General features: G+C 57.0%; 91 protein-coding genes and 1 tRNA gene (2 of these 92 cut by a window edge). 24 read left to right on the top strand and 68 right to left on the bottom strand.

Features of this window, described 5'->3' with window-relative positions; translation table 11 throughout:
* A protein-coding gene (locus EU557_RS18070) for a beta-N-acetylhexosaminidase (RefSeq protein ID WP_135531874.1) crosses the window boundary here: on the bottom strand, positions 1 to 1,390 show its 5' portion. The gene continues 734 nt to the left of window position 1, outside the view; only the first 1,390 of its 2,124 coding nucleotides appear in the window; it begins with the start codon at positions 1,388 to 1,390; the stop codon falls past the left edge of the window.
* Between EU557_RS18070 and EU557_RS18065 the strand changes: the two genes are divergently transcribed.
* Positions 1,338 to 3,323, top strand: coding sequence for a hypothetical protein (locus tag EU557_RS18065; RefSeq protein ID WP_135531873.1), 1,986 nt, complete (start codon positions 1,338 to 1,340; stop codon positions 3,321 to 3,323). The genes EU557_RS18070 and EU557_RS18065 overlap by 53 nt on opposite strands.
* Before the next feature lie 130 nt (positions 3,324 to 3,453).
* Here EU557_RS18065 and EU557_RS18060 read toward each other — a convergent pair whose 3' ends face one another.
* The 7 genes from EU557_RS18060 to EU557_RS18030 form a co-directional block, all read right to left on the bottom strand.
* On the bottom strand, positions 3,454 to 4,809 hold the full coding sequence (locus EU557_RS18060) for a DUF58 domain-containing protein (protein ID WP_135531872.1): 1,356 nt from the start codon (positions 4,807 to 4,809) through the stop codon (positions 3,454 to 3,456).
* Positions 4,809 to 5,357: a riboflavin biosynthesis intermediates N-glycosidase gene (locus tag EU557_RS18055; RefSeq protein WP_135531871.1), complete on the bottom strand. Its 549-nt coding sequence runs from the start codon at positions 5,355 to 5,357 to the stop codon at positions 4,809 to 4,811. Before EU557_RS18055 ends, EU557_RS18060 begins: the two co-directional genes overlap by 1 nt.
* Complete coding sequence (locus EU557_RS18050; protein ID WP_245326315.1) at positions 5,358 to 6,461, bottom strand: AAA family ATPase; 1,104 nt, start codon at positions 6,459 to 6,461, stop codon at positions 5,358 to 5,360. It lies immediately after the preceding gene.
* A 164-nt stretch (positions 6,462 to 6,625) separates the two neighbouring features.
* A complete protein-coding gene (locus EU557_RS18045; protein WP_135531870.1) occupies positions 6,626 to 7,915 on the bottom strand; it encodes a DUF4350 domain-containing protein in 1,290 nt (429 codons plus the stop codon).
* Between the two features lie 4 nt (positions 7,916 to 7,919).
* Positions 7,920 to 8,804 carry a DUF4129 domain-containing protein gene (locus EU557_RS18040; RefSeq protein WP_135531869.1) on the bottom strand — a complete coding sequence of 295 codons (885 nt, stop codon included), beginning with the start codon at positions 8,802 to 8,804 and terminating at the stop codon, positions 7,920 to 7,922.
* 27 nt (positions 8,805 to 8,831) lie between these two features.
* Positions 8,832 to 9,878, bottom strand: coding sequence for a hypothetical protein (locus EU557_RS18035; RefSeq protein WP_135531868.1), 1,047 nt, complete (start codon positions 9,876 to 9,878; stop codon positions 8,832 to 8,834).
* 34 nt (positions 9,879 to 9,912) lie between these two features.
* Positions 9,913 to 10,881, bottom strand: coding sequence for a stage II sporulation protein M (locus EU557_RS18030; RefSeq protein WP_135531867.1), 969 nt, complete (start codon positions 10,879 to 10,881; stop codon positions 9,913 to 9,915).
* Between the two features lie 109 nt (positions 10,882 to 10,990).
* Between EU557_RS18030 and EU557_RS18025 the strand changes: the two genes are divergently transcribed.
* The gene (locus tag EU557_RS18025) at positions 10,991 to 11,719 is read left to right on the top strand and encodes an RDD family protein (protein ID WP_167855263.1); all 729 of its coding nucleotides are present in this window, start codon (positions 10,991 to 10,993) and stop codon (positions 11,717 to 11,719) included.
* 84 nt (positions 11,720 to 11,803) lie between these two features.
* On the opposite strand, the gene EU557_RS18020 is transcribed toward EU557_RS18025, so the two are convergent.
* The 3 genes from EU557_RS18020 to EU557_RS18010 form a co-directional block, all read right to left on the bottom strand.
* On the bottom strand, positions 11,804 to 12,514 hold the full coding sequence (locus tag EU557_RS18020; protein WP_135531865.1) for an SDR family oxidoreductase: 711 nt from the start codon (positions 12,512 to 12,514) through the stop codon (positions 11,804 to 11,806).
* 198 nt (positions 12,515 to 12,712) lie between these two features.
* The gene (locus EU557_RS18015; protein WP_167855276.1) at positions 12,713 to 14,338 is read right to left on the bottom strand and encodes a bifunctional GNAT family N-acetyltransferase/carbon-nitrogen hydrolase family protein; all 1,626 of its coding nucleotides are present in this window, start codon (positions 14,336 to 14,338) and stop codon (positions 12,713 to 12,715) included.
* A 283-nt stretch (positions 14,339 to 14,621) separates the two neighbouring features.
* Positions 14,622 to 15,737 carry a T9SS type A sorting domain-containing protein gene (locus EU557_RS18010; protein WP_135531863.1) on the bottom strand — a complete coding sequence of 372 codons (1,116 nt, stop codon included), beginning with the start codon at positions 15,735 to 15,737 and terminating at the stop codon, positions 14,622 to 14,624.
* A 165-nt stretch (positions 15,738 to 15,902) separates the two neighbouring features.
* Here EU557_RS18010 and EU557_RS18005 point away from each other — a divergent pair, with 165 nt between their 5' ends.
* Positions 15,903 to 16,385, top strand: a complete 483-nt coding sequence (locus EU557_RS18005; RefSeq protein WP_135531862.1) for a hypothetical protein — start codon at positions 15,903 to 15,905, stop codon at positions 16,383 to 16,385.
* A 16-nt stretch (positions 16,386 to 16,401) separates the two neighbouring features.
* On the opposite strand, the gene EU557_RS18000 is transcribed toward EU557_RS18005, so the two are convergent.
* From EU557_RS18000 to EU557_RS17945, 12 genes are all read right to left on the bottom strand, one after another.
* Entirely contained in the window at positions 16,402 to 17,091 is a 690-nt protein-coding gene (locus EU557_RS18000) for a 2'-5' RNA ligase family protein (protein WP_135531861.1), read from the bottom strand.
* A 129-nt stretch (positions 17,092 to 17,220) separates the two neighbouring features.
* On the bottom strand, positions 17,221 to 17,877 hold the full coding sequence (locus EU557_RS17995) for a CoA transferase subunit B (protein ID WP_135531860.1): 657 nt from the start codon (positions 17,875 to 17,877) through the stop codon (positions 17,221 to 17,223).
* A gap of 30 nt (positions 17,878 to 17,907) precedes the next feature.
* Entirely contained in the window at positions 17,908 to 19,218 is a 1,311-nt protein-coding gene (locus EU557_RS17990; RefSeq protein WP_135531859.1) for a serine hydrolase domain-containing protein, read from the bottom strand.
* 42 nt (positions 19,219 to 19,260) lie between these two features.
* Complete coding sequence (locus EU557_RS17985) at positions 19,261 to 19,962, bottom strand: CoA transferase subunit A (protein WP_135531858.1); 702 nt, start codon at positions 19,960 to 19,962, stop codon at positions 19,261 to 19,263.
* A 28-nt stretch (positions 19,963 to 19,990) separates the two neighbouring features.
* Positions 19,991 to 21,223 (bottom strand): carboxypeptidase-like regulatory domain-containing protein, encoded by a 1,233-nt coding sequence (locus EU557_RS17980; RefSeq protein WP_135531857.1) that lies wholly within the window; start codon positions 21,221 to 21,223, stop codon positions 19,991 to 19,993.
* Positions 21,224 to 21,275: 52 nt separating this feature from the next.
* Entirely contained in the window at positions 21,276 to 22,343 is a 1,068-nt protein-coding gene (locus EU557_RS17975) for a T9SS type A sorting domain-containing protein (protein WP_167855261.1), read from the bottom strand.
* A 449-nt stretch (positions 22,344 to 22,792) separates the two neighbouring features.
* Positions 22,793 to 23,746 (bottom strand): bifunctional riboflavin kinase/FAD synthetase, encoded by a 954-nt coding sequence (locus tag EU557_RS17970; protein WP_135531855.1) that lies wholly within the window; start codon positions 23,744 to 23,746, stop codon positions 22,793 to 22,795.
* Positions 23,747 to 23,892: 146 nt separating this feature from the next.
* On the bottom strand, positions 23,893 to 24,717 hold the full coding sequence (gene truB, locus EU557_RS17965) for a tRNA pseudouridine(55) synthase TruB (protein ID WP_135531854.1): 825 nt from the start codon (positions 24,715 to 24,717) through the stop codon (positions 23,893 to 23,895).
* 8 nt (positions 24,718 to 24,725) lie between these two features.
* Complete coding sequence (locus EU557_RS17960; protein ID WP_135531853.1) at positions 24,726 to 25,514, bottom strand: undecaprenyl-diphosphate phosphatase; 789 nt, start codon at positions 25,512 to 25,514, stop codon at positions 24,726 to 24,728.
* A gap of 188 nt (positions 25,515 to 25,702) precedes the next feature.
* Positions 25,703 to 26,011 (bottom strand): DUF3098 domain-containing protein, encoded by a 309-nt coding sequence (locus EU557_RS17955; protein WP_135531852.1) that lies wholly within the window; start codon positions 26,009 to 26,011, stop codon positions 25,703 to 25,705.
* A gap of 62 nt (positions 26,012 to 26,073) precedes the next feature.
* Positions 26,074 to 26,967 carry a cell division protein FtsX gene (locus EU557_RS17950; RefSeq protein WP_135531851.1) on the bottom strand — a complete coding sequence of 298 codons (894 nt, stop codon included), beginning with the start codon at positions 26,965 to 26,967 and terminating at the stop codon, positions 26,074 to 26,076.
* A gap of 89 nt (positions 26,968 to 27,056) precedes the next feature.
* The gene (locus EU557_RS17945) at positions 27,057 to 31,628 is read right to left on the bottom strand and encodes a translocation/assembly module TamB domain-containing protein (RefSeq protein ID WP_135531850.1); all 4,572 of its coding nucleotides are present in this window, start codon (positions 31,626 to 31,628) and stop codon (positions 27,057 to 27,059) included.
* A gap of 280 nt (positions 31,629 to 31,908) precedes the next feature.
* Between EU557_RS17945 and tsaD the strand changes: the two genes are divergently transcribed.
* The 4 genes from tsaD (at position 31,909) to EU557_RS17925 (ending at position 35,084) form a co-directional block, all read left to right on the top strand.
* Complete coding sequence (tsaD, locus tag EU557_RS17940; protein ID WP_135531849.1) at positions 31,909 to 32,919, top strand: tRNA (adenosine(37)-N6)-threonylcarbamoyltransferase complex transferase subunit TsaD; 1,011 nt, start codon at positions 31,909 to 31,911, stop codon at positions 32,917 to 32,919.
* Between the two features lie 94 nt (positions 32,920 to 33,013).
* Complete coding sequence (smpB, locus tag EU557_RS17935) at positions 33,014 to 33,487, top strand: SsrA-binding protein SmpB (protein WP_135531848.1); 474 nt, start codon at positions 33,014 to 33,016, stop codon at positions 33,485 to 33,487.
* A gap of 163 nt (positions 33,488 to 33,650) precedes the next feature.
* Positions 33,651 to 34,457 carry a C40 family peptidase gene (locus EU557_RS17930; RefSeq protein WP_245326314.1) on the top strand — a complete coding sequence of 269 codons (807 nt, stop codon included), beginning with the start codon at positions 33,651 to 33,653 and terminating at the stop codon, positions 34,455 to 34,457.
* A gap of 135 nt (positions 34,458 to 34,592) precedes the next feature.
* Positions 34,593 to 35,084 (top strand): HNH endonuclease, encoded by a 492-nt coding sequence (locus tag EU557_RS17925; protein ID WP_135432264.1) that lies wholly within the window; start codon positions 34,593 to 34,595, stop codon positions 35,082 to 35,084.
* A gap of 98 nt (positions 35,085 to 35,182) precedes the next feature.
* On the opposite strand, the gene EU557_RS17920 is transcribed toward EU557_RS17925, so the two are convergent.
* Complete coding sequence (locus EU557_RS17920) at positions 35,183 to 36,049, bottom strand: alpha/beta fold hydrolase (RefSeq protein ID WP_135531847.1); 867 nt, start codon at positions 36,047 to 36,049, stop codon at positions 35,183 to 35,185.
* Positions 36,050 to 36,177: 128 nt separating this feature from the next.
* Here EU557_RS17920 and EU557_RS17915 point away from each other — a divergent pair, with 128 nt between their 5' ends.
* Positions 36,178 to 37,446: a DUF3298 and DUF4163 domain-containing protein gene (locus EU557_RS17915; protein WP_135531846.1), complete on the top strand. Its 1,269-nt coding sequence runs from the start codon at positions 36,178 to 36,180 to the stop codon at positions 37,444 to 37,446.
* A 227-nt stretch (positions 37,447 to 37,673) separates the two neighbouring features.
* Entirely contained in the window at positions 37,674 to 38,738 is a 1,065-nt protein-coding gene (locus tag EU557_RS17910) for a fatty acid desaturase family protein (RefSeq protein WP_135531845.1), read from the top strand.
* A gap of 64 nt (positions 38,739 to 38,802) precedes the next feature.
* On the opposite strand, the gene EU557_RS17905 is transcribed toward EU557_RS17910, so the two are convergent.
* Complete coding sequence (locus tag EU557_RS17905; protein WP_135531844.1) at positions 38,803 to 39,324, bottom strand: hypothetical protein; 522 nt, start codon at positions 39,322 to 39,324, stop codon at positions 38,803 to 38,805.
* A 650-nt stretch (positions 39,325 to 39,974) separates the two neighbouring features.
* On the opposite strand from EU557_RS17905, the gene rpsA reads away from it, so the two are divergent.
* The 3 genes from rpsA to cphA all read left to right on the top strand — a co-directional run bounded on the left by rpsA (position 39,975) and on the right by cphA (position 45,322).
* Positions 39,975 to 41,987, top strand: coding sequence for a 30S ribosomal protein S1 (gene rpsA, locus EU557_RS17900; RefSeq protein WP_245326313.1), 2,013 nt, complete (start codon positions 39,975 to 39,977; stop codon positions 41,985 to 41,987).
* A gap of 294 nt (positions 41,988 to 42,281) precedes the next feature.
* Positions 42,282 to 42,352 (top strand) — tRNA-Cys (locus EU557_RS17895).
* Positions 42,353 to 42,685: 333 nt separating this feature from the next.
* Positions 42,686 to 45,322, top strand: a complete 2,637-nt coding sequence (gene cphA / locus EU557_RS17890; protein WP_135531843.1) for a cyanophycin synthetase — start codon at positions 42,686 to 42,688, stop codon at positions 45,320 to 45,322.
* An 83-nt stretch (positions 45,323 to 45,405) separates the two neighbouring features.
* Here cphA and EU557_RS17885 read toward each other — a convergent pair whose 3' ends face one another.
* Positions 45,406 to 46,353: a hypothetical protein gene (locus EU557_RS17885; RefSeq protein ID WP_135531842.1), complete on the bottom strand. Its 948-nt coding sequence runs from the start codon at positions 46,351 to 46,353 to the stop codon at positions 45,406 to 45,408.
* Positions 46,354 to 46,468: 115 nt separating this feature from the next.
* On the opposite strand from EU557_RS17885, the gene EU557_RS17880 reads away from it, so the two are divergent.
* Complete coding sequence (locus EU557_RS17880) at positions 46,469 to 47,089, top strand: methyltransferase domain-containing protein (RefSeq protein ID WP_135531841.1); 621 nt, start codon at positions 46,469 to 46,471, stop codon at positions 47,087 to 47,089.
* A gap of 62 nt (positions 47,090 to 47,151) precedes the next feature.
* Positions 47,152 to 47,976 (top strand): 3-deoxy-8-phosphooctulonate synthase, encoded by an 825-nt coding sequence (gene kdsA, locus EU557_RS17875; protein WP_135531840.1) that lies wholly within the window; start codon positions 47,152 to 47,154, stop codon positions 47,974 to 47,976.
* A 440-nt stretch (positions 47,977 to 48,416) separates the two neighbouring features.
* Here kdsA and EU557_RS17870 read toward each other — a convergent pair whose 3' ends face one another.
* Entirely contained in the window at positions 48,417 to 49,247 is an 831-nt protein-coding gene (locus tag EU557_RS17870; protein WP_135531839.1) for an O-methyltransferase, read from the bottom strand.
* A 198-nt stretch (positions 49,248 to 49,445) separates the two neighbouring features.
* Positions 49,446 to 49,832, bottom strand: coding sequence for a Co2+/Mg2+ efflux protein ApaG (gene apaG, locus EU557_RS17865; RefSeq protein WP_135432284.1), 387 nt, complete (start codon positions 49,830 to 49,832; stop codon positions 49,446 to 49,448).
* A gap of 112 nt (positions 49,833 to 49,944) precedes the next feature.
* Here apaG and ung point away from each other — a divergent pair, with 112 nt between their 5' ends.
* Positions 49,945 to 50,610, top strand: a complete 666-nt coding sequence (gene ung / locus EU557_RS17860; RefSeq protein ID WP_135531838.1) for a uracil-DNA glycosylase — start codon at positions 49,945 to 49,947, stop codon at positions 50,608 to 50,610.
* A 159-nt stretch (positions 50,611 to 50,769) separates the two neighbouring features.
* Here ung and lepB read toward each other — a convergent pair whose 3' ends face one another.
* The 7 genes from lepB to EU557_RS17825 form a co-directional block, all read right to left on the bottom strand.
* The gene (gene lepB, locus EU557_RS17855) at positions 50,770 to 51,990 is read right to left on the bottom strand and encodes a signal peptidase I (protein WP_135531837.1); all 1,221 of its coding nucleotides are present in this window, start codon (positions 51,988 to 51,990) and stop codon (positions 50,770 to 50,772) included.
* Between the two features lie 212 nt (positions 51,991 to 52,202).
* The gene (dapB, locus tag EU557_RS17850; RefSeq protein ID WP_135531836.1) at positions 52,203 to 52,922 is read right to left on the bottom strand and encodes a 4-hydroxy-tetrahydrodipicolinate reductase; all 720 of its coding nucleotides are present in this window, start codon (positions 52,920 to 52,922) and stop codon (positions 52,203 to 52,205) included.
* Between the two features lie 15 nt (positions 52,923 to 52,937).
* Positions 52,938 to 53,597 (bottom strand): DUF5683 domain-containing protein, encoded by a 660-nt coding sequence (locus tag EU557_RS17845; protein WP_135531835.1) that lies wholly within the window; start codon positions 53,595 to 53,597, stop codon positions 52,938 to 52,940.
* Positions 53,598 to 53,609: 12 nt separating this feature from the next.
* Positions 53,610 to 54,224 carry a DUF5683 domain-containing protein gene (locus EU557_RS17840; RefSeq protein ID WP_135531834.1) on the bottom strand — a complete coding sequence of 205 codons (615 nt, stop codon included), beginning with the start codon at positions 54,222 to 54,224 and terminating at the stop codon, positions 53,610 to 53,612.
* A gap of 12 nt (positions 54,225 to 54,236) precedes the next feature.
* On the bottom strand, positions 54,237 to 55,193 hold the full coding sequence (locus EU557_RS17835) for a ParB/RepB/Spo0J family partition protein (protein ID WP_135531833.1): 957 nt from the start codon (positions 55,191 to 55,193) through the stop codon (positions 54,237 to 54,239).
* A 201-nt stretch (positions 55,194 to 55,394) separates the two neighbouring features.
* Positions 55,395 to 56,210, bottom strand: coding sequence for a ParA family protein (locus EU557_RS17830; RefSeq protein WP_135432298.1), 816 nt, complete (start codon positions 56,208 to 56,210; stop codon positions 55,395 to 55,397).
* Between the two features lie 103 nt (positions 56,211 to 56,313).
* Positions 56,314 to 56,994 (bottom strand): metal-dependent hydrolase, encoded by a 681-nt coding sequence (locus EU557_RS17825; RefSeq protein WP_135531832.1) that lies wholly within the window; start codon positions 56,992 to 56,994, stop codon positions 56,314 to 56,316.
* An 86-nt stretch (positions 56,995 to 57,080) separates the two neighbouring features.
* On the opposite strand from EU557_RS17825, the gene EU557_RS17820 reads away from it, so the two are divergent.
* On the top strand, positions 57,081 to 58,754 hold the full coding sequence (locus tag EU557_RS17820; protein ID WP_135531831.1) for an ABC transporter substrate-binding protein: 1,674 nt from the start codon (positions 57,081 to 57,083) through the stop codon (positions 58,752 to 58,754).
* Between the two features lie 73 nt (positions 58,755 to 58,827).
* On the opposite strand, the gene EU557_RS17815 is transcribed toward EU557_RS17820, so the two are convergent.
* The 6 genes from EU557_RS17815 to EU557_RS17790 form a co-directional block, all read right to left on the bottom strand.
* Positions 58,828 to 59,355 (bottom strand): DUF6438 domain-containing protein, encoded by a 528-nt coding sequence (locus EU557_RS17815; protein ID WP_135531830.1) that lies wholly within the window; start codon positions 59,353 to 59,355, stop codon positions 58,828 to 58,830.
* 187 nt (positions 59,356 to 59,542) lie between these two features.
* On the bottom strand, positions 59,543 to 61,441 hold the full coding sequence (gene yidC, locus EU557_RS17810; protein ID WP_135531829.1) for a membrane protein insertase YidC: 1,899 nt from the start codon (positions 61,439 to 61,441) through the stop codon (positions 59,543 to 59,545).
* 314 nt (positions 61,442 to 61,755) lie between these two features.
* Positions 61,756 to 62,031: a hypothetical protein gene (locus EU557_RS17805; RefSeq protein WP_135531828.1), complete on the bottom strand. Its 276-nt coding sequence runs from the start codon at positions 62,029 to 62,031 to the stop codon at positions 61,756 to 61,758.
* Positions 62,032 to 62,142: 111 nt separating this feature from the next.
* Positions 62,143 to 63,786, bottom strand: a complete 1,644-nt coding sequence (locus EU557_RS17800) for a CTP synthase (protein ID WP_135531827.1) — start codon at positions 63,784 to 63,786, stop codon at positions 62,143 to 62,145.
* A gap of 216 nt (positions 63,787 to 64,002) precedes the next feature.
* On the bottom strand, positions 64,003 to 66,420 hold the full coding sequence (locus EU557_RS17795) for a glycoside hydrolase family 95 protein (RefSeq protein WP_342588255.1): 2,418 nt from the start codon (positions 66,418 to 66,420) through the stop codon (positions 64,003 to 64,005).
* Between the two features lie 329 nt (positions 66,421 to 66,749).
* On the bottom strand, positions 66,750 to 68,189 hold the full coding sequence (locus tag EU557_RS17790; RefSeq protein ID WP_135531825.1) for a Gfo/Idh/MocA family protein: 1,440 nt from the start codon (positions 68,187 to 68,189) through the stop codon (positions 66,750 to 66,752).
* Between the two features lie 214 nt (positions 68,190 to 68,403).
* On the opposite strand from EU557_RS17790, the gene EU557_RS17785 reads away from it, so the two are divergent.
* A complete protein-coding gene (locus EU557_RS17785; protein ID WP_135531824.1) occupies positions 68,404 to 69,759 on the top strand; it encodes a D-alanyl-D-alanine carboxypeptidase/D-alanyl-D-alanine-endopeptidase in 1,356 nt (451 codons plus the stop codon).
* Positions 69,760 to 70,337: 578 nt separating this feature from the next.
* Here the strand turns inward: EU557_RS17785 and serA are convergent.
* Entirely contained in the window at positions 70,338 to 72,239 is a 1,902-nt protein-coding gene (gene serA, locus EU557_RS17780; RefSeq protein WP_135531823.1) for a phosphoglycerate dehydrogenase, read from the bottom strand.
* 265 nt (positions 72,240 to 72,504) lie between these two features.
* Positions 72,505 to 72,894, bottom strand: a complete 390-nt coding sequence (gloA2, locus tag EU557_RS17775; protein WP_135531822.1) for an SMU1112c/YaeR family gloxylase I-like metalloprotein — start codon at positions 72,892 to 72,894, stop codon at positions 72,505 to 72,507.
* A gap of 180 nt (positions 72,895 to 73,074) precedes the next feature.
* On the opposite strand from gloA2, the gene EU557_RS17770 reads away from it, so the two are divergent.
* The gene (locus tag EU557_RS17770; RefSeq protein ID WP_135531821.1) at positions 73,075 to 73,755 is read left to right on the top strand and encodes an alpha/beta hydrolase family protein; all 681 of its coding nucleotides are present in this window, start codon (positions 73,075 to 73,077) and stop codon (positions 73,753 to 73,755) included.
* A gap of 12 nt (positions 73,756 to 73,767) precedes the next feature.
* Here EU557_RS17770 and EU557_RS17765 read toward each other — a convergent pair whose 3' ends face one another.
* From EU557_RS17765 to EU557_RS17755, 3 genes are all read right to left on the bottom strand, one after another.
* Positions 73,768 to 74,484, bottom strand: coding sequence for a DUF421 domain-containing protein (locus EU557_RS17765; protein ID WP_167855260.1), 717 nt, complete (start codon positions 74,482 to 74,484; stop codon positions 73,768 to 73,770).
* Between the two features lie 90 nt (positions 74,485 to 74,574).
* A complete protein-coding gene (locus tag EU557_RS17760) occupies positions 74,575 to 75,057 on the bottom strand; it encodes a GNAT family N-acetyltransferase (RefSeq protein WP_135531819.1) in 483 nt (160 codons plus the stop codon).
* 250 nt (positions 75,058 to 75,307) lie between these two features.
* Positions 75,308 to 76,258, bottom strand: coding sequence for an aldo/keto reductase (locus EU557_RS17755; RefSeq protein WP_135531818.1), 951 nt, complete (start codon positions 76,256 to 76,258; stop codon positions 75,308 to 75,310).
* Positions 76,259 to 76,341: 83 nt separating this feature from the next.
* Between EU557_RS17755 and EU557_RS17750 the strand changes: the two genes are divergently transcribed.
* The 3 genes from EU557_RS17750 to EU557_RS17740 all read left to right on the top strand — a co-directional run bounded on the left by EU557_RS17750 (position 76,342) and on the right by EU557_RS17740 (position 79,572).
* Entirely contained in the window at positions 76,342 to 76,917 is a 576-nt protein-coding gene (locus tag EU557_RS17750; RefSeq protein ID WP_135531817.1) for a YdeI/OmpD-associated family protein, read from the top strand.
* A 211-nt stretch (positions 76,918 to 77,128) separates the two neighbouring features.
* The gene (gene blaOXA / locus EU557_RS17745; protein ID WP_135531816.1) at positions 77,129 to 77,944 is read left to right on the top strand and encodes a class D beta-lactamase; all 816 of its coding nucleotides are present in this window, start codon (positions 77,129 to 77,131) and stop codon (positions 77,942 to 77,944) included.
* Between the two features lie 47 nt (positions 77,945 to 77,991).
* A complete protein-coding gene (locus EU557_RS17740; RefSeq protein ID WP_135531815.1) occupies positions 77,992 to 79,572 on the top strand; it encodes an N-acyl-D-amino-acid deacylase family protein in 1,581 nt (526 codons plus the stop codon).
* Positions 79,573 to 79,645: 73 nt separating this feature from the next.
* Here the strand turns inward: EU557_RS17740 and EU557_RS17735 are convergent, their stop codons facing one another.
* The 7 genes from EU557_RS17735 to EU557_RS17705 all read right to left on the bottom strand — a co-directional run bounded on the left by EU557_RS17735 (position 79,646) and on the right by EU557_RS17705 (position 86,055).
* Positions 79,646 to 80,992 carry an alpha-amylase family glycosyl hydrolase gene (locus EU557_RS17735; protein ID WP_135531814.1) on the bottom strand — a complete coding sequence of 449 codons (1,347 nt, stop codon included), beginning with the start codon at positions 80,990 to 80,992 and terminating at the stop codon, positions 79,646 to 79,648.
* 73 nt (positions 80,993 to 81,065) lie between these two features.
* Entirely contained in the window at positions 81,066 to 81,545 is a 480-nt protein-coding gene (locus EU557_RS17730) for a DinB family protein (protein WP_135531813.1), read from the bottom strand.
* A gap of 69 nt (positions 81,546 to 81,614) precedes the next feature.
* Positions 81,615 to 82,331 carry a class I SAM-dependent methyltransferase gene (locus EU557_RS17725; protein ID WP_135531812.1) on the bottom strand — a complete coding sequence of 239 codons (717 nt, stop codon included), beginning with the start codon at positions 82,329 to 82,331 and terminating at the stop codon, positions 81,615 to 81,617.
* Between the two features lie 99 nt (positions 82,332 to 82,430).
* Positions 82,431 to 83,873: an alpha-amylase family glycosyl hydrolase gene (locus tag EU557_RS17720; RefSeq protein ID WP_135531811.1), complete on the bottom strand. Its 1,443-nt coding sequence runs from the start codon at positions 83,871 to 83,873 to the stop codon at positions 82,431 to 82,433.
* Between the two features lie 139 nt (positions 83,874 to 84,012).
* Positions 84,013 to 84,426, bottom strand: a complete 414-nt coding sequence (locus EU557_RS17715; protein ID WP_245326312.1) for a DUF983 domain-containing protein — start codon at positions 84,424 to 84,426, stop codon at positions 84,013 to 84,015.
* A 118-nt stretch (positions 84,427 to 84,544) separates the two neighbouring features.
* Positions 84,545 to 85,402 carry an AraC family transcriptional regulator gene (locus EU557_RS17710; RefSeq protein WP_167855259.1) on the bottom strand — a complete coding sequence of 286 codons (858 nt, stop codon included), beginning with the start codon at positions 85,400 to 85,402 and terminating at the stop codon, positions 84,545 to 84,547.
* Between the two features lie 191 nt (positions 85,403 to 85,593).
* The gene (locus EU557_RS17705; RefSeq protein ID WP_135531809.1) at positions 85,594 to 86,055 is read right to left on the bottom strand and encodes a hypothetical protein; all 462 of its coding nucleotides are present in this window, start codon (positions 86,053 to 86,055) and stop codon (positions 85,594 to 85,596) included.
* Positions 86,056 to 86,178: 123 nt separating this feature from the next.
* On the opposite strand from EU557_RS17705, the gene EU557_RS17700 reads away from it, so the two are divergent.
* Positions 86,179 to 87,387 (top strand): helix-turn-helix domain-containing protein, encoded by a 1,209-nt coding sequence (locus EU557_RS17700; RefSeq protein ID WP_135531808.1) that lies wholly within the window; start codon positions 86,179 to 86,181, stop codon positions 87,385 to 87,387.
* A gap of 30 nt (positions 87,388 to 87,417) precedes the next feature.
* Here the strand turns inward: EU557_RS17700 and EU557_RS17695 are convergent, their stop codons facing one another.
* The 6 genes from EU557_RS17695 to EU557_RS17670 all read right to left on the bottom strand — a co-directional run bounded on the left by EU557_RS17695 (position 87,418) and on the right by EU557_RS17670 (position 96,361).
* The gene (locus EU557_RS17695; protein WP_135531807.1) at positions 87,418 to 88,701 is read right to left on the bottom strand and encodes a DUF3570 domain-containing protein; all 1,284 of its coding nucleotides are present in this window, start codon (positions 88,699 to 88,701) and stop codon (positions 87,418 to 87,420) included.
* A 77-nt stretch (positions 88,702 to 88,778) separates the two neighbouring features.
* The gene (locus tag EU557_RS17690; RefSeq protein ID WP_135531806.1) at positions 88,779 to 89,024 is read right to left on the bottom strand and encodes a DUF4266 domain-containing protein; all 246 of its coding nucleotides are present in this window, start codon (positions 89,022 to 89,024) and stop codon (positions 88,779 to 88,781) included.
* The gene (locus tag EU557_RS17685; RefSeq protein ID WP_135531805.1) at positions 89,021 to 90,106 is read right to left on the bottom strand and encodes an FAD:protein FMN transferase; all 1,086 of its coding nucleotides are present in this window, start codon (positions 90,104 to 90,106) and stop codon (positions 89,021 to 89,023) included. The genes EU557_RS17690 and EU557_RS17685 overlap by 4 nt, the downstream gene beginning before the upstream one ends.
* Before the next feature lie 4 nt (positions 90,107 to 90,110).
* On the bottom strand, positions 90,111 to 90,566 hold the full coding sequence (locus EU557_RS17680) for a thioredoxin family protein (RefSeq protein ID WP_135531804.1): 456 nt from the start codon (positions 90,564 to 90,566) through the stop codon (positions 90,111 to 90,113).
* A gap of 137 nt (positions 90,567 to 90,703) precedes the next feature.
* Positions 90,704 to 91,921, bottom strand: coding sequence for an efflux RND transporter periplasmic adaptor subunit (locus tag EU557_RS17675; protein ID WP_135531803.1), 1,218 nt, complete (start codon positions 91,919 to 91,921; stop codon positions 90,704 to 90,706).
* Positions 91,922 to 91,984: 63 nt separating this feature from the next.
* Positions 91,985 to 96,361: a CusA/CzcA family heavy metal efflux RND transporter gene (locus tag EU557_RS17670; protein ID WP_135531802.1), complete on the bottom strand. Its 4,377-nt coding sequence runs from the start codon at positions 96,359 to 96,361 to the stop codon at positions 91,985 to 91,987.
* A 549-nt stretch (positions 96,362 to 96,910) separates the two neighbouring features.
* Here EU557_RS17670 and EU557_RS17665 point away from each other — a divergent pair.
* Entirely contained in the window at positions 96,911 to 97,576 is a 666-nt protein-coding gene (locus EU557_RS17665) for a response regulator transcription factor (RefSeq protein WP_135531801.1), read from the top strand.
* Complete coding sequence (locus EU557_RS17660) at positions 97,577 to 98,959, top strand: sensor histidine kinase (RefSeq protein WP_135531800.1); 1,383 nt, start codon at positions 97,577 to 97,579, stop codon at positions 98,957 to 98,959.
* A 40-nt stretch (positions 98,960 to 98,999) separates the two neighbouring features.
* On the opposite strand, the gene EU557_RS17655 is transcribed toward EU557_RS17660, so the two are convergent.
* From EU557_RS17655 to EU557_RS17615, 9 genes are all read right to left on the bottom strand, one after another.
* Entirely contained in the window at positions 99,000 to 100,229 is a 1,230-nt protein-coding gene (locus EU557_RS17655) for a glycoside hydrolase family 88 protein (RefSeq protein WP_135531799.1), read from the bottom strand.
* Positions 100,230 to 100,514: 285 nt separating this feature from the next.
* Positions 100,515 to 101,657: an alginate lyase family protein gene (locus EU557_RS17650; RefSeq protein ID WP_245326311.1), complete on the bottom strand. Its 1,143-nt coding sequence runs from the start codon at positions 101,655 to 101,657 to the stop codon at positions 100,515 to 100,517.
* A 251-nt stretch (positions 101,658 to 101,908) separates the two neighbouring features.
* On the bottom strand, positions 101,909 to 104,155 hold the full coding sequence (gene bglX, locus EU557_RS17645; RefSeq protein ID WP_135531797.1) for a beta-glucosidase BglX: 2,247 nt from the start codon (positions 104,153 to 104,155) through the stop codon (positions 101,909 to 101,911).
* 224 nt (positions 104,156 to 104,379) lie between these two features.
* Positions 104,380 to 107,043, bottom strand: coding sequence for a glycoside hydrolase family 2 TIM barrel-domain containing protein (locus EU557_RS17640; protein WP_245326310.1), 2,664 nt, complete (start codon positions 107,041 to 107,043; stop codon positions 104,380 to 104,382).
* A 185-nt stretch (positions 107,044 to 107,228) separates the two neighbouring features.
* Positions 107,229 to 109,685, bottom strand: coding sequence for a glycoside hydrolase family 2 TIM barrel-domain containing protein (locus EU557_RS17635; RefSeq protein WP_245326309.1), 2,457 nt, complete (start codon positions 109,683 to 109,685; stop codon positions 107,229 to 107,231).
* 416 nt (positions 109,686 to 110,101) lie between these two features.
* Positions 110,102 to 111,298, bottom strand: coding sequence for a mannonate dehydratase (uxuA, locus tag EU557_RS17630; RefSeq protein WP_245326308.1), 1,197 nt, complete (start codon positions 111,296 to 111,298; stop codon positions 110,102 to 110,104).
* Between the two features lie 12 nt (positions 111,299 to 111,310).
* The gene (locus EU557_RS17625; RefSeq protein ID WP_135531795.1) at positions 111,311 to 112,129 is read right to left on the bottom strand and encodes an SDR family oxidoreductase; all 819 of its coding nucleotides are present in this window, start codon (positions 112,127 to 112,129) and stop codon (positions 111,311 to 111,313) included.
* 280 nt (positions 112,130 to 112,409) lie between these two features.
* A complete protein-coding gene (locus EU557_RS17620; protein WP_135531794.1) occupies positions 112,410 to 114,830 on the bottom strand; it encodes a glycoside hydrolase family 3 N-terminal domain-containing protein in 2,421 nt (806 codons plus the stop codon).
* Between the two features lie 170 nt (positions 114,831 to 115,000).
* A protein-coding gene (locus EU557_RS17615; RefSeq protein ID WP_135531793.1) for a RagB/SusD family nutrient uptake outer membrane protein crosses the window boundary here: on the bottom strand, positions 115,001 to 115,343 show its final stretch. Its footprint extends 1,079 nt past the window's final position; only the last 343 of its 1,422 coding nucleotides appear in the window; its start codon lies off the right edge, out of view — the gene reads right to left on this strand; its stop codon occupies positions 115,001 to 115,003.

Below are 115,343 nucleotides of genomic sequence, written 5' to 3'. Positions count from 1 at the left end.
TGGCCTCTCCACCCAGCACGAGCTTCTTCTGCTCAGCGGAGAGCGGCGCATCTTGAGGCAGCGGGTCTACGGCGTAATGGGTAGCCGCACTAAAATTGAGGTCAATATAGTAGCCATTAGAAAGTAGGGTGGGGTGGCCTTCCTTAGCCGCTTCATAAAGCCCCTTGCGTCCGCGCCAGCTTTGTATAACCGCATCCGTTGGCAGGCCTGGACCAAGAATCTCATCCCAGCCCACCATCTTTTTGTTGTATTTGGTGAGCATCTGCGCAATGCGGCGGTTGAAGTAAGTCTGCAAAGCGTGTTTGTCAACCTGGCCCTTGTCCGTCACCATTTTATTGTCGCGCATGTACTGGGCAATGCGTGGGTTGCGCTTCCACTGCCGGCCATCGTTCTCATCTCCCCCGATATGAAAGTACGGGTCCGGGAACAGGGCCGTCATTTCGGCAAGCAACTGATCCATCAGCTGGTAAGTCGTTTCTTTGGTGGGGTCGATGGCAATGTTGAGCACGCCCCAGCGCGGAGATACGCCGTAGGTAGAGTCGTTGGAAGCCAGCTCGGGGTAGCCGGGCAGCCAAGCCGTGGTGTGGCCCGGCATATCAAACTCCGGAATTACCCGAATGCCCCGCCTGGCGGCGTAGGCCAGTACTTCCCGCACCTGAGCCTGCGTGTAAAATTGCCCTTCGCTGCCCATGGTGTGCAGGCGCGGCAACGCCCGACTTTCGACCCGAAACCCCTGATCATCCGACAAATGCCAGTGTAGCACGTTGAGCTTCGTGGCCCACATACCATCTAAGTTGCGCTTAATAACGGGGAGGGGCATGAAATGGCGAGCCGCATCAAGCAGCAGGCCACGCCAAGGAAAACGTGGTGAGTCGGTGATGTCTACTTCCGGAAACCAAAACGATTTTTTCTCATGTGCAACGAGTTGCCGCAGGGTCGCAAGCCCGCGCAGCACGCCTATATGCGTAGGGGCATTCAGGGCTACACCCATGGGAGTCACGCGTAAGCTGTAAGACTCATTATCGCCTAAGGATACCCGTGGGCTAGCCTGGCCGTACTGAATCATTAGGTTTGCCGCTGGCACTTGAGAAGTGAGCCGGGCTTTGCGCAAAGCATCAGCCGAGGGAGGAGCCGCGGACAAGGCTGGTAGCAAGAAGCGGTTTACTGCTTCCGTGATGGCGGAGTCGGCGGCAACAGACGGGGTGGCTGCTGGGGCTAACGTAGTGACTTGCCAAGTAAATCCTGGCTTTACTAAATAACGCCCCTGGCCCCACGCGACTTGCGAGGGCACGGGCATAAGGCCACGGGTGTCGGTGGGCTGAGCTTGTAAGGCGGTAGTGCAAAAAAGCAGCAATAGCAATAACGAACGCAGAGGCAGGAAACGAGGCATAACGCAAGGAGGGTGGCGACCCGAAAGTACACAAGCATCGGGCCGGTACAGGAACCCGCGGCTTTTTTTCTCATTTTGCGCCCGATTACGCCTATTTTCTTTCTCTAGTTATTTTCTGCTGCTCACTTACTGCATGAAGTCGCCCTCTCGTCTGGCCTGGCTGTTCTGCTCGGTATTTATTGTAATGGTATCGTTCTGGTACTATCCAAAATGGAAAAACACGCAAACCGAAGCGATTATTAGCTGGGATGCCTCCGGGTACTACATGTACCTCCCCGCTATTTTTGTGTACCACGACTTGAAGGAGTTGAAGTTCCGCGATTATGTAGTCACTAAGTATCAGCCAGCGCCGGGCTTCGATCAAGCCTTTCTGCATCCTGAAAGTGGCCATTATGTAATGAAGTATTCCTCGGGGTTGGCTTTGCAAGAACTACCCTTCTTTCTAGTTGCCCATGTGCTGGCCAGCCCACTTGGGTATCCCGCTGATGGCTTCTCGACACCCTATCAACTGGTTTTACAGATTGCCAATACACTGGTTGCCCTACTAGCGCTCTGGTTAGTGCGGCGGGCACTGCTACCACGTTTCGGAGAGTGGCCTACGGTGCTCACATTGCTGATACTAGTGTTGGGTACCAACTACCTAGATTACTCCGCCATAAACGGTGCCATGACCCATAACTGGCTTTTTTTGTGGTATGCAGTTCTGATGCTACTTACACCGGCATTTTACCGGCATCCCACAGTGGGTAAGGCTGTTGCCATTGGAGCGGTTATTGGGCTGATGACGCTTACTAGGCCAACGGAGATACTGGCGGCACTAATTCCCGTCTTTTGGGGGTTGCGGCCCAAGTGGGCCTCCGTACGTGAGCGGCTGATTTTCTGGCAAGGTCATCTAGGCCACTTGTTAGGAGCTGCTATAGCTGGAGCGGCCTTTATTAGCATTCAGCCTTTATACTGGCATTATGTAAGTGGCGACTGGATTGTCTATAGCTACCAAGATCAAGGGTTCAGTTGGTTGAGACCTCACCTTTGGGATGGCATTTTTAGCTTTCGTAGCGGCTGGTTGTTGTATTCTCCCTTGCTTATCACGGCCTTGCTAGGCTTCGGAGCCTTGCGACGGCGTGAGCCTTTCGGTTTTTGGGCCATTTTATCTTTTGTAGCAGTGTTTATCTACGTCACATTTGCTTGGGATATTTGGTGGTACGGAGGTTCGCTGGGCCAGCGTGCTATGGTGCAGAGCTATGCCGTGCTGGCCTGGCCGTTAGCGGCTGCTCTAAGCTGGATATTAGCGCGGCCACGTTGGCTGATGGCTTATGCAGTATTTTTTATAGTGGGTGTGTACTACAATCTATGGCTCACCCATCAGGCCCATCGGGGGGGCTTATTAGCTGCCGGCGACATGAACCGTGCCTACTGGCTTCGCATAATTGGCCGCTATGATGTGCCCAAAGAAGCCCGTCTACTACTTGATAGTAATGGCTGGTATACTGGGCCTACCGATAATGCTAAAGTGCTGATAAGCGAAGATTTTGAGAGGCAAGAAGGAACTGCTTGTAGCGGACCGCCACTGGCAGGGCGTTGTTCTTTTCTGCTTGACTTTGAGCATCAGAACACGCCTGACTATAGCGTACCTATGAAACCTGGCGATTATACTTGGTTGCGTGCTACTGTGCAGGCTCACGCCAATGAACCTCAATGGGATATGTGGTCAATGACGTTGCTCACGGTTCGGTTTTATAAAGCTGATGCAGTGGTCAAGGAGAGTTTTATACGGTTAGAGCGTGCATTAGAGCCGGGCCAAACCACTACGTTGCCGCTTGATGTGCATACTCCTCGCCGCGGCAATTATGATAGAGTGGTGGTAAAGCTATGGCACCCCGGCAAAACGCACCTGCTAGTTGATAATCTGCAACTAGTGGGCTTTCCAGACTAATACAAAACAGTTAGCAGGTCTAAGGCCGTAACGAGCTTAAAAGCAAGAAGCGCGCAAGGCAAAAGCCTGTGCGCTTCTTGCTTTTAAGCTAGTTCGTACAAGTGATGCGCCTCACTACATCAACTGAAAACTATATAAGCCCGCGGGCTTTAAATTCCAGGTACTTGTTGATGGTGTTGGCGGTGAGCTGTTGGGGCGGGGTAAGCAGGGAGTAGATACCGTAGCGGTTAAGCTCCAGCACAATCTGCCGCTTCTCCTGCACAAATTTTTCTGCTATAGTCTGATTGTATACATCTTCGGTGGTAGCGGCGGGCGTCTCTAAATACTGCCGTAGCTCTGTGTTTTCGAAGAACACTACTAGCAGCAAGTGCGACTTGGCCAGCCGCCGCAGGTAAGGTAGCTGGCGCTGCATAGCGCTCAGCGTCTCGAAATTGGTGAACAGAAGTAAGAGGCTGCGCTGCCGGATATGCGTCCGGACCTGCGTGTAAAGGGCCTGAAAGTCGGTTTCGAGGTACTTGGTACGTTGCTTATAGAGCACTTCCAGCACTTTGCCGAGGTGGCCGCTGCGGCGGTCAGCGGGTATGAGGCGCTCCGGCTTTTCAGCGAAGGTTAGTAGGCCAGCCTTATCGTGCTTGAGCAGGGCAATATTGCTCACTACCAGGGTGGCGTTGATGGCATAATCTAGCAGGCTTAGACCATCGAAAGGCATGCGCATCACCCGGCCTTTGTCAATCAGACAGTACACTTGCTGGGCGCGTTCATCCTGGTAGTGATTAACCACGAGTGCGTCGGCGGCTTCTGGGGTGGTGGCGCGGCGGGCCGTGGCTTTCCAGTTGAGACTGCGCGAATCGTCGCCGGGCACGTACGGCCGAATCTGCTCAAACTCCATGCTGTGGCCTACGCGCCGGATGCGCTTCACGCCCACATCAGTGAGGCGATTATGAATAGCCAGCAGCTCAAACTGACGCATCTGCAGAAACGAGGGATACACAGGCACCATCTGGTCTTGCGCAAACCGGAACCGTCGGCGCACTAGGCCTATGGGCGACGTTACCAGCACGTTTAGCGCCCCAAAGTGATACTCCCCACGTTTGGTAGGCCGCAACTGATACTGAATGATGTGGGTCTGGCCGCTCTCGATTTCCGCCTTAAACAGCACGTCGCGCCGCTGAAACTGATGCGGAATCTCATCAATCGTTTCACTGCTGACAGGGAAGCGGTAGTGATTCTCGATGTAGAGCGCCACCTCGTTATCGGAGCCGTTAGCCAGCTTGTCGCCCAGTACCCGGCGCCCAAACACCGGCAAGCGCCCTTGGCTCTGGCCAGGAGCGTAAAGCAGTGCAATGTCAATGAAGGAGAGTAGCAACAAAGCCGCCAGCAATACTTGCAGTGGCACTAGCAGCCCTGGAACCAGAAAGGCTACTACAAATCCTACCACCAACAGGCCTAGCACTACGAAAAAACGGGGCGTCAGGAAAAAGCTCATCAAGGACGTAGTTGGTCTCGCACTTCCATCAGGGCAAAGCCCAGCAGGTTTTCGCCCTGCCAGCGCTCTGGGTGCTCAGCATGGGTAGAGTCGGCCGCTAGGCCTATGCCCCAGATATTATTAACAGGACTAGCTTCTACCAAGACTCGGTCGTGGGTAGCCGAAAGGAAAGCCCCTAGGCTAGGATGCTGACTGAACTTGTGCAGATTGCCGGTTTTTACGATGTCGTATTTGTGCTCATCCCACACCTGTGGTATAAAGCCGGCAATTTGCCGGCCTAGCTTCTTAGCTTCCGCTGGGCTGGCAGCGGCTAGAATTTTGGGCAGCAGCTGGGTATCATGAAACAAGCGTGCTTTCTCGGCCATCATCCAATGCTCCGTTGAGCGGTAGGTAATGCCGGCCACTACAAAATCAGCCAGCCACCATTGGCTGAAACACGACTTAGTTACTTCTCCCGTCTTGCTGGGCTGGTTATCCCAGAAGAACAAGTATTTAATGCGTTGGCCCTGCGCGAGCTGTTCCAGAAGCCAGGAGGTCGAGTAGTCCATTTACCGGGGCACCTCAATCTGCTGAATAATCTGCTTGACGATATCGTCGGGGGTGCCGCCTTCCATTTCGCGTTCAGGCGTGAGTTGGATGCGGTGGCGCAACACGGCCGGCGCCAGATACTGGATGTCTTCGGGCGTCACGAAGTCGCGGCCCCGGAGGGCGGCCAGGGCTTTGGCGCCGTTGAGCAAGGCAATGGAGGCACGAGGCGAAGCACCCAAGTACAAGCCTTTGTGAGAGCGGGTCTGGCCTACGAGGCGGGCAATGTACTCTAGCAATTTAGGCTCTACGTGCTGCTGACGCACCAGTTGGCGCATATCCGCCAGTTGCGCGGCCGTGAGTACGGGCTGCACCACATCAGCCGTAACACCTCCAAAGCCGCTGTGGTGGCCTAGCAGAATGCGTACCTCCTCCTCCATAGTGGGGTAGCCCACATGAAGCTTAAACAGGAAGCGGTCGAGCTGCGCTTCGGGCAGGCGGTAAGTGCCTTCCTGCTCTACTGGGTTTTGAGTAGCTAGCACCAAAAACGGCTCCGGCATGGGGTAGGTGGTGCCATCCTGGGTTACGTGCCGCTCCTCCATCACCTCAAATAGCGCCGACTGTGTTTTGGCAGGGGCGCGGTTGATTTCGTCAATCAATACGATGCTGGCGAAGATGGGACCAGGCCGAAACTCAAACTCCCCCCGCTGCGGACGAAACACGGAGGTGCCTAGCACGTCGGAAGGCATCAAATCCGGGGTAAACTGCAGGCGGCTGAAGGGCACATCAAGGGTGCGAGAGAGCAGCTTAGCAGTGAGGGTTTTAGCAACCCCTGGTACACCTTCGAGTAGCACGTGGCCATCGGCAAGAAGGGCCGTCAGCAGCAGCTCAGCCAGATCCTGCTGGCCTACAATAACCTTAGCTAGTTCCCGACGAATAGCCGCCGTGTGCGCGGAGAGTTGACTGAAGTCGGTGCGAGGTTTCAGCGGCTCTAAGGGTAAAGGCTGGGAAGCACTAGCACTGGCTAAGGAAGATGTGTCGGTCGGGGCATCGGCTGCCGGCTCGTGCGGGGGTACGCCTTGGGGTAAGCTGGCATCTAAGTCTGAAGAAAAAGACGAATTTTCCATATGTTGGTCAGATCGAAGGCAATGAGAAAGGAGAAATGAACGGAGCGGATTTATCTAAATAGAGATTTATATATTAAATGTTGAAACCTCATTTCATTTGGTTGAATACGGGTTATTTATAAAGTGCAATTCATGTTTAATTCAATTTATTATATCAGTGCAATTTAAAAAGCTGCTTTCCGGAAGGTGCTCAAGGCGGTGCTAAGACGCAATAAATCAGCTGCCGTTACTTGAGGGGCTGTTTCAATTCGATGAATCAACTTAATCAACTCATCTACTTGAGTGCGGGGAACGCCGGCTTTCTGTGCCAACCGTTCCCGCGTAGGGCCATCATTCAGATCAAGCGCTGGTTCCTGCAGGCGGTGGCGTAGCTGCTCACGAAACAACCCGATCTTTTTTTCGGCAATGAGCGCATGGTTAGCACCTTGCCGGTAAAGTGCTGCTACTGTTCGAGTGAAAAGCAGTGTGGTATTGGGCAAGGGCTTCAGCACGGGAATGATGCGCTGCCGACGTCGAGCTTCGAAGAACGTAAACAAGGCTAGGCCTGCTAGGCCAGTATACAGCGCCCACCGCAATGCGGTATTCTGCTTCAGCACGCGCAACAGCGACTGTTCTCCTAAGGGGCCTTGCTTCTGATATTCATCCCACAAAACCGCCCGATTAGCGGGCAGCAACGACATGGCCGCAAAGGCGTAGTTAGCTGCTCCGGGCCGAAGCAAGGTGTAATTGGCAAAAGCTGCTGGCGTAGAACTCAATAAAAAGAAGCCTTTGCCATGTGGTATGCGGAGCAGCATGGGCCGCTGTTGGGCATCAGTTGCCAGTACGGTTGCCTTGCAGCCGGGGTAGGCTTCAAAATACCACTGCACATCATCCGTAGGAAATTGGTAGTGCCGCGCAACCCCCGCCGGAGGTGTCAGCAGCTCCAGGGTAGAGGTGCGACTATTGGGGCCCAAATTGCTGCGGTTGCGGCGGAGCCTCCGCGAGAGCAGGCTGTCGAGATTTATGCGGGGCTTGGTATCAAAGCGCAATGTGTCAGAAAGTAAATCATCGAAGTTCTCAGCGGCAATGAACGCGGTATTTCCGGCTGCTACATAGTTAAGTAGAGCGTCGCGGTCGAGGCGGAAGCAGTAGAAGTTTTGATCAATGAAGACATAAGAAGCTGGTTGGCTTACGATAGGGGGCATCTTCCTCGGGCTCAGCACGGAGTCAAGAGCTATGTCAGAATCGAGAGTGGGCAGCAGCTGATTGGCAATGGGCTGGCGAACAGTGCTGATGGACTGGCCCGGAAACATCTGAGGTAGCGCCTCGAATAGCACGTAGGTACCGTAGGGAATTTTATCGCGGTTGATGAAGGTTTGCCGCCAGTTGGTAGGCGTGGGGCGGAAGTACTCTACCAGCACGAAGGCTGTGAATAGCAGTACCAAGCCCAGAAAGAAAGCACGAAAGCGGGTCATAGGCCTAGGCAGCAACGCGGGTGAGTTGGTGAAGGAACTGCTGTCGGCTTTCCCGCAAGGCCGGATAATCCCCCGGGGCAATCGGCAACTCACCGTACCACACGTACTCAAATTGCCGGGTAAGTGTGGCAAAATCGGGTGCCCAGCGTGTGCCAGCCAACTCCTGGAGATAGTGGTGATTGGTTTTCTCGGGCTGCCAGTCAATTAGGTGGCGCTCGGTTAGGTGGCGCAGTACCTGCAAATAGCCCAGGCGTACCGCCAAGCGGTAGTTAGCGGCGCTTTCAGCTTCAGTGAGAGAGGCAGTGAAGTCTACCGCGTGAATGTCCTCAATAGCCGACTCATAAGGCAAAGGAACAGTGCGGGCCCGCCGCCCGAAGACGTTGGTAAAGTCAAGGCGGAGCAGGCGCGCCAGCACATACAGGAAAGCTACGCCAAATAGCGCGTACACTACGTAGCGGCCCCGGTTCTCATAGTCGGCCCCAGAAAGCAATTTCCTGAACCACTCCGACAGGCGCCACCAGAGCAACGACCACATACTTGGATCTTTGGGCTCCTCATTGGGTTTCACATACTGGAACTCGCGCTGCCCGCGCAGGTCCTGCAGGCGCTTTTCTGGAGGGCGCCGCAGAGCTACGGGAGCTTGCTGATCGGCGGGCAGGGAAATGGGAGTATTGCGGTTTGCTAGGGTATCGGACCGTAATGCTTCGGGAGGAACGATAGGCGCTTTGGTAGGCCGCAAGGGGCTTTGCGCAGCCGGGCCTGGCGCCGCTTGGGCTTGGGCTAGCAGTGCTAGGCCTAGCACTAGGCCTAGCGCCGGCCGAAACTGCATGCCCCGCAGGAAGGAGATACTGAACAAGAGGAAAGTGAGCAACACGCGGGGGAGCAGCATAAGTAACTACGGAGCCAGAGCAGTGGCCTAGTACTCGCCTTCGTCGTCGGGGAGTAATACTTGGGGCTGGGCTTCGGGGGCGGGTTGCCCGATAGCATCCACCAAGTAGTGCAGGCTTTCACCCTCCTTGCGCTCTACCAGGTTGAAGTACTGAAAGGCCAAAGCCAGCAGGATGAGAGGGTAAATCACTAGGCTTAGAAGTGTACTTAGCGCATTGGCCAGAATAAAGCCAACCCGCGCAGTACCTTCTAGGGTCCCGTTTGATTTGATCAGCGCAAGGGGAGAGCTAATGAGGGAAGTGACCAGCATGAGCGCAAACATCAGCATCATACAGATGATGAGCATAACCATGAGCAGCCCGAACGTAGACCACCACTTACCCCAGATCAGCCGGAAGCTACGGCCGATGGTAGCAAAGAAACCTAACCGCTCGCGCACCCAAATAATCAGAAACAAACTGAGGGTAACGGAGACATAGGTAGTGCCCCCAAATATCAGGCACATCATAAGCACAGCCCCAAAGCCTGCCATCATACCACCGCTTCCAACTAGCAATAAGCTTAAGAGGCCTCCTACCATCGAAACGGCGAAAGAAAGAACCCCAAGCGTAACTCCTAGGCCTACTAAAGCCAGGGCAGTGCCTACAAAGCGCTGCCTAACAAGCTGCCACACCGCCGAAACGGTTACTTCCTGCTCCGGGGCAGTGTCCATACGGAGCGTGACGTAGCCATATACAGTCAGCACAAAGGTGGTAATCAGAACCAGAGCGCCGAGCAGAATACTGATATAGGCTGGGCTCAGAAACACGTCTGAAACCACCGACCCCATAATAGCAGCGGGGTTATTTTTCGCCTGTGTAGAATTTTGCAGCCCTTGCAGGGTGCTGAACCATTGCAGCGCCAGAACTGCCGACACCAAGCCTATAACCAAGGCAGTGGGCAGCACAATCATGAGCAGCGCCTTTCCTAGCGGCTTGAAATGCGCCCGCACAAAATCAAACGAAGCCTCAATTTTCTGCCCGAAGTCGCGCTCCTTCAAGAAGTGGGAAGCATGGGTAAATGGCAGGTAACGCATACGAGTAGAAGTGAGGAAATAAGACGGGTAAATGTTAGAAAGCAGTAGGTTCTGGCAAACGTGCCCCGCGCCGGTATAGCCACCAGGGGTACACCACGAAGTACCCCAGAATAAAGGAGGCAGAGATACCAATAATGGTCAGGCTAGCCCACATAGGCATTTCCGTATGCCGGGTAACAAAGCCTTCTAGGAAGCCAGCTACTATAAAGATGGGAACTAGGCCTAGTACCAGCTTCATGCCGTCGCGGGCGCCCAGGCGCAGCGCATCGCGGCGGGAGTAAGTGCCCGGAAACAACAGGCTGCGCGCCATGATGAGGCCCGCGCCCCCAGCCAGCACAATAGCCGAAATCTCCAGGGTGCCATGTATCCAGATGGTGAGCACTGAGGGCAATAGCACACCCTTCTGATGGAAGAACTCTTGAAATGAACCCAGCATTACGCCGTTTTGAAACAGCATATACCCCGTGAGTAAGCCCCCCGTGATACCACCCGCAAAGGCCAACAGCGACACCTTTACGTTGTTGAGGGTAATCTGCAGGAACATCAGCGTTTCGTCGGTGCCCTTGTAGATGGCCATGGGGTCACCCTTCTGAATGTTTGCCAGCGTCTGGTTTACGTATCGGTCGCCGAGCACTACGCGCACGAAAGTATCGTCAAGGGCGGCGGAGAGGGCCCCAATGGCGGTGCATAACAGGAAAAACAGCACGGTGCCCAGTAGCACGCCCCGGTGGCGCACCACGAGCAGCGGCAGCTCTAGGCGCCAAAACCGGCTGAAGCGGCTGGTGTCCTCGGTTTTGTTTTTGTACAGGGCCTGGTGTAGCTTGCTTGCCAGCCCATTGAGATACGCGGTAGTAGTTGAGTTCGGATAGAATGTTCGGGCGTACGACAGGTCGTCGGTCAGCTCAATAAACCGCTGAGCCAACTCATCGGGGCCGGTGGGCGGCTGCGTTTCGTAATGGTGCCAGCGCTCTTGGTTCTGGCGTAGAAATACGGCTTCGCGCATAAGTGGTGCCGCCGATAAAACAGCTAAAAATATCATTGCCCATAAGGGCAGTGTTCAAATATACAGGTTTCGGGCTGGCATGCACCGGGCTGGTTTTTTTTCTTTTTGCATGAGTACCATTCGCATTCAAACCGCCCAAAACGTAGTGGTGGAGTACGACACCGCCAGCGTGGGCGACCGAATAGTAGCCCAATTGATCGACTGGCTGGTGATGGGGCTCTGGACTCTGGGCGTGGGGTTCGTGCTAGATAAATCCCTCGATTCGGGTACCCTCAAAAACACATTCTTCTACGTGCTGGTAGCAGCCCCACTGCTGGTATATCATCCCGCATGTGAAATCTTCTTTAACGGGCAGAGCTTAGGCAAGCAAGTGCGCCGCATTAAGGTCACGCGCCTCGATGGCTCCCGCCCTGGCCTCGGCGACTATCTGCTGCGCTGGCTGATTGGGTTGTTTGAAATTCAGATTACGGCGGGCACAGTAGCCCTGCTGGCAGCCCTTATCAACGGCCGCGGGCAGCGCCTCGGCGACCTGGCTGCCGGAACCACCGTTGTAAGCCTGCGCCCCTCCCAGCAGAGCAACGACTTTGAGCTGACTCTGGTACCGCCTGGCTACCAAATCATCTTCCCCCAGGTTGCCGTGCTATCAGACCACGATATAGCTCTGGTCCGGCGCCTGTATCAGCAGGCCGTAGCCCGCCACAACTACACGCTGCTCAACGATGTTGCAAACAAAGTCAAAACCCTAACCGGCATCCAGACTACTCTCCACGACGAGCCCTTCCTGCGCACTATCCTGCGCGACCATGCCGCCCTGCTGCAGGAAGAGAGCACCCGCTAGGCCACCTTACCACGCAAAAAAAAGGCCGCCCTGCACAGTGCAGGGCGGCCTTTTTTTGTCAGTGAATTTTACAGAACCACTGACTTACCAAGGCACTGCCTGCCCCTGCCAGGTCACGAAGCTGCCATTTTCCTCGGCGTGCAATTGGTCTGTGAGGCGGATGATGCCCTTGGCAGAGTCGGCGGGAGGGATGGCCGCGTTGGAGCCGCCCATGCCCGTCCGGATCCAGCCCGGATCTACCAGTACCGAAATCAAGCCATAGGTGCCTACTTCGGCGGCCAAAGCGCGCATGTACATGTTCAGGGCAGCTTTGCTCGCTGAGTAGTGATATGGCTCGCCGGAAGCCTTCCAGGTCAGGGAGCCCTGGCCCGAAGAAAGACTGATAATACGCGGCTTGTTGCCAGCCTTCAGCAGCTCTAGAAAAGCCTGCGCCACCAGAATTGGGCCCACGGCATTTACCTTAAAAACGGTAAGGGCATTGTCAGAGGTGAGGCCGCCTAGGTTCTGTTTCGCGGGATCTTCAGGGCCTGCACCGGGGAAAATTCCGGCGTTATTAATGAGAATATCAAGGGCTGCCGTGTGGCGCCGAACCGCTTTTTGGGCCTGGGCAATAGATTCTTCGCTGGTCAGATCAAGCTGGATGAGGTGCAGGCGAGTTGTGCCCAGCGCCTTCAGATCGGTAGCAGCATCAGGGTTGCGGCAGGCGGCATATACCGTATCGCCACGCTCCAGGTATTGGCGGGTAAGTTCGAGGCCCAGGCCCCGGTTGGCCCCGGTAATTAGTACGCGTCTCATAAGGGGAGGTGAAAGAATGAAAGATGGCGTTAGGGGGCCGCAGTTTACATCAAAAACCAGTAAGCTTCTGCCTAGGTCACCTACTTCTCTACAAACAAAACGGACCTGCCAAATTCGGCAGGTCCGTTTCTACGGTATTCAACATACTATTCGACCTGGCAATGTTAGCCAAGCCTACTGGCATAGGATCTATTAAGGCTATCCTTGAGCGATGGCCTTCCGGCGAGCGGGTGCTTTGATAGCGCGCTCCTCGCCCTGGCTGAGCAGTTCCTCGTCACGCTGTTCCGATTTCTTGGTCCAGCTTACAGAGTATAGATCCTTGCGACGGTCGCGTAGGTTCCGCACGGCGCCACTGGTGTTCAGGTCCTTGAGCAGGTCCAGGTCGAGGTCGGCAATCAGCGTCATCTCGGTGTTGGGCGTTGCTTCGGCCACAATGGCGTCGTGGGGGAAAGCGAAGTCAGAAGGGCTAAACACCGCCGACTGTGAGTACTGAATATCCATGTTCTCGACGCGGGGTAGGTTACCCACCGAGCCCGTAATGGCCACGTAGCACTCGTTCTCAATCGCGCGGGCCTGAGCGCACAGACGTACGCGCTGGTAGGCGTTCTTAGTATCGGTCCAGAAGGGCACGAACAGAATCTTCATGCCTTCATCTGACAGCATCCGCGAGAGCTCAGGGAATTCTACGTCGTAGCAAATTAGGATGCCAATTTTACCGAAGTCGGTATCAAAGCACCGCAGCTTGTCGCCGCCACGCATACCCCAGTAGCTGGCCTCGTCGGGCGTGACGTGCAGCTTGTATTGCTCATCCACGGTACCATCGCGCCGGCATAGGTACGACACGTTGTAGAGCTTGCCATCATCGTAAAGCGGCATAGAGCCGGCAATAACGTTGATATTATAGCTCACGGCCAGCTCCATCATTTTAGTTTTGATGGGTTCCGTGAAGGCCGACATCGAGCGAATAGCTACTGAAGATGACTCCTCATTGGTGAGGGCCATCATGGGGGCGTTGAAGAACTCCGGGAACAGCACGCAGTCGGCCTTGTAGCCCGATACGGTGTCTACGAAGAACTCCATCTGCTGGAAGAAGTCGTCGAGGTTTTGGGTGGCGCGCATCTGCCACTGCACAATGCCAATGCGTACGTTCGACTTCTGGTTACCGATTAGCTTATCAGTTTCCTCGTCGTAGTACACATTAATCCATTCCAGCAGCGTCGCGTAGGCCTTCGACTCAGAGTCGTAGGGCAGGTAGCCGCGGATGATTTTACGCACGTAAAAATCATTGGCTAGCTGGAAGGTAAGTATGGGGTCGGTTAGTTCCTTGGCCCGCACCATCTCCACATACTTAGCCGGCGTCATTTCGTTAGCGTAGGCCGCGTAGCCCGGGATTCGGCCACCGGCCACCATGGCGCGCAGGTTCAGGTTTTCACAAAGCTCCTTGCGCGCGTCGTACAAACGACGGCCCAGTCGCAGGCTCCGGTACTCTGGGTCCACAAACACGTCCACGCCATAGAGGGTGTCGCCGTTTGAGTCGTGGGTATCAAATTTGCCGTTGCCGGTGATTTTAGCGTAGGTGTGCTTATCACCGTACTTGCTGTATTCTACAATAATAGCCAGAGCGGCTGCCACTACCTGGCCGTTGTCCTCGATGCAGATCTGGCCTTCGGGAAATTTCTTCAGGAGGGCATTATACTCATCCTGAGCCCAGGCGCCTTCCATGTTGGAATACACCTTATCCATGATTTCCTTCACCGCCTTAAAGTCGTTGCGCCGCAACGTGCGCAGCACCAGCTTATGGGCCGGAACTGCGGTAGGAGTCATCAACTCAGGAGCCGCTGGCATACCAGGTAAAGTTTGTTTTTTGGCGTGGCTACCGCCAGCCTTGCCATTAGGACTCGTTGCCATATAATCAGAAGAGAATGTCGTGGAAGCAGTGTAAAGATACCGTTGTGTTCTTTGAACGCGCAGGTGTCTTACGGCGCTACAACACGTTTGGTGGCAAAAAGGATCATTGATTCCCAATCAAGCCGCAAGGGAGAAGTAACGGTAATGACTGCAAGATGAACGGTTTTATCTAGGGCTGTGGCCTAGGCTGCTACCACCACTACTGCCGTACTACCCGCCGCACGGCTATGCCTTGTGCGGTTTCTATACGCAACAGAACCACCCCCTTAAAGCCACCGAATAACTCCGCTGGAAATAAAAGCGGCTGGGTTGAAGCAGCAAATGCCTGCCGGAAGAGAACCCGCCCTGTGAGGTCGGTGGCTGTGATGGTGGCTAGGCCTGTTCCCGGCAGCGTGAGATGCAGCGGCTCAGCAGCGGGCACCGGAACAGGGTAGGCGGTAACCGCAGATTCGGGCAGACGCTTGGTGGTGGCTAACGGTCCAGTCAGACGCCGGTAGACGTCGCGGTATTCGGTAAGCACCACGGTTTCTTGGCCAGCTACTTCCTGCGTAACAATGTGAAGCAGCGGGACGCCCTGGCTCTGGCCTAGCCACTTATACTCTCGCGTGAGAGGCACCTGTACCACTGTACCCGTCTGGCCCTGCACAGAAATACTGTCGCGGGCCTGCAGGGTGCTTACCACGCGCAGGGCTGGAAACGTACCAAACGGGGTAATGAGCGTGCCCCAGCCATCGGCCTTGTTAACGCGCTTCTGGCGCTGACGTAGGTAGGCAGTTTGAGGCACGCTGGCAATAAACTCAGAGGTGCTGGAATCGCGCTGCTCATAGGCCAGGGGAAACCGGTACACCACATCCTGCAGCTGCTGACTCTGGTACGTGACCGGCAAGGCTGTGCCGGAAAGCACGGCGCCGTAGCCTACCTGCCGGTAGTCAGCCCCCGACTCATTAAAGAACAGGTACACCTCACTGAGCGGCAGGCCGGCGCCGGCCAAAACGCCAAGTGGCTGCTGAGTAGCAATAGTAGCCCGATTGACGCCCCCAAGTGTACCAAAAGCAAAGGGTAGTAGGCCTGGCGTAGAGCTTACCGCCGTGTAGCGCTCTACTCGCTGACTGGTGGGGCGCAAGGCAGAGTAGTTCCAGGTTTGGTTAGGCCCTTTTTGGGTGAGAGCCGGCCCGGTAAAGGCGGTCGTTTGGCTCAGGCGCAGCGTGTCGCCCACGTTGGGCATGTCGTCGCGGGTGATGGTTATGGCTTGCTGAGCCCGCAAGGAGGCAGTGGGCAGAAGCAAAAAGAGGAGGAAACGGTAAAAATGAGCCATAGAAGATAAGTAAGGCCAGAATAAGCTCGGCTCGGGGAAGATACAGGATTAATTACTCGACTATTGCTTAAATTCTGGGCCGCTAGGCCTGTTTCTCTACAGTCAGAAGTCAACGTCACAGGGGCCACTTCATCATCGGCTAACAGTAGCCTCGTATCTTGCAGTATGTCTGCTCCCATGCCCGAACGTCGTTTGCTTACGCTGGCTGCTATTTTGCAAGCTTCGGAGGCGTATCCGCCTACGGCATGGCTATGCGCGCCCCGACCTGTGGCGCAGTGGCAGGCCGATAGCCCCGCCGCAGTGCTGCTGGTAGCGCAGCCCGGCCAAACGGTGCCGCCGCCCCCTGGCCTAGCCCGCACCCTGTTCATGGATGAAGTACAGCTACTCATGAAGCGGCTGCTGGAACAGGTACCTGGTGCACCCACTTGGCTGCGCATCCAAATTTTGAGCCGCTACAAGGAGCACGCCGAGTTTCCGGCCCTCACGGCTTATCCTGATACCCTGGCCGACTATTTAGCCGAAGCCGTGCACGATGGCGGCCTCAGTGCTATTGAGGCGCTGGAGCATTTGCGCCGCTACTTCGCTCACTTTACCCTGGAAGCCGCCCAGCGCATCATGACGCAGGCCTACAACCGCACCCGGAGATAGGCCTAGAGCCAAGCCACTATTGGTGCTGCAGCGGGTATTTCTCCAGCAGGATGGTGTTGCCCGCCCGCTGGTACCAGTCGTTGTACACCAGCTCTAGCGTATCAACATCAAACGAGCCAAAAGCTTCCTGCTCATACAGCCTCAGATTTTCAAGCAATGCCGAGGCATCCCGTAGCGGGCTTTTGAAACGAAGAACAGTAGAATGGGCCGTTTGAATGCTGTAGCGCTGATCAATGGACTGCTGTAGTCCCGAGCCACTAAAGAAGTTTCTGACCTGGTTACGGAGCTGTTCTAGGCCACTATCATGGGGAAAGCCCTGCACTATGATGCTACTCGGAGAAGCCGTGAGGCCAGAAAAACTAATACGAAATGGCCGAGTCTGCTGTGCAATGCCACGGATGGCGTCTTGATAAGCGACCGGATCAATTCTATCCAGCGTGAAGCCGCTGTAGCAGGATATGATCGAGAGCACCGTAATGTGCAAGTCCGATGCTGGGTAGTAGTACTGAGCCGGCTCTATGGCTCTGAAATCTGCTAGCAGAGCTTCCAGCCGTGCGGTGATAACTGCCGGTGGCCTGGCCAAAAGGGTAATGCCGCGGCGGGTATCCTCTGTCGAGTCAATAAGTGGGTCCAGTGTCACGTTGCCTTGCGTCAAATGGCGGTAGGCCTCGGTGCGCATAGTAGAATAGTGCTGTTGCAAATCCATTGGCTGACGCTAGGGGCAATAGGCTAGGCCTCTCCGCGAGGGAAAATAAAGCACCCGGTCCTTTCCTTCCTCCTGAAACAGGATGGAAAGGGCCGGGTGCTTCTTACCAAACGCAGTTGTGCTAATGGCCTACACGCCCTGCATTTCGGGTACGTCGTCGGGCACTACTAGCTTGCCAGCGGTGGCCGCTTTAATCTGCTCAACGGTTACGCCGGGGGCTCGCTCACGGAGTACAAAGCCATCGGGCGTAACATCTAGCACGGCTAGCTCCGTCACAATCTTTTTCACGCAGCGTAGGCCAGTGATGGGCAGCGTGCAGGCGGGCAGCAGCTTGCTGGAACCGTCTTTGGCCACATGCTGCATGGCTACGATGATGTTTTTGGCCGAAGCCACCAGGTCCATGGCGCCGCCCATGCCTTTCACCATTTTACCGGGAATCTTCCAGTTGGCAATGTCGCCGGTTTCGGAAACCTCCATGGCCCCCAGGATGGTCAGGTCCACGTGCTCCCCCCGGATCATGCCGAAGGAGTCGGCGGAGCTGAAGATGCTGGAGCCGGGTAGGGTGGTCACCGTCTGCTTGCCGGCGTTGATGAGGTCGGGGTCTACCTCGGCTTCGGTAGGGAAGGGGCCCATGCCGAGCAACCCGTTTTCCGACTGCAGCTCTACATTGATGCCCTCGGGAATATAGTTGGCCACTAGAGTCGGAATGCCGATGCCCAGGTTGACGTAGGAGTTGTTTTCTACTTCTTGCGCAATGCGCTTGGCGATGCCGTGTTTGTCGAGCATGATGGGTGGGGTGGGAGGAAAGGAAGGAGCTTATTTAACCGCGGCCGTTTTCGATTCGATGACCGTTTCGCGAACCAGGTGCTTGAATTTGTCGGCTAGGTCGCCATAGCTATTGGGGTACTTCTGGGTGTAGAGCAGCGCCACAATCTTCTCCTTGGGGTCAACCCAGTAGGTAGTCCCGAAGATGCCGCCCCACTCAAAGGAGCCTTCCGACAACCCCGACTGTGCCGCGCCCTTGGCCGTAACAATGCTGAAGCCCAACCCGAACTTGTTCAGGCCCTGCATTACCTCACCAATCTGGTTAGAGGTCATCAGGCGCACAGTTTCAGGCTTAAGCAGACGCTTGCCGTTGTACTGCCCCCCGTTGAGCATCATTTGCAGGAAGGCGGCGTAGTCATCGAGCGTAGAAGACAGACCTGCGCCGCCTGAAAAGTACGTGCCTGCCTCCTTTGGATAGTCGGGGTTTATGTTGCCCATCGAGGCGAAGGGATTCAGGGCCTTAAGTGTATTCTTGTTGGCATCCTCCGTGTAAAGGCTAACCAGCCGGGGCTGCTTTTCCTTGGGTAGGTAAAAGTAGGTGTCGCGCATGGCCAAGGGCTCAAACAGGCGGGTGCGCAGGAACTGGTCCAGCGGCTTGCCTGAGAGTACCTCAATTAGGTAGCCCAATACATCAATGCTCAGCCCATACGTGAACTTCTCGCCCGGCTGGTGCATGAGTGGCAACTGGCCTAGCGCATCCATAGAGGTGCTTAGCTTGCTGCCCGGCGTACCAATACCGCTCGGAATATGCGCTTTGGCGTAAATAGCCCGCGCTTCCTTTGAACCAATCACCGGGTAGCTGATGCCCGAAGTATGGGTCAGGAGCTGCCGGATGGTGATTTCGCTACGGGCCGGAACGGTGGTGTAGCTGGAGTCGGCGGGATTGAAGGTGGCCAGCACCTTGGGGCTGCGGAAAGCCGGCAGGTACTTCGAGATAGGGTCGTCGAGCTGAAACTTGCCCTCATCATAGAGCATCATCACGCCTGCACTGGCAATAGCCTTGGTTTGGGAGGCGATGCGCAGAATGGCATCTTCCCGCAGCGGCGTTTTCGCAGCTACGTCGTCCAGCCCAAAAGCTTTGCGGTAAATAACCTTCCCGTCGCGCATGATGAGGGCACTGGCGCCCGGCACGCGATTAGCGGCGGTGTACTCGCGTAACAATGCGTCAATGGCCGGCAGGTGGGCCGGCTGAGTGGCTAGCGTCTTGCTCTTCGCGGCTTTGGGCTTAGCTGGAGCAGCAGTTTGCGCGTAGGTGCCGCTAACCGCAAGGGCCAGCAGCAGACCGAGGGCAGTTCTTTTCATGAGGCTATAGGTAGGAGTGGCCTAGGCCAGTGCTCAGGAAGTTTAGTTGGCGGCGCGCACGGTGCGCTGCTCAATGCGCTTCTCGTAATTCTGACCCTTGAAAATGCGCTGCACGAAGATGCCGGGTGTATGAATCTGGTTGGGGTCCAGCTCGCCGGCGGGCACTAGCTCTTCTACTTCGGCCACCGTGATTTTGCCGGCCGTAGCCATCATGGGGTTGAAGTTGCGGGCGGTGCCTTTAAACACCAGGTTGCCGGCCGTGTCGCCCTTCCAGGCTTTCACGAAAGCAAAATCGGCGTGCAGGGCAGTTTCCAGCAAGTACATTTTGCCATTAAACTCCCGACTCTCCTTGCCTTCGCCTACCTCCGTGCCATAGCCGGCGGGCGTGAAGAAGGCCGGAATGCCCGCTCCACCGGCGCGGATGCGCTCAGCCAGCGTGCCCTGCGGAATCAGCTCTACTTCCAGCTCGCCGCTGAGCAGCTGCCGCTCAAACTCGGCGTTTTCGCCCACGTAGCTGGAAATCATTTTGCGCACCTGCTTGGTCTGGAGCAGCAGCCCAATACCGAAATCATCGACGCCCGCATTGTTGGAGATGCAGGTGAGGTGTCGAACGCCGCGGCGCAGTAGTTCCTGGATGGAGTTTTCGGGGATGCCGCACAGGCCGAAGCCGCCGAGCATGAGGGTCATGCCATCGGTGATGCCGTGGAGAGCCTCGGAGGCATCGGCTACAACTTTATTGATCATGGAAGAAAGGGTGGGTGGGAAAATTAGGTCAGGGAGCCGACGCGGCCGGCGTGTAATCGAGGGGTAAAAATTCACCCATTTTCTCGAATCCCCAGTAGCCATCGGTAAAAACGCCCAAAGGCACTACTAGTTGGCCATTCTTCTGAATTTCGATTTCCGGCTGAAGTAAAACCAGCGTTGATATCTGCCCTTTGGGCAAGGCTGCAGCCGCCGCACTAATAGGCCTAGCAGCAGGATAAGCGGGGTCGGGTGATTCTTTCAGGTACGTAACCTGAAGGTAGTCGCGGAAGCGCAACCACACCCGGCCGGAGTCTGGCTGCACCCGGCGCAGGCTATCAAGTGGCCTAGGTGCCGTATAGAGCATAGAAAAGGCCCGGGGCACTTTCACCCAACGGGATAAAGAGTCTTGGTCGGCTGACGAGAAAACGGAGTTCCGGCGGGCCTGGCGGAGGGCCTTGGCCAAGCTATCAGCGCGAGGAAATTTGCGGTTAGGCACGATGCGCATTTTCTGCACCAGAAACCCTTCGGAAGTTACTCGACTAGTGTAGATGCTGTGCAAGAAATGGGTGAGGGAGCCCCGGTAGGCCTGTTCGCGGTTAGCCACCCAGCGGCGTAGCTGCCGCTCATTACGGGCCTTCATCTCCTCAAATACCGGGTAGCCATAAAACACTACGTACTGCTCCCGGAAGTTCTGGGTAAACTTGAGGCCGTAATACTTCACGCGGTAACCCAGGGCGTCATTATCCACCTGCACAAAGGCGGCGCTGGTAGCCGTCAGCTCGTTCTTGTCGCTGTCGTAGTCTACGTACACGTCCTTCGGGTTCCGGATGCGGCACTGCCGGGAGAAAGCCGACTGGCCTAGAAACGTTTGCACGAACCGCTGGTAATCGGATTCTCGGTTAGGGTTGGGGCGTATTACCACTTCCCTTAGTTGTTGAGAGTTGGGCGTGAGCAGCAACGGGAGGGTCTGCGGGCCGGGCTTTACCGTAATGGAGCGTTTGTAGAGCTTATACCCCAGGTAGGAAATTACCAGATCATACTGGCCTACGGGCACGTTAGGCAGCGAGAACTGCCCTTTTTCGTTGGTAGATGCGCCGTAAGTGGTGTTGGCCAGAAACAGGCTGGCTAGCTCCAGTGGTGCCTGCGTTACGGAGTCGCGCACGGTGCCGGTCAGTGTCCCAACTTGGCCTAGGCCAGTAGTAGAAGCTAGCAGCCAGCAAAGGAGAGCTACAGCAATACGCAAGCGGGTAGAAGCGGCCATGCCGCAAATAAACAGGTAAACTGGCCTACAATTGGCTAACTAATAAAATGCTTTAGTTCTTCACAACCCGCATAGTAGAACGGGCCCCGTTGGCTTGTCTTCCGGTCAGCAGGTACATACCAGCCGGAATACCTTGCATAGATAGATGCGCTTCCCCTTCGTCTATGGCATCTGGCCAGCGGTGCACCAAACTACCCTGCATAGAGTAGAGCTCAAATTGGCCACTTTGGGCAAAATCTACCGGAATAGTGAGGGTTTCTGCGCCCGTTACCGGATTAGGCCAAGCCGTGAGGGGAACGAGCGTGGCGGTACGAAGGCTTTCTAAAGGGCCCGCACTCAGAAAAATTTCCTCTTTGGAGCTGTCTTCCCGCAAGCTGCCACATAGTACCACCTGTTTAGTTTGCGGATTTACAAACAAACCGGCAGCTACCGCTGAAAGGCTCTGGCCTAACTCGTATTGCACTGGCTGTGTGCTGCCAGATGGACCTTCGCCATAAAGCTGCTGCCCAGCTGCGTCCAGCACCGTCAGGAGCAACGTAACTACATGAGTGCCGCCATTTGCCCCGAAAGCTACAATGCGGCCGTCGGGCATAGCAGCCGCATGAGTAAGCCTAACGGGGAGATTGCTAGGATAGGTTTTCTTCCAATAAACCGTCGTGGAATTCAGCTGCAGCTTGTCGAGGCGGCCGCCTGATACTACCAGCACATCGTCACCTCCCACGGGAACTACGTTCAGAACGCTTACAATGCCTTTAGGAAGGGTTGTTTCGCGTTCCTGTGCACCTTGGTCGGAAACCTGAATGAGTTTGGCACCGGTATTGGATCTTACCTGCGCAAATAAGCCCGTCGGAAGTTGAAACAGGTTATAAATGAACGCTGGCTCCACTGGCGCAGTGGGAGGAAAGGGAGCCGGCATGGTACCCGCGGAAATGGCAAAAGGTATTTGCTGAAGTTGTTCGCCGGTAGCGGCAATGCGCAGTAACCAGGAGCCTGTAGGCCGGTTAGCGGCTACCCAAAAATTGCCGGTCTTATCAAGCGCTATTCCACTGTAGGGTAGTGCCTGGCCAATTTCTGGCTCAGTACGCTGCTGCCAAGCAATAGCTCCATCGGTCTTCAGCATAAGCAGTAAGCCCGTAGAAGTATAAGGACGGTTTACTACATCTTGGTCTGTGAGTATAGAAAGTAGCACTTGGCCTGCTGCGTTTTCACAAGCTGCGACAGAACCTATTCGGGTACATTCACTGATTGGGTAATGTTTAGACCAGAGCTGATTACCGCGCTCGTCGGTTCTGATCAGGTAAAGCTCCGTACTGTACTTGTTTTTGGCCTGGTGGTCACCAATAAGCAAATAGCCTCCATCCTTAAGCTGAAGAGTACGACTGCAAGACTCATGTTCATTGGTGCCATACAGACGCTGCCATGTGGGTTGAGCTGTTGCTCCCCAACAACTAAGGAACAGACTCACAAACAGCAGTAAACGCGGAAGTAAATGTTTAGTCATATACCGAGATGATAGAATAGCTACAATACAGTTCAAGAAGATACACTTATGAGGAACTAGCCAACAGTCTACCCGCCAATCAGGTGTTGACGTGCGTTTTCAGCATCCGTAAATAACTGGGCCTTTAGCGCATCGAGACCGTCGAACTTCTGCTCGTCGCGAAGGCGGGCTACGAACTGCACCGTGAGAGGTTGGTCGTACAGGTCACCTTCGAAATCGAGCAGGTGAGCCTCTACGGTTTGGGCTAAGTTTCCGCCTACGGTGGGGCGCACGCCAATATTGAGCATGGCCGCGTGGTGCGTTCCTGCCGCCGTAGTGGCCATTACGGCGTACACGCCACGGGCCGGAATTAGCTTCAATGACTCCTCACAGTTGATATTAGCCGTAGGCCACCCAATGGTGCGGCCGAGCTGGCGTCCCTTTACTACTAGGCCTGTCAGCGGATAGTTATAACCTAAATACCGGTTAGCAGTGGCCACGTCGCCAGCTTCTAGGGCGCGGCGGATGCGGGTGCTGCTCACGCCCACGGCGTCCACGTCTTCGCGCGGAATTTCTTCCACGGTCATGCCGTAGCGGTCGGCGTGTTGGCTTAGGTACTCGAAGCCGCCCTCACGGTTTTTACCAAAGCGGTGGTCGTAGCCAATAACGAGCTTTTTGGTGCCTACCGTGCGCAGGAGAATATTCTGGATGTATTCTTCCGAGGTCCAGGCGGCAAACTCTTTGGTGAATGGGAGTATCAGCAGGTAATCCACTCCATACTCTGCGAGCTTCTGGCTGCGCTCCTCCTGGGTATTGAGCAGGTGCAGGTCCATGGGCGCGGGGTGCGCAGTGGGTGGGGCCAGCACCAGGCGGGGGTGGGGCCAGTAGGTGATAACCACCGCCGGCCCACCGCTCTGGTCTGCTACTTCCCGCAGGCGCCGCAGAATCTGCTGGTGGCCTACATGAACGCCATCAAACGTGCCGCTGGTAACTACGGCATTGCCCAGGTGCGGAAACTGCGCGGGGTCCCGAATGATGTCCATTGTGGAAGGTAAGCTAAGTGAGGAAGGGAGCAGATGAAGCTGCGAAGGTAAAGCACCAAACCGGACCTTCCGTAGGCCATTACCCCAGCGCATACGAAAAAGCCCCGGCCGCGTGACAATACACGTGCAGCCAGGGCTTTTACAAATTAGGAAACGGGCGGCGTATCGGGCGTAGACGCGGCAGCATCCTGCTGCGACTGATAATACTCTAGGCCAGTCCGGCGCTCGGGCAGCCGCTCCCGGCGCTGGCGCGGGGGGCGGTCTTGCTCTCCCTCGGGGCGGGGTGGGCGCAGGGCTTGCACGGCTTCCATAGTCAGGGCATCTTCCAGGCGGTACTCGCCAATACGGGTGCGCACCAGCTTGGTGAGGTGGGCGCCCACGCCCAGCGCGGCGCCATAGTCGCGGGCTAGGCTGCGGATATAGGTGCCCTTGGAGCACACCACCCGAAAGTCTACCTCAGGCAGCGCAACGCGGGTCAGCTCAAACTCTTTAATGGTGACCTGCTTGCTTTTGATTTCGGCTTCGTCGCCGCGGCGGGCCACTTCGTAGGCCCGTTCCCCGTTCACCTTCACTGCCGAAAACAAGGGCGGCGTCTGGTTGATCAACCCAATGAAGGAGGCCAGAGCAGCCCGCAGCTCTTCTTCTGTAAGGTGCTCGTAGGCCAGTTCCTGATCTACGGGCGTTTCCAGATCGAAGCTGGGCGTGGTTTGGCCGAGGCGGAAAGTGCCGGTATACTCTTTTTCCTGGGCCTGAATCAGGTCAATCTGCTTGGTCTTTTTGCCCGTGCACAGAATCAGCAGGCCAGTAGCCAGCGGGTCGAGGGTGCCAGCGTGCCCAATTTTCTTGATCCGCAGGGTGTTCTTCACTTTGCGCACCACGTCAAACGAGGTCCAGGTCAAAGGCTTGTCTAACAGCAGCACTTCGCCGGCTTCAAAATCAAAGCGAGCGGGGGTAATCGGTTGTTCTTCCATTATCACACTTACAGCACTTCCAGGCTGATGCCCAACGACACCATCACCAAAATCACTACCCCCACCACAATGCGGTAGAAGCCAAACGCCCGGAATCCGAAGCGCGATACAAAATCTACGAACGACTTCACGGCCAGCAGGGCCACAATGAAGGCCACCGCGTTGCCGAACAGCAACAGCTTAATGTCTTCGGAGCCAGGCGCACTCACCTTATAGGTCTTGTACAGCTGATATGCCGTAATTACGGTCATGGTAGGCACGGCCAGCAGAAAGGAGAAGTCGGCTGCTGAGCGCCGGTCGAACCCCTGAGCTAGGCCACCCACAATGGTCGCTGCCGAGCGTGACACGCCCGGTACCAGTGCTAAACACTGAAACAGGCCAATTTTGAGGGCCTGCGCAAAGTTAGGTGTGGTGACCTCCTTGCGTGGGCCAGAAAACCACTTATCCACGAACAGCAGGATGATGCCGCCCACTACAAGAGAAACGGCAACTACCGTCACGCTTTTCAACAAATCCTCGATGGTATCCTTCAGCAGGAAGCCTAAAATCCCGAACGGTATAAAGGCCACGGCTAGCTTAAGATAGAAATCGAAGCTTTGCAGAAACCGGCGCCAGTACAGCACTACTACGGCCAAAATTGCCCCAAACTGAATGGAGGTAATGTAGGTGTCGGTGAACGGCAACTGCCCAATGCCGAGCAGGTTGGCGAAAATAATCATGTGCCCCGTGCTGGAAACGGGCAGAAATTCGGTCAGACCTTCAACAATAGCGAGCAACAGCGCGTGCCAGTAGGACATGGAGGAAGAGTTGGGGAGTTAAATAGGGCGCGTAGGGTACCCTGGAAGTAGCTTGTCCTATTACAAGTAGAACGTCATGCTGAGCGCAGCCGAAGCATCTCTACCGCTACCATTTCTTGGTTAGCCAGCGGTAGAGATGCTTCGGCTGCGCTCAGCATGACGTCCGAAGATATTTCGAACAGCGGAGCCTACCGCTTATAAGTAGGCGACGCAGGAGCTGCCGCGGGCGGTACAGGCTGAGAAGGCACGGTATTCACCGTTGCGGCATCTTGAGCTACGGGGGCAGTGCTGCCAGCGCGGGTCATAATAGCCCAAAACTCAATGCAAAAGCCAATAGCCAGCAAAATGGGGCCTAGCGTGATACCAAGGAAACCTTCGCCGTAGTCAGCCGAGTCCAGCATCATCGTGATAAAGCCAGCGGCCAACACGGCCAGCCCGATGAACATCAGCCGGTAGTTGCGCGGCCCGAAGGCGAAGCGGGGAGTATTCTGTTCCATAACTACAAAGGTAGGAGGGTTGGCAGAAGGTGACGCGCAAATTCAACCAACCAGGTAATTCATTAATACAAGTCGTCAAGTGACATGCCCGAATACTTGCGGACGGCCCGCCAGGAACTCAAGAAGCCAATGCCCATGCCCAGCACCACCAGCAGCACAAGCAGGGCGCCAATCAGGCGTTCATCGCGCAACAGGCGCAGCTCCTCCAACTGCAGGTACGCGTATTGAAGCAACGCCAACAGCAGCAGGCCCGACAGAATTCCGCTTGCTAGCCCCTGCCACACGGCCCGGCGCAAAAACGGCCATTGGATGAATGACTGCGTGGCACCCACCAGCTGCATAGAGCGGATCAGGAAGCGCTGCGAGAACATGGCCAGCTTAATGGTATTGTTGATGAGCACCACCACCACAAACGTCAAAACCAGCGCAAACCCCAACAGCACTAGGCTTACGTTGCGCAGGTTTTCGTTTACGGATGTAATCAGACTTTCCACGTATTCTACCTCAAACACACCGGGCTGCTGACGTAGCTCTTCCTTGATGCGGGCTAGGTTCTTAGCGTCGCCATAATCGGAGTTGATTTTGAGGAGGTACGCATCGCGCAGTGGGTTGTCGCCGAGGAAGCGCTGAAAGTCCTCGCCGGTCTGATCGATGAGCTGCTTGGCACCTTCTTCCTTAGAAAGAAACCGTACCTGCGCCTGCCCAGCTTTGTAGGCGATGTAGGGCTTGTGAGCGAAGTCCTGCTGCAGGCGTAACAGCTGGGTTTCCGGCAGATTGCGCTCCAGATACACCTGCATCTCCAGGTTCTCCTTCACCAGGTTCGACATCTTGTGCGCGTGAATCAGCAGCAGCCCAAACAGCCCAATAACCAGCAGCGCTAGCGTGATACTGAACACTACCATGGTGTGCGGGTAGCTGCCCAGTTTCTTCTTACGGGTCGTGCGCGGTTGGGACATCGGTGAAGGGTGAAGTTGTGAAGGGCGAAGTTGTGAGGGCAAAGTTGTGAAAGAAGCAGTTCACAAGTTCACTCTTCACAACTTCACCCTTACATATTAGTACGAGGGTCCTCCTCAATTTGAAGTTCCCGGGCCTTGCGGGCGTTCTGGTCGCGGCGGCGTAGGCGCTTGCGGGCAAACAGCTCGCGCATAGAGTCAAACTGCTCAGTGTGCAGCAGCGAGAGGCCTACCCGGGCTTGGTTGGCTATCTGGGCGGTAGTTAAATCACGCGGCGTGGTTTCATAGCGCAGCTTTGCCCGGAACTTGCCATCGGGCCGCAGGTAGTACTCCAGGCTCAGGTCACCAACCAGCGACGACTGGGCCGTGGGTAGCGGCTGGCCCCCGGTACCTCCCGTGGGAAGCGTATTGTTGCCGAAGCCGCCCTCCCGGGTTACGCGCAGCCGGCCGTTGAGGAAGGAGTAGCTCAGGCGCACCTGCAGGGCTTGCAGCTGCTCTGAGGTCAGGCCGTTCAGGTTAAAGCTAATTTCCAGATTAGGGTCAATCTGAGAAGTCAAGAGGCCTAGCTGGGTAGAGATGATCTGGCCTAGGCTATTACCAATGGCGTTGTTCTCGCCCTGCAGCCGAGTGACGGCCAAGGAACCTATGGGCGTAAGCTGACGGAACACTACCAAGCTAAACACCTGCCGGTTCAGCTCCTGCTCATCATTGCGCAGAGCCGAGAGGAAGGGGGCCAGGTCACCTTCCAGAGACGAGGGAATGTCATTGAACTCCAGATTGAGCCGGATAATGGGCTGCAGTAAGGGCCCCGTCAGGTTCATAACGGCCGTAACAGGCACCACTGAGGTGCTGGTAGACAGCACAGGGGCCAGTGATGTACGCTGAGTGTAGGTGGCCGTGACGTTCATTTCGCCGGCTAGTGGGTCGCCGTTCCAGGAAATGGTACCCCCGGGGCGCACCACAAATTCCTTGTTCACTAGGCCTTGCAGGGTAAAGTTGTAGGCGCCGCGCACAATTTCCACTTGCCCATACATGTTGAAGTCGCCTCGCGTATCAATGTTCAAACGCAACTGGCCGGTGCCTGAGCCCCGGATAATGTCGCCGGTACTTTCGTCGAGCAGCATTTCCAGGTAGGCATCGGGCGTGATATCTAGGTTCATGTTCAACCGGATGCCCGAAATGTCCGTCTGCGCGGTTGTGGTGGCTACGGCTTTTGTGCGGGCCGTGTCGGGTAGGTTGCGGTTCACAAACTTGATGTAGCTGGCTTGCTCTGCTTTAGCCGCATTATCAAATGGCAGGGATATGCGCGTGCCCGCTTCGCTCCGAGCCGTTACATTGATGAACAGATTGTCGGCCGGGCCGCGCACCAGGGCGGTACCCGTGGCGTAGGCCTGCCCGAAGTAGAGCTCGTTGTCTTTGCGGGTGGTGTTAAGCACTTGTAGCTTCCGGAAAGAGGCATTCAGCTCCAGGCGCATATCCTGGAAACCCTTCTCGAAAATATTACCATTCACCACGCCCGTGTTGCCCTGCGGGTCGCGCACGGTAATATTCTGCAACGCAATACGGTCTTCTAGGAAGCGAATACGATCGGAGAAGGTATAAGTAGTGCCTAGGTAAATGAAGGTCAGCTGACCGTTCGTTACATCAATATTGCCCGTGAGCACGGGCGCATTGAGCCGCCCGGTGAGGCGTAACGTGCCTAGAGCGGTACCGCCCAGGTCGCGGAACAGCGTGTGCAGGAAGGGTTGAGCCAGCTTTACTGGGGCATTAGCCAGGGTGCCCGTCAGGTTAAGCTGTTGCTCTGCCTCGCCGGGTGCGAAAGTACCGGTTACCTGCACCACACGCTGCTGGTCGCGCTCTACATCGAGGTTCACGGCCAGGCGGCTGGCGCGGTTGTCCCAATCGCCGCGGCCCTTCACGTTGCCAATCAGCACCTCATCCATCTTCAGGGAGTCAACCGAGAGGGTAGAGTTAATAACGAGTTGGTCGTACACGCCACTAATGGTGCCCAGCGCATTTACGCGCCCCGCAAACTTCTCCTGCCCGGTAAGGCCGTTCAGAGTCGATAGCTCGAAGTCCTTCACGGTAAGAGCCAGCGGCTTGTTTGCATTCTGCGAGATAAAGCCTTGAGCACTTATGCTTTGGTTGCCATTGCTAAGTGTTAGGTTCTGAAAATCGAACTCCTTGCCACCGCCTGAGATAACCAGGGAGTTGTCGGGCGCAATGGCCCATTCCTTGCCCAGCACGTTTACTCCCGAGCGCCGGAACACTACGCGCACGGCGTCGTCTAGGAACACTAATGCCCCGTTAATCTGGGCGCGGTTGGTGGTGCCCGTTTGGGCCAACGAGGTGGCAAAGTTGATTTTCTCCTGGTCCCACACGCCTTCCACGTAGAACTTCTCAGTAGCTCCTAGGCCAGGTACCCGCTGCCGCACCGAGGTTACGTTGGCCTGAGCCAGGATTTCGGGCTGGTAAGGAAGCTTGGAGGTATTGAATTCAAAGTCGTTGTTAACGAGTTGCACACTGTCGTAGCGCACCTCATTTACGTGGCCTCCCAGCTGAAAAATAGAGGTCTGACCGTTGCGGAAGGAGCCATCTATCACCGTAGAGTCCGATACCGTAAGCTGCGGCATGAACACATGCAGCACCGGGTTTGGCTTCTTCAAATACAGGTTCAGGGCAATCTGATAGTCAGGTAGCGTCTGCTGGCGCTTGCGGCGGTAATAATCAGCAATAACGGCGTCGTTGCTCTCGAAATTCAGCCGGTATTCCGTGAGCAGAGTTGATACGTCGCGGATGACGGTAGAGGGCGTGAAGTTGCCAGCCAAGTTCAGGTTGAGAACCTCGGAGCGCACGTTGAGCCGGCGCTGGCCATTGCCGTACTGGCTGACCAAGTCCAGCGTGTCAACGGGTACCGTGCGCCCATTGTAGGTCAGGCGCGAGTTGCGCAGCCGGGCGTAGCCTAGCAGTTCATCTAGGCGCAGGCCCCGGAACTTCACATCGGCCGTGGTGGCCACAATCACGTTTTGCTGAGTGAGGCCTAGCGCTTTCAAGCTGGCTCGACGTACCCGGGCACGCAGGTCAAACGCTTGTTCCTTCTTATTGAGGTCAATGGTGCCATCGGCATCAAACTGCAGGTTGGGGTCGTTGGCGGCAATCTTACCCGTAAACGACTCCCGGCTGAAGCGGCCATTGGTAGTGATGTTGCGGTAGCGGTACCCATTCAGCCAGATGCTCTGCACTGTGGCGTTGGCCGTTACGCGGGCTGTGGCCGGCACAAAGCCCACGCCTTCTACCTTGCCGCTGAAGGTCACATCGCGCACCGTGCGCTCATCACCCAGCAGCCGGCCTAGCTGGAAGCCAGTAGTGCGCACCTGGCCCTCGTAGCTGGAGTAGCGCGGGTCGTCCTTGAACTTGAGATTGACGTCGGATACCACCGAGCCCAGCGCCGTTTGGAAGGAGCCGTTGGCTACAAAGTCGTTGTAGAAGCCCAGGAACTGTCCTTTCAGCTTCACCACGCCCAGGCGCTGCACGTAGGGCCAACCCGACGCGGGGATGTAGCGCCGGATGTCGCGCCCATCTACCACTGAGGGTTGCAGGCGCATCTCCACGAAGCTTTCCCTGAAGTTGGGCAACCCTTCCACGTTAATGTCGCCTTTCACTCGGCTGTTTTTGCCGTAGGTTACATCCAGATTTTTGGTGGTGAAGTTGCGCACATAGCCCTTGGCCTCACCCGAAATCAGCACGGTTTCCTTGAGGTCGCGCACGAAGGGCTGGGGCGCAAACTTGGCAATGTCGTCGGAGTACACCCGCGAGGGCTGCAGCCGGGCAATGACTTTTACCGAGTCGTTGAAGTCGGTGAAGTTGAGAAAGTGCTCGTATTCGAAGCGGATATAGTTGCTGAGCTGGCTGTTCTGCACTCGCAGCATCAGCTTATCAAACTCCCAGAACTTGTCGCCATACGTCATGTTCGAGGTCAGCTCCCGCAAGCGGGTGCCGGAAGGCGTGTCCACCGTCCGCAGGCCCTGAATATTGGCGTGAATAGTGTCGCCCTTAATCCACAGCTGGTCGGCATCGGCATAGATGCTGTCGAGGCGCATGTGAGCGTAGTCCATGGTACGGCCGTATTCCGGAATGCGCGGCACATTCTGGCGGTCCAGCACAAACCGGCCGTTGCGTAGGCCTATCGATTCGATTTTAAAGTCGAAGGGCTTGCTGACTTTAGTAGTATCGGAAGGGCCAATGAGCCGCTTCACGGCCGTAATAAACTGTGTCAGGTTAGTGGTGTCGGGGCTGTTCTGGTAGGTAACCAGGTTGAAGCGCGGCTCCTCCAGCGTGAGCTTACCCACGTGCAGGTGGGAGGGGTCGAAGACGGAAAACAGACGGATGTCGGCATCGGCCCGACCAATATTGAACAGCTCGTTGCCGCGGCGGTCCAGCACCTGCACACCCTCTAGTAGCACCCGCGAGAAGGGGCGCACATCAACCCGGCCTACCAGCACCTTCTGGCCTAGCTTATCTGTAAGCATAGCCGCCGCCCGCTGGGCTAGGTTGGTTTGCACGCTGGGCACCCGTAACGCTACTAGCACACCCACTACGGCCAGCACTACTAAAAGTAGCAGCGCAAACAGGACCTTAAGGATGACGGTTATAAAGCGGGGCACGGGCAGCAAATAGGGGAGAGGCAGAGGGCCAGCCGGAGCAAAGATACAGGGTTACCCCCGACCGTTGCCTGGCCTACGCACGGCAAGAAACGCGCAGCAACGCTTTGGGGTTGAGCTTTGACAACGCCGGAGCAGTAAGGTTTAGCATTTTGCCCGACCTTTGCCGAACAAGCTAGCAGTTTTCTGGTGTTAAAATGCTAGAAAACTACTTTCCTACCTTAGAAGATGAGGAGACGCTAGTTCTAGGCCACTCTCATCTTTTTATTCTTCCCGCACTTCTATGCAGCACCCCGTTATCCTGGCCATTGAATCTTCCTGCGACGATACCTCGGCGGCCGTCATGGTGAATGGCGAAATCCGCTCCAATGTGGTGGCCACTCAGCAAGTGCACGAGCAGTATGGCGGCGTAGTGCCCGAGCTGGCCTCGCGCGCCCACCAGCAGCACCTAATTCCGGTGGTGAATGCCGCCTTGCAAAAGGCTGGTATTGAAAAAGCAGATCTTGATGCCGTGGCGTTTACCCAAGGGCCGGGCCTGCTCGGCTCCTTATTAGTAGGCGGCATGTTTGCCAAAACCCTGGCGCTGGCCCTGGGCAAACCCCTGATTGCGGTGAACCACATGCGGGCGCATATTCTGGCTCACTTTATTGAAGAGCCTAGGCCAGTCTTCCCCTTCCTCTGTCTCACCGTGAGCGGGGGCCACACCCAATTGGTAGTGGTGCGCAGCGCAATGGATATGGAAATCATCGGCCAAACCATTGACGATGCCGCCGGCGAAGCCTTCGATAAAACGGCGAAGCTACTAGGCCTGCCGTACCCCGGCGGCCCCCACCTGGATAAGTTGGCCCGCGAGGGAAACCCCACGCGCTTCCCTTTCCCGGTGGGCGCCATGCCCGGTTACGACTTCAGCTTCAGCGGCCTCAAAACTTCGGTGCTCTATTTTCTGAAGAAGGAAACTGCCCAGAACCCCAACTTCATTCAGGAGAATCTTAAGGACCTGTGCGCCAGCATCCAGTACACTATCATCCAAACGCTGTTGCGCCAACTACGCCGTGCCGCGGCCGATAATGGCCTCACACAAATAGCTCTGGCCGGGGGCGTGGCCGCCAATAGTGGCCTACGCCAAGCCCTGCAGGACGAAGCCGTGGCCCAGGGTTGGCAGGTATTCATTCCTGCTTTCCAGTTCTGCACCGATAATGCCGGTATGGTAGCCATGACGGCCCATTTCCAGTATGAGGCCGGTGACTTTGCTGATCAGCTTGTCAGCTCCGACCCGCGCTTGAAGCTGGCCTAGGCTACTCTTTCACCCCTTCTCCCGAATTATTCGCAACCTTGCCGCCCGCATTTGCGAACCTTGCTTACGCCGCCTTTCCTGCGGCTACTTTCTCATGGCCAAACAAAAAGACGATACTCCTAAGCGCGTTAACATTCTCAACCGCCGCGCCAGCCACGAATATGCCTTCATCGTGAAGTACGATGCCGGCATTATGCTGCAGGGCACCGAAATCAAAAGCATCCGCGAGGGCAGCGTGCAAATCCAGGACGGTTTCTGCTCCTTTCATACCGATGGCAGCCTGTGGGTGCACAACGTCACCATTGCCAAATACACCGAGGGTACGTACAACAACCACGAGCCCATGCGCGCCCGGAAGCTCCTGCTCAACAAGCGTGAACTAAAGCAGCTAGCTAACAAAAATCAGGAGCAAGGCCTCACTATCATTCCGCTGCGCATGTTCGTGAACGAGCGTGGTTTTGCGAAGCTGGAAATAGCCCTGGCAAAAGGCAAGAAACTCTTCGACAAGCGCGAAGACATTAAAGCCAAAGACCAGCGGCGCGAAATGGACCGCGCCAAGGAGTACTAAACAAGTTGTGAACTTGTGAGATAGTGAAATTGTGAAGGGAGCTTGGTAGGCTCAGATTAAAGCAGGAATTTCGCCCGGTAGCCCTCTGTTTCGTGAGTTTTTGCTGAATTAATAGGCGAAACAGCAGTTAGCTACACCACTTCACCATTTCACAGCTTCACCTTTGGATCACGGAATCTGCGCCCTGAGCGTCGTGCCGGTACGCGCCGAGCCTTCTGATAAGGCCGAAATTGTTACGCAGCTCATTTTCGGGGAGTGCTATTCCATCTTGTTGGTGCAAGGCAACTGGTGCCAGGTGCGCAGCGCCGCCGATCAGTACGTCGGCTGGATTGACTTCAAGCAGCACACGCCTGTTACGCCCGAGTACCTGCAGGCCTGGCTTGCTCAGGACCACCCTCGGACTCTGGATGTGGTGCAAATGGTAAGTGACACCAAAACACGAATTCCAGTGAGCCTGGGCGCGCGTCTGCCCTTTTTTGATGGCATGACTCTGCGCATCGGGGATCAGCAGATGTTCTACAACGGTGCTGCCACCAACCCCCAGAATGGCCACGGCCCCCACGGTCCCGCCGATCAGCGTCTGCGTCTGCTCCAGAAAATGGCCCTTACGTTTCTGAAATCACCCTACCTGTGGGGCGGCAAAACCATGTTCGGGGTTGATTGCTCAGGCCTCATGCAGCAGCTCTATGGCCTGATTGGGGTGCAGCTCCCGCGCGATGCCCACCAGCAGATCAACATAGGCCAGGTAGTGCACTTTGTAGCTCAAACCCGCCCCGGCGACCTTGCCTTCTTCGATAATGCCGAGGGGCGAATTATTCACGTGGGAGTGCTGCTGGAAGATCAGCAGATTTTGCACGCTAGCGGCGAGGTTCGCATTGACCCCCTCGACCACAACGGCATTTACAACCGCGACCGTAAGAAGTACTCCCACAAGCTACGCCTCATCAAGCGTGTCTTGTCTGATGATTGACGAGCTATTTTTATTAGAATAACCCAACGACAAATAATCAGCACAATTAGTAGCAACCAACCACTGCTAGCACTTGTTAATGCGCTAAGAATCATCTAGCTTTCTGGCAGGCCAGATTCTTTTTCTTTAGCGCATATGGATCAAAAAGTGCTCGTGTTAAACGGCGACTACACCGCCATAACGCTGTGTAGTGTACAGAAAGCATTCGTGCTTCTGTTTTTGGAAAAAGCGGAGTTGATTGCCAAGTCAGATGGTGTAATGCGTACGGTAAGCACTGCTTTCCCCAAGCCCAGCATTATCCGGTTGCAGCGGTATGTACGCGTGCCCTACAAAGGCATTGCCCTGAGCCGCCACAACATCATGAAGCGGGACCATTTTGAGTGCCAATACTGCGGCTCGACCAAGAACCTCACCCTGGACCACGTGTTGCCCAGGAGTAGGGGCGGCGACTCCAGTTGGAGCAACTTGCTCACGGCTTGCTCCAGGTGCAATCATGCCAAAGGCCATCGGACCCCGCAAGAAGCCGGGCTCACCATTCGGCAGCAACCCAAAAAACCTACCCTTACCGGATTTCTCAAGCTCAGTGCCGGTACCCTCGACCAAAACTGGCACGCCTATCTTCACTAAAACCGACCGCCTCCGGGCTGGTCGGTTTTTTTATGTTCACAAAAAGCACCACTGGCCTAGGCCAGTGGTGCTTTTGTATGCGATGCTAAGCCGGCTGCTTAGTAACGGTCGGTAGTTTGCTGCGCCGATCCGCCGCCCGCAAAGGCTAGCAGGTCTTGGTTGAGGCGGTCTTTCTCCGTGATGAACAGGCCGTGCGGGGCGCCGCTGTATTCTACGTACTGCGCGTGCGGTACATACTGCGTCATACGCTCACCGCTCACTTTAGCCGGTACAGTATCGTCGCTGCTGCCATGAATCACCAGCGTGGGTACCTGAATGGCGCCCAAGTCCTGACGGAAGTCGGTGGCGGCAAAGGCGTACACGTCCTGCTCCATGGCGCGGGGCGAAGCCAACTGGCAGATCGACTGCATCCAGTCGAGAGTGGCCTGACTTACGGGGTGGCTGATAACACCTACTCCGAAGAACTGCTTGCCAAAGCTTTGCAGAAAGTCGAAGCGGTCTTTATTGATGCCTTCAACCATTTTGTCGAATACGTCTTTGTCGGCACCGTCGGGGTTGTTGTCGGTTTTGAGCAGGAAGGGCGTTACGGCTGAAACGAAAGCTACTTTGCTCACGCGGGCCCCGCCGTGGCGGCTCATGTAGCGAGCTACTTCACCGCCGCCCATCGAGAAGCCAACTAGCGTCACGTTCTGCAGGTCCAAGGTGTCAAGCACGGCTTTCAGATCGTCGGCTAGCGTGTCGTAATCGTTGCCCTCCCAGGTTTTGGAGGAGTTGCCAAAGCCCCGGCGGGTGTAGGCCACTACGCGGTGCCCGTGCTTGGGCAGTTCGGCCAGTTGGTATTCCCACATCTCGTAGGAGGCAGGCCAGCCGTGAATCAGCACGATGGGGTTGCCTTGGCCTTGGTCGATATAGTGCAGTTTTACGTCGTTGCCGTTGACGTCGGTGCCGGCTTTGATGTAGCTCATAAGAGTAGTCTTTGGTAGGTGTAGAAAGGAGTGGTTAACTGAGTTGCTACATACGTTGAGCCTCTTGCTACAGATGGGCTAAGGCCAATAAGTTGTACAGCTGTGTTTAATCGCCTTCCTTTGGCCGAATGAGCTATAAATCCCGCTTCCGTGTAGTGGCCGTCTCGTGGCGCCTAGTAGCTGCTAGTGGCCTAGGCCTGTTCATAACTGCCTGCCAATCCAAGACGGATACTGTGGCCACAACGGCTACCACTTTAGATGAAAAGCAATCCAGCGCAGACGCATCTGCTGATTCACCCGGCGCATGGTATCGGCAGTACCGGGCATTGCTGCCTGGCTCTACCGACAGCATCACCTTGCATCTGCAAAGCTTTATACCTAAGCAAGGTAGCTTTGCAACGGGGCGAATTATGGGCTATTACGCCAGCTCCGATGGACATCCATACGAGCTATGGGGAGAAGGCGTGGCCTCATCACCCGATAGCCTTATCCTCACGGATGGCAACCTGATGCAGGCAGATGAAGGCGCTGTGCAGCCAACCTGGCGCTTGAAGTATGTCGGGACTAACTTGCAGGGTACCCGTGCAGGTCAGGCAGTACAACTCCGACTGCTTGAGCCCCCTGAAGGCATACGCTTTATTACGCGCGCATTTAGTGATTCCATACCAGCCCGCCCCAATCATACCGAAGATTCTATTCTGGGTCGAATTCGGCTGCATGGCTTACTACCAGTTAGTGGCACTGCCCAGCAGCCTCTCCAGAAAGCCATTGTACGGGGGCTCCGGCACGACACCGTAGAAGCCAAGCCCGTCCCGACGTTAGCAGATTTCTGGCGGCAGCAGCGCAGTGAGTTTGCCAAAGACTATCAGGAGGAAGTAGGGCCGCAAGTAGCCAATGCCAAAGCAGATACTACTAGTGATTATAGCCCGGTTGCTACCCTAAATTATGAGCGGGAAAACCGCACGCTTATCCTCTGGAACCAAGGTAACCTACTCAGCCTCGGGTTCTTTATGTACAGTTACAGCGGCGGCGCCCACGGCAACTACGGCACCACCGTCCGCAGCTACGATGCCCGCACCGGCCGCCCTCTGCGCTATCAGGATATATTCCGAGCAAACTCAGAGAAGCAACTTGAGAAGTTACTAGGCCAGTATGCCCGGCCAGTGTTAGGCCTGAAACCTAATCAGCCTCTATCAGATGCGTTGTTCGAGAATACATTGCCTGCTACGCACAATGTGTATCTCACCAGTAGCGGGGCCGTGTTTGTCTATGCTCCCTATGAAGTGGCCTCATTTGCTCAAGGAGAAATTCATGTGTTTGTTCCTTTCTCGACCCTGCAACCCCTGTTGCAGCCCGGCCTACCCGTGGCGGGTGGGCCAGAAGTAGTGCGCAAGTAGGGGCAAGGCGAAAGGTAGTTTACCTTTTTCGCTGACTTAGGCCTTTTTTCGATACAACAGGTAGTTATAGGCCAGTCTGGCTTTTAAAGAAATGCAGCCCACACGGGGATGCAAGTAAGTTTAGTGCAGCAAACAGGCCTACGTACAAAATCCCGCCCTTTGGCACCTTATCAAGGTCATCGGTATTAGAAGAAGTATCTTTACCGTCGACTTCTTCTCACCACCATATGCAAGCACCCAAATTCTCGGCCTCGCGCTCTTTTCACCAGGAGCTGAAACGCCGGACCAACGCCTACTTCGCCGAGGCAGGCAAATCAACCACCGGCGGCAAAACTCTATTATTCAAAGCTATTCTGCTTACTGCCGCCTTCGTGGCAGTATATCTCCACTTGGTATTCTGGACGCCTACCGTATGGCTAGGTATTCTGGAGTGCGCCCTGCTCGGCGGCGTTGGGGCGGCCATTGGCTTTAATGTGATGCACGATGGTGCCCACGGCTCCTTCAGCAAGTCAAAGTGGATCAACCAGTTTGCGGCCTTTACCCTTAACGTGATGGGGGGTAACTCCTTCATGTGGAACATGAAGCACAACCTCATCCACCACATGTACACTAACGTGGAAGGCGTGGATGACGACCTCGACGCCCAGCCCTGGTTGCGCCTAAGCCCCGAGCAGCCCCGCCGGAAACTCCACCGCTTCCAGCATCTGTACTTCTGGTTCTTCTACGCCCTGCTCTTCATCGCCTGGATTTTCTACATGGATTACCAGAAGTATTTCCGGGGCAAAATCGGTGACATGGCCATCAAGAAAATGTCGGCCTCCGACCAAGGCGTATTCTGGGGCTTTAAAGTATTGCACCTAGGCCTGTTCGTGGCCCTGCCCATCTACACGGTTGGCTTTGTGAGCTGGCTGGTAGGCTTCCTGGTATTCATGGCGGTGGCAGGCTTTACCCTGAGTATTGTGTTCCAGCTGGCGCACACCGTAGAGCACACCAGCTTTGTAGTGCCTCACGCTACCACCAATAAGATTGAGGACGAATGGGCTATTCACCAAATTAAAACCACCGCCAACTTTGCTACCGATAGCAAAGTCATCAGCTGGCTGGTGGGTGGCCTCAACTTCCAGGTTGAGCACCACCTGTTCCCCAATATCTCGCACGTGCACTATCCGGCCCTGAACAAAATTATCCGCCAGGTGTGTGAGGAGTTCAACATTACCTACAACGAATACCCTAAGATGCGCTACGCCGTGGCTTCCCACGTAGCCCACCTTCGGGAGCTAGGCCGTCGATAGTCACGGCTAGGCATAGAATAAAAAAAGCCCTTCCTGTTAGCAGGAAGGGCTTTTTTATGACTGGTTACTTAGTAATAACCCGGAAGCCTGGAATGTCTCGCACGTTTTGCTCCCAGTTGATCATTTCCTCCAGAAACTCCTGCACGTGGTGCAGAATACTATCAGCAGTTAGTTCTTCCGGCTCAAAGCTGTCGAGGTACTTAGGCTCTCCGCAGTCTTTAAGCTCTATAATCTCGGGGTACTGAATGGTCACGTACACCTTCGAGTCGGAAAGCTGAGAGTAAAGCAGAGCGCCGCCTTTCTTCACGTAGTGTCGGAAGTCAGTTTCTTCCTGCTGCTCTTCATGAAGAACGGTTTTGATACCGCTGGGCGAAGAGTTAAACGAGAGAAATATCACTTCCCGATTCTCCAGATAGTTATCAGTATCAACGTACCAGTTGAGGTTTACCTCTCGCTGTACCTCGCCTAGCTGCTCCAACAGCAGGTTCCGAGTATCGTTCTTCCAGGTAGCTCTCCTGGATTCAATCTTGCGAAGGATTTCCTTGTAGGCAACGCTGGTCTTTCTGATAATCTCTAATCGGGTCATGAAAGGAGAGCTTTAGTGTCAATAGTTGAGTAAGAGTATAGTGGAGTACGAGTAATGGCGTAAGTAGATTAAGACATAAGGCTGCAATGAAATACTTATCTCTTTTTGCACCTTATTCAATAGTGTTTGATAATGAGCAGAAGAGCAAGGAAATCAGCAGGTACTCGAAGCAAGAGGTTCATCAGAGTTCAGAATAATAAGAGGAACATATTAGCTTTAGCTATGGTAGTGCTGGGCTTTATTGGCCTAGAGGTTAGCCTCCGGAAATGGCGAAACTATATAAGTGAGAATGGCCGTGAAGTAACAGGCTACGTGACTGGCTCAACTAGTCAAAATATTCATGTTGCTTACTTCATACAGAGGAAAAAGTATGAAGTAACTGTGCCGAATCGTGGATCATCTTTAGTTTCTGGGGATAGTTGTAAGCTGAAATACAACCCACGGTATTTTGAGGACGTTGTTTTAATGCCAGACTAACTGGATCTAACTTATTAGACAGCAGTACGGCATTTCTCACTCTCCTCAAACTTCAGTATCTTTGCGCCCCCGCCAGGGTGGCGGGCCGGGGCTTTGGCTCTGTGTATCAAGTAAAAACGCGTTCCGGAGTTGGCCCTGAGCCGGACGTGTACAGCAGGGCTATAAGCAAACTAATGGCAGAGTTAGTAGACAACTTCGACTGGGACAACGTTGGAGCCAACAGCTTCGGTGGTAACTATACCGCTGAGCAGCGCGCCGAGATGGAGCAGATGTACGGTGAGACCCTCACGACGGTACAGGAAGAAGAAGTAGTAAAAGGCACCGTGGTAGGCATCACCGACCGCGATGTAATCCTGAACATCGGCTTTAAGTCTGATGGTCTGGTGTCTATCACTGAATTCCGCGACCTGACCGACCTCAAAATCGGTGACCAGGTGGAGGTATTCATCGAAGACCAAGAAGATGCTAACGGTCAGCTGATCCTGTCGCGCAAGAAGGCGAAGATCAAGCAGGCTTGGAAGGCTATCTATGACGCCCTGGAAAACGACACCGTGCTGGAAGGCGTGGTTAAGCGTCGTACCAAAGGTGGTCTGATCATGGATCTGGACGGCGTTGAGGCCTTCCTGCCCGGCTCGCAGATTGACGTGAAGCCTATCCGTGACTTCGACATCTATGTAGGTCGTCGCATGGAAGTGAAAGTGGTGAAAATCAACGCTGCTTTCGACAACGTGGTAGTTTCGCACAAAGTCCTGATCGAGAAAGACCTCGAGAAGCAGCGCGAAGCCATCCTCAACAACCTGGAGAAAGGCCAGATCCTCGAGGGCGTTATTAAGAACATGACCAACTTCGGTGTGTTCATCGACCTTGGTGGCGTAGACGGTCTGCTGCACATCACCGACATCTCGTGGGGCCGCATCGCTCACCCGAGCGAAGTTCTGCAGCTCGACCAGAAGCTGAACATCGTAGTTCTGGACTTCGACGAAGCCAAGAAGCGTATCAGCCTCGGCCTGAAGCAGCTGACTCCTCACCCATGGGATTCGCTGCCCGCCGACATGGGCGTAGGCTCGAAAGTGAAAGGCCGCATCGTGAACGTTGCCGACTACGGTGCGTTCATGGAAATCATCCCCGGCGTAGAAGGCCTGATCCACGTTTCGGAAATGTCGTGGAGCCAGCACCTGCGTAACCCGCAGGACTTCATCAAGCAGGGCGACGTAGTAGAGGCTCAGATCCTGACCCTCGACCGCGAAGACCGCAAGATGAGCCTCGGCATCAAGCAGCTGAGCGAAGATCCATGGACCCGCGGCGACTTCGCTACGAAGTACGCTGTAGGTACCAACCACAACGGTCTGGTACGTAACCTGACCAACTTCGGCCTGTTCGTAGAGCTGGAAGAAGGTGTGGACGGCCTCGTGCACGTTTCGGACCTGTCGTGGACTAAGAAGATCAAGCATCCTTCGGAAGTAGTGAAGGTTGGTGATCGTCTGGACGTAGTAGTTCTGGAACTGGACGTTGCTAACCGTCGTCTGGCCCTGGGCCACAAGCAGCTGGAAGAGAACCCCTGGGATACGTTCCAGACGGTGTTCACCCCTGGCTCAGTGCACAAGGCTACCATCACCGAGAAAAATGACCGTGGTGCTGTTCTCGAGTTGCCTTACGGCATCGAGGGCTTCGCTTACCCCAAGTCGCTGGTGAAAGAAGACGGCAGCAACGCTGAGAACGGCGAATCGCTGGACTTCCGCGTAGTTGAATTCTCGAAGGATGACCGTCGCATCGTGCTGTCGCACACTGCCGTGTTCAACCAGACGCAGGAAGATGATTCCCGCAACTCGAAGTTCGCGAAGAAGAAGCCCGCTGGCGGTGCTGCTGCTCCTGCACAGGGCGAAGGCAAAATCAGCGACCTGAAGAAGCCACAAGCTGCTGAGAAGTCGACCCTCGGTGACCTGGATGCTCTGTCCGCTCTGCGCGACAAGATGATGGGTAGCGAGCGTCAGGCTGGCGAGCAGAAGCTTTCTTCGAAGGCTGCTCCTGCTGAAGATGCTCCCGCTGAAGGTGGTATCATTGCAGCCGTAACCGGTGCTGCTTCGGCTGCTATCGACAAGGTAACGGAAGTTGCCGGTGACGTAGTAGACACCGTGAAGCACGCGCTCGGCAACGACGCTGACACGAAAGAAGAGGAGAAAGCCTAAGCTTTTCTCTGGTCTAAGCAAGAAGGCCCCGGAGCAATCCGGGGCCTTTTTTGTGGTCAAATGTGAACAATGGTTTAGCGTGAGTGAATAATAGAGATTGACTAGGAATACAATGGGGTGCTAGGCCAGTAACGTTAATCTGTACAATTAAGCAGTTAAGTGAAACAGTATAGTAGAGAAACTCATAAAATTTCTCGCACTGCTCCAATTACTTACCCCTGCTACTAGGGAAAAACTGGCCTACACTTTGGCATAAGTCAGATTAAGACGTATGTTTGCATCCTCAAAACCACTGGTGACGTGACCGAGTGGCTAGGTAGAGGTCTGCAAAACCTCCTACAGCGGTTCGAATCCGCTCGTCACCTCTCTTACAATTCCTGTTTTCTAGTACGCTTTGTGTGCCCCGGTCGATTAGCCCCGACCGGGGTTTTTGCGTTTTAGGCTCTGCCCAACCATAACACCAGTTCTAGGTCTCCGTACTTCCATATACTGGCTTTTCACACGTTTTTCTTCTAGCAAGAAGAAAGGAAATGCAGGAATACAAAGGCACAATTTTTTTAAGCTTTGATAGCTGAGAATGATGTGAGTAGCCTTTGGAAGGCAACGGAAGGGGAAAAAGGCTTTATTGCGGTATTATCCCTACATTCCATTTCTGCGTAAGAGCGCGCACGCAACTACTTCTTTCCCGTTCATCATCCATGAAGATTATTGACCTCCGCACGATGCGCGGACCTAGCTACTGGTCCGTTAAGCATTTCAAGCTCATCGTAATGAAAGTCGACATGCAGGACTTGGCCGACGCGTGGTCGAATACAGTACCCGCACTGGCAGAGCAGCTACCGGAACTACTACCGGAGCTGACGCAGCCCCAGCCCATGGATTCCAGCAAATCGGCGCAGAAAAACCCTCCGCTTACCCAAGAGCAGCTTGCTGATGGGGAGCCGCTAGGCCACGTAATTCAGCACGTAGCTTTGGCATTACAGCGCACGGCCGGTATGCCGGTGCACTGGGGTAAGTCTTATCCGGCGCATCAGGAAGGAGTAGAGTTTGTCGTTTTCGCCTATCAGGAAGAGCGCGCAGGACGGATGGCTGCTGAAGCAGCCGTGCAGATTGTTGACGACTTATGTCACCAGCGTCCTATCAGTCTCAAGCCCATCATCGATGAGCTCCATGAGATTCGGGAGGAAGAGTTTATTGGACCCAGCACCTGGAGTATTGTTTCGGAGGCCGCCTCCCGGAATATTCCTTATATCCAGCTTAAGAATAGCAGCATCATTCAGCTGGGCTACGGCGTCAACCAGAAGCGGATTTGGGCTACTACTACCAGCTACACCTCTCACGCTGGGGTGGAGGTAGCGGGCAATAAAAACCGTACGAAGGCGATGTTGCGGGATGCGGGCGTACCCGTACCTAGCGGCACCACAGTATACTCTGAAGAAGGTCTCCGCGACGCTATTGAGGAGCTAGGCTTCCCCATCGTCACTAAGCCGCTGGATGGTAACCACGGCAAAGGAGCTACTATCTGCATCCGAGACTGGGAGGGAGCAGTGGAAGGCCTGAAAGCGGCGCAGGTGTATTCGCGCGCGGTAATCGTAGAACGCTTTATTGAGGGGCACGACTACCGCATGCTCGTGGTAGATGGTAAGCTCATTGCTGCCGCTAAGCGGACTCCTGCAGCTGTGAAAGGTAACGGCACCAGCACCATTCAGGAGTTGATCAACGAAGTAAACAAGGACCCACGCCGGGGAGTAGGCCATGAGAAGGTGCTTACCAGCATTAAAGCAGATCAACACACGCTCGATATCCTGAAAACCCACTACCTCACGCTCGACTCGGTGTTGCCGGAAGGGGAGGAAGTGTACTTGAAGAGCACTGCTAACATCAGCACGGGTGGTACCGCCACCGATGTTACTGACTTGGTGCACCCGTATAACGTGTTATTGGCCGAGCGGGTAGCGGGAATTATAGGGCTCGATATCTGCGGTATTGACCTGCTCACCAATGATATTGCTGTGCCTTTGAATGAGACCCGCGGCGCTGTAATTGAGGTAAATGCTGCCCCCGGCTTCCGGATGCACATTTCGCCTACCGACGGTCTGCCCCGCAACGTGGCGGCCCCAGTGGTAGATATGCTCTTCCCGCGTGGCAGCACTGCCCGCATTCCAATTATGGCCGTAACGGGCACCAACGGCAAGACCACGACTACGCAACTGATTGCGCACGTGGTGGCCGCTGCCGGGCATAAAGTGGGCTATACTACCACCAACGGTATCTATATCCAGGGCGTGCAGCTGCAAAGCGGCGACTGCACGGGCGGCCAAAGCGCCGAGTTCGTGCTGAAAGACCCTACGGTTAACTTCGCCGTGCTGGAAACGGCCCGGGGTGGTATGCTTCGCTCGGGGCTGGGCTTCCACACCTGCGATGTGGCCGTGGTAACAAACGTAGCCGCCGACCACCTAGGCCTCCGCGACATTTATACCGTTGAGGAAATGGCTAATGTGAAAGGCGTGCTGCCCCGCACCGTGCGTAAAGATGGCTACGCCGTCCTCAACGCCGACGACGACTTGGTGTATGCTATGCGTGAGAAGGTAGATTGCTGCGTAGCGCTGTTCAGCATGAACGAGCACAACCCGCGCATTCGGGAGCACATTGAACATGGTGGCCTAGCCGCCGTGTACGAAGAAGGCTACATCACCATCTACAAGAACAGCTACAAGCTCCGCATCGACCACGCTACGGCATTCCCCATCACCTTTGGGGGGCGAGCTACCTTCAACATCGAAAATTCGTTGGCGGCGGCGCTGGCGTGCTATTGCTACGGGTTTGATAAAGAGCAGATCAAGCTAGCCCTGCGTACGTTCGTGCCTTCCGCCGCGAAGATGCCGGGCCGCATGAATACCTACAAATTCCCCAACTTCGAGGTAATTGTTGATTACGCCCATAATACGCACGGCATTGAGAAGTTTTCCCAGTTCCTCAACGCCACCGATGCCACGCGTAAAATAGGTGTAGTATCTGGCCTAGGAGACCGACGTGATGAGGACACACTTAGCTTTGCCCGGGTAGCAGGTAAGATGTTTGATGAAGTGGTGCTGCGTCAGGACCGTGACCTGCGCGGAAAAACTGCCGAGCAGCTGAAGGACATCATGATGCAGGGGCTGCGCCTCGATGCGCCAGAGCTGCCCATCAACTACATCGAAAACGAGATGGAGGCCATTGATCATGTGTTGAACACCGCCCAGCCAGGCTCAGTGATTGTGCTCTTCACGGAGAATATCAAGGACACCATCAAAAAGCTGGAAGAGTACGAGGCCAAAATCAAGGCAGTTGTATAAGAACCCTAACCACCCATAACAAAGAAGGCCGCCCAAGTGGGCGGCCTTCTTTGTTATGGGTGGTTAGTAGAAGAAGCCTAGGCCTATTTCAGCGTGAAGGTTGTTTTGCCAATCATTACGCCGCCTTCATACAGTTCTACAGTGTGCAAGCCGGTTTTGTAAGCGGCTCCCTTTGCATACAGGAATTGCACCGGCTGACGGGTGTTGTCGAACACGATGTCCTGCTTAGCGGTGTAGAAGGCCTCAGAGCCATCGATGGTAAAAGTGCCACCGCCAGTGCTCAAGTTGTATAGGGCAGCGCCATCGGGCTCAATAAGACGCATCATGATCTGTTTGGTCTCCTTCGGCGATACGTCATTGCGGGCTAGATTAAAGGTCACTTTGACCTTCTCCACGCGCTTGGCCTTGAACTCATTGTCGTCGTCGTCCTTCTCCTTGTTGCGAGCATTAACAACGCCAACCCGAATATTCTCTGCCTGCAGGCGTGAAGCAATGTTCACTTTCTCCGACAACTCTTGGTTGGAGCGTACTACCGTAGAAATAGTGTCGGTGAGCTTGTTTTGGCGCTCCTTCAGCGTGGTAGTCTCGGTGTAGAGCGCTTCGTTGTCGGCTTTCAGCTGGGCGATTTCTTCGTCTTTCTTGCGCAGCTGATTCTCGAAGTTGGCAGCACGCTGCTTGAAGCGGCGCTGCTCAGCAATGCTGAAGCTGCCAGCTTTAAAGGAGCGCAGACGGAGTAGGTCGGCGTTGATCTGGGCCAGCTTAGCTTCCAGGGAATCGTTTGCGAGACCCATGCCTTGTACTTCCTGGCTCTGGCGTTCGAAGTCGGCTTTCAGGGCTTCGTACTGTTTAATCTGTTCTTCCAGCTTGGTGTCTTTCACCTGAACTTCCGACTGCAGCTGCTCATTTTGCTGCGTCTTTTGCCGATTCATGTAGAACAGAAAGCCATTGATGCCGACCAAGAGCAGGACAAGGGCGATTAGCAGGAGCCATTTGTTATTGTTCTTTGGTTCGGGGCTGTTGTCTTGTTCCATGGAAGGAGAGGGGGTTAAGTGAAGTCCGGATGGTCCGGACGAAGGCATTACCTTTAGGGCAAAAATAACGGAGTTCCGTACCCAGGCAAGTCCCAAGGTACAATCCTGCCACCATATGCAACTGGATTTTACCCTTGACGCCGATTATTGGCAGCAGCGTTATGCCACCGGTCAAACCGCCTGGGATACGGGGGCGGTAACGCCGCCACTGCGGGATTATTTTGTGCAGCTAGGCCAACCTGATGCTCGCCGCATCCTTATTCCGGGCGCTGGCAGGGCGTATGAGGCTGAATATCTGCATACTGCAGGGTATTCTAATGTTTTTGTGGCAGACGTAGCCGCCGCGCCACTACACGACCTGCAGCAGCGCATGCCCAGCTTTCCTCTAGGCCACTTATTGCAACAGGATTTTTTTCAGCTACCCAGCGTGCCGCCCTACGATATGATTGTAGAGCAAACCTTCTTTTGCGCCCTCGATCCTAACCTCCGGCCCGCGTATGCTCAGCAGTGTGCCCAACTCCTGCGGCCGGGTGGAACGCTGGTAGGCCTATTATTTGACACTACCTTTAGCCAGCCTGGCCCGCCCTTCGGGGGCTCCCGGGAAGAGTACCAATCGTACTTTCAACCTTATTTTGATTTCATACACTTCGAGACAGCTACTAACTCCATCGCGCCGCGCCGAGGACGGGAGCTGTTTATGTGCTTGAGAAAGAAGTACACCCAAGAGATGGCCTAGGCCACCTGCTTTCTCCGATCTATCATCTGTCAAGCTACGGCTTGGCCTAACGAGCCGCTTTCATGCTACAAACCCTCGCTAACACGCTGCCCCATTTCCGCAATACCAACTCGGGCCAATTCTTTCTAATGGCCGGCCCCTGCGTAATTGAGGGCGAAGACATGGCGCTGCGCATTGCTGAGCAGGTACGCCACATTACGGATAAGCTTCAGATTCCCTACATCTTCAAGGGCTCTTACCGCAAAGCCAACCGCTCCCGCCTCGATTCTTACACCGGCATCGGCGACGAAAAGGCTTTGCGTATTCTGGAAAAAGTAGGACGCGAGACTGGCGTACCCACCGTTACTGACATTCATGAGTCGGAGGAGGCAGCAATGGCCGCTGAGTACGTAGATGTGCTGCAGATTCCAGCTTTCCTGTGCCGCCAGACCGATCTGCTCATTGCTGCCGCTAAAACAGGCAAAGTAGTGAACGTGAAAAAGGGGCAGTTCCTGTCGGGCGAGTCTATGCAGTTTGCTGTAGATAAAGTGCGGCAGTCGGGCAACGAAAACGTAATTCTAACTGATCGAGGCAACACCTTCGGCTACGCAGACCTGGTGGTAGATTTCCGGAACCTGCCCGTAATGCGCGAGTTTGGCGTGCCTGTAGTAATGGACGTAACGCACTCCTTGCAGCAGCCTAACCAAAGCAGCGGCGTAACGGGTGGCAAGCCTGCCCTTATTGAAACTATTGCCAAAGCGGCCATTGCCGTGGGGGCTGATGGTCTGTTCATTGAAACCCATCCGACGCCCGCCACAGCCAAATCTGACGGGGCTAACATGCTGTCCCTGGATCGGTTGGAGGACTTGCTCGTTAAGCTAACGCGGGTGCGGGAGGCTGTGCGCTAGGCCACGAAACTCAAGCGTAAAAGGCTGGGTTGCTAGGCCACATTTTGCCAAAACATACGCTATATTTGTCTCGTTGAAAACAAAAGTAGCAGAGAGCTTACGCCCCCTGCTACCATTACCGCTACAGTCCGAAAAGGAGGTATACGCCTCCAATTCCGCCTAAAGCGGCCACTAACTTCACGATGAAGGTAGTGGTCACATGAATGGAGCATTCAAACTGAAGCCCATCCATGCCTGTACGACCCTTGTCCATAACGACTGGATTTGAGGGTGGCCTAAACACCCTTCTTATCCTGAAGCCCGTGCCCCAAGCACGGGCTTCGCTGTTTTTAGGCAGCCGCGTTGGCGGGGTGACAACCGTACGTTTGCCAAATATACTGGCATTCAACGGCTCTTATGCTATTGAGTTTAGTATTTTTAGTTTTGATTAAGGTTGACGTTTAGGCAGAAAGGCGGCGAGTGCGCTCAAGAACCTTGTCTAAAATGTTATCGAACCGCAGGATGAAGTGCTGTTTGGGCTGCTTACGCCGGAAGAACACCAATCCAATAAAGAACAGATCAATGGTCAAGGTAACGTCAGGATGCTGCTTGATGGCTTCCCAGGCGCGGGTCATTTCCGCCGACCAATGAATGTCATCCAGCACAAACACGCTGTCTTCGGTCCGGTGCGCATTCATCAGCTCGAAGTAGCGCAGAGTGGGCTCGTAGCGGTGGTTGCCATCGAAGAAGGCGAAGTCTACGGGTGTGCTGAGGGCTGCCAGAGCGGGAGCCAGAGTGTCATCGAGGTTACCTTCCTGAATTTCCACGTTTCCTAGGCCTAGAGAAGCAAATGTTTCGCGGGCTACGGCAGCTGTTTGAGGACACCCTTCAAAAGTGAGCACCCGGGCCCTAGAATCAGCAGCTGCAAGGTAGGAGGTAGTAAGCCCCAGCGAAGTGCCTAGCTCGATGATGGTACGTGGTTGAAAGGCATTTACCAACCGGAACAACAGTTGAGCCAGGGGGCGCGGCTTAGCGGCCGTACGGGCAATATCACGGATGCGGCGGGTGCGCCCGGCCCCCGTATGCGAGCCAGCCCCGAAGTCGCGCACCTGAATGCTGGTGGTGCTCTGTAGAAGCTCTTGGCGCCGGGCCTCAATGTGCTTATAGGCGGCAAACTGTCCATCGTGCCCAATTACGTGCGCATACAGGCCAAAAACGAAGGGTGAATGTAACCCATGCGTGTTGCCCGACTGCAACAGGAACCGGAGGTAGCTTAGAACTTGAAAAAGCAAAATGCAGGAGTAAGAATAGGAGCGGCCATCAACTGGCCTAGCCTCGTGCTGATAAAGAGGCCAGCAAATCTACGCGGCTTTTACAAGATGAAGAGGCCGCTGGTGCCTGAGATAAGCCATAGAAAAGCCTTTCTCCAATCAAAGCATCTAACTGCTCCGTGAAGAAAGGCTCAACTGCTTGCCTCAGGCAAGAGAAACTTAGTTCAAGCGGTACGGTACCACAAGCGTGAATTCGGGGATTTCAACGGCAAACTCGCTGCCATCCATCAGGCGCTCCATCTGATAGGAACCCCGCATCTTGCCAAGGCCCGACTTAAGATTACAGCCGGAAACATATTGGTGCGACTCGCCGGGCTCTAGCACGGGTTGCTGGCCTACTACGCCTTCGCCTTCTACTTCGCGCACAGCACCATTGGCATCATAGATATACCAATGGCGGCGCAGCAGCTTGACGGTAAATTCGCTGTCGTTGCGGATATCAATTTTATAGGCGAAAACGTAATGCTCCTGACCTGGGCTCGAATAGTCGGGCAGGTAATTGGTGGTTACGCTAACGGTGACACCCTGTGTTGTGGTCGTATTCATGGCTCCTGAGGTCCGGGGTGGGAGAAAGCTAACAGCCGTATGAGGAATTTGGTTTATCTACGCAGCCGGGACACCAAAAGGCTTAGCCAACCGCAAAATAATATACTCCTGTATGTCTGTAAAGATAGAAGAAAGCTGGCGCAACGTACTCCATGCCGAGTTCGAAAAACCGTATTTTCAGCACCTGATTGCCTTCGTGAAGGGTGAATATGCCACGGCCACAGTGTACCCGCCGGGCCCGCTTATTTTTCACGCTTTCGATGCCTGCCCGTTTGATAAAGTGAAGGTGGTTATTCTAGGCCAGGACCCATACCACGGCAAAGGGCAGGCGCACGGCTTAAGTTTTTCAGTTGCCGAAGGCGTACGGACACCTCCATCACTCCAGAATATTTTCAAGGAGCTGCAGAGCGACCTGCCAGAAACACCACCGGCCCCCAATGGCAACCTCGACCGCTGGGCCGAGCAAGGGGTACTGCTGCTGAACGCCACGCTCACGGTACGCGGTGGCGAACCGGGCAGCCACCAGAAGAAAGGCTGGGAGCAATTCACTGACGCGGTTATTCAGAAAATATCAGAGGAGAAGGAGCACGTAGTATTCATCCTCTGGGGCGCGTACGCTCAAAAAAAAGGTGAAATCATTGATGCCCGTAAGCATTTGGTGCTCAAAGCTGCCCATCCTTCACCCTATGCCGCCGACCGTGGCTTCTTCGGGTCCAAGCCCTTCAGCCAAACTAATGCCTATTTAGAAAAGAATGGCCTAGCTCCAATCAACTGGTAGATCTTGGATTGAGCCGTTTGTTGATGGTTTGTACTAGGGCTTTCACCATCCATCCTGATAAAGCAGAAGAGCCGTTATCCAGAGGATAACGGCTCTTTTTATTAATTAAGCAATAATGCAACCGGTACAGTACCGCGCGTCTTGCGACAACTCTAGGCGTTAGTCAACCAGGTTGAACAAACGGTTCCAGCGAATCTTGTGCAGGAAAGAGGCATGCGGGTCAACTGAAAGCCAAATAAGCACCGCCTTGCCCACAATGTGGTCCTCGGGCACGAAGCCCCAGAAGCGCGAGTCAAGAGAGTTGTGGCGGTTGTCGCCCATCATGAAGTAGTAATCCTGCTTGAAGGTATAGCTCTTGAGCGGCTGACCGTTTTGGGTAATAGTCCCGTTCACATCGAGCACCATGCCTTCATTGTGCTCATAGCGCAGAATGATCTTCTGATACAGCGGAGTGTTCTGTGGCGTGAGCTGCACCGTCTGGCCTTTCTTAGGAATCTGGAGTGGGCCGTAGTTGTCCTTGTTCCAAGTGGGGAAGGGCGGGTTAGCTAGCGGCTGGCTATAAGGAGCATCAGGGTTATTCGGAAACACCTGCTGCCCCGGCTCAGGTTGACCAGCGGGCGTTTTTAAGTCGATAACGCCTTTCACGTAAGGCTGCTGCTTGAAAAAAGCCACCGCGGCGGGCGTCATGTTTACTTGATAGCCGGGGCCATACGTGGGGTGAACACCACCAAACGGCATACCTGCTTCAGTATCGTCGTAGTTAACTACACCATACTTCTTAAAGTCGCCTATGATGTCATCCGTATACTGCGGCACTTGCAAAAAGTAGCTGCTCTGCATCTCCGGATAGTTCTTGGCGGGCTTACCGTTCACTGCTACTTGCCCATTCACGATGGACAGGACGTCGCCAGGAATGCCAATGCAACGCTTGATATAATTGGTGCGCAGGTCGGCAGGGTGCTCAGCTTCAGTGGGCACGTTAAACACCACCACGTCGTTGTTTTTCACCGAGGAGAAACCTGGCAGGCGGTGGCTGGTCAGCTGAATAGCTTCGGAATAGCTCTTGATGTTAGTACCCCAAATGGTTTGGTGCGTGAGTGGCACTTGCAGGGGCGTTTGCGGGGTGCGTGGGCCGTAATGCAGCTTGCTCACGAACAAATAGTCACCCACCAGCAACGAGTGCTCCATGGATGGCGTGGGGATAGTGTAAGCTTCGAAGGTAGCCCAGCGAATAAGCGTTGCGGCGACTACCGCAAACAGAATAGCATCGCCCCACTCCCGGAAAGCGCCTTTCTGCTTCTTGGGCTTGCCATTGGTGGTAACAGGTGCCGGAGCAGGTTTATTTTTCTCGAGGTATTTCTCCCAGGATTGTACAGCCATAGTATTCAGGGCCAGAAAGAACGACAACCGGCACATGCCGGCTGCTTCCAGCTATCAACGCCGGAAGATGCGAAATAATGCAATGAAGATAATGAAGTAGTGAAATTGTAAGGCAGCGCCCAAATAGGTTTGCTGTGCTCTAGTGGCCTAGCAGACACTACTAGGCCACTAGAGGGCCAACTTTACTTACGGGCAACACTTTACACTCCTACTTACAGGCCTAGCAAATCCTTCATGCCGAATACACCTTGGCGGCCCGGCAGCCACTCAGCGGCTAGCAGGGCCCCTTGCACAAATCCGTCGCGGGAGTGTGCCTCGTGCTTCAGCTCAATGGTGTCGGCCGGGGAGGTATAGGTAACGATGTGCGTGCCTACTACAGCGCCCTCCCGCTCCGAGATAATAGCCAATTCTTGCGGGTCCTGGGTGGCCTCGTTGCGCCAGGTGGTTTTGTTCGGGAAGTGGCGCAGAATGCCTTCGGCCGTGGTTAGGGCGGTGCCGCTGGGCTGATCTACTTTCTGCGTGTGGTGAATTTCGCGCACTTGCACATCGTACCCGCCAAACTGGTGCATTTTGGCGGCTATGTACTCGTTGAAGTGGAAGAACAAGTTTACGCCCACGCTGTAGTTGGATGCATAAAAAAGCGGCGTCTCCGTCTGCTGGCTCAGGACTTTCGCTTCAGGGAAATGATGAAGCCAACCTGTAGAGCCGCACACCACAGGAATGCCCTGCCGCAAACACGCCTGCACATTCTGGAAGGCCGCGTCGGGGTGGGTGAATTCGATGGCTGCATCGGCCGTTGCGGCCGTGAAGTCAGTGATATGTACGTTGGGGTGCGCAGGGTCTACAATACCAACAATCTGGTGGCCCCGGGCTATAGCCTGGGCCTCGATGGCACGGCCCATTTTGCCGTAGCCGATCAGGAGAAGCTTCATTCGAGAAAGGGGGAGTTATTTTAGGGTAAAGGTCAGCGCTAGGCCAGTAGCCGGCTGCTTAAAGGAAGACGATGGCAGAATAGCTGGATCGAAGCGCATGCTCAAGTCTTCACTGATGTCGAAGTCGCGTAGGTGGGCGGCAACCAGCGCATCCAGAATCGTAACGCCGTACACGAGCGCGGTGTAGGCAATGAATGTGTCGCGGTTACGACGGTAGAAAACGATACCTCGTTGTACGTTGGTGATAGTGCCTTCCTGGTTTACTCGTGAACCAGAAAGTTGAGCAACAGTGATTGGTGTGCCAGCATTCTGAGCGGCGATAAATTGCTTTTTACCTTTTACGTACTCTTTGTAGCGTGACTGGTAGGCTACTAATAAGTAGCCTACACCACCTAGGCCACCATATACGAGGGGCAGCTTCCAGTATTGGCGGTTATATATCTGACCTGAACCCGGGAGCGCCAAGGCCAAGAGTGCTGCCTTTTGCGGTCGTGTCACGCGCCAGCCAAAGAGCTTCTCGGTGCGGCGCAATGAGTCGTTCACATCCGGAGTAGACACGCGAGCGGAGTCAGGGCCAGTTGTAACGGTTTGCGCATGTCCTGTCAGGCAGCTTAAAGCCATCACAAGGGTAACCAGCCAAACGAGCAGCACACGAGGCTGAAATGTGAGGGGCATGTGAGGCGTAGATTAGAACGAACGATTAGAAGAGCGGACAGTCAGGGCTACCCGTAGGCCAGGTGCCCACCCAGAAGAGGCCACTGGCAGCGCAGTTGGTTGCCAGTGCATGGCCAAATTCTCGCTGATGTCGAAGTCGTGCAGGTGCGCAATTGTGACAGCATCCAGAATTTGCAGTCCATATACTACTGCATTCAGGCCTAGCCAGATATCACGCGAAGTACGGTAGGAATTGAGGCGGTAGAGCTGAGCTGCATTGCTGGGCTCTTTACTGGAGCGAGGGCCCCGGTCAACCGCAGAGGTGTTGCCTCGAGCAAACTGCTCTCTCGCATCCTTCCCCGCTTTGTACTCTTTGTACAGCTGCCAGTAGTGCACCTCCGCATACACAGAGCCCGCTAAGGCCCCACAAACCAGAGGTACTTTCCACGCTTGCCCATTGTACACCTGACCAGCACCCGGCAGTAAAGCTGAAAATATCCCGGCTTTCTGCGGACGAGTAACGGACCACCAAGCCACTTTCTCGGTTGCCACTGCCGTAGCAGCCGGTGCCTGAGCGTGCGCCATGTGGGCTAGCGGCAGCGCCACCAACAGCAGGAGGGGAGCTACTGCGTCTGAAAGCCCAGGCATAGCAGGAGAAGGTTAGGCTGGCTGCAGAATATGCAGAATGCGCTGCATATCCTCTACTGAGTCGAAGGCAATTTTGATTTCGCCGCGACCTTGGGGGCCAGGCTTCACCAGCACGCGGCTGCCGAAGCGCTCTGTTAAGTGGCGCTCTGTGCGGCGCAGCTCGGCGGCTGGTACCACTGGCTCGGCAAGTTGTGAGGCTTTTTTCTCACCTTCAACAGGAGCCGAGCTGCCTGTACGCACCAGCTGCTCTACGCGGCGCACCGACAAGTCTTCGGCCACGATGCGGCGGAACAGGCCTAGCTGCTGCTCCATGTCTTCAACGTTCACCAGGGCGCGGGCGTGGCCCATGCTGATGACATTGTCGCGCAGACCAATTTGAATGTCGGGTGGCAGCTTGAGCAGGCGCAGGTAGTTGGTAACCGTCGAGCGATTCTTGCCCACTCGGTCGCCAAGCTCCTCTTGCTTGAGGTTGCACTCGCTCACCAACCGCTGGTAGCTCAGGGCAATTTCAATAGCGTTGAGGTTTTCCCGTTGAATGTTCTCAATCAGGGCCATTTCCAGCATCTGCTGGTCATCGGCCTTGCGGATGTACGCCGGAATGGCATCGAGGCCGGCTAGTTTAGAAGCCTGCAGACGACGTTCCCCCGAAATCAGTTGATAGACGTTGGTGCCCATCTGGCGCACCGTCACGGGCTGAATTATGCCCTGCACCTTAATGCTCTCGGCTAGGTCCTGGAGGGCCTGCTGATCGAAGTGCGTCCGGGGCTGGTAAGGATTGGCCTCAATCTGGTTTACGGCAATCAGGCCTACGGAATTAACGGGGTGAGGCACTAGGCCTAACCGCTCGCTTTTCTTCTCGTAGCTGCCCTCAATCAGGGCATTAAGCCCCCGGCCTAGGCCACCAATTTTGCGTTTGGCCGCTGCGGAAGCCGCTGCCGGCGTAGCTTTATCTTCGTTCTTCTCTGACATACCTACAATCAGCCCTCGCCTAGTAGTGGCAGACGAGAGCGGGATTCAAAAATACACAAACGGCCGGGATGACCCGGATATTTTTGTTCCACGTTATTAAAAACGTGGAACATGCTGTAAAAAGAAAGACGGCCAGCAACTTAAGTTACCAGCCGTCTTTCAGATCATGCGTTTTAAGGGCGTAGGGCCTGCTAGGCCACTCTATGCCGCTGTATCTTCAGCGGGCTGCTCCTGCTCGGGGTCCGCCGAGACAATGTTTTTCTCTACAATCTCGCGGGCCAGGTTCAGGTAGCTGATGCTGCCTTTGCTCTCCGCATCGTGCAACAGCACCGGAATGCCAAAACTCGGCGACTCCGACAGCTTCACGTTGCGCGGGATGATGGTATCGAATACCAACTGCTGGAAGTGCAGCTTTACTTCTTCTACCACTTGGTTAGAGAGGCGCAGACGCACATCATACATCGTGAGCAGAATTCCCTCAATCTCCAGTTCCTCATTGAGGCGGCTCTGAATGATCTTTATGGTGTTCAGCAGCTTACCCAAACCTTCCAATGCAAAGTACTCGCACTGCACCGGTACAATAACAGAGTGAGCAGCCGTGAGGGCGTTTACCGTAATCAGGCCTAGCGAGGGTGAGCAGTCGATGATGATGAAGTCGTACTGGTCCACGAGGGGGCGCAGGGCGTCTTTCATCTTCTCCTCCCGGTTGGGCAGGTTGATCATCTCCACCTCGGCACCTACTAGGTCAATATGAGAAGGCATCAGATCGAGGTGGGGGAGCACCTGCGTGTTCAGGATGATATCCTGGGCGTTGATGCCATCCACCATGCACTCGTAGATGCTGTTTTGGATGTCTTTCGGGTCGAAGCCCACGCCGGAAGTGGCGTTGGCCTGCGGGTCGGCGTCAACTAGCAGGGTCCGATACTCCAACGCCGCCAACGAGGCTGCGAGGTTAATCGAGGAGGTGGTTTTGCCCACCCCGCCCTTCTGATTGGCTACCGCAATGATTTTTCCCATGAGAGTAGAAGCTGTTAGCTACTGGTTTTAGCTGTTAGCTTTTCGTAGCGAGTACAAAAGGTAGTAAGCGAATAGGCTAAAAGGCTATTCGCCGTTAGCTTTTTTACAAAGTAATGGTTTCCCCAACGCGTAGCAGCACCAGCTCTTTGCCAGCCTGCGTTGCTTTGGCTTTGGCCTCGTCGTGGTTGATAACCAGCGGCGGGAAGGTATCGAAGTGCATGCCAATGACTTTGCTAGCGCCCGTCCACTCGGCGGCTACTAGCGCGTCATCGATGCCCATGGTATAATGGTCACCGATAGGCAGGATGGCGAAGTTTAGCTTGTACCGCTCACCAATCAGTTTCATGTCGTAGGTGAGGGCAGTATCGCCGGCGAAGTAGAAGGTTTTGCCTTCCGTTTCTACCACAAAACCAGCGGCTAGGCCACCGTATGAGCCGTCGGGCATAGAGCTAGAGTGCGCTGCTGCTACCATCTTCACTTTGCCGAAGGGCAAGGTAATAGTGCCGCCTAGGTTCATGCCATACGTAGCGTTTAAGCCCTTGGGCCCGAACCAGCCTACAGTTTCAACCATGCCTACCAGTTCTGCACCGGTACGCTTGCCAATCTCTTCAACATCAGCTACGTGGTCGCCGTGACCATGGCTGAGCAGAATGTAATCAGCCTCAATTTTGTCCACGTCCACATCTTTAGCGAGCGGGTTGGGGCGGATAAAGGGGTCGAAGAGAACTTTGCTGCCACCGGCTTCAAGTAGGAAGCAGGAATGACCGTAGTAGGTTAAATTCATAGAGAAGGAAGGCCGCGCGGCGGCGCTTGAACCGGAAACCCGGCTTGTGGGATACCTTTGCAAATATACACTGTTTCGTCGTTCCCATGTTTCCGTTTTCACGGCGTGCTGCCGGTTTCGCTTTTGTTCTGCTGCCTCTGCTAACGGCCTGCTCCGAGACCGGCCCAACGACGGATGCCCGGCGCGTGTTTCGCTACAACCAGCCCGAGGCGCTGACTTCCCTGGACCCTGCTTTCACGAATAAGCAGGCTAACATCTGGGCGGCTACGCAGCTCTACAATGGCTTGGTAGAACTGGACGACAGCCTCAAGCCCGGCCCCGCCATTGCCCGCCGCTACAGCATCTCACCCGACGGCAAAACGTACACGTTTACGCTACGCCCCGGTGTGCACTTCCATGACTCCGAGGTGTTTGCAGGGGGTAAAGGGCGTGCGGTGGTAGCCCAGGATTTCGTGTATAGCTTCAAGCGGCTGCTCGATGGCCCCACGGCCAGCCCCGGCGGCTGGATTTTTCGGGGTAAGGTGCTGGAGGATGCGAAAGGGGAGCCGTCGGATACTTGCTTTGTGGCCGCCAACGACAGCACGCTACGGGTGTATTTGAAGGAGCCGTTTATTCCATTTCTGGGCATCCTGACGATGCCCTATGCTTACGTGGTGCCGCGGGAGGCCGTGCAGAAATACGGGAAGGATTTTCGGGAGCACCCAGTCGGGACGGGGCCGTTTATCTTCAAGGAGTGGGATGAGGGCAACGCTATCATCTACCACCGCAACCCCAACTATTGGCGCAAAGATGCGCAGGGTAAGCAACTGCCCTACCTTGATGCCGTGCAGATCAGCTTCATCCAGGACCGGAAATCGGAGTTCCTGACCTTCATGCAGGGCAAGCTGGACTTCCTGAGCGGTATCCGGGCCGGCTCCCGCGACCTAATCATGTACCCCGATGGAACGGTGCGCGAGGACTTCCAGGGTAAGTTTCGACTGCAGAAAGTACCCTACCTGAACACCGAATACCTAGGCCTCCAGCAGGATCCCGCCCGCTTGCGCGGCGATAACGCTGAAGCGGGTAAAGCCTTGCAGGATAAGCGCGTGCGGCAGGCGCTGAACTATGCTCTTAACAAGCCCGAGCTACTAGCCTACTTCCTCAACAACGTGGGCGTGCCAGGTCTTTCGGGGTTTGTACCTGCTTCATTGCCGTCGTATAGTCAGAAGCTGGTGCCGGGCTACTCGTACCAGCCAGCTAAGGCCCGGCAGCTGCTAAAGCAGGCAGGGTATGATATAAGCCACCCCTTGCATCTGCGCTTAGCCACAGTAGCAGAGCGCAAGGAGGTGTGTGAGTACTTGCAGAAAAACTGGGCCGACGTAGGCATTCAGGTGGATATTGATGTGAACCAGGCCGCTGCTCACCAGGAAATGGTGGATAACGGCAGCTCGGCCTTCTTCACCAAGAGCTGGCTCGGAGACTACCCCGACGCGGAAAACTACCTGGCCCTGTTCTACAGCAAGAACTTCTCGCCGGCGGGCCCCAATAAAACGCACTTTAAGAACCTGGCCTACGACCGGCTCTACGAGCAAGCCAAACTGGAGCAAAACACCGAAAAGCGCTACGACCTCTACCGCCAGATGGACCGCATCATCGTGGATGAGGCCCCCGTTATTGCGCTTTACTATGATGAGGTAGTACGGTTAACTCAAAATAACGTGCAAGGCCTTACCCCTAACCCAATGAACCAGCTAGTGCTAGAGCGGGTGAAAAAGCAGTAGTAAAACTTATAAACAGCAACAGGAGCACTGGCTTAATCAGTGCTCCTGTTGCTGTTTATAGTGGCCTAGGCCATTACTTCGTTACCTCAAATGCCTTGACCACTTCCTGGTCAATGGAGTCAAACAGCTTTTGCAGAGAGGGCGGGAAGTTCTCCTCCGCTTGTACCGTCTTTGTGGTGCCGTTAGGTTGTCGGATGGTGAGGATAGTGGAGGGCATGTCTGAGAAGTTGGTCGGGTACTCTTCCCTCATCTGAAAGAAGCCGATTTTCTCCGCATCCTGCAGGATTCTAGTGATAACTGCTGGGGGCAACTGCAGCTCGCGTTTGCCCTCTGCCGGAGCGTAAGCAAAGCCTTCAAACTGCAGCCGACCATCACTATAGAAGCTGGCTTCGTAATGCGGACAGGTGCCAAAGCAAGGCGTGCGACGGAAAACAATCACCGGCTGAGCGGCTACGGGCGCTTTAGTGGTAGCCGTGGGCATACGCTTGGCACTCTGTTTTGTCTTGGTGGCGGGTGCTTTTGAGGTAGAGGCGCGCGGGGTTTGCGCGGCGCAGCTTGCTAAGGAGGCCGCCAGCAGGAGGGTAGGCAGGAGTTGGCGCATGGGAGTAAAGAAGAGGAGTACGCAGTATAAAGCCAAAAACCACGCCGGAATGTTATCTGATCAGCCAATTAGTGGCCTAGGGCAGTGCTGTAACGCTCTTGTGACCTTTAAGATGTAGTACGGTGTGTATTGTAAAACAGAAAGCCCCATCTGCAGCTGCAGATGGGGCTTTCTGTAAGCGAGTGGCCTAAGAGCGGCGCGTTTTGCGCGGGCGCTTCGGCGACACATCCGACGCGCCAGTGCCAGAATCGGCGTCGGAGTCATCGGCGTCGTTGTTGGCAGCGGGGCGGGAGCCAGCACCTTGGCGGGCTTGTACCTCTTTCTCCTGGGCGGCCTTCATGGCATCCTGGAGGCGAGCCGCAAAGCCGCTGGGCTTTTTGTCCTTGTTCTTCACCTTATTGGCTTCCAGCTTGGCGCGCAGCTTGGTGTCATCCACAAAGCGGCGGGTGATGGCCTGCTGGGCTAGCGTCACGAGGTTAGAGATGAGGTAGTACCACGTCAGACCGGCCGAGAAGCTGTTCAGCACGAAGAAGAAGATCAGCGGCATCAGGTAGCTGTAGAACTTCATCGGGCCCTGCATGGCAGCGGGGTTGTTCTGGTTGCTCTGGTAGGTCATGGCCAGCGTCGAGAGCGTCATCAGCAGCGTGAACAGGCTGATGTGGCTGCCCAGGAACGGCAGCGTGAAGGGCAGCTTAATCAGGTCGTCGTACGTGCTCAGGTCGTGGGCCCACAGGAAGGGCTGCTGGCGCAGCTCAATGGCATTGGGGAAGAACTGGAACATAGCAAACAGAATCGGGAGGGTGAGCAGCTGGGGCACGCACCCACTCAGCGGCGAGTAACCCACGCTGCTGTACAGCTTCATGGTCTCCTGCTGCTGCTTCATCTGGTCCTCGGGGTACTTCTCCTTGATGGCGTCAACCTCCGGCTTCAGCACCTTCATTTTGGCTTGCGACTCATACGACTTGTAGGTCAGGGGCCACGTCACCAGCTTGATCAGTACCACCAGCAGGGCAATGATGATGCCGTAGGAGCTGACGAATTGCTCCAGGAAGTGGAAGGTGGGAAGCACCACAAAGCGGTTTACCCAGCGGAAAATGCCCCAGCCCAGGTACACGTTGCGGTCGAAATCGGGGGCAACTTCCTTTAAGATATTGAAGGAGTTGGGGCCGAAGTAGAAGCGGAAGTTGGCTTTGCCCTGTTGCACATCGGCGGCCGGAATGGTCAGCGTGGTGCTCAGGGTTTTGATGAAGGTAGAGTCGTTAAGGTCAACATTAGAGTTAAGCTGGCCCGACTGGAACTGGTTGTCAGCCACAATGCCGGCCACGAAGAAGTCGTGCTTGTGAGCCACCCACTTCAGCGGCTCCGTTACCTTAATCTCCTCGGGCTTCTCCGAGGCTTCAACCAGGGCAGTATGGTCGCCGGAAACAAGGTAGCGGTTGATGGTAGTGTGGTTGCGGTTCTGCTTCATATCCTGCTCCGTCTGGCGCACGTGATCCAGGAAGGTGAAGGTGAGCGGCTCCTGAGCCACCACACTGTTCAGGTTGTTGAAGCGCAGGTTGTAGCTTAGCTCGAAGCTGTTAGCCGGCAGCGTGTATAGTTGCTCAATTTGGCCACCGGCCACATCGGCCACAAACCGAACGGCGGTGTTGCCCTGGGGCTCAGCCCGGAAATACAGGTCCGACAGTTTCACCTGGCGGCCGTCGGTGGTACGGAAGCGAGTATCTAGTTGGGCGCTTTGGGCGTCGAACAGATCGAGAGGCTTACCGAAGAAGGTTTTGTACTTGTTCAGACGCACAGCCTCCACGCGACCACCCTTCGAGGAGAAGGTGATGGTGAGGTTGTCGTTTTTCAGCTCCGTAGTTTGGGCGCTGCCTACGCCAGCGGCACCGAATGCGCCCAACTGCTGGGCCGCAGCTACTGAGTCTAGGGGAGCTGGAGTGGCTGTTGCGGCAGCGGCGGGAGCTGCTGCGGTGGTATTGGCCGGTTTCTTCGCTTCCTCGCTCGGCTTGGGGTGAGGAACAACGTAGAGGTAGATGATGAGCAAGGCCGATATCAAAAACAGGCCAATTGCTGAATTTCTGTCCATTAGTAGTGGTACGTACAGAGAAAAAGATCGAAGCCACCACCAGCGGCAGCCCCGCGTCCCCGTCAAAAATCCGGCGACATTCCCACAAAGGTCGGACTTGTCAGGCGAATATCTACGAGGTCGGCGTTTTTGTCAGTGTGAAAGGTGAAACAAGTCAAGGATAAGTATGCCATAATAGAGTTGTATGCACCTAAGCAGAGCATTCTACTAAGAGCTTAAAGCTGCTTCTCTAACCTATAGACGGGTACAAAATATGCCGCACTAGTAGTACGGTAATAGCACCTTGCAAACCCCGTAAAAAGAGTAGCTATACCTTACTTCCAAGTCAGCAACTTCGCATTATTCAAATGCAGCGAGTGCTGTAAACCAGCATCTGTCAGGCTCCCCTCTACAGTTATAGAAGTAGCCGTTCGTACTTTTTTCTCATCAGCTTTTGCTTCAAAAAATACCACAAGCTTCCTAGCTTGGCCTAAGTAGACTATGTAGGCATATAAATAATAATGCCCTCCGTCCGTACCAGTTGATAAAACTGTGAAGTCAGATAATGTGAAGACCATTACAAGAAAATGAAACTCCGTAAAGGCCGTCATGCTGAGCCTGCCGAAGCATCTCTACCGCTTCTCTAGGCCACTAGGTAGCCAGAGGGAGAGATGCTTCGACCAGCTCAGCATGACGGTCTTGTTAACTTGTTGTCAGGCTATCTACACCTTACGGTGCTGAATAGCGGCGCGCACGAAGCGCACGAACAGCGGGTGCGGGTTTTGCACCGTGCTCTTTAGCTCAGGGTGAAACTGGCCGGCCACAAACCACGGATGGTTAGGTACCTCCACCACTTCCACTAGGCCAGTCTCGGGGTTGATGCCCGAGGGAACCATACCGGCTTCCTCAAACTGCTTCAGGTACTCGTTGTTGAACTCGTAGCGGTGGCGGTGCCGCTCGCTGATGTGGTTACGGCCGTAGGCTTTGGCGGCTTTGGAGCCGCGGCGCAACTCGCAGTCGTAAGCTCCCAGGCGCATAGTGCCGCCCTTCTGAGTGATGTTCTTCTGCTCCTCCATCATGGCGATGACGGGGGCGGGCGTCTGCGGGTTCATTTCCGTGGATGAAGCTTCCGACAGGCCTAGCACGTTGCGGGCGTATTCTACCACGGCCACTTGCATGCCCAAGCAAATTCCGAAGAAGGGAATTCCGTTTTCGCGCACGTGCTTTACGGCCAGAATCTTACCCTCAAAACCTCGCTCGCCAAAACCGGGCGCTACCAACACCCCATCTACACCATGCAGCAACTGGGCAATGTTGTCGGGGTTGATGTGGTCTGACTGGATGCTGCGCACGGTCACTTTGCACTCGTTCTGAGCGCCGGCGTGCACAAAAGCTTCGTTGATGGATTTGTAGGCGTCGGGGAGCTCCACGTATTTGCCCACGAGGGCAATGGTTACTTCCTCGGTAGGGTTTTTCAGGCGACCCAGGAAATCCTTCCAGGTTTCCAGATCGGGCTGGGCCGTGCCACCCTGCAGCTTCAGCTTCTTAATTACACGCTCATCGAGGTGCTCTTTCAGCATGAGCAGCGGCACCGAGTAAATGCTGTCGGCGTCGAGGCTCTCGATAACCGAGTTGATGTTTACGTTGCAGAACAGCGCAATTTTGCGGCGCATTTCGGCCGGAATTGGGTGCTCAGAGCGGCACACCAGAATATCGGGCTGGAGGCCGGCGCTGCGCAAGTCACGTACCGAGTGCTGAGTGGGCTTGGTCTTCAGCTCGCCAGCGGCCTTCAGGTAAGGCAGCAGCGTGAGGTGAATAACCAAGGAGCTGTTTTCGGGCAACTCCCAACGCAGCTGCCGTACCGACTCCACGAAGGGCAGGCTCTCAATGTCGCCAATAGAGCCCCCAATCTCAGTAATCACCACATCAAACTCACCGGTCTGGCCGAGCAGCAGCATGCGGCGCTTAATCTCGTCGGTGATGTGGGGCACTACCTGCACGGTCTTGCCCAGATACGCACCCTCGCGCTCCTTCGTGATAACGTGGTCGTAAATGCGGCCGGTGGTCACGTTGTTGGCCTGCGAGGTGGGCACGTTCAGGAACCGCTCGTAGTGGCCTAGGTCGAGGTCGGTTTCGGCGCCGTCGTCGGTTACATAACATTCGCCGTGCTCATAAGGGTTGAGCGTGCCGGGGTCGATGTTGATGTAAGGGTCGAACTTCTGGATGGTGACGCGGAAGCCGCGGGCTTGCAGCAGCTTGGCCAGGGAGGCAGAAATAATGCCTTTGCCTAGCGAGGAGGTCACTCCACCGGTGACGAAAATGTACTTGGCCGTTGCAGCCGTGGGGGTAGGGGTTCGGTCTGGCATAACGGGAAACAAAGTTAGCGGATATATCCGGCCCAACCCGGGAAACTTTGTGCTACGCGCGAGGAAAAGCGTGCGCGCAAAGTTTCTAGGCCAGTCTTTGCCTGTTGCTGCCGAAGATGAAAGCAGGGTGCCTAACTCTTCGCAGCCGGGCTAGGGGAAGAGTAAGCGAGGTTTTCTGCACTCCTCATAGCACAGCACAACCTAGGAGGCAAGGCATTACTTCCCGCTAAACGTGTAAGTGGCCCCGGCTTTAGTATTCAGATCATAGACAAAAGAGGGGGCTAAAACAGGCTTCTTGATGGTGGCTTTAGCCGATATCAGTGGAGGCTGGATGGCGGCGTTTTGGTAGAATGGGTTGGGATTTGTGCCGCGGGCGGGCGTCAGCTTCGCTTTGCCACCAGCTGCTACCTGGCTGTGCAGCCGCACCCGGCAGTTGCCGCCCAACCGAGACGTAATCTGTAAGTGCGTTACTTTTCCCTTTGCCCAGGCCAGGTCTACCACGTAGCCGCCCCGGGCCACCAGCCCCTTTACCTCACCCGTAGGCCAGGCATCGGGCAGGGCGGGCAGAATATCAATAGCCCCATCGTGGCTTTGTACGAGCATTTCGGCAATGCCCGATGTGCAGCCGAAGTTGCCATCGATCTGGAAGGGTGGGTGCGCATCGAGCAGGTTAGGGTAGGTGCCCCCGTTCTGACCCGAAGCCTCCGTGCCCGCCGGGCTCAGCTGGTCGGCAATGAGTTTGTAAGCCCGGTTGCCATCAAGCAGGCGGGCCCAGAGGTTTACTTTCCACCCCATCGACCAGCCCGTAGACTTATCTCCCCGGTACACCAGCGAGTTCTGCGCGGCCGCAAACAGCTCTGGGTTAGCGTAGGGTGAAATCTGCTGGCTCGGGTATAAACCATACAAATGCGACACGTGCCGGTGCTTGTCATCGGGCTTGTCCCAATCCTGTAGCCACTCTTGCAACTGGTTGTGCTGGCCAACCTGCATGGGCGGCAGGCGGTTAAGCAGGCAACGCAGTGTATCGGCGAAGGGCTGGTCGGTGTTAAGGATTGCCGCGGCTCGGATGGCATTTGTGAATACATCGAATACCAATTGGTTGTCCATGGTAGTGCCAGCGCTAACCCCCACGCCACTCTGGTAGGTATTCTCCGGCGACATGGAGGGGGCCACTACCAGCCACTTATGGCTTGGCTCTTCCTGCAGGGCGTCTGCGTAAAACAAGGCAGCCCCTTTCAGCACCGGGTAATATTCGCGCAGAAAGGCGTGGTTGCCGGTGAACAGGTAATGCTGCCACAAGTGCTGCGTGAGCCAGGCGCCGCCCATAGGCCACATGCCGTAGAACCCACCGTCCACGTTGCCCGTGATGCGCCATAAATCGGTGTTGTGGTGCATGTTCCAGCCGCGGGCATGATATATTGCCGAGGCACTTTCGCGGCCGGTTTCAGCCAGGGCTTTGAGCATGCTGAACAGGGGCTGGTGCAGCTCCGGGAGGTTGGTTACTTCAGCCGGCCAGTAGTTCATTTCGGTGTTAATGTTCACCGTGTACTTGCTGTCCCACGGTGGGGCTAACTTGTCGTTCCACTTGCCCTGTAAGTTGGCAGGCTGGGTGCCGGGTTGGGAGCTACAAATCAGGAGGTAGCGCCCAAACTGGAAGTACAGCGCGGCTAGGCCAGGGTCGTGCCCGGCGGCAAACTCGGCTAATCGTACATCGGTGGGCTTTTTCACCGCCTCGGTGCTGCCTAAGTTGAGAGATACCCGGTCGAAGTAGCGCCGGTAGCTGGCCACGTGGGCGGCTTTGGCGGCGGGGTACGCTCTGGCCAGCGCCGCCGGCAGGTAAGATCCCGCTTTGGCAGACTCATCGCCGCTCAGATCATGATAATTCTTGAAGTTGGTGCCAATGGAAATGTAGACCGTTGCGGCAGTAGCACCCGTTATTTGCAGCGTGCTATCCGTGGAGGTGAGGGTGCCGCCTTCCACCTTGGGCACAATGTGCGCCTGAAACTTGACCTTCCCAGCCTTGTTGTCGTGGCTGCCGCTGACGCCCGTTAGCACCAGTTTGGTTGGCTCCGTTTGGACGCGATGAATCAGTTGCGGGCTGTTCAGGCCTAACCGACAGGTAATACTGCCCGGTTTGCTGGCCGTCAGGCGCACCACAATAACTTGGTCGGGGAGTGAGGCGAAGGTTTCCCGGGTGTACGTGATGCCCTTTACCTGATACCGTACTTTGACTACTGCCTGCTGAATGTCTAAGTCGCGGTAGTAGTTGGTGGCTGTTTCGTGGCCGGGAAAGGTCAGCAATAGGTTGCCCACGGTTTGGTAAGGCATGCCGTAGTTACTAGTAGGAGCGGCTTTTCGCGGGAAAATCTTGTTCGAGAGGTCCTGCGCTTCCTTATACTTGCCTTCGAACAGGAGCTTACGAATTCCCTGTACCCCCTCATACACCCCAGATACCACGTTGTTGCCCGGCTCCCCTGCCCATACTGTTTCCTCGTTGAGCTGCAATTGCTCCCGGCCGGGCTGCCCAAATACCATGGCCGCCAAGCGCCCATTGCCAATCGGCAAGGCTTCGTTCCAGTTTGCCGCTGGCTTGGCATACCACAACACCATCGGGTTTTGGGCTTGCGTTTGCAATGAAATACAAAGAAACGCAATGAGTGCAAGTAGGTAGGTTCTTCGACGAGAGAGAATCATGCAGCTAGTGATGTGTCACAGGAAAGAGGGCAGAATAGGGGAGCCGTAAGCCAAATAAGCCAAAAAGCACGTCATCCTGAGCCTAGCACAGATCGTGTCACGTGAGCAAGCGGCGCTAGGCCAGTCGTTTCAGCGTGACAGGATCCTGCGTTGGGCTCAGGATGACGTGCTACTATGGTCGGTTATGCTGGCAGTGCCAGCTAGGCGAGGCGCTTGTCTAACGCCCGCCTTCTGTGCAGCGGCTCTGCGTGATATGGCTTGCGCTGCCTCTAGGCCTGCTTAGGCTCGGGGCCGCGGAATACGTCGGTGCCTTTTACCTCTGTTAGCTTCACGGGGCGGCCTTCACGGGCCGACTGATAAATGGCTTCCATGATGCGGTGGTCCTGCAGGCCTTCCTCGCCGGGTGTGTGGGGGGCTTTGTCTTCCATCACGCACTCCGAGAAGTGGTCCATTTCAGCGGCAAACTGGTTCTTTTCGCTCAAGACAATCTGGTTCTTCATCTTGGCGGGGCCCTCAGCGTGTGATGTCTGGAGCTGCTGGCCAGTGTAGGCGTAAGCATTGTCTACGTGAATCCAGCCACGCTCCGTGTTCACGCGGTAAAAGCGCGAATCATGGGTATTGTAGTGAGTGATGCAATTGACAAGAATGCCTTCTGGGAAGCGCATCTGCCACGACATTACTTCTTCTACTTCTTTGAATAGCGGGTTGCCGGGCGTGCTGTAGGAGTAGGCAAAAACCTCCGTTGGCTCAGTGCCCAGCACAAATCGGCTGGTATTAAGGCAGTACAACCCAATATCGGGCAATGCGCCGCCGCCGGCCAGGGCCTTCTTGTGGCGCCAGTGGTCGGGGTTGGCAGAGCTCTGGCTATTCTGGGCCTCAATGTACTTGGGCTTGCCAAACTTGTTGCCCCGCACCATCTCCTTCACCTGCCGGTTGTAAGGCTCATACTGAATGCGGTAGGCCACCATCAGCTTTTTGTTGGCCTTTTTGCAAGCGTCAATCATGGCTTGGCACTCGGCTGAGGAGTTGGCCATGGGCTTCTCGCAGAGGATATGCTTGCCCGCCTGTGCCCCCCGGATGGTGTACTCAGCGTGCATGGAGTTGGGCAGCACAATGTAAATGACCTGCACCTCGGGGTTGTCCTTGAGCTTGTCGTACGTCTCGTAGCTATAGCAGTTTTCGGGCTTGATGCCGTACTGCTGGGCCACTTTTTTGAGCTTCTCGGGTGAGGCGCTAACTAAGGCCACCGGCTTGGATTTTTTGCACTCCCCGAAAGCCGGCAGAATTTCTTCCAACGTAAGGTGGCCTAGGCCAACCAAGGCGTAGCCCACGCGCTTGTCGGGCGGCAGGGGAGTGGGCACCGGCCCCGATTGCGGGTCCACATCCGACTTCCATTTCTCCAACTCAATGGGCTGATCCAGAGCCGTGGGAACCTTGGCCGGCGGCGACACTGCCTCCGAAGATGGTACTTTCTGCCCACCCGGCGAGGTGTAGGTGGTAGTGGCGTTTACTTCCGAAGCGGGCGTGCCCGTGGTGGGTGTAGTAGCGGCTTTAGCATCGGCTGGCCCCTCCGACTGGCAACTGGCCAGGGTGCCAGCTGCCACGCCTACGGCTAAGCCCCGGCCAGCTAAGGTTAGAAACTCCTTGCGCGAAACTTCCCGGCTGGCCTCGCGCAGCACAGTGTTGAGTAGTTCATTGGTAATAGACATAGAACGTAAAGTCAGGTGATGATACACAAAAGCATACTGTCTGGCTTGTAGGAAGTTGCCCGTGCCCACAATCATGAACCTGCCCAGGTGGGGGCTAAAGCGGGCAACTTGCTGGTCCTGACGCAGCAGATGTGGCCTAGCGGCAAGTCGAATACTTGATAAGCGCCGGGCTTTTACTCAAGTTGCGGGAGTTTTTGCCTGTTGCTTCCCCTCCATGTCGTTCTTCCGCTTTCTATTGGGCACATTGCTAGGCCTGTTAGGCCTATTTGCTACGCCGGTTTTTGCCCAGAAAAAAGTGGCTCCCACTGCTGCTAGCTCCACTAGGCCAGTCTGGCTAGAGCAGCAGATTCAGGAATCGGCGGTGCTGCGCCAGCACAACGTGGGCGTCTGCCTGACCGATGTAGCCACGGGCGAGCCAGTGTATGAGCTGAACTCCGACCGGTATTTCACGCCAGCCAGTACCATGAAGCTGTTCAGCCTTTACGCTGGCCTGCATCTGCTCCCCGATTCGTTGCCTAGCCTGCACTACGTGTTGCGCCAAGATTCCCTGCTATTCTGGGGCACCGGCGACCCTACTCTGCTCCACGGCGATGTGCCATCTAGCCGAGCCCTTATCTTTCTGCATAACCGCCCCGAAAAGCTGTTTTACGCCCCCGTGCCCTGTGTAGAGCCCTTCGCGCCCGGCTGGACCTGGGATGACTATAACTATTATTTTCAGCCTGAGCGCGGCCCATTCCCGGTGTATGGCCATACCGTGCGCTTCTACGCCAAAGCCGGGCAGCCAATGCCCCGTGTGTACCCACGTTTCTTTCGGCCCCTAACAGAAGTTGCCCCAGCATTGCTTCCTAACCCCACCGACGACCACGTGCGGCGGGCCGTGCTAGAGAACCGCTTTTCAGTATTTCCCAGCGCCAAAAATTGGGTAGACGAAACACCCTTCCGGACCAGCCAGACCTTACTTCTGCAGCTTTTGCAGGACACGTTGCGGCGTCCCATTACGCCAATACCCTTGCGCCTGCGCCCGCAGGATTCAGTGCGTACCCTGCGTGGCTTGCCCGTCGACTCCCTATACCGCCGCATGCTGCGGGTAAGTGATAATTTTCTGGCCGAGCAGTTGTTGCTCATGTGTGCTTCCGGCCTGAGCAATGATTCACTGAGCTCGAAGAGGGTTATTCGTGTCATGCAAGCCAACTATTTGCGCACTTTGCCTGATGTACCGCAGTGGGCAGATGGCTCTGGCCTTTCGCGCCTCAACCTGGTAACGCCCCGCACACTGGTAGCCCTGCTACTGAAGCTGCACCAAGAGGTGCCAGAAGCGCGCCTCTTCGACCTGTTAGCGGCCGGCGGCCGGCAAGGCACGCTAAAGCGCGTGTACCGTGACCCGCGCGGCCCTTGGCTATGGGGGAAAACCGGCACGCTCAGCAACAACCACAACCTTTGCGGCTACTTGCGCACGAAATCAGGCCGTCTACTAGCTTTTAGCTTTATGAACAACAACCACGTGGCAGAAACCAGCGCCATCCGTAAGGAAATGGAGCGGGTGCTAACCCAGGTGCGGGAGCGACTATAATCCAAGAGTAGACGCGTGCTTAAGCTGCATACGCGCACCTTTTCATACCAGAATAGCTAGTTAGCAACTCTGATGAATCCAGATATAGCGCTTGCCATTCCAGTAAATCATTCCTCCACCCTGTTCGTCTTTGGTTATTTCAATAGCAGGATGTTTTAGGTAGACCGTCCGGTCACCTAAAACATCCCCTGACTTGTCAAATGTAACCTCACTAGTGGTTGGTTTCGTGTACAGCTTCCAGTCTGTAGCCCAAGAAAAGTCACTATACAGCATATTAGAGCTAGTATTTGAACCTCCGCCAACTACATGGTATTGGGGTAACCCCTGATGAAGAATCAGAATGCCTTGGCTCCGAGGACTCTTTCGGGTAACTAGGATAGCTACATCGCGCTTGCCATCACCATTGAAGTCCGCCTCAAGTAAGCCAGGCTTGGCATAAGTAGCTCGGCTAAAGGTCTGCCCTAAGCTGGCCTTACTCCATTGAACCTCGGCCCAGGGAGGCAGCATAGGGGTGCTAGGCTGAGAGCAGAAGCTAGCAACCAGCAGTTGAAAAATTGTCAAAAGCATAGCTTCCTATCCTAGTACAGGACCCGGAACTTGATGGTATGCTCCACCTTGCGCAGTTCCCCAATTACCTCTTGCTCGTACTGCTTATCGATGTCGGTAATCACGTAGCCAATGTGCTCGTTGGTTTTCAGGTACTGGCCTAGGATGTTGACGTGGTGCTGGGCAAGCACGTTGTTGATGCGGGCCAGCACGCCGGGCACGTTGTGGTGAATGTGGATGAGCCGGTGGGCCTGCTGCTCGGGCAGCTGAATATTGGGGAAGTTGACGCTCTGCTGGGTGTTGCCGGTATTCACGTACTGCATAATACGCTCGGGCACGAACTCCGCAATGTTGCGCTGGGCTTCGGCAGTGCTACCGCCAATATGGGGCGTGAGCAGCACGTTAGGCAGGCCCCGCAGCTCACTCTCGAAGCTCTCCTGGTTGGTTTTAGGCTCGTAAGGGAATACATCCACGGCCGCGCCGCCGAGGTGGCCGGAACGGAGCACTGCCGCCAGCGCCGATACCTCCACTACGTGGCCACGGCTGTTGTTGAGCAGCAGGGCCCCGGGCTTCATCATGGCCAGCTCCGCTGCCCCAATGAGGTTGGTGTTGGCGGGTCGGCCATCCACGTGCAGCGTCACGATATCTGACTGGCGGAGCAGCTCTTCCAGGGTGCGGCACTTCACGGCATTGCCGAGCTGTAGCTTCTCGGCTACATCGTAGTACAGCACCTGCATGCCCACGGCCTCGGCCACCACCGAAAGCTGGGAACCAATGTTGCCGTAGCCCACAATGCCCAGCTTTTTACCCCGGATTTCAAACGAGCCCTTCGCCGACTTATCCCACTCGCCCTCGTGCATTTTGGGGCTCTTCTCGGGAATGCGCCGGGCCAGCATGATAATTTCACCCAATGCCAGCTCTACCACCGAGCGTGTATTAGAGAAGGGGGCATTGAATACGGCCACGCCCTTTTTCATGCAGCCCGTCAGGTCAATCTGGTTGGTGCCGATGCAGAAGGCGCCCACGGCAATGAGGCGGTTGGCGGCTTCCAGCACCCGCGCCGTCACCTGGGTTTTGCTCCGGATACCCAGAATGCTTACGCCTTCAATCTGCTGCACCAGCTCGTCTTCGTCTAGGCCACCCGGCACGGAGTCTACTTGGTAGCCTTCCTGGCGGAACATCTCCGCAGCGCGCGGATCGGGGTTTTCGAGGAGCAGAACTTTGATGCGGTTTTTCGGATAGGAGAGCGTCATCGGAAGCTTATTCTGGTAGAGAAATTCGTCGAAAGAGGGCAGCACTTCATCGGCGCGGGCCACCACGGCGTCGCGGTGCACGTTCTCGGTGAAGGCGTAGAAACGGTTGGCCAGGCCGGCTTCCCGGATCTGGTAGTCGGTGTAGCCGTCGCCGAGGGCATACACGTCGCCGGTGAGGTCGAGCTGGCGGAGCTGCAGGATTTTGCCGCCGTCGCGGCTGAGCACGTTGTCGGCGTCGAAGCCCGTAATGCGGCCGTCGGCGTCAAAGGTGAAGGTGTTAGCCAGCACGTGGTCGGCGTCGATGCCAAACTCGGCCACTACCGGCTCAATAAACTCCCGAAACCCACTGCTGACGATGTACACCCGCCCCGGAAAGCGCTCGAAGAAGCTGCGGTTGCGCATAATGCTCTCCGAAACTTTGCCTTTTAGCCGTTCCACCAGCAGCGCAATATGCTCGCGCCGGGCCGGCAGCAGCTCCAGCCGCTGCTTCAGCGACTCCGAAAAGTTCAGCTCACCGCTCATGCCGCGGTCGGTGAGGGCTCGGATGGCCCCTACCACCTCCTCTCGGTTAGGCTGGCCCTGGAGGGCAATGTCAGCTAGTTCATCAAGCCCTTCTACTTGAGTGAAGGTGCTGTCAAAGTCAATGATAAGGTAGGGGAGCGGTTGTTGCGGTTCGGGCATAACGAGGGCAAGGTAGAACGGAACAGCCAATAGGCCGCAAGTACGTAGTGGAGCGTTCTACGATTTCAAAGGCTGCCAAGACGAACAAAGAACCTCGCATGCTAATTTGATAGGATGCCGCTAGGCCATTTTGCGAGCCAAAATAGCCGCTGTGTTTCAAGTGCAAATAGGGTATGCACACCAGGCAAACTCCTGTACCTCTGGTTAGGGCTGAATAATTGCCTAACGCCTCGACAACCGCCAGAGCGTTGTTGCTTATAGTGGCCTAGACCTCGTAAAACTCAATCGGCAGGCCGTCGGGGTCCTGGATGAAGGTGAAGCGCCGGTTGGTAGATTCGTCCACCCGAATGGGCTCGTAGGCCACCTGGTGCCCTGCCAGCTCGCGCGTGGTGGCGTCGAGGTCAGCTACTGCAAAAGCAAGGTGGCGTAGGCCAGTGGCTTCGGGGCGGGAGAGGCGCGCGGGCGTTTCGGGGAAGGAGAACAGCTCGATGAGGTACTGCCCATTCAGGGCCAGGTCCAGCTTGTAGGAGTCGCGCTCCGTGCGGTAGATTTCCTGTTGCACCTCCAGGCCCAGCACCTCCGTGTAAAACCGTTTTGACACGGCGTAATCGGAGCAGATGATGGCAATGTGGTGTACGCGGAGCAAAGAAAGCATAGGAGACAGGGTAGGGGCCAGGCCGAGAGTAGCATGGCAATATCGTTGAAAATACTTGTCTTGTGCAGGAGGCTCTAGGCCAGTGCCGCCGATGACAACTCGGAGCAAACTGCCAGCTCGTCTGCATCAATTTTGAGCGGGAATAGTACACCGGTAGGTAGTACCAAGCAACTCAGGCATATGGCACGGCAGCGGCAAGAGAAGGAGTTTGTGCTGGAAGAAGTAATTCTGGAAAACACCATTGACGGGGTAGAGGAGCTAACCATGCGCACCAATGCTGGCCTAATTACGGCACGCTTGCATGCTGTGGCGCCGGGCGCCGCGGCCGTAGTATGGGTTGGCGGAGCGGGCGGGGGCCTCGATGGGCCGGCCTGGGGCATGTATCCGCGCTTGGCAGGGCAGCTGGCTGCCCTAGGCATTGCTTCTCTGCGGCTGCACTACCGCCAGCCCAATTTCTTAGAAGAATGCGTAGTAGACACCTTGCTGGGCGTGCAGTACCTGACCCAGCAGCGGGGGTACGGGGCCGTAGCCTTGGTAGGCCACTCCTTTGGGGGAGCCGTGGTTATTAGTGCAGGAGCTTTAAGTAGTGAAGTCACGGCCGTGGTAGCCATGAGCAGCCAGACCTACGGCACCGATTTGGCGCCGCGCGTGAGTCCGCGCCCGTTGCTGGTGCTCCACGGTACGGCTGATGAAATCTTGCCAGCCGCCTGCTCCGAAAACATCTACCAACGCGCCCAACAGCCGAAACAGCTACTGCTGTACCCTGGTTGTCGGCATGGGCTGGATGAGTGCCGGGACCAGGTAGATGCTGATGTGGTGCGCTGGCTGACGCAGCAACTGGCGACTGCGGGCAGTAAATAGCACGGTCTGGCGCTAGGCCACTCGCTTGGTTTCGCAGGCGGGTATCCATTCATCAGCCTGGCAATTGGCGCAAGTGGCCGTGCCGCCGCGTGGAAGCTCACGTACGTTTCCGCAAGTAGAGCAGGCAAACTTTCCGGCTTCCTTCACGCGCTTGTGCGTGTGCTCTATGCGTTCGGGCCAAATGGGCAGTCCAGGCTGAATAGGTTCTTGTTCCTCATAAAAATAGATGCTCAGATTGCCGGTGGCTTCAATGTAGGCGCGGCGTACCTGGCCTAGGTGCTCTACCTGCAGCTGGCGCAACTCGCCAAACAGCTCCTTCTGCGTTAGGTTCTGGTTGCGAAAGTTGCTGAGCTGAATCAGCCCATCTTCCACCAGCAATACCGGCTTGCCTTCCAGCCAGTCACTAAACTTGGGGTATTTCTCCGTCAGGCGGTTAAACAGCAGGTAGAGCCCCGTCACGACGGCAAACACTACGGCCGCGTACAGCAGGGGCGTATCGTGGTAGAGCATGGCGTCGCCGGCGGCGGAGCCCAGGCCCAGGATAATGCTCAGCTCGAAAATGGACAGCTGCCGTACGCCCCGCCGGCCGGTTACGCGCAAAGCAGCCAGCATCAGCAAGTAGGTTACTAAGCAGCGTAGCGCTACCTCCAGCAGGAACAGCGGAGGTGCATCGGTGGAAAAGAGAATACGTTCCCAGTCAAATGGTTTTATATCAGCAGCAAGCACCATACAGATTAACGGAAGAGGCAATGGTAGCAGAACCATTCCTCAGACCTAACGCAACTGTTGTGCTTCCGGTTAGCTCAGCCGTAAGGTTCCTTACTCTTCCGGGCTCTTAGGTAGCGGCTGCATCATGTGGAAGGTAGTGGGTGCAAAGCCCTGCGATTCCCAGAACCGCCGCCCAGCCGGGTTGGCAACCGCTACCTGTAGCTCCAGGTGGTCGGCGCCTTGGGCCGTGAGCCAGTCTTTGGCTGCCCCAAATAAGGCCCGCCCGAGGCCCTGACGACGGTAAGCTTCCCGTACAATCGTCTCGGCAATGTAGCCGCGCCGGAAGTAGTGCATGCCAGTGCTGCCCACCTGATACGTTACCACCATCAGGCCCAGCAGCCCGTAGCGCCCCTGTGCCACAAACATGCGGGTGTTGTTTTCGGCCAAGCGGGTGCGCAATACGCGCTTTAACTGAAAATCGGCGGAGGGGTGATACCCAAAAATGGGGTGAAACGCCTGGTGCTCATCCATTAGCTCGCACCACAGGCTGTAGAGTTCATCCAGGTCCTTGTGCGTAGCAATGCGAATGGTCATGCAGTAGAAGTAAAGTTGATTGGAGCACAAGCAAGCTACAACCAGAACCCGACAGTGCAAACGGGTAGCATGCCAGTAGAATAAGGAAAAGCTTGTGTAGCTACGTGTTAAGCAGGGTGTTACTGAGTATTTGAAATTTTCACGTAGCTGATGGCCAACGTGCTCTTGAGGCTGGGCTAGGCCACTAAAACACACGCCCCCGTCAACTAAGCAGCTGACGGGGGCGTGTGTAAGCGCAAGGCTATAGTAATTAGGCGCTGGCCTGGCCTAGCTCCGTGAGGTCGTCGGGGCTGAGCTGCAGCTCGGTGGCTTTGAGTAGCTCCGTTACCTGCTCGGGGCTGGTGGCACTGGCAATGGGGGCCGTGAGGCCGGGCTGGGCCATAATCCAGGCCAGGGCTACCTGGGCTTGAGTGGCCTGCAAGCGGGCCGAAACGGCATCGAGGGCGCTAAGGATTTTCAGGCCTTTATCGTTGAGGTATTTCTGGCCAACGCCCCCGCCGCGGGCGCTTTTCTTCAGGTCTTCCTCGCTGCGGTACTTGCCAGTCAGGAAGCCCGCGGCCAGGCCATAGTAGGGAATCACGCCAATGTTATGCTCCTGCATCAGGGGCAGCAAGTCCTGCTCAAACTCAGCGCGGTCGTAGAGGTTGTAGAGAGGCTGCAGGCTCTCATAGCGCGGGTAGCCGTGCTTGGCGCTGGCCTCAATGGACTCACGCAAGCGGGCCACATCAAAGTTGGAGGCCCCAATGGCGCGCACCTTGCCTTCTTTCACCAGTTGGGCGTAGGCCTCCAGGGTTTCCTCCACGGGCGTGGTGGGGTCGTCTTTGTGCGACTGATAGAGGTCGATGTAGTCCGTCTGCAGGCGCTTAAGCGAGCCTTCTACGGCCCGCAGAATGTAGTCTTTCTTAAGGCCCTTGTTTTCGGGATTAACCTCCCAGCCTACTTTGGTGGCAATAATGACGTCGTCGCGGCGGCCGCGCTGTTGCAGCCACTTGCCGATGATGGTTTCCGATTCGCCGCCTACGTGGCCTGGCACCCACACAGAGTAACCATCGGCCGTGTCAATGGCGTTGCCGCCGCCAGCCACAAAGGCATCGAGGATGCGGAAGGAAGTGGCTTCGTCGGCAGTCCAGCCAAATACGTTGCCGCCCAGCACGAGAGGAGCAATCTGCAGGCCAGAGCGGCCTAGTTCACGATGTTGCATACTGAAAAAGCGAATTGAGGATATGGTCAGTATAAACCCGAATCGAGCCCCCGAGGTTATGGTGCTTCCGTGTATTTTAGGGCATGGCTAGCAAGCTCGACACCCTGGAAGTAGTAGATGTGCCCGACCGCGCCACGTGGCGCGCCTGGCTGGAAACCCACCACACGCAGCCGGCCGGCATTTGGCTCACGCTCTACAAAAAGGAAAGCGGCCAGCGCCTGATGACCTACGCCGATGCGGTAGAAGAAGCCCTCTGTTTTGGCTGGATTGACTCCCATCCTCGCAAGGTAGATGCCACCTGCTTCCGGCTGTTATTCAGTCCGCGCAAGCCCAAAAGCGTCTGGTCGGCGGTGAATAAGGAGCGCATCAGGAGGCTACGGGAAGCGGGCCTGATGCTACCCGCCGGTGAGGCCCGCATTGCGGCCGCTCAGCAGAACGGTAGCTGGGAGGCCCTGGATGAGGTAGAAGCGCTGGTTGTTCCCACTGATTTAGCCGCGGCCTTGGAGGCCAACCCGGAAGCACAGTACCACTTCAACAGCTTCCCACCCAGTGCCCGCAAGCAGCTGCTCCAGAACCTGGCCGCCGCCCGCCGCCCCGAAACCCGCCAGCAGCGGATAGAGCGCATCGTGCTGAATGCCGCCCAGAACAAGCGTGCGTAGCTAAGCATATCGCGTGCTAACGTTGTGCAAGTAGTCAAACCGGCCTAGAACACGGCAGAAGCACTCAGGACGACATGCTTCTCTAGTGGATTACCAATTCAACATCAGCCCGCGAGATGTCTCGGCAAGCTCGACATGACGGACCCTTTTTCCTGCTTAAGCCTATCTAGGCCTGATTTGCTATTTCGGCGGGTGTCTTACCTTCACTCTTATGCTACGAATCTGCCTTCTGCTCCTAAGCCTGGGAAGCACCCTGCTGCTGGGAACTACCTCCGCGCCCTCCATTACGGAGCGTAACTTCCAGGCGCAGTTCGACCAGTATGGCGTGAAGGGCTCCATCTTGCTCTATGAAGAATCAGCGGATCGGTATGTGGCCTACAACTTAAAGCGCTGCCGCCAAGGCTTCCTGCCCGCCTCTACTTTTAAGATTCCTAACACCCTGATTGGTCTGCAAACCGGTGCCCTGCCCGACACGGCTACCCTTTGCAAGTGGGATGGTGTGCAGCGCAAATTTCCGCAGTGGAACCAGGATATGACCTACGCCCAGGCTTTGCGCGTGTCGTGCGTGCCATGCTACCAACAGCTGGCCCGCCGGGTAGGAGTAAAGCCCTACCACCACTGGCTCCAGAAACTAGCCTACGGCCGCATGGACGTCACGCCCCAGAACGTAGACACATTTTGGCTTGATGGCAACTCGCGCATCACGCAGTTTGAACAGATAAACTTTCTGCGCCGCCTGCACACCGAGAAGCTGCCCATTGCGCCTCAGCACCAACGGGCCGTGAAACGAGTTCTGCAGCTAAAGAAAACGCCTGGCTACACGCTCTACGGCAAAACGGGCTGGAGCTTCGCCTCTGCCACCAACGTTGATAACGGCTGGTTTGTGGGCTGGCTTGACCGCGCCGATGGTCGCACAATGTATTTTGCGCTAAACATAGAGCCGCAATCAGGGGCCGCAAATGATCAATTCATTAATGCCCGCCGAGACATTACGGAGGCTGTGCTGCGGGAACTGAAGTGGCTGTAGTATAGCACCATAAGCTCGTGTTGTTGCCTACGCCTTACCTTCACGCCATGCGCCTATTCTCACTGGTTAGCCTATTACTGCTCACGCGGCTAGGCCTGTGCCAAACGCCACCAGCGGACATCCTCATTCGCAACGGGCGACTGTACGATGGCACAGGCAACGCTTGGACTTACGGCGATGTGGCTATTCGGGCTGGGCGGATTATTGCCGTAGGCCAGTTGCCAGCCGGCTTCACTGCTACTACCGTCCTGGATGCGAAAGGCTTGGCCGTAGCGCCGGGCTTTATCGACGTGCACACCCACATCGAAGACGACGAAGTGCGCCAGCCTACGGCCGATAACTTTCTTTATGATGGCGTGACGACGGTAGTAACCGGCAATTGTGGTTCTTCACGGTTGCCGCTAGGCCAGTATTTCCAAACCCTCGATAGCCTGCACCTCTCCGTGAATACTGCCTCGTTTGTGGGGCATGGCAATGTGCGCAAAGCCGTAATGGGCCGGGCCAAGCGGGCGCCCACAGAGGCGGAACTGCGGCAGATGGAGGCCTTAGTGAACCAGGCCATGCAGGACGGTGCCGTAGGCCTATCGTCGGGGCTGATTTATGTGCCGGGCACCTACTCCCGCACGCCCGAGATGGTGCGGCTAGCCCGCGTGGCAGCGCAGTGCCACGGCCTCTACGCCACCCATATGCGTAATGAAAGCGACAGTGTGACCTTCGCCATTCAGGAGGCGCTGCTAGTGGCCCGCGAAGCTGGGTTGCCGCTCGAAATATCCCACCTGAAAGTAGGGGGCCAGCAGAACTGGGGGCAGGCTGATAAGCTGCTCAATCTCATCGAGCAAGCCCGCCAAGGTGGTCAGCAGGTCACCATCGACCAGTATCCGTACACGGCCAGCTCCACTTCGCTCAGCACCCTGCTTCCCGATGATGTGCAGGCCGATGGCCGCGACTCTCTGCGCGTTCGGCTGCAGCGCCCCAAAGTGCGCGCGGCCGTGGAAGCCGATATGCTCCGGCGCTTGAAGCGGCGCGGCCTCAAGCATTTCAGTTACGCTGTAGTGGCCAGCTTCCCCCCAGAACCCAGCTACCAGGGCCTCAGTATTGAGGAAATTAACCGGCGCCGAAACCGTCCCCATGCGGCTCGCGCCGAGGCAGCCACCATTCAGGAGCTGGTGCTGCAGCACGATGCCGGCATGGTATTTCACGGCATGAGTGAGCCCGATGTGCAGCAGATCATGCGCTACCCGCAAAACATGGTGGCTTCCGATGCCAGCATTCGGGTATGGCAGCAGGGAATGCCGCACCCCAGGGGGTACGGCTCCAACGCCCGCGTGCTAGGCCACTACGTGCGCGAATTGCACGTGCTGACTCTCGAAGACGCCATCCGGCGCATGACCAGCCTGCCCGCCCAAACCATGGGCTTCACCGACCGCGGCCTGCTGCGCCCAGGGTACGCCGCCGACATTGTCATCTTCGACCCCGCCACCGTGCAAGACCGCTCCACCTTCACCGAGCCCCACCAGTATTCCACGGGCATGCACTACGTGTTAGTAAACGGCCGCCTTACCCTAAACAACGGTCAGCATACTGGCCTACGAAACGGGCAAGTACTCTACGGAGCTGGCAAGAAGTAAAGGCTTGGGAGACTCTCAAAGCACGTCAAGCTGAGCGCTATTCAGAAGAATGTACTGTGAGTGGCAACAGACATTACAGTCTTTCTAGCACCCGCCAGCCGTGAGCTGGAATGGCGAGGTTGCTGTTGGGCTGGAGGAGTACCTGATTCTCACTAAAAACGTCAACATAAGTGCCAGTTGTGGCTTCCGGCAACTCCAGGTCTTGCGGATCTGCGCTGATATTTACGGCCACCAAAACAGCCTCCGCCCCGTGGTGCCGAATAAACGCATAGATATCGGGCGCTGATGGCAGGCGTTGGAAGCGGCTTTCCAGTTGGCCGTTGTGCAGGGCGGGGTGGCGCTTTTTGAGCTGAAGTAAGCGGGTGTAAAAGTCCTGCAACGGATACTCCTGCCAATTAATGGTGTCCTTGTCAAAGAAGGCCAAGCGTTTCTTCAAAGCCGCTTCCTGACCTGAATACACCAAGGGCATGCCGGGCAGTAAGCAGGTGAGCACGGCGAAGGGTAGCACGTTGTGGCCCAGGCGCTCGTACTCGGTGCCGTCCCAGCTGTTTACATCGTGGTTGCTGGTAAAGTGCATGAGGTAGACGCTGGGCGGATACTTGGCACGCTCGGCGGCCAAGTACACGTCAATGTCGTGGAGGGGCTGTTTGCCTTCGGCGATGTGGTCGAGGAGGTAGTGCAGCCGCAGGCCGAAGGTCATGTTGAAGGCGCGCTCCAGCAGGCGGGTGTTGCCGTTGAACTCCTCCCAAGTGAGGCCGCCGGAAGGGTACAGCTCATCCCATTCGGCTAGCATAAAAATGGACTTAAGCTGATCCAGCTCCTGGCGGGCATCATCCCAAAAGTCGGTAGGCACCAGGCCAGCCACGTCGCAGCGGTAGCCGTCAATGTCGGCCTCGCGCACCCAGTAGAGCAAGGCGTCGGTCATGTAGCGACGCAGCTCGGCGTGGCTGTAGTCGAGGTCGATAACATCCTGCCAATCGGCCACGGGCGGCACGAACTGGCCTAGCGCATCTTTAGTGAACCACTCGGGATGCTGCTCGGCCAGTGGGTTATCCCAGCTGGTGTGGTTAGCTACCCAATCGAGCAGCACGTACTGGCCTAGCGAGTGGGCGGTTTGCACGAGATGGCGCAACTCGTCGAGCGTTCCAAACTCGGGGTTTACGCCGTAATAGTCTTGCACGGCGTACTGGCTGCCCAGCGTGCCCTTACGGTTCACCTGCCCAATTGGGTGAACTGGCATCAGCCAGATGATAGTAATGCCCATGGCGGCCAGGCGGGGCAAGTGCTTCTCAAAGGCCCGAAACGTGCCCTCAGGGGTATACTGACGAATATTGACTTCGTAAATGCTGGCATGCGCCGCCCAGGCGGGGTGCTGAACCTGGAACAGATGCGCGTGGGGGTGAAGCTCGGAATGGGGCACGGTAGAGGCAGAGTGGCGGAAGAAACTCGTGTGCCTACGCAGAAACGTGCCGTCGGGCTGTCGCTAAGCTAGATCAGGTGCGCACCACGTCGGTATCTACGGGCGTGTAGCCGAGCTGCCGGCTCATGCTCAGAACCTGACCTTTGTGGTGAAACTCATGCGTCAGTACGTGCGTGAAAAGCGCCAACGGAGTTAGCAGCACCGGCTCAGCACGTCGGGGCACCCGCCACGAAAGCTCCGTCTGCCACTGGTCCCGGAAGTGCTCCAGATAGTCCGCCACCAACTCATCCGTCTGCGCAAACAACTGGCCTACAGCGGCTACATGAGGCACTGCGGCAGCATTGGGGTAGGGCCGCGACTGGCCTAGCGCCACGTTCACGAGCCAGTGCTGATAGGTGGCAGCTGCATGCACCAATAAATCACGCATGCTGCTGTGGTTGAAGCCTGGAATGGGCATTGTGAAATCAGCCGGCGCCAGGGTAGCGCAGTAGTCCAGCAAAACCTCGCGGGCGCTCCGAACCAGAGCGTATTGGGCAGTGAGCAGTTGATTCATAGTGCAGGGTGCTCCTAGTCATTACTACTCAGCCATGTCGTTGAAAGTAATAGCGAGAAAACGTTGTCTCTACTTTTTCTGCGCTATGACTAAAACTGATTTTCCAAAATTGTGGAAAAGCAGTTTATCCGTGACCCGTGAAATAGGTACCATCAGCGTATCCCAAAACTTGATCTGTTTTAGGGTCGGGTTGCTTTGTTTCAGTAAAAGCTTATTAGCCGTAGAGGCCAGCATGCCCACACTATCGAGATACGAAGCTTCGATAATCTTGCTTTGCGGGGGCATAACCCGTAGCAGCGACTTGCGGGAGTACCGGCGGAAGTGGCCTATGGCTTCATCAAAAGGGCTAAACAACCATTGGTGAGCCGGCACAATAATCAGCAGCACGCCGCCTAGAGCTAAATGACTATACGCAGCCGCTAACTCAGCCGCATCGTGTTCAATGTGCTCAATTACATCAATGTATAGAATGGCATTGTAGAGGTCGGTAGCCGGTAAGTCGGCTAGTAGGCCAGTGTGCACGCGGCAGCAGGCCGGCAGCTTACCCGCAGCTAACAAGTCCTGAATGTTAGTGGATAATGCTGCGTCAGGCTCTACACAAAGCCAGTCCGTTTGCGTGCCATCGCAGAGGGAAAGGGTAGTGCCCCCAATACCAGCGCCAACTTCCAGCACCCGCCCTTTGAGGTAGGGCTTGAGCTTGTTACCGTAGTAGCTTTTCCAATTAGTAGCTTTTTCAAAAAGCGTTAATTCATCACCGATATAGTGGGTAACATCTGGCGTAGGCATAGCAACTGGTAAAAAAGTAAGCAAAGGCTCCTCAATACTACGAAAACTTCGGCTTATGCCGTGTAGGCCACAAAGCAGCACAAGCTGTAGAAGCTAGGTTTACTTCTGGTCGGGCAGGCGCTCATACACCCGGTAGCTGTGGGGTGGCAGGAGCACACGGGAGCCGGAACCGAGCTTTAGCACCTGCTCGCTAAACAGCTCCCGGTATACGCCCGGCCCTAAGGTGCGCATGGTCACCTCATGGGGCAGCCGGCTCAGGTTAATGGCAGTGACTACGCCCGTTTGCTCTTTGCGCCGCACAAATACCACCACTTGCCTATCGGAGCTAGCGGGCAGGCGCTGGAACTCGCTGCAGGCGTCGCCATTGCGCAGGGCAGGGTGGCGCTTCTTGAGCTGGAGTAGGCGGGTGTAAAAGTCCTGCAATGGATAGTCTCGCCAATCAATCGTGTCTTTGTCGAAAAAGCGTAGCCGCTTTTTCAGGGCCGCCTCCTGGCCGCTGTACACCATGGGCATGCCCGGCAGCAAGGCGGCCAGTACGGCCAGAGGCTGGGCATTAGCACCCACCCGCTCGTATTCTGAACCATCCCAGCTGTTGATGTCGTGGGAGGTGGTAAAGTTCATCAGGTACACCTGAGCGGGGTAGCGGCGGCGCTCATCGGAGAGGTAATTATCGAGGGCTGCTACGGGCTTTTTGTCGTTGGCCAAGCTGTCGAGTAGGGCGTGCAGGCGCAGGCCGTAGGTCATGTCAAACGCCTTCTCCAGCAGCCGCGTGTTGGGGTCGAATTCAGAACGCTTGAGAAAGGTGGGCGGAAACAGCTCATCCCACTCGGCCAGCATAAACACGGGCTTTATCTTGTCGAGCTGTTGGCGGGTGTCGTTCCAGAAGTCGGTGGGCACCAGACCGGCCACGTCGCACCGAAACCCATCGAAACCGGCCTCACGCACCCAGTAGGCCATGCTTTGCTGCATGTAGCGGCGCAGCTCAGGCTTGCTGTAATCCAGATCAATGACGTCTTGCCAGTCGGCAACGGGCGGCTGAAACTGACCCTGCTTGTTCTTGGTGAACCACTCAGGGTGCTGTTTCGAGAGCTGGCTGTCCCAGCTGGTGTGGTTAGCCACCCAGTCGAGAATGACGTGCATGCCGCGCTTGTGAGCCTCGTTGATAAGGTGGCGCAGGTCATCGAGATTGCCAAACTCGGGGTTTACAGCGCGGTAGTCTTGAATAGAATACTGGCTGCCGAGCATGCCCTTGCGGTTGAGCTGGCCAATGGGCTGCACCGGCATCAGCCACAAAATGCCCACGCCCATTTTTTGGAGGCGGGGCAGGTGAGCCTCAAACGCCCGAAACGTGCCTTCCGGCGTGTATTGCCGAATGTTTACTTCGTAAATGCTGGCGGAGTCGGCCCAGGCGGGGTGACGGATGGTGTAGGCCTCTGGCACCGGCACATCGCAGGGCGCAGTAGCAGCATTTTCTGAGCCAGAGCAGGCGGCTAACAGGCCTAGGACAAATAAGCTGAGCAGACGAAAAGAGGCGGTTGACATAGCTGCAACATACCAGTTTTCTGAGTGAGTAAGCGGGAAAGATGGCCCCAGATAAAACCAGCCGGACGCAGCACTGCGGCAGCTAAATGGCTACAACAGCACCGCGTCCGGCTGGTATGGAGTATCGGCAAGGAGTGGCCTAAGAGGGCGTAGCCCGGCTCGCTGAATGGTTAGCACGGTCGGGCTGATAGCGCACTCCCCCGAATAGGTACAGCATTAGGGTACGGGAGTAGCGCAGGCTGAGCGGCGTAAGAATTACTGCAAAAAAGGCTACGGCCGTCACATACACCCAGGTGTCGGGGTCGTTGAGGAGGAAGTAAACCAGGAAACCCACGACCAGCATAATGCCTGTGGAGAAGGCGAAGGTGATGTACATAGCGCCCCAGTAGAAACCAGGCTCAGGCTCGTAGCGCTGGCCGCACACGGGGCAGGCCTCAGGCATATCCGCAAACCTGGAGATATTGAAGGCACTGGTAGAAAACAAAGGCCCTTGGTGACAACGGGGGCATTTCTGCTCCAGCATGGCCAGGAACGTAGAATCGGTCTTTTGCATAGTGGTAAGCGCATCAGAAGCGTTGATACAAAACTACTACGGCCAAACCGGGTAGGGTAGATGCGTTTGCGGGATTGTTTGGTACAAATCAATTCCGGGCGGCGGCTCTACCGTTTAGCTACATCGACTTCCCCGGAGAGTGCCCCGTATGCTTACGGAAATAGCGGCTGAAATATGATGCATCCTCAAACCCCAGGGCGTCGGCTACCTGGCCTACGGTGGCATCGGTGTGGCGGAGCAGGCGGTGGGCTTCTACTAGTACCCGTTCCTGAATGAGGGTGCTGGCGGTTTTACCCAGCTGGCGTCGGCAGAGGGCGTTCAGGTGGTTGGGCGAGATGTGCAGCATATCGGCGTAGTGCTGTACGCTGCGTTGGGTGCGGAAGTGCTCGTTAAGGAGCAGGCCAAACTCCCGGAGTAGTTGCTGCGCGTGGCGAGGCTCCTCGGGCGTAGCAACGGGGGCGGGGTACTGGCGCGCGGCCAGCTCCAGGCAAATGTGCAGGTAGGAGCGTACCACCTCATCTTGCTGCGGGGCCGGCGTGGTATCCTCGACCCACATTCGCTCAATGAGGGGCCGGATAGCCTGATCAGATAGGCCTAGATGCAGAACGGGTGAGTACGCAGAACTGAAAAATGGATAGTCGTAAAGGCGCGGGCCGGGGTAGCGAAATAAGTAGAAGTCGGCCTCAAAAAACACCACGTAGCCCTGGGCATCCTCCGAGAGCTCCCAGTGGTGCACCTGGCCGGGCGTCATAAAGAACAGGCTGCCCGGCTGCAGGTCGTAGGTTACCAGGTCAATGGTGTGGGTGCCATGGCCCTGCGTGACGTAGAGCAGCAGGTAGAAGTTGTGGGAGTGGGGTTGGCTGATGCCAGGGAAGTTGGCCACGTGCCGCTCTAGTCGCTCCAAGTACCAAGAGCGGTGGGGCCGGTTCTGCGGAAACGACTCCAAGGTAAAAACCGGTAGGCCAGGTGGTTTCATGAGAAAAGCAACGGAGTGATGGGGTAAGGCAGGTAAAAAGGCAAGAGGATGAGACCAGCACATTATCCTGACGCAGGAAGCAGCTTCTCAGGTGTGAACGACTGGCCTAGCACCTCGTGCCAACGTGACAGTATCCTTCGCTACACTCAGCATAACGTGTGGAAGAAGCCGCTACACATTAATCTAGTATATCAGGGCTCATCAAACTTACGGAGGCGCTTTTTGCTGAGCTCGTAGCTGATGATGGCAGGCACGTAGAACGACACGTCGGCCAGTAGCTTGGCCAAGAGAATTCCCGCACCAAAGTGGCCTAGCCAGTGTGGCAAGTAGTACATAAGTGCCGGCCGAATCAGGAAGCTGTCGGCCACTTCGGCTAGCCCAAACTCCACCACCAGAGCCCGCACATTCTGCCCAAAAGTGCCCAGCGTGTAGCGCAGGGCGCGGGCGCGCCGGAGCCCATAAGCCAAGCGGACATCCTGCACCAGCAAATGCCCAAAGTACGCCACATTTCCTGCCCAGGTGCCTGCCAGCGCCGCGCTCAGGGCGCTGTGGGTGCCGTGCATGGCCACCGTAGCACCCGCCAGCGTAGCCACCACCGACAGCACCTCGGCGGGTAGGTAGCGCCGCAGCCATTCCCGAATTTTCTGCTTCATGTGGGCACCAGGCTAGGGCAGGGAAGAAACCAGTATTTTGCTGGTCGTCGGGCAAAGATATCAACTAGCTCCTGGCAGGAAGCTGGGGCACTTTGTTCGTCGCTGGCCTCTCGCCCTACCACCATGCAACTGCCGCTTACGCCCCTGGTTGTCGTTCTGTTTGCCGTAATAGCGCAGGCCATATTTGCGGCAGGGCTGCTCTGGTTTGCGCGTCACAACCGGCTGCCTAACCGCTTTCTGGCACTGCTCATGCTCAGTATTGCGCTGTGGCTGCTGGATGGGCTGTTTCGGGTGGGGAACATTTATGGGCAGAACCCCAACTGGTATTTCGCTCCCATTTACTACTCGCTGGGGTTTGGGCCTTTGCTGTATTTCTACGTCCGCAGCCTGGTCAATCATGATTTTCGGCTGCGGCCGCGCCACTTCTGGCATTTCGGGCCGGTGCTGGCGCAGGCCTTGTTGTATGGGTGGTTGCGCCTACAGACCTACGAAACACGCAACTGGTTTTGGCAGCATGTGCACCGGCCTTTCACGTACAGCCTGGAGTTTATTGGCACCTGGGTGTCGCTGGTAATCTACCTGGGGCTCAGCTTGCGGCTGCTAGGCCAGTACCGCCGTTGGCTGGCCGATAACTTCTCCGAAACCTCTAAGCTGCGCCTGCAATGGCTGCGCACCCTGCTGGTGCTGGTGGGAATTGTGAGCGCGCAGTGGCTGCTGGAGCTGGTGCTACGCGAGTTCTTCGGCCTGTATTACTCCTATGATTACTCCACCGAGCTGCTGGGAGTAGTTGTGTTTCTGATTGGCGTGGTGGGCTTGCGGCAAGCCGATATGCAGGCCGTGCACTTTGAGCCCGACATCCAGGAGCCAGAGAGTGCAGAAGCCTTGGAAAGTGTGCCGACAGCAGCGCCTGAAGCACGCAGCAACGAACCGGCTAGGCCAGTCGGGAGCCCAGCGGCCATAGCACCGGCAGAGCTGGAAGTAGGGCCAAAGGCCGCCGTGGATGAGGCCGCAGTGGCGCGCATTCGGTGGGCGCTGGAGGAGGAAAAGCTCTATCTGAACTCCACGCTTACCTTGGCCGAGCTCTCAGCCCATACTGGCCTAGCGCCCCGCCTGATTTCCTTCACCGTTAACAATGGCTTCGGGCAGTCTTTCAACGACCTGGTGAATGGCTACCGCGTGGAGGAAGTGAAGCGCCGCCTGCGCACCCCTGATGCCCAGCGCCTCACGCTGCTAGGCATTGCGCTGGACAGTGGCTTTAACTCCAAAACTACCTTCAACCGCATCTTCAAGCAGTTCACTGGCTACGCCCCCCGCGACTACCCAGTGGCCTAGGACCGGAGTGGGGGCCTGGCCTAGCAGCCACTAGGGCATAGTAAACGACAAGTCGGCGCTGATCAGGTTGGCGGTCAGGCCAGTGGTTTGGCGGTAGTAGGCGTATCGCAGGTCGAGGGCTTTGAATTTAGCTATGCGCCCACCAAAGGGTGTTTTAAACCGCCCAATGCCATACACCGGGGAGTAGCGCAGGCCCAAGCCCAACTTATGCGCTGCGAAGCCGGCCAAATCATAGTCAGAGGTATAAAACTCATCGAAAACCGAGTGCTGCAAATAGGGCGCGAAGTACTTGGCTGCCGTTTGCGTGTGGTAGCGGTAGAAGGGGTACAGCACAAAGAAGGGCGTCACCTTCACGGGCGTTTCCAGCTCCATGGTGTGCGCCGTAATGCCAAAGTTATCGTTGTAGAAGCGGTAGTAGCCGCGCAGCTGCACCAGGTCGGTGGCGTAGTAATTCAGGCGCAGGCCCACGGGATATTTATAGCGCTGCCTGGGCAGGCGCTCAGTTTTGGCCGTGCCCAGAGCTTCACCCGTCTCCTTAAAATACACCCGGTGAAAAGGCGTACTCAGTAGCCCCCGCTGGGCCACTAGCTCCGTGCTGAGGGCCAATTGCAGCCGCTGAGTGAGCACCTGCGAGTACACTACATTCAGGTTGAAGCTCTGGCGGGTATCGAAGCCCGAGCCATGTTCCTGACCACCGCCAGCGCGCAACTCAGCCGGCAAAATCAGGGTGGCCCGGTCGAAAAAGGCCTGCCCCGCTACACTCAGCTCCCGATTACCATCCAGCGAAGCATGCGCCCAGGAGCCCGTGATGTTGAAGGATAGGTAATCGTACTCCTTTGAAAAGCCCCCGCCTACGCCCACAATAGTGCGTTTGTCGGCCAGCTGCCGCGAATACCCTAGGTCTACGTGGTAGCGGGCATCATGCGAGGAAGGCGACGACAGCACCTGGTCAATGCGGTCGGTAGAAGCTGAGGCGTAATAGTCGACGCCCACGTTGGCCGACACCCGTGTGGCCGAATCGAGGGGCACGTTCAGGATGATAGTGGGCGTGAGGTCGGTGAGGTATTGGGTGCCGCGGCCGCCCTGCACCGCTCCATGGTCGCCATCTTGCTGGTAATAGCTGGACATAATATTTACCTCTGTTTCGCCGTGGTTGCTGGGGTTTGGCGAACTCGGTGCGGTGGTGTTGGGGGCGCCGTAGCCATCTACGCGGTTGGGCACGGGAGTAGCCTGAGCCCAAGCCAGCGCGGGCAGCAGGGCCAGGAAGGCCGCAGCCACAACGGACCGACGAAAAGAGTAGAAACTATAAAGCATCGGGAGGGGAGTGGGGTGGTACGGCAAGCGGAAAAATCAGTGAGGTGGCCTAGCGGAACCAGATGGGTTGGAGGCGGCTAATTACAGCCGCAGCCGCCACCTACTTTGCCGCCATTAGCCCCGCCGGCACCTTCGCGGTAGCTCTCAAAGTTGGTTTCGTAGACCTCAATGCGCTTGTTGGCCAGTTTCATATCCTCATCGTTGAGGTACATCTTTTGGTAAGCTGCCACCGATACGCAGCTGCTAAGGCCGCTACCACTTAGAAGTAGCAGCCCACCTAGCACCACCCGCACACGCGAGGCAAAAACGGTTGGGAGAATCATGGTTTCGGGGCCGCAGCGGTCTGCGGTTGCTGCGTGGAGTAATAGTTAACCGCCATGCCCCGGGAAGTGAGGGTGCGGCCATCATTGGTAATGAGGGCGCAGTCAACGCCCTTAAGCTTGTTGATGAAAGCCAGCCCTTCTTCTGGCCCTTTTACAAACACCACTTCATCTAGGCCATCGGCTAGCTCCACATCGGGGCAGATGATGGTAACGGAGCGTAGGCCAGTGGCGGGGTAGCCGGTGTGTGGGTCAATGATGTGCCCGTAGTACTTACCCTGCACCGTGAAGTACTGCTCGTAGTTGCCGGCCGTCACCACGGCCACGTCCGTCACGGTCAGCCACGAGGAAACGGACTGCGGATAAGCCGGGTCGCCGATGGCAATGCGCCACAAAGAACCATCACCCTGCCGCCCCCAGCACGACACGTCACCGGAACCGTTGATGAGGCCACCCTGAATGCCCATCTGCCGCATAAGGGCCTGAGCCTTGCGCACGCCATAGCCCTGCAGAATGCCCGCCAGATTCAGGCGCATGCCCTTGTCTTGCAGCATTACGGAGTGAGTGGCAGGATCAAGCAGCACATTGCGGTAATCAATACGAGCCACGGAGGCCTTCACTACCTCTGGGGCGGGGAGGCTGGCGTGCTCCTTACGGTCGAACTTGTAAATCTTCTCGCCGCCGGCAAACGTGATGTCAAACGCCCCATCACTGAGCGCGGAAAGCTTGAGCGTCCGCTGAATCAAATCATACACCTCCTGGTCTACCACCACGGGCTTGATGCCGGCCTGGCGGTTGATCTGCGTAATTTGGGAGGTGGAATCCCAATAGGAAAAAAGCCGGTCGATGCGCTGCGTTTCCCGGATACCCGCCCGAATGGCGCGCCAGGCCAAGGAATCGTCCGCCGAGACGGCCGTGAAGCTAAAGTGGGAGCCCATCAGGTGGGCGGTGCGGGTGAAGTTGCGGGGCTTGCTGGCCGGGGCCTGAGCAAAAGCTGCTGAGTTGGCTACTAGCAGCCAGCTCAGCACTAAAAACCGGGCTATTACGCTGAAAAACCGCTTTGCAGGCAGACGACTGGCGTGCATACCTCTAGCGTTTGGTTAAAAGCTGAGATAGGTAGGCATCGTAGGCGGCGGGTCCACCGGGGCGGTAACCGGTCTTGGCCAGCACCTTGCCCTCCGGCGAGATAAGCACCACGAGCGGAAATGAGCCCTCTTTATTAAGCTGCGCCGCCGCAGCCTCATTCAACTTGGTTTGCTCAGCGGAGAGTTTGTTTTTCTTGCTGCGCGGAAAGTCAAACCGAGCTAGTACCAGCCGATCTTGGGCGTACTGCTGGAACTCCGGCTGGTCAAACACCTCCTGCTTGAGCATGATACACGGCTTACACCAATCGGAGCCCGAAAAAACGGCTAGCACCGGTTTGTTAATGGCTTTAGCCTGTTGCAAGGCCTCGGTCAGGTTAGCATTCCAGGTTGTCGCAGGCGTTTGGGCCTGACTAGTGAAGGCTGCCAGTAGTAAAAACAGGCAAACGAGCAGAAAACGCATAGAAAGAGGGGAAGGGGTTGTGATTAAAACCAGATTAAAACACAAACCATTCCACCATACGGCAGCGATTACTTTTTGATGGCTTTGGGCAGCAGCTTTTGTCCCTTCAGGGTAGCCTTTGCCGATATCCTAGAGAGTTAATCGTCGTTGCCCTGTCCTTTACCCCGCTCAGCGTCCAGAAAATAAGCGCCTCGGCGTACCAGCTGAGTCGTGTCGGGGATGGGGTCTAGAGGGGTTACGGCTACATCACCGTGGGCAAAGGCGCCGGCTTTTACTTTTATGCGCCGAAAGGTGGCAGTGCTATCGGTAGCATGGGTTTGCACATAGGCGTAACTCAGTTCCCCAGCCTGAATAATGGCGTCTTCGGGCAACGTGCGAGCCTGCTGCCCCGCAGTCTGGATGCGGGCAGCCACGTACTGGCCGGGCAGGAGGGTTTCGGTTTCGCGGCCTTCGAGGTGGGCGTGCACCGTTACGGTGCGAGCGTCGTTTTCAAAGGCTTTGCCCACCAAGAAAACTCGGGCCCGTAGAATTTCCTGGGCCATCTTGCGGCTAGGCACCGTGAACAAAATTGACTGGCCTACGCGCACCCGCGCCACATCGCGCTCAAACACTTTGAGCTGCAGGTGCAGATCGGAGCGGTCTACTATTTCCACCAGCACATCCTGGGGGTTCACAAATTGGCCGGGGTTGGTACTCACCGTGCGCACGTAGCCCGAGAGCGGAGTGGTAAGGCTGACGGTGGGCTGAATGCGTCCCGAGGCGGCCAGGCGCTCCGCCGAGATATTCAACTGGCCTAGCTGGGCCGCCAAGCTGCGTTGTGTGGCTTGCTCGGTGGCGTAGTCGGCTTGGGCTTGCTGGAGCTTGCGCTTGGCCCCCACATCTTCCACATCAAGAATGCGCTGGCGCTCCAGTTCCTGACTTAGGAAGCGCACCCGGGCCCGGCTTTGCAGGTAGGCTTCCTGCAGCTTGATATAATCGGGGTGGCGCAGCACGGCCACGGTGGCGCCCTTCTTCACGAACTGGCCCGGCAGCACCTGCACCTGCTGCACGTAGCCGCCCAGCACCGCCGAAATCGTCACCAGGTTTTGCGGCGGTACATCCACCACGCCATTCGCCTGCACCTCCGAGGCCATATTCTGGCGCGTAAAGCTGCCCAGCGCAATACCCGCCGCCCGCGCCTGCGCCGCCGAAATCGTGACTTGGTCGGGGTTGGCGGGAGCCGCAGGCGTTTCGGGGCGGGGAGGCGTGGCGCCTTTGGCCTCCGGGGAAGCGCCCTGTTTACAACCGGCAAGGCCGGCAGCCAGCAGGAGGGAGGTCAGCGGAAGTGAAAAAGCAGGCAAAAGGGAAAACTTCATGGAAACCAGTCCCGAAGGGCAGGATAAGCGTGAAAAGAAACAGTGGCCTAGCAACAGATGCCGTTACTCATCGGTGCCCGCCAAGGCTTGCAGAGCAATAACTACCTCATTGTATTGGCGCACCTGATCGAGGTAGGCCTGTTGGATTTGCCAAGCCGGCTCGGTATTCACCACGTAGGTTACGTAGTCGATGTCGCCGGCGCGGAAGCTTTTTTCGGCCGTAGTCAGGATGAGGCGGGCCTGGGGCAGGGCGTCGCGCTCGTAGTAGTTGAGGGAAGCGCGGGCCCGGCGCAACTGTTGGCGCAGGGCGGCTTGCTGACCGGTGAGCTGGGTGGTGGCGTAGGCCAGTTGGTTGTCGGCGGCTTGCTCACCGAGGCGGGCGGCGGCAATGCGAGCCTTCTGTGCTCCGCCCAGCAGCGGCACCGAAAGCCCCGCTTGCGCCACCTGAAAGCCTTTCTCCTTATTGATAGTCTGGTTGAAATAGCCCACGCGCACATCGGGGAGGCGGCGCAGCTGTTCCACCTGGGTCTGGCGTTGGCTCTGGGTTAGCTCCTGGCGCAAGAGGCCTAGAGTAGGGTTAGAGTCGGGGGAGAGGCTGATGGTATCGGCGGCAGCTAGCACGGCCACGGCGTTTTCGGTGGTATCAATGCGGGTGGGCGCGGTGCCCAGCAATAGAGCCAATTGCTGCTGCTGCACGGCCACCTCGGTAAGTGTATTGGCCAGTTGGTTTTGCAGTTCCCGCGAGCGGGCCTCAGCCGAAACCTGCTCCAGCCGGTTGGTTTCGCCTACCTGGTACCGAATTTTTGCGGCCCGGGCGGCGCGGCGGTACAGGCTATCCTGGCGGCGCAATAGGGCCGCGCGGCGGTAGGTGAGTAGCAGTTGGTAGTAGCTGATGCGGATGTTCTGGCTAAGCTCCCGGCGCTGCACGCGGCCACGCTGCTCGGCCGTCAGAGCTTGGCTTTCCAGCAGGCGGCGCTGCGCGGCGTACACATTAGGCAGAGCTGTTTGCTGAATCACGTTGAAGCTCTGGTCGATGAGCGGGCCCGAAATCTGCCCCCGCTGGTAATCCAATACGGTGCGCGGAATATCGTAGCCGGTGCGGGTAAGGGCGCGTTGCTGCTGAGCCTGCAAAGCCGACGACTGCAACGATAGGTTTTGCCGTAGGCCAGTCTGCAAGGCCTGCTGCAGCGTGAGCGGAGTGCCAGGGGTAGCCGGTGAAGCGGGAGCTGTTTGCGCCTGGCCTAGGTCAGGTAAAGTCAGCAATAGAAGTGTTAACCCCAGCGCCACTACTGGCCTAGTGGGGGTTCCATTTGGTTCAGCGGGTGTAGCAGGCGTTGGATCTTCATCACTGGAGGTGAAGAAGGTATAGAGCACCGGCAGCACCAGCAGGGTAAGCAGCGTGGCCGTAATTAGCCCGCCGATAACTACCGTGGCCAGGGGCTTTTGCACCTCCGCGCCAGCCGAGTTGCTCAAGGCCATGGGCAGGAAACCCAGAGACGCCACCGAGGCCGTGAGCAGTACCGGCCGGAAGCGCTCAGCCGTGGCCCGCAGTACCCGTTCCCGTACGTTGCGCACGCCGGCCAGGGCCAGCTCATTGAGGCTGGCTACCAGTACAATACCGTTGAGCACGGCCACTCCAAATAGGGCAATGAAGCCCACGCCCGCCGAAATACTAAAGGGCATATCCCGCAGCCACAGCGCCAGAATACCGCCGATAGTAGCCAGCGGAATACCCGTGAAAATTAGGGCGGCCTGCTTTACGGAGTTGAAGGATAGATACAGTAGCAAGAGTATGAGCAGCAGGGAGATAGGCACCACCACGCTTAAACGGGCCTTGGCCTGCTGCAGGTTCTCGAAGGCCCCGCCGTACTTGATGCTGTAGCCGGTGGGCAGCTTCAGTCCGGCATCGAGCTTGCCCTGAATTTCCTGTACCAGGCTTTGCACGTCACGGCCGCGCACGTTCACCCCAATGTTGATGCGGCGGCGGGCGTCGTCGCGGGAGATTTGGGCGGGGGCGCTGCGGTAGGCCACCGTGGCCACTTCCTCCAGCGGCACTTTCTGGCCTAGGGGCGTATCCACATAAAGGTTGCGCAGGTCGCCGAGGCCCTGGCGGCTGGTGCTGTCGAGGCGCAGGACCAGGTCGTAGCGCCGCTCACCTTCGTACACCTGGCCGGCCACATCGCCCGCGAAGGAGGAGCGCAGCAGCGTGTTCAGGTCCGACACGTTCAGGCCGTATTGGGCCAGCTTCTGGCGGTCGTAGGTGACGCGCAGCTGGGGCAGGGCCGCAATCTGCTCCACCTTCAGGTCGCCCACCCCGTCGAGGGGGCGAATAAGGGCGGCGGCGTGGTTGGCTTTCTCAAAGAGCACCGCCAGGTCTTCGCCGTAAATCTTAATGCTGATGTCTGACTTAGCGCCCGAAATCAGCTCGTTGAACCGCATCTGAATGGGCTGCTGAAACTCCACGTTTACGCCGGGAATATTGGCCAGGGCTTCGTTCATCTTACCCGCCAGCTCCTCCCGCGAGCCGGCCGAGGTCCACTCGCCCTGGTCTTTCAGCACCACAATCTGGTCGGAGTCCTCGAACGACATGGGGTCGGTGGGAATTTCGGAGGTGCCAATTTTGCCCACCACCTGCTCTACCTCCGGGAATTTCTGCAGCAAAATCTGCTGGACTTTGGTGGTGGTGGCAATGCTCTGGCTCAGTGAGGAGCCGGGCGAAAGGGTCACGTTCACGGCAAAGTCGCCCTCATCAAGCTGCGGAATAAACTCGCCGCCCATGCGCCAGAACAGTACTCCCGACAGCACCAACAGGCCTAGGGCCAGCGCCACTACGGCCCCACGCATGCGCAGCGCCCCCTGAATCAGAGGCTCGTAGCCGCGCAGCAAGAACTGCATAATGCGGTGGGCCAGGGTGCCCTCTTCCTTGATATCCTTGCGCAATGCCCACGCCGACACGGCCGGTACGTAGGTGAGGCACAGCAGCATGGCGCCCACAATGGCGAAGCTCACGGTGAGGGCCATGGGCCGGAACATCTTCCCCTCGATGCCGGTGAGGGCCAGAATAGGGAAGTACACAATTAGGATGATGAGCTGCCCAAACAAGGCCGAGCGCATCATGCGGGTAGCGGCAGTTTCGGCCACCTGGTCCATGGTTTCGTGCTCCGTTTCATTACGGAAGTGCACGATATGGAAGATCATGGCTTCCACGATAATCACGGCCCCGTCTACAATCAACCCGAAGTCCAGGGCGCCTAGGCTCATCAGGTTAGCCGATACGTCGAAGGTGCGCATCATGCCCAGGGCAAACAGCATGCACAGCGGAATCATGGAAGCCACCACCAGCCCCGCTCGGAAGTTGCCCAGCAGAATCAGCAGCACCAGAATCACGATGACGCCGCCCTCAATCAGGTTTTTGGTGACGGTATGAATGGCCTTGTCGATGAGCTTGGTACGGTCGAGGAACGGCACCACTTCTAGGCCAGGCGGCAGGGTTTTCTCAATTTCCGCCACCCGCGCCTTCACGCCCTTAATGGTTTGCTCCGAAGAGGCGCCCTTGAGCATGAGCACAATACCGCCCACCGTTTCGCCGCCGCCGTTGCGGGTCATGGCCCCGTAGCGCATGGAGTGCCCGAAGCGCACCTGTGCTACATCGCGCACCAGCAGGGGCGCGTTCTGGGTGGCCTGCTTGATTACGATGGTGCCAACGTCATCAAGGGAGCTTACCCGGCCTTCGCCCCGAATGAAGTAGCCATTGCGGCCGCGCTCCAGGTAAGAGCCGCCGGTGTTGTCGTTGTTGTCTTGCAGGGCTTTGAACAGTTCCGGCATGGTTACCCCGGCCGCGTTGAGCTGGTCGGGGTTTACGCTGACCTCGTACTGGCGTACGTAGCCCCCGAAGCTGCTCACGTCTACCACGCCGGGCACGCCGGCCAGGGGACGTTTAATGAGCCAGTCCTGCACGTCGCGCAGGGCGCTGAGGGAGTATTTGTCTTCGTAGCCCTTCTTGACGTGGATGCTGTACTGATAAATCTCGCCTAGTCCAGTAGTGATGGGGGCCATTTGGGGGGCGGCACCGGTACCCAGCTCGGCCTGCGCGGTGGTGAGCTTTTCGGCTACCAGTTGGCGGGTGCGGTAGGTGTCAATGTCATCCTCGAACACCACTGTAATCACCGAGAGGCCAAACCGCGAGATAGAGCGAATTTCCGTTACACCCGGAATGGTGCGCAGCTGCAGCTCCAGGGGCACGGTGAGCAGCTGCTCCACTTCCTGCGCCGCCAAGGCCGGACTCTGAGTAATAACCTGCACTTGGTTATTGGTCACGTCGGGAATGGCATCGAGGGGCAGATGCGCGGCCGAATAGCCACCCCAGCCTACCAACGCCACCAGCAGCAGCACCACGAACAGCTTGTTATGAATGCTGGCCGCTATGATTTTTGAAAGCATCGAAAGTCGGTTTTGCGTATGCAAAGAACGCAACCCCAACCTGAGCCAGCGGCCATAGCAGGCTTAAGATTGCCTTAAAATCGTGATGGCAGCCGGCTGGCCGCTACCATCAACGCCCAATATGCAGTAGGTTCACAGCCTGAAAACTGTCTTGGTTTGCTAGAGTTAGCAGCTAGTTCCCCTCCTCATCTGAGGAGGGGTTAGGGGTGGTTGATCAATCGTTGTTTACCAGCCCGTCATGTCGAGCTTGTCGAGACATCTCGCGTGCTGACGTAGGGCTGTAGAGCGTCTCCTCGTTGCTGAGGTTGTTTATGCAGGTTGTTCTAGGCCAGTCGTTCAACGACGAGACGCAAGTATGCGTCTCTACAACCGTGCAACGAAGCGGTAGAAATGCTTCGGCTGCGCTCAGCATGACCGTTTTTATAAACAACGATTATCAACCACCCCTACCCCCTCCTTGCTTGTTGCGCAACATCATCTGAGGAGGGGAGCTAGTTCTAGCTTGCAGCACCTTTTGCCTTTCCTCCTCACTCCATCACTAAGTATCCTATGCGCATCCTGGTCATTGAAGATGAGCCCGGCATTGCCCGTTTCCTGAAGCAGGGCCTGGAGGAAGAGGCCTACGCCGTGGAGGTAGCCGACAACGGCACCGAAGGGTTGGCGCTGGCCCTGGAACAGGCCTACGACTTGCTGCTGGTGGACTGGATGTTGCCGGGCCTCTCGGGGCTGGAGGTGTGCCGGCAGCTGCGGGCCGCGCAAAACCACACACCGCTGCTCTTTCTCACGGCCAAGGACACCGTGCAGGATACTATTGCGGGCCTACAGGCTGGCGCCAACGACTACATCAAAAAGCCCTTCCACTTTGAGGAGCTGCTGGAGCGCATTCGGGTGCAGCTGCGGCCGGTGGCAGGCCCGCCCGAGCGGTTCACCGTGGGCCCCATTGTGCTGGATGTGGCCACGCACCAGGTGTTCCGGGACGACGAGGAAATACCCCTGACCCAGAAGGAATTTGCCCTGCTGGAGTACCTACTGCGCCACAAGGGCAACGTGTGCCGCCGTCAGAGCATCATTGAGAACGTCTGGGACATTCATTTCGAGTACAACACCGGTGTGATTGACGTGTACATGAACGCCCTGCGCAAAAAGCTGCGCCTTCATAAAGACGAAGACTACCTGCAAACCATCCGCGGCATTGGGTATGTCGCCCGCGACTAAATGGCCCTGACGTTCAAAAACCGCATTGCGCTGCAGTACATGCTGGCCACCGCCGCGCTGGTGGCAGTGGCCTACGCGCTAGTGTTTCTGGTAGTACGGCAGCAGGTATACGCCGGCCTGGATGCCCGCCTGCGTTTTGAAGCCACCAAGCACAGCCAGGAGTTGAGCATTGTGGGCCATACCATTCACTTTGCCCACCGGGATGAGTGGGAGGAGCGGGAGCACCGCGAGGTAGACGTGGACCCCATCTTCCTCCAGATAAACGACTTGCACGGACACCTATTAGACCGCTCCCCCAACCTGAAGGCTGATGAGCTGGTGTTTGACCCCAAGCAGGCCCAGCAACGGCTCCTGAATCTGGAGCTGCGGGGCAAGGCCGTGCGGCAGGCCCAGGAAACCATTCTGCGGGATGGGCAGCCGGTAGGGTACGTGGTGGCGGCCATTTCCTCCGAGGATGCGCAACACGTGCTCAGCAGCCTGGGCATAGTGCTGCTGCTCTCGTTCCCGGTGGTGCTGCTAGGCCTGTACGCCAGTGCGCGCCTGCTGGCCGGGCGCAGCATTGCGCCCGTGGCCCAGATTACAGCCACCACCAACCGCATCACGCGCAGCAACCTCGCTGAGCGCATTGCCCTGCCCGCTCGCCCCGATGAGCTGCACACACTGGCCACCGCCATCAATGGGCTGCTGGCGCGGATTGAGCAGGCCGTGGAGCGCGAAAAGCAGTTCACCGCCGATGCCTCCCACGAGCTGCGCACGCCCCTGGCCGTGCTAAAAGGCACCCTGGAAGTGCTGGTACGCAAGCCCCGCACCGCCCCCGAGTACGTGGAAAGCATCAAGCTCAGCATTCAGGAAATAGACCGCCTCACTAACCTCGTAGACCAGCTCCTGCTGCTAGCCCGCTTCGACGACTCCGGCAAGATGACCCTGCGCCGGCAGGAGCTCTCGGTGCTCAGCAGCGTGCACGACGTGCTTTACCGCCTTCGCACCGACCTGGGAACCAAGCGCATACGCGTAGATGTGCAGGACCTCGCCACTCAAGCCGTGGCCTCCGACCCGTTTATGGTGGATTTGATTCTGGATAACGTGCTGTCCAACGCTGTAAAGTACTCACCGGCGGGCTCCACCATTGTCATTGAGCTGGCCGACGTGGCAGGTGGCCTACGCTGCTCCATCACCGACGCCGGCATTGGGATTCGCGCCGACGACCTGCCGCGCATATTCGACCCACTCTACCGCTCCGATGCCCTGGCCCACAAGCACATTGGCGGCACTGGCCTAGGCCTCTCTATCGTAGCCAAGGCCTGCGCTTTGCTAGGAATCCAGCTCTCCGTTGATAGCACCCTAGGCCAAGGCACCACATTCACGCTGCTGTTCCCGGCGTAGGCCACAAAGTAGGAAGGCGGTGGCAGTGCCACTTCACAGACTAACGCAACGACAACTGCTTGCCACTGTCCAGGCTGCGGCGGCGCAGCAGGGCTTCCATGAAATAGTAGTCGGCGTAGATGATGGGCACGTCGATTTCGCTGTTGGCGGGCTTGTGGCCGGTACTGTGCAGGAGCAGGAAGCCACGGCTGCCGCCAGCTTTGGCCGTGTAGTGCTTCGCCAGGTTATCCATGATTTTATCAGCCGTGCGGCGGTAGAGGGCCGCACTAGCCGGACTGTAGGTGCTCAGCTCATACAGGGCCGAGGCCATAATGGCGGCGGCGGAAGCATCACGCGGCTCGTTTGGAATGCCGGGGGCGTTGAAGTCCCAGTACGGAACCAGGTCTTTGGGCAGATTGGGGTGGTTAAAGATGAAGCGCGCCACTTGCTCGGCCTGGTTGAGGTAGGCTTTGTTTTTGGTTTCGCGGTAGCACATAGTAAAGCCGTACAGCGCCCAGCCCTGCCCACGCGCCCACGCCGACTCATTCGCAACGCCCTGGTGCGTAGTGCGCTTCACTACGCTGCCCGTGAGCGTATCGTAATCGACGACGTGGTAGGAGCTGAAATCGGGGCGGAAGTGGTTGTTGAGGGTCTTGTTAGCGTGACTGACGGCAATCTTATAGAACGACGAATCACCCGAGAGGCGGGTGGCCGCAAACAGCAACTCCAAGTTCATCATGTTGTCGATGATGACGGGGTAGCCCCAGGTTTCGCGGTGGTGGTCCCAGGAGCGAATGGCGCCTACTTTGGGGTTAAACCGCGTGCTGAGCGTGCGCGCCGCCTGCACAATCACTTCGTGGTAGGCCGGGTCTTGGGTAAGGTGGTAGCCGCTGCCGAAGCTGCAGTATATTTTAAAACCCACGTCGTGGCTGGTGACGTCGAGTTTTTCGCGCTCAATATTCGCCGTGTAGGTTTTGGCGGCAGTTTGCCACTTGGGCTGGCCCGTTGCCTCAGAGAGCAGCCACAGGTAGCCAGGAAAAAAACCACTGGTCCAGTCTTTAGAAGCCACCACTGCCAGCTCCTTGGTAGGCGTAAGCGAGCGAGGTGACACTGGCGGAAGCTTGCCCGGTGCTGCAGGCTTTTGCTGCACCGCCTGTGGCACCTGCTCCAACATGAGGGTCGCCTGTGTCTCGGCCAGCTTGAGCGTCTTCTTAGTCAGGGCCGACTGGCCTAGGGCCGGAGCCGCGAGCAAAGACAGGAGGCCGAGGCCTAGCGTATGAAGTTTTATCATGGATGGGCTTTAGTGAGAGAGAACAGGTGCGGCTCACAAGGCCTATAAAGTGGCCTAGAGCACTGAGGTAGGGGTTGAGAACAGTGTTCTTATCTTATTTATTAGACGTCATGCTGAGCTTGCCGAAGCATCTCTACCGCTTCGTTGCAAATCGTTGTTCACTAGCTCAGGGTTTAAACCCTGGGCTATGGAGCAAGTGGCTGACGTGGTAGGCCAGTAGTTAGTCAGAGGTAGAGATGCTTCGGCTGCGCTTACCATGACGGTCTTTTCTGTTGCTAAGTAGTGTTATGGGAGCCAAAGTAGGGGGTGGCGGATGGGTAGATTGCGCACTACTTCGGCTACCTCGGGCTGGTGGTCTAGGCGCTGCCAGGTGGCAAACCAGTCTTTATTGGCGAACTGCACGGCGCCCAGCACCAGGAAGGGCTGCGCCACGGGCCAGTTTTCCCAGTACATAACATCCTGAGGGAAGGGCCAAGTAGTCTTGTCCTTCACGTAGGGGTAGAGGTACTCAATGCCGCGCCGGATGCCGCGGCCGTCAGCGGTATGGTAGGCCCAGAGGTTGTCTTGGGGCGTGCTCAGAATCTGGCAGATCATGGTCAGGGCATCCAGGTTGAAGAGGGAGTAACCGTAGGGCTTGGTGCGCTTGGTTTCGAGGGGGAAGGAGCCGTCAGCGGCCATTTGGGATGGGAGGAGCACGGTTTTGTACCGCTCCCGGCAGAACGTGAGCAGTTCCTGGTTGCCAGTGAGGCGGGCAAAAGCGGCCACCTGCATCACCCAGCACGTGCCATGGTTGTTGACTGCCTTCATCTCATCCTGGCCGTACGGATGGGTGGTAAGCCACGTCAAATACTGCGCAAACCAGCTTTTGATTCCTGCCAAATCACTTGCCCCCAAGACCGGCGCCATTACCAACACGCCCTGGGCTACTTCCATCAGCTGAATAGTATCGATGATGCCGATGCCGCGCCCGGTAAAGCGCCCGGAAATGGCCTGGGCGTAGAGCAGGGAAGGATTCATCAGCGTGGCCGAATCCGTAAACCAGGCCCGCAGGTGTACCAGGGCGTGGCGCACGTACTTGGGGTCGTGGGTGAGCTGGTAGGCTGAGGCCAGGGCCCCGATGATGCGGCTGAAACGAATCATGGCCAATCGGTGAGCCACAAAGTTGTCGGGGTTGGTTTGACCGTCGCGCTGCACGTAGGGGCCAGCTGGGTTAGCGGGGTCGGGCCACCAGTAGTCGCCTTCAGAAAAGAAGTCATGCGGGCCACCGGTGCTGCGCGGAGAGTGAGAGCTGGTAACAGTTTGCGGCGCCTGCTGCAGAGCCCAAGTTGCCTCCGCCAGCACCTGGGCGCGCAGCACTGCTACCGCCTGCTGTTGCAGCGTGCGGTCGGGCCCTCCGGCCCGGGCAACGAAGCACCCAAGCAGAAGCATAAGGAGGAAGAGAGCCTTGGGGTTCATGAGCAATTTTAAAGGCTTATGGACTCTGTGACTGTCATGTTGAGCTTGTCGAGACATCTCGCGTGCTGACGTTGTAACACTATCTGTCATGCTGAGCGGAGTTGAAGCATCTCTACCGCTTCGTTGTGACAGTCCTAGGCCAGTTTATTAGTCAGAGGGAGAGATGCTTCGACTCCGCTCAGCATGACGTCCTTTGGGGTTTTAGACAACCATATCCACACCCACTAAGGTGCGAGTACCAACTTGCTTTCCAGGCGGATATCGTTGGAGGCGCTGCCAATCATGAGTCGGAAGTCGCCGGGCTCGGCGGTCCATTGTAGTTGGGAGTTGTAGAAGGCGAGCTTGTCCTGGTTGATGGTGAAGCTGATGGTCTGGCTTTGGCCGGGCTTGAGCATCACTTTGCGGAAGTCCTTGAGCTCCTTCACCGGGCGCACCACCGACGATACCAGGTCGCGTAGGTATAGCTGTACCACTTCTTCGCCGGCTACGGAGCCCGTATTGGTCAGGGTGAACTGTACCTGCACCGTTTCCGAGGGCCGCATGGTGGGCTGGCTGAGCTTCAGATTAGCATAGCGGAACGTGGTGTAGCTCAGGCCGTGGCCGAAGGCGTAGCGAGGCGTGTTCAGCTCATCAATGTAGGCCGACTTGTAGGTGATGTCCGTAGGCTTGGTGACGGGCCGGCCGGTGTTGTATTGCTGGTAGCTGAGCGGCAACTGGCCTACGGAACGGGGGAAGGAGGAGGGGAGCTTGCCCGAGGGATTGTAGTCGCCGAAGAGCACGTCGGCCAGGGCGTGACCACCTTCCGAGCCCGGAAACCAGGCGTAGAGGATGGCGTCGGCCTGGTCGGCCATGGTGTTGAAGATGAGCGGGCGCCCGCCCATCACTACCGCCACTATGGGCTTGCCGGTGGCTTTCAGGGCCTGAAACAGTTCCTCCTGCACACCCGGCAGATGAATGTCAGCCCGCGACTTTGCCTCCCCGCTCATGTCCCAGCTCTCGCCCACGCACAGCACCACCACATCGGCGGCTTTGGCGGTTTCTACGGCTTGCGCAAAGCCCGTCCGCGAGTCGCCGGTAATCTCACAGCCTTTGGCGTAGAGCAAGCGCGCCTTTTTACCCGCTCGCTGGGTCAGCCCCTCAAACGCCGACACAATGTGAGCGGTATCGGCAATAACCGTCCAGCCGCCGGCCAGGTCGCGCTTGGATTTGCCCAGGGGGCCGATTACCGCAATGGTGCGCTGCTGGCCCAGGGGCAACAGGCGGTTCTCATTTTTGAGCAGCACCATCGACTTGCGGGCCACGTCGCGGGCGGCTACCAGGTGCTGCGGGTCGCGGAGCACGTTCCGCTCGCGCTTAGCGTCGGAGAACTTGTAGGGGTCGTCGAACAGGCCTAGCTCAAACTTCTTGCGCAGCACGCGGCGCACGGCATCATCTACCAACGCTACGGGCACCTGGCCGCTTTGCACCAGCTGAGCCAAGTGGGGGCCGTAGGCATCGTTTTCCATGTCCATGTCGTTGCCGGCCGTCATGGCTTTTTGGGCGGCATCGGCCACGGTGGGCGCAAAGCCCCAGGGCACCATTTCCCGGATCGAGCCCCAGTCGCTCACCACAAAGCCCTGGTAGTTCCACTGGCCCTTCAAGATGTCGCGCTGGAGGTGGCTGCTGGCCGTGGCGGGCACCCCGTTGAGAGCATTGAAGGAGTTCATGAAGGTAGCCGCGCCGGCATCGGCGGCAGCCTTGAAGGGCGGTAGGTAAGTTTCCCACAGCTGCTGCTCGCTCATATCCACTGCGTTGTAGTCGCGGCCAGCAAGGGCGGCACCGTAGGCCGCAAAGTGCTTGGCGCAGGCCATTACGGCATCGGTACCGCCTAGTTTCTCTCCCTGGAAACCCAGCACGCGGGCCTTGGCAATCTGGGAGCCGAGGTAGGTGTCTTCTCCGGCGCCTTCCATCACCCGGCCCCAGCGGGCATCGCGGCCCACATCTACCATGGGCGCAAACGTCCAGTGAATGCCGGAGGCAGCGGCTTCCTTAGCGGCTACGTGGGCGGAGAGCCGAATGGCATCTAGATCCCAGGAAGCAGCCTCGCCCAAGGGCACGGGAAACACAGTTTGGTAGCCGTGAATGACATCGAGGGCAAATAGTAGCGGGATGTGCAGGCGCGACTTTAGGGCCTCCGCCTGAATGGCGCGGGTGTCGGCCACGCCTTTCACGTTCAGCATGGAGCCCACCTGCCCACTCCGGATGCTGTTGAGCAGGTCGGTTTTGCGGTTGCTGGCCGGGCCGGTCAGTTCCCGCCCCGAGTACTGCACGAGCTGGCCGACTTTCTCCTCCAGCGTCATCTGGCCTAGGAGGGCCGTAACCCGCTGCTCCACCGCGGCCGGACTTGGCGTGGCGCGCTGAGCGTGTAGGCCAGTGAAAGGAAGCAGTAAGGTGCCGAGGAGAAAGGTTGATTTGGAAGGAAGTGAGAACATGAAGCGAAAAGTGGCCTAGGGCCGAATCGGAGGGTGTTAAAAAGAACTGAAGGGCCGTGCTTTCCGGGGCCGTCTGGCCCGAGCCTGCTTCTGATGGCGATGGTACAAATTCCACACCCTACCACCTGACCGCCAGTGGGCGGCCAAAGTAGCCGCCGAAAAGCACGTCCTTCAGTTATTATGGTAGCCGGAAGTCAGGCAACTTAACTTCCGGCCACGGCTGGCTACAGCCGCTTTACTTGAATCCCATTCAGGAACGGTTGACCCTTCCCAGGTTTAAACTCAACGATGATGCCCCGACCGCCGCGGGCCGAAACCGGCACCTTGAAGCTGTTGGCCTGCAAGGGCCTCAGGTAAGTATCGAGGCTCAGCTCTGGCAAGGCATCTACTCCATTAACAAGCACCGAAAACGCCCGACCCGGTGCGGAAGTCGCCGTGCTGGCACCCGTGCCAGCTCCCGCTAGATTGTAGACCAGCTGCTCGCCCTGGGGCGCGGCCTCCAGCTCCGCGAAGTGCAGCACTACTTCGTACTCACCGTCGGGTAAATCGAGGCGGAACTGGCTGAGGCCTAGACGTTGCGTTTCGTAGATAGCATCGTAGGCGGTGCCCAAAATGTCGCGGTCGGAGCCGTAGGGGAGCCGGTCGCCGGGCTGTTTGTAGGCCTGCCCACCCACGTAGCCCCAGCTGCCGGGCGTGTAGGCCTGCTCGGGTACCCACACTTGGTGCAGCTTGTCGTCGGTGAAAGTGCGCGCGTCGCCAAGGCTCACGTTGAGCTCCGTGAACGGCAGCTGCGGAGAGTCGAGGCGGGTGGGCAGGAGCTGAAATTCGATGTCGGCAAAGTCTTCTACAGCTAGGTCCTGCGCCTGGGCGCGGAGCTGGTTCAGGCCCGCGCCAAACGGCACGGTGAAGCGCGCCACGCCAAACTCAGCGGGTCGGGTGCCCAGGTCGCGGCCATTGAGCAGCAGGCGCACGGCGGGCTGGTTGGTGTACACCTCCACCGGTTGGCGGCAGAATAGGGAGTCGGGGCCCGCGGCTTGACCGGCCCGGAGCGTCCAGGAGCGGCTGCCAATCTTCAGGAAGGGCGTTTTGACTAAGTGAGCCTGATAGAACAGGTAAGCGTCCTTGGGCTGCCGGTCGCCGGTGAGCAGGCTTTTGTTGTTGATGTGGGGTACTGCCTCCTGCCGGGTTTCGGAGTTGAATTCTGCCAGGTTCCAGACTGTGCTGCCTGCCACGAAGGGCCTATCCAGCATAGCTTTCAGGTAGAACTGATGGTAGCGGTTGGCGTACTCCGAGGTTTTATCGAAGCGCTGGGGCTGGAAGGAGTGCAGGCGCACATCGGAGTCGGCGCCGTACTCGGTTACCAGCAGGGGCTTGGTGGGCAGCTCCTGGCGGTGGCGGTCCAGAAACTTCGGGAAGCCCTCCAGGTCGCCGGAGTACCAGCCCTGGTAGAGGTTCCAGCCCACGAGCTGGGCAATGGCCGGCAGTCCCGCCAACTGATACAGCTCAAAGTCGCCGTGGTTGACGATCATGGTGTAGCGGGCGGGGTCTTCGCGGCGGGTCAGGCTGTCGAGCTCCTGGGCCAGGCGGTTTACGCGCCGCAGGTACACTTTGCCCGGCTCGTTGTCGCGCTTGATGCCGGCGGGCAGACGCAGGAGCACCTCGTTCATGTAGGCCCAAATGATAACGCTGGGGTGGTTGTAGCCTTGGCGAATCATCTCGGTTTGCATGGTGCGGCAGTTGGCAAAGAAGCTCTTAGAGTCGGTAATGGCATTCACGATGGGAATCTCCACCGAGGCCAGAATGCCCAGCCGGTCGCAAGCTTGTAGCACCGCCGGGTCCTGAGGGTAGTGCGACACGCGCAGGAAGTTGCCACCCAGCTGCTTGAGCAGCTGCACGTCGCGCTCATGCAGGGCGTTGGGCAAGGCATTGCCTAGGCCAGGGTAGTCCTGGTGACGGTTGGTGCCGATGAGCTTGAGCGGCTTCCCGTTCAGGAAAAAGCCCTGAGCTGCATCAAACCGATACCAGCGCAACCCCACTTGGTTGGTTACTTCATCCAGCAGCGTAGCCTGCTTGCCCTCCAGCACCTGCGACACGGCCCGGTACAAGTATGGCGCATCCGGTGACCACAGCTGGGGCCTATGCAGGCGCGGCAGGGGCTGGCGGAACGTACGCTTTTCTCCCGCTTTGAGGGTGAGTGCCGTTTGCTGCTTCGCCACCGTGCGCCCATCCCGGTCCAGCAGCTGCGTAAGTACCGTGACTTTCCGGGCCGTGACCGATTCATTGGTCAGGGCGCCTGCCACTACTACCTCTGCCGCCTCCGCCGATACGGCTGGGGTGGTGACGAAGGTGCCGTTGGAGGCGTAGTTATCGAGGTCGAAGTGCACGGGCGCCGCGGCTTCCAGGTACACGTCGCGATAGATGCCGCCGTAGAAGGTAAAGTCGGCGGAGAGGGGCGGAATGTCGGGGTTGTGGCGGTTGGTGAGGCGGACTAGTACTTCGGTGGCGGCGGGCGCCTGGCCGCTGAACTTCAGCAACCCACTAATAGGCACTCTGAAAGCAGTGTAGCCGCCCGCATGGCGGCCGGCCAATTGCCCGTTCACATACACCTCGGCCTCCTGGTTGGCACCTTCAAAGTAGAGGTACACGCGGCGCTGCTGCCAGGCGGCGGGCACGTACAGGGTTTTCTTGTACCAACCCACGCCGCGGTAGTAGCCCGGCTCATCATCGAGCACATCGGCGGCATTCCAGGTGTGGGGCAGGGAAATGGCTTCCCAGCCCTTGGCTGCGGCGGCCTGCGCGGGTTCCAGGCCAACTTCATCCTTGCGAAAAAGCCAGCTACTATTCACGGACTGCACCACGCGCTGGGCTATGGCGGATTGGGTCAGCAACGAGAGCAGCAAAAAGAATGAGAGGCAGCAGAGGCGCGGTAGTAAGGACCCCACCCCCGTCCCACGCTGGCTTGATGCGCCACATCCTCCGGGAGAGGGGTGCCAGACGACGTCACCGACATCGTCTGAATGCACCCCTCTCCCGGAGGGGAGGGGACGGGGGTGGGGTCTCGCGGTTATCTTCATCATAGCGTCAGTAATACGGGTTCTAGGCCAGCAGACTGCACCGCCACCACGGTTTGGCCGGGTTTGCCTTCCAGCCGAATGAGGGCGCGCCCGTTGTAGGCCTGTACCTTGCGCGAGCCGCTGCTGGTGCCCAAATCGTCGAGAAGTCTGCCGGCGCCGGCCAGGGAGAATTCCACCCAGCTGGCCGCGTCCAGGCACTGCACGCCCTGGGCATCGAAAAGCTTGGCCTCCACGGTGGTCAGGCCATTGGCCTCGGCTACTTTTTCGAGGGTCAGTTTGGTGGGCTTACCCCATTTCTGGGTTTGGTAGCGGAAGCTGATTTCGTCTTGCACCGTTTGCTTGCCCTGGCGGGCCACCACGCGCACTTGATTTTGGCCCGCCACGAAGGGCACATTCCAGTGCAGGCCGGCGGCCGGGAAGTCCTGGCTGTTGCGCTTTTTCACGCCGTAGCTTTTGCCATTCACAAATAGCTCGGCCTGCTCGCAGTTAGAGTACACCTTCACCATTTTCAGCTCGCCCTCGTCGCCCCAGCGCACGGGCCAGGAGTGCCCGTAAATGTGGGCCATAGGCTGCGTCGTCCAGTACGACTGAAACACGTAGTAGGCCTCTTTCTTGGTGAAGTCGCGCTCCACCACGCCCTTCTGGTTCATGTAAGGGATGGGGTTGTCGGGCCGCACGGGCGTAGAGAAATCCTTGAATGGCCAGTAGGCCGCCCCGCTTAGCCAGGGCATGATTTCCTGCTCCTTCAGGTGCCAGTCTACGAGGTTGCAGAGGTAGGTTTCGCTCCAGTCGCCGTCTTTGGAAACCCGGGCGCTGCCCCCAAACAGGGAGGCGTCGCCGGCCCGCTCGTCGGCGCCTTTGCCGGCCGTGATTTTGGCCAGGGCGTTGTCAGGGTTTTCGGAGTGGCGGCCGGCATGGCTGTCGCCGCCCCACTCCACGTGCAGAAAGCGCTTCACGCCCTCAAACTCTTTGCGGCTGACCTCTTTATACTCGGTATAGATGCCGCGGTACCAGCCCGCCCAAATGGAGGGCGAGTACACGTCCACGATGTCCTTGCAGAAATCGCAGCGGCGGATGGCGGTGTAGCGGGAGGCGTCGAGGCGGTGGGAGAGGTCGTTGAGCTCCGTCATAAACGCCCGAATCTTCTGCTTATCGAACTCGGGGAAGTCGCCGGGCCAGTCGTTCTCGTTGCCCAAGCCCCAGATGATGATGGCCGGGTGGTTATAGTGCTGCTCAATCATATTGGTGAGCATGCGCTTGGCCTGGGCCTGGTACACCGGGCCACCTAGGCCACCCCGGCACCACGGAATCTCCTCCCACACGGTAATGCCCAGCGAGTCGCAGAGGTTGAGCACAATGCGCGACTGCTGGTAGTGGCCTAGGCGAATGAAATTCACCCCCATCTGCTTCATCATCACCATCTCCTGCCGAATCATAGGCTCCGTCATGGCGGCGGCCACCCCAGCGTGGTCTTCGTGGCGGTGGGTGCCGCGCAGCAGCAGGCGCTTGCCGTTCAGCATGAAGGGCCCCTTCTCCACAAACTCTATGTGGCGGAACCCTACCTTCTCGCTCTGCTGATAGGCCTGAGCGCCGGTGCCCACCGTAACCTGCACGGTATAGAGCTGGGGCGCATCTGGCGACCATAGGCGCGGACTTTTCACGGCAAACTGGTGCAAATCCTGCTCGCCGGCTTTCACGGCCAGCGTGCCTTTGTACTGGGCCACCTGCTTGCCGCGCGGGTCAAGCAAGCGCACCGAAAAGGGCGCGGAGCCCGCCGCTACCGTTTCCGGCAGCACCGCCTTCAGCGTGAGCGTGCCGGCTTTGCCAGCCTTATCTACTTCCGCTTTGGCTACCAACCGACTCAGCGCCACGGCGGGTTGGTACTCCAGATTGAGGTAGCGGTACAGCCCGCCGTACACGTTAAAATCCGAGAGGTCGGAGGGTATCAGCTCCAGGTCGCGGGAGTTATCACAGCGGATGGAAATGGGAACCTGGCCTTTGAACTGCTTCTGGTAGACCTCGGTCTTCTGGAAGTCGGCCACGGCCTGGGTGATGTCCACGGTCCATTCATCGTAGCCGCCCACGTGGCTGCCGACTTTGGTGGTGTAGATGTACACGTCGGTTTTCTGGCCCGCACCTTCGAAGTGCAGCAGGGTGCGGCCGTCGGGGTAGGGGTTCTGCACCGCCACTTGCGTACGGTACCAGCCGGGGCCCTGATAATAGTTTACGTCCGGGTCTACGGCGTCGCGGGCGTTGAAGCAGTGCGGCAGCGTCACTTTGTCCCAGAGCGGTACGCTTTCGGGGTTGCCGGCAACTACGGGGCGCACGGCCTCCCACACGCCGCCTAAATCCTGGCGCACGAATTCCCAGCCGGTGTTTAGGCGGGTTTTCTGCTGACTGAAAGCCGGGCGTAGGCCAGTCAGCAACAGGAAAAACAGAATCAGCTTGTACTTCACTCTCAAACTCGTGTTGTTTTCAGGTAGGTGTGAGGGAGGCAGATTGGGGGCTTTCAGAGTCTAGGGGCTCCTTTGGAGAGGAGGTATAGAGGAGTGGCCTAGAACGTCTTGCTCTAGTCCGTCATGTCGAGCGGAGTCGAGACATCTCGCGTGCTGATGTTGCTTCTCAACAGCACGTCGTCCTGACGCAGGAAGGATCTTATCAGGTATGGACGACTGGCCTCGCACCTTGTGCTGACGCGAGTAGATCCTTCGCTGCACTCAGGATGACGTGCTGTTGTGGTGAATTAGCATGGCAACGTCAGCACGCGAGATGTCTCGACTCCGCTCGACATGACGGACTAGAGCAAGACGTTCTAGGCCAGTCATCCACCCCTAGCCCCTCCTCAGCTGAGGAGGGGAACTAGTTTTAGCTTCTAACCTTGGTTCTCGGATAGGCTGCGGCGGATGCCTAGCTCTAGGCCACGTAGTTCGGCTAGGCCGCGGAGGCGGCCGATGCCGGAGTAGCCCGGGTTGGTTTTCTTGTGCAGGTCGTCGAGCATTTGGTGGCCGTGGTCGGGGCGCATGGGCAGGCTTACCTGGCGCTGCTGCATCACGTGCACCAGCTCGCGCACTACACCATACATGTCTACGTCGCCTTCCAGGTGGTTGTCCTCGAAGAAGTCGCCTTCGGCGTTGCGGCGGGTGCTGCGCAGGTGAATGAAGTTGATGCGGTCGGCGAACTGGCGCACCATGGCGGGCAGGTCGTTGTCGGGGCGCACCCCGAACGAGCCGGTGCAGAAACACAGGCCATTGCTGAGGGAAGGCACCGCATCGAACAGGGCCTGCACATCGGCAGCGGTGCTTACCACGCGTGGCAGGCCTAGGATGGGGTAGGGCGGGTCGTCGGGGTGAATGACGAGGTGGATGCCGCCGGCTTCGGCCACCGGCACCACTTCTTGCAGAAAGTGAATGAGGTGCTGCCGCAGCCGGTCGGCATCAACGTGCTGGTAGGCATCAAGAGCCTGCTGGAACTGGCCTAGCGTGAAGCTCTCCTCACTTCCGGGCAGGCCAGCAATGATATTGCGTTGTAGCAGTTGTTTGTCTTCGTCGCTCATGGCGGCAAACCGTTGGCGGGCTTTGTCTAGCACATCTGCTGGGTAGGCCTGCTCCGCGCCGGGGCGCTGGAGCAGTAGCACATCAAACGCCACAAAGGCGGCCATTTCAAAGCGCAGGGCCTTGGAGCCGTCCTCTACCTCGTAAGCCAGGTCGGTGCGGGTCCAGTCCAGCACCGGCATAAAATTGTAGGTAACGGTGCGTATGCTGCACTCCGCCAAGTTGCGCAGGCTCTGCTGGTAGTTCTGAATGAAGGTCTCGAAGCCGGGCGTTTGAGTTTTGATGTGTTCGTGCACCGGCACGCTTTCCACCACGCTCCAGCGCATGCCCGCGGCCTCAATCTCAGCCTGCCGAGCTTTAATTTCAGCCACTGGCCATACCTCCCCGTTCGGGATGTGGTGCAGGGCCGTGACAACGCCGGTGCAGCCGGCCTGGCGCAAATCAGAAAGACTAACGGGGTCTTGGGGGCCAAACCAGCGCATAGTTTGCTCCATCGAATAGGGTTGTTGGTTGCTCATGGGTTCCGTCTGTTAAACGCCGCCAAAGATGGAGAACCCGCCGTCCACGCAAATCATGGAGCCGGTTACAAACTGGGAAGCGTCGCTGAGCAGCCACACCAAAGCACCCTTCAATTCATCGGGGTGGCCGAAGCGCTTGAAGGGCGTTTGCCGGATAACCAGCTCGCCGCGGGCCGTGAAGCCACCGTCGGGGGTGGTGAGCAGGTTGCGGTTTTGCTCGGTCAGGAAGAAGCCGGGGGCCAGGGCATTCATGCGCAGCTTGTCGCCGTAGCGGTTGGCCATTTCTACCGCAAACCACTGATTGTAGCAGTCGAGAGCAGCCTTGCCCATGTTGTAGCCCAGCACCTTGGTAATGGCGCGCTTGGAGTTCATGGAGGAGATGTTCACGATGCTGCCGCGGCGGCCCGACTGGGCAATGACTTCCCCAAACACTTGCGTGGGCCGGATGGCGCCCCAAATGTTGAGGTCCATCACCCGCTTCATGCCCTCGAGGTTCATCTTGAACACATCTTCATCGGGGTTGAGTACGCCATCGGGGGCGTTGCCGCCGGCGGCGTTTACCAGGCCATCAATGCGGCCGTAGGCCTGTACTAGCTGTTGGCAGGCGGCGCGCAGCTGGTCTTCTTCCAGCACGTCGGCCACCAGGGCCAGGGCCTTGCCGCCGCGGGCGTTGATAGCCGCGGCCCGCTCGTGCGCCACGGCGGCGTTGCGGCCGAGAATGCCCACGGTGCCGCCGGCTTCTACAATGGCATCAATAAACGACTGGCCTAGGATACCGGTGCCGCCGGTAACCACGATTACTTTGCCCTCCAGGGAAAAATTCTCACTCATGCAGTTGGGTAAAATGGGGCGCGGTTGTGGAGCGCCGCCGGTAAGGATCTGAATTGGGGTTAGGGTGCGTGCTAGGCCAGATTTAGGAATAAATTCAAGTACATCGCATTAAGTAACTCCAGACATTAGGCCGTCATGCTGAGCTTGCCGAAGCATCTCTACCGCTGGCAAACTCTACTGGCCTAGCAACGCCACAACGAAGCGGTAGAGATGCTTCGGCAAGCGGACGCCAGATGGAGCATGACGTTCTTTTTCATACAATTGCCATTGCTGTTCGGCCTTACTCAGCTTGGACGGTGAAGGACTTGCGGAGGCGGATGTCTTCGGAAGAGCTGCCGAGCAACACTTCAAACTCACCGGGCTCCACGGTCCAGTTCATGTTTTTGTCGAGCAGGGCCAGGTCGTCGGGGTGCAGGGTGAAGCGGATGGTTTTTTTCTCGCCGGGCTGCAGGCGCACCCGCTCAAAGCCGCGCAGGTCAAACTCGTAGGTCGTTACGCTGCTGACTTTGTCTTTGAGGTAGAGCTGCACCACTTCATCGCCCAGGCGCTTGCCCGTATTGGTTACCTCCACCGTTACCTGCACATCGGCGTGGGCGTGCTGGCTGGGCTGGTTTACCACCAGGTTGCCGTACTCAAAGGTGGTATAGCTCAGCCCGAAGCCGAAGGGGTACAGCGCCCCGTTGATGCTGGTTTTGCCGTAGCCGTTGGGGCCCGCGCTGGGCTGGCCCGCCTGCGACGACACCTTGAAGGGGAAGTTGTACTCGATCTGGCCCGTTGATTTAGGGAAAGTGATGGGCAGCTTGCCGCCGGGGTTATTGTCGCCGAACAGAGTTTCGGCAATTACGCGGCCACTCTGGGGGCCCGGAAACCAGGCTTCCAGAATGGCGGGCACGTAGCGGTTTTCCCAGTTAATAGTGAGCGGCTGCCCGTTTACCAGCACCATCACCACGGGCTTGCCCGTGGCCTGTAGCGCCTGCAGCAGTTGCAGCTGGCGGCCGGGCAGGCCTAGGCCAGTGCGCGAGAGGCTTTCGCCTACGCGCTTCTCATCCTCGCCCACCACCGCAATAACCACATCAGCCTGTCGGGCCTGGGCCACGGCTTCGTCGATGCTTGCCTGCTCCTCCGTAGTTAAGGGCGTCGGAATGATTTCGCTTTCGGGCCAGCTGGCATCCACAATGTCGCAGCCCTTGGCGTAGTGCACGGTGGCCTTGGCCCCGAGGTAGTTTTTGATGCCATCCAGCACCGTCGTAACAGGGTTGTTGGAGGGGCCGTACCGGCTGGTGGTATAGTTCTTCTCCGCTGCCATCGGCCCCGTCACCAGCACCGACTTTAGCGCCTTGGCATCCAGCGGCAACAGGTTTTTCTCATTCTTCAGCAGCACCATTGTCTCGCGGTTTAGCTGCAGCGAGAAGGCCTCATCGGCCGGGGTGTGCACGGCTTTATCGGCGGCTTTGGGGTTGCTCGTATACGGCTGATCGAAGAGGCCTAGCCGGAACTTCACCCGCAGCACATCGGCCACGCGCTGGTCCAGGGTCTTCATTGATACGCTGCCTTCTTTCACTAGCTCGCGCAGGGGCATGATGTACACCTCCGGCATCGTAAAGTTGGTGCGCACGTTCAGGCCCGCCTCAATGGCCTGCTTCACGGCCTGCTTGTAGGTGTCGGCCACGTGGTGCTTGGTAAAGAGGAACTCCACGGCCTCACTATCCGACACCACGTACCCATCAAACCCGAATTTCTCGCGCAGCAGCTCCGTCAGAAAGTAGTGGCTGCCGGTTACGGGCTGCCCGTCCCAGTCGTTGTAGCTGCTCATCACGCCCATGGGCTTGGCTTCCTGAACCACGCGGCGGAAAGGGTAAAGGTAGAGCTGGTGCATCTCGCGCGGGGCCACGTGCGGGTCGGTGCGCACGTCGCCGTCGCGGCCGCCTTTGGGCACGCTGTACACCGCGTAATGCTTGAGCGTGGAGGCCACGCCTTGTTCCTGAATGCCGAGCACCATTTGCTTGCCCAGCTCCGCAATATGGAAGGGGTTTTCGCCGTAGCACTCCACCACCCGGCCCCAGCGCTGGTCGCGGGCGGGGTCAAGGATGGGGGCGTACACGTTGGTGTAGCCTAGGGCTTTGGCTTCGCGGCCCACGGTGGCGCCGGCCTGCCGCACCAGGGCCTTGTTCCAGGTGCTGCCAATACCAATGGGGGCCGGCAGGGGCGTGGCCCGGTCGTGGCAGAGGCCGTGGATGCCCTCGTTCGTGAAATCAACCGGAATACCCAGGCGCGTTTCTTCCACAAACCACTTCTGCACATCATTGATGGCGGTGGCGTGCTTGCTGAAAGGGTAGGAAAACTCAGTAGCGGCACCGGGGTGATAGGCCAGGCCATTGAGCTCTTCGTCGATGTTGGCAATGCCGTCCTTCCAGACCATGTTCTTCCACTCCGGCGTGGGCATCTTGTCCTTCAGCACCCGGCCGTAGCCGTAAAGCGTGGCCGTTTGGCAGGTTTTCTCCTCCAGTGTCATCTGGGAGAGCAGGTCGGCCACCCGCCGCTCCACGGGCTGCGTGGCATCCTCAAACACGTCCTTCTTGCCGTCTTTGTTGAAGTCAATCCAGCCTTTGTGGTAGAGGTTCTTCTTGCTTTGTCCCTGCGCCGCCGAGGTCAGCAGGAAGGCGGGAAGTAGCAGGCAATACGGGAGGGTGGAGGTACGCATACGTTGGTAGGAGGGCGGTGGCAAAGCGCTAGGCCAGTAGCAGGTGGTTGCCAGCAGTGGCCTAGAATGGGTGGCTTTGCCCTGAGCGTGGCCTAGGCCACTTCAGGAGGTAGGAGCAATGAACACAAATGCTCTCAGCAGGCCAGGGTAGCCTGCTGAGAGGTGCTGACTTAGAAGCCAGGGTTTTGCGTCAGGTTGGGGTTAAGTGCTATTTCCGTTTGCGGAATCGGAAACAGCAGGTAGTTGTCGCTGATGTCGCGGTTGAAGATGGTTTTCTCTACTTGCTTCAGGCGGTTCAGCCGGATTAGGTCGTAGCGGCGGTGGCCTTCATCGCACAGCTCCCATGCGCGCTCCTGCACCAGCAGATCTACAAAGGCGTCTTTGGTGGTGGCTGTAGTGGGCAGCGCCGTTAGGCCAGCCCGTTGCCGCACCCGGTTAATACCCTGGTACTTGGTCACGTCGGCGGCGTTGAGGTTGTTGAGCGCCTCCGACTGCATGAGCAGTACATCGGCG

It is taken from the genome of Hymenobacter wooponensis, from assembly GCF_004745865.1.
Lineage (GTDB): Bacteria > Bacteroidota > Bacteroidia > Cytophagales > Hymenobacteraceae > Hymenobacter > Hymenobacter wooponensis.
Note: the sequence above shows the minus strand (reverse complement) of the source record. Positions and strands in the feature narration are given on the sequence as shown.

Excerpts from the sequence above, each read along its gene's own strand:
- EU557_RS18060 (WP_135531872.1), bottom strand. The coding sequence starts at position 4,809 with ATGAGCTTTTTCCTGACGCCCCGTTTTTTCGTAGTGCTAGGCCTGTTG.
- EU557_RS18055 (WP_135531871.1), bottom strand. The coding sequence starts at position 5,357 with ATGGACTACTCGACCTCCTGGCTTCTGGAACAGCTCGCGCAGGGCCAA.
- EU557_RS18050 (WP_245326315.1), bottom strand. The coding sequence starts at position 6,461 with ATGGAAAATTCGTCTTTTTCTTCAGACTTAGATGCCAGCTTACCCCAA.
- EU557_RS18045 (WP_135531870.1), bottom strand. The coding sequence starts at position 7,915 with ATGACCCGCTTTCGTGCTTTCTTTCTGGGCTTGGTACTGCTATTCACA.
- EU557_RS18040 (WP_135531869.1), bottom strand. The coding sequence starts at position 8,804 with ATGCTGCTCCCCCGCGTGTTGCTCACTTTCCTCTTGTTCAGTATCTCC.
- EU557_RS18035 (WP_135531868.1), bottom strand. The coding sequence starts at position 9,878 with ATGCGTTACCTGCCATTTACCCATGCTTCCCACTTCTTGAAGGAGCGC.
- EU557_RS18030 (WP_135531867.1), bottom strand. The coding sequence starts at position 10,881 with ATGCGCGAAGCCGTATTTCTACGCCAGAACCAAGAGCGCTGGCACCAT.
- EU557_RS18025 (WP_167855263.1), top strand. The coding sequence starts at position 10,991 with ATGAGTACCATTCGCATTCAAACCGCCCAAAACGTAGTGGTGGAGTAC.
- EU557_RS18020 (WP_135531865.1), bottom strand. The coding sequence starts at position 12,514 with ATGAGACGCGTACTAATTACCGGGGCCAACCGGGGCCTGGGCCTCGAA.
- EU557_RS18015 (WP_167855276.1), bottom strand. The coding sequence starts at position 14,338 with ATGACTCCTACCGCAGTTCCGGCCCATAAGCTGGTGCTGCGCACGTTG.
- EU557_RS18010 (WP_135531863.1), bottom strand. The coding sequence starts at position 15,737 with ATGGCTCATTTTTACCGTTTCCTCCTCTTTTTGCTTCTGCCCACTGCC.
- EU557_RS18005 (WP_135531862.1), top strand. The coding sequence starts at position 15,903 with ATGTCTGCTCCCATGCCCGAACGTCGTTTGCTTACGCTGGCTGCTATT.
- EU557_RS18000 (WP_135531861.1), bottom strand. The coding sequence starts at position 17,091 with ATGGATTTGCAACAGCACTATTCTACTATGCGCACCGAGGCCTACCGC.
- EU557_RS17995 (WP_135531860.1), bottom strand. The coding sequence starts at position 17,877 with ATGCTCGACAAACACGGCATCGCCAAGCGCATTGCGCAAGAAGTAGAA.
- EU557_RS17990 (WP_135531859.1), bottom strand. The coding sequence starts at position 19,218 with ATGAAAAGAACTGCCCTCGGTCTGCTGCTGGCCCTTGCGGTTAGCGGC.
- EU557_RS17985 (WP_135531858.1), bottom strand. The coding sequence starts at position 19,962 with ATGATCAATAAAGTTGTAGCCGATGCCTCCGAGGCTCTCCACGGCATC.
- EU557_RS17980 (WP_135531857.1), bottom strand. The coding sequence starts at position 21,223 with ATGGCCGCTTCTACCCGCTTGCGTATTGCTGTAGCTCTCCTTTGCTGG.
- EU557_RS17975 (WP_167855261.1), bottom strand. The coding sequence starts at position 22,343 with ATGCTGAAGACCGATGGAGCTATTGCTTGGCAGCAGCGTACTGAGCCA.
- EU557_RS17970 (WP_135531855.1), bottom strand. The coding sequence starts at position 23,746 with ATGGACATCATTCGGGACCCCGCGCAGTTTCCGCACCTGGGCAATGCC.
- truB (WP_135531854.1), bottom strand. The coding sequence starts at position 24,717 with ATGGAAGAACAACCGATTACCCCCGCTCGCTTTGATTTTGAAGCCGGC.
- EU557_RS17960 (WP_135531853.1), bottom strand. The coding sequence starts at position 25,514 with ATGTCCTACTGGCACGCGCTGTTGCTCGCTATTGTTGAAGGTCTGACC.
- EU557_RS17955 (WP_135531852.1), bottom strand. The coding sequence starts at position 26,011 with ATGGAACAGAATACTCCCCGCTTCGCCTTCGGGCCGCGCAACTACCGG.
- EU557_RS17950 (WP_135531851.1), bottom strand. The coding sequence starts at position 26,967 with ATGTCCCAACCGCGCACGACCCGTAAGAAGAAACTGGGCAGCTACCCG.
- tsaD (WP_135531849.1), top strand. The coding sequence starts at position 31,909 with ATGCAGCACCCCGTTATCCTGGCCATTGAATCTTCCTGCGACGATACC.
- smpB (WP_135531848.1), top strand. The coding sequence starts at position 33,014 with ATGGCCAAACAAAAAGACGATACTCCTAAGCGCGTTAACATTCTCAAC.
- EU557_RS17925 (WP_135432264.1), top strand. The coding sequence starts at position 34,593 with ATGGATCAAAAAGTGCTCGTGTTAAACGGCGACTACACCGCCATAACG.
- EU557_RS17920 (WP_135531847.1), bottom strand. The coding sequence starts at position 36,049 with ATGAGCTACATCAAAGCCGGCACCGACGTCAACGGCAACGACGTAAAA.
- EU557_RS17915 (WP_135531846.1), top strand. The coding sequence starts at position 36,178 with ATGAGCTATAAATCCCGCTTCCGTGTAGTGGCCGTCTCGTGGCGCCTA.
- EU557_RS17910 (WP_135531845.1), top strand. The coding sequence starts at position 37,674 with ATGCAAGCACCCAAATTCTCGGCCTCGCGCTCTTTTCACCAGGAGCTG.
- EU557_RS17905 (WP_135531844.1), bottom strand. The coding sequence starts at position 39,324 with ATGACCCGATTAGAGATTATCAGAAAGACCAGCGTTGCCTACAAGGAA.
- rpsA (WP_245326313.1), top strand. The coding sequence starts at position 39,975 with ATGGCAGAGTTAGTAGACAACTTCGACTGGGACAACGTTGGAGCCAAC.
- cphA (WP_135531843.1), top strand. The coding sequence starts at position 42,686 with ATGAAGATTATTGACCTCCGCACGATGCGCGGACCTAGCTACTGGTCC.
- EU557_RS17885 (WP_135531842.1), bottom strand. The coding sequence starts at position 46,353 with ATGGAACAAGACAACAGCCCCGAACCAAAGAACAATAACAAATGGCTC.
- EU557_RS17880 (WP_135531841.1), top strand. The coding sequence starts at position 46,469 with ATGCAACTGGATTTTACCCTTGACGCCGATTATTGGCAGCAGCGTTAT.
- kdsA (WP_135531840.1), top strand. The coding sequence starts at position 47,152 with ATGCTACAAACCCTCGCTAACACGCTGCCCCATTTCCGCAATACCAAC.
- apaG (WP_135432284.1), bottom strand. The coding sequence starts at position 49,832 with ATGAATACGACCACAACACAGGGTGTCACCGTTAGCGTAACCACCAAT.
- ung (WP_135531838.1), top strand. The coding sequence starts at position 49,945 with ATGTCTGTAAAGATAGAAGAAAGCTGGCGCAACGTACTCCATGCCGAG.
- lepB (WP_135531837.1), bottom strand. The coding sequence starts at position 51,990 with ATGGCTGTACAATCCTGGGAGAAATACCTCGAGAAAAATAAACCTGCT.
- dapB (WP_135531836.1), bottom strand. The coding sequence starts at position 52,922 with ATGAAGCTTCTCCTGATCGGCTACGGCAAAATGGGCCGTGCCATCGAG.
- EU557_RS17845 (WP_135531835.1), bottom strand. The coding sequence starts at position 53,597 with ATGCCCCTCACATTTCAGCCTCGTGTGCTGCTCGTTTGGCTGGTTACC.
- EU557_RS17840 (WP_135531834.1), bottom strand. The coding sequence starts at position 54,224 with ATGCCTGGGCTTTCAGACGCAGTAGCTCCCCTCCTGCTGTTGGTGGCG.
- EU557_RS17835 (WP_135531833.1), bottom strand. The coding sequence starts at position 55,193 with ATGTCAGAGAAGAACGAAGATAAAGCTACGCCGGCAGCGGCTTCCGCA.
- EU557_RS17830 (WP_135432298.1), bottom strand. The coding sequence starts at position 56,210 with ATGGGAAAAATCATTGCGGTAGCCAATCAGAAGGGCGGGGTGGGCAAA.
- EU557_RS17825 (WP_135531832.1), bottom strand. The coding sequence starts at position 56,994 with ATGAATTTAACCTACTACGGTCATTCCTGCTTCCTACTTGAAGCCGGT.
- EU557_RS17820 (WP_135531831.1), top strand. The coding sequence starts at position 57,081 with ATGTTTCCGTTTTCACGGCGTGCTGCCGGTTTCGCTTTTGTTCTGCTG.
- EU557_RS17815 (WP_135531830.1), bottom strand. The coding sequence starts at position 59,355 with ATGCGCCAACTCCTGCCTACCCTCCTGCTGGCGGCCTCCTTAGCAAGC.
- yidC (WP_135531829.1), bottom strand. The coding sequence starts at position 61,441 with ATGGACAGAAATTCAGCAATTGGCCTGTTTTTGATATCGGCCTTGCTC.
- EU557_RS17805 (WP_135531828.1), bottom strand. The coding sequence starts at position 62,031 with ATGACGGCCTTTACGGAGTTTCATTTTCTTGTAATGGTCTTCACATTA.
- EU557_RS17800 (WP_135531827.1), bottom strand. The coding sequence starts at position 63,786 with ATGCCAGACCGAACCCCTACCCCCACGGCTGCAACGGCCAAGTACATT.
- EU557_RS17790 (WP_135531825.1), bottom strand. The coding sequence starts at position 68,189 with ATGTCTATTACCAATGAACTACTCAACACTGTGCTGCGCGAGGCCAGC.
- EU557_RS17785 (WP_135531824.1), top strand. The coding sequence starts at position 68,404 with ATGTCGTTCTTCCGCTTTCTATTGGGCACATTGCTAGGCCTGTTAGGC.
- serA (WP_135531823.1), bottom strand. The coding sequence starts at position 72,239 with ATGCCCGAACCGCAACAACCGCTCCCCTACCTTATCATTGACTTTGAC.
- gloA2 (WP_135531822.1), bottom strand. The coding sequence starts at position 72,894 with ATGCTTTCTTTGCTCCGCGTACACCACATTGCCATCATCTGCTCCGAT.
- EU557_RS17770 (WP_135531821.1), top strand. The coding sequence starts at position 73,075 with ATGGCACGGCAGCGGCAAGAGAAGGAGTTTGTGCTGGAAGAAGTAATT.
- EU557_RS17765 (WP_167855260.1), bottom strand. The coding sequence starts at position 74,484 with ATGGTGCTTGCTGCTGATATAAAACCATTTGACTGGGAACGTATTCTC.
- EU557_RS17760 (WP_135531819.1), bottom strand. The coding sequence starts at position 75,057 with ATGACCATTCGCATTGCTACGCACAAGGACCTGGATGAACTCTACAGC.
- EU557_RS17755 (WP_135531818.1), bottom strand. The coding sequence starts at position 76,258 with ATGCAACATCGTGAACTAGGCCGCTCTGGCCTGCAGATTGCTCCTCTC.
- EU557_RS17750 (WP_135531817.1), top strand. The coding sequence starts at position 76,342 with ATGGCTAGCAAGCTCGACACCCTGGAAGTAGTAGATGTGCCCGACCGC.
- blaOXA (WP_135531816.1), top strand. The coding sequence starts at position 77,129 with ATGCTACGAATCTGCCTTCTGCTCCTAAGCCTGGGAAGCACCCTGCTG.
- EU557_RS17740 (WP_135531815.1), top strand. The coding sequence starts at position 77,992 with ATGCGCCTATTCTCACTGGTTAGCCTATTACTGCTCACGCGGCTAGGC.
- EU557_RS17730 (WP_135531813.1), bottom strand. The coding sequence starts at position 81,545 with ATGAATCAACTGCTCACTGCCCAATACGCTCTGGTTCGGAGCGCCCGC.
- EU557_RS17725 (WP_135531812.1), bottom strand. The coding sequence starts at position 82,331 with ATGCCTACGCCAGATGTTACCCACTATATCGGTGATGAATTAACGCTT.
- EU557_RS17720 (WP_135531811.1), bottom strand. The coding sequence starts at position 83,873 with ATGTCAACCGCCTCTTTTCGTCTGCTCAGCTTATTTGTCCTAGGCCTG.
- EU557_RS17715 (WP_245326312.1), bottom strand. The coding sequence starts at position 84,426 with ATGCAAAAGACCGATTCTACGTTCCTGGCCATGCTGGAGCAGAAATGC.
- EU557_RS17710 (WP_167855259.1), bottom strand. The coding sequence starts at position 85,402 with ATGAAACCACCTGGCCTACCGGTTTTTACCTTGGAGTCGTTTCCGCAG.
- EU557_RS17705 (WP_135531809.1), bottom strand. The coding sequence starts at position 86,055 with ATGAAGCAGAAAATTCGGGAATGGCTGCGGCGCTACCTACCCGCCGAG.
- EU557_RS17700 (WP_135531808.1), top strand. The coding sequence starts at position 86,179 with ATGCAACTGCCGCTTACGCCCCTGGTTGTCGTTCTGTTTGCCGTAATA.
- EU557_RS17695 (WP_135531807.1), bottom strand. The coding sequence starts at position 88,701 with ATGCTTTATAGTTTCTACTCTTTTCGTCGGTCCGTTGTGGCTGCGGCC.
- EU557_RS17690 (WP_135531806.1), bottom strand. The coding sequence starts at position 89,024 with ATGATTCTCCCAACCGTTTTTGCCTCGCGTGTGCGGGTGGTGCTAGGT.
- EU557_RS17685 (WP_135531805.1), bottom strand. The coding sequence starts at position 90,106 with ATGCACGCCAGTCGTCTGCCTGCAAAGCGGTTTTTCAGCGTAATAGCC.
- EU557_RS17680 (WP_135531804.1), bottom strand. The coding sequence starts at position 90,566 with ATGCGTTTTCTGCTCGTTTGCCTGTTTTTACTACTGGCAGCCTTCACT.
- EU557_RS17675 (WP_135531803.1), bottom strand. The coding sequence starts at position 91,921 with ATGAAGTTTTCCCTTTTGCCTGCTTTTTCACTTCCGCTGACCTCCCTC.
- EU557_RS17670 (WP_135531802.1), bottom strand. The coding sequence starts at position 96,361 with ATGCTTTCAAAAATCATAGCGGCCAGCATTCATAACAAGCTGTTCGTG.
- EU557_RS17665 (WP_135531801.1), top strand. The coding sequence starts at position 96,911 with ATGCGCATCCTGGTCATTGAAGATGAGCCCGGCATTGCCCGTTTCCTG.
- EU557_RS17660 (WP_135531800.1), top strand. The coding sequence starts at position 97,577 with ATGGCCCTGACGTTCAAAAACCGCATTGCGCTGCAGTACATGCTGGCC.
- EU557_RS17655 (WP_135531799.1), bottom strand. The coding sequence starts at position 100,229 with ATGATAAAACTTCATACGCTAGGCCTCGGCCTCCTGTCTTTGCTCGCG.
- EU557_RS17650 (WP_245326311.1), bottom strand. The coding sequence starts at position 101,657 with ATGCTTCTGCTTGGGTGCTTCGTTGCCCGGGCCGGAGGGCCCGACCGC.
- bglX (WP_135531797.1), bottom strand. The coding sequence starts at position 104,155 with ATGTTCTCACTTCCTTCCAAATCAACCTTTCTCCTCGGCACCTTACTG.
- uxuA (WP_245326308.1), bottom strand. The coding sequence starts at position 111,298 with ATGAGCAACCAACAACCCTATTCGATGGAGCAAACTATGCGCTGGTTT.
- EU557_RS17625 (WP_135531795.1), bottom strand. The coding sequence starts at position 112,129 with ATGAGTGAGAATTTTTCCCTGGAGGGCAAAGTAATCGTGGTTACCGGC.
- EU557_RS17620 (WP_135531794.1), bottom strand. The coding sequence starts at position 114,830 with ATGCGTACCTCCACCCTCCCGTATTGCCTGCTACTTCCCGCCTTCCTG.